General features: G+C 57.3%; 80 protein-coding genes. 54 read left to right on the top strand and 26 right to left on the bottom strand.

Translation table 11 applies throughout. From position 1 onward, the window contains the following. The coding region (locus tag BF99_RS23765) for a sarcosine oxidase subunit delta (RefSeq protein ID WP_231471363.1) at nucleotides 1-692 on the bottom strand (692 nt) is incomplete at its 3' end. 164 nt (nucleotides 693-856) lie between these two features. Between BF99_RS23765 and BF99_RS23405 the strand changes: the two genes are divergently transcribed. Next, a complete protein-coding gene (locus tag BF99_RS23405; protein ID WP_025770822.1) occupies nucleotides 857-1,159 on the top strand; it encodes a DUF2470 domain-containing protein in 303 nt (100 codons plus the stop codon). A gap of 135 nt (nucleotides 1,160-1,294) precedes the next feature. Here BF99_RS23405 and BF99_RS0110495 read toward each other — a convergent pair whose 3' ends face one another. Together BF99_RS0110495 and BF99_RS0110500 are read right to left on the bottom strand one after the other, a co-directional pair. Then, entirely contained in the window at nucleotides 1,295-1,834 is a 540-nt protein-coding gene (locus tag BF99_RS0110495) for a HugZ family pyridoxamine 5'-phosphate oxidase (RefSeq protein WP_025770823.1), read from the bottom strand. 154 nt (nucleotides 1,835-1,988) lie between these two features. After that, the gene (locus BF99_RS0110500) at nucleotides 1,989-3,251 is read right to left on the bottom strand and encodes a sarcosine oxidase subunit beta family protein (RefSeq protein WP_025770824.1); all 1,263 of its coding nucleotides are present in this window, start codon (nucleotides 3,249-3,251) and stop codon (nucleotides 1,989-1,991) included. A gap of 392 nt (nucleotides 3,252-3,643) precedes the next feature. Here BF99_RS0110500 and BF99_RS0110510 point away from each other — a divergent pair, with 392 nt between their 5' ends. From BF99_RS0110510 to BF99_RS0110525, 4 genes are all read left to right on the top strand, one after another. Next, nucleotides 3,644-4,678, top strand: a complete 1,035-nt coding sequence (locus BF99_RS0110510; RefSeq protein WP_025770826.1) for a polyamine ABC transporter substrate-binding protein — start codon at nucleotides 3,644-3,646, stop codon at nucleotides 4,676-4,678. 180 nt (nucleotides 4,679-4,858) lie between these two features. Then, nucleotides 4,859-6,004 carry an ABC transporter ATP-binding protein gene (locus tag BF99_RS0110515; RefSeq protein ID WP_025770827.1) on the top strand — a complete coding sequence of 382 codons (1,146 nt, stop codon included), beginning with the start codon at nucleotides 4,859-4,861 and terminating at the stop codon, nucleotides 6,002-6,004. Then, nucleotides 5,997-6,839, top strand: a complete 843-nt coding sequence (locus tag BF99_RS0110520; protein WP_025770828.1) for a 2-keto-4-pentenoate hydratase — start codon at nucleotides 5,997-5,999, stop codon at nucleotides 6,837-6,839. Before BF99_RS0110515 ends, BF99_RS0110520 begins: the two co-directional genes overlap by 8 nt. Nucleotides 6,840-7,138: 299 nt before the next feature. Next, nucleotides 7,139-7,423, top strand: a complete 285-nt coding sequence (locus BF99_RS0110525) for a type II toxin-antitoxin system Phd/YefM family antitoxin (RefSeq protein WP_038098092.1) — start codon at nucleotides 7,139-7,141, stop codon at nucleotides 7,421-7,423. Nucleotides 7,424-7,528: 105 nt separating this feature from the next. Here BF99_RS0110525 and BF99_RS0110530 read toward each other — a convergent pair whose 3' ends face one another. From BF99_RS0110530 to BF99_RS23950, 3 genes are all read right to left on the bottom strand, one after another. Next, nucleotides 7,529-8,635 carry an aromatic ring-hydroxylating oxygenase subunit alpha gene (locus tag BF99_RS0110530; protein WP_025770830.1) on the bottom strand — a complete coding sequence of 369 codons (1,107 nt, stop codon included), beginning with the start codon at nucleotides 8,633-8,635 and terminating at the stop codon, nucleotides 7,529-7,531. Nucleotides 8,636-9,004: 369 nt separating this feature from the next. Then, entirely contained in the window at nucleotides 9,005-9,274 is a 270-nt protein-coding gene (locus BF99_RS22920) for a hypothetical protein (RefSeq protein WP_156013257.1), read from the bottom strand. 313 nt (nucleotides 9,275-9,587) lie between these two features. Then, on the bottom strand, nucleotides 9,588-9,716 hold the full coding sequence (locus BF99_RS23950) for a hypothetical protein (RefSeq protein ID WP_306699734.1): 129 nt from the start codon (nucleotides 9,714-9,716) through the stop codon (nucleotides 9,588-9,590). Nucleotides 9,717-9,891: 175 nt separating this feature from the next. On the opposite strand from BF99_RS23950, the gene BF99_RS20735 reads away from it, so the two are divergent. The 11 genes from BF99_RS20735 to BF99_RS0110595 all read left to right on the top strand — a co-directional run bounded on the left by BF99_RS20735 (nucleotide 9,892) and on the right by BF99_RS0110595 (nucleotide 21,803). Then, nucleotides 9,892-12,321 carry an FAD-dependent oxidoreductase gene (locus BF99_RS20735; RefSeq protein WP_038098078.1) on the top strand — a complete coding sequence of 810 codons (2,430 nt, stop codon included), beginning with the start codon at nucleotides 9,892-9,894 and terminating at the stop codon, nucleotides 12,319-12,321. Between the two features lie 36 nt (nucleotides 12,322-12,357). Beyond that, nucleotides 12,358-13,260, top strand: a complete 903-nt coding sequence (locus BF99_RS20740) for an ABC transporter permease (RefSeq protein WP_038098080.1) — start codon at nucleotides 12,358-12,360, stop codon at nucleotides 13,258-13,260. Continuing rightward, nucleotides 13,261-14,088 carry an ABC transporter permease gene (locus BF99_RS0110555; RefSeq protein WP_025770832.1) on the top strand — a complete coding sequence of 276 codons (828 nt, stop codon included), beginning with the start codon at nucleotides 13,261-13,263 and terminating at the stop codon, nucleotides 14,086-14,088. It abuts the gene before it with no gap. 183 nt (nucleotides 14,089-14,271) lie between these two features. After that, nucleotides 14,272-15,126 (top strand): hypothetical protein, encoded by an 855-nt coding sequence (locus tag BF99_RS0110560; RefSeq protein ID WP_156013258.1) that lies wholly within the window; start codon nucleotides 14,272-14,274, stop codon nucleotides 15,124-15,126. 51 nt (nucleotides 15,127-15,177) lie between these two features. Continuing rightward, on the top strand, nucleotides 15,178-15,843 hold the full coding sequence (locus tag BF99_RS20745; RefSeq protein ID WP_231471365.1) for an alpha-ketoglutarate-dependent dioxygenase AlkB: 666 nt from the start codon (nucleotides 15,178-15,180) through the stop codon (nucleotides 15,841-15,843). A 412-nt stretch (nucleotides 15,844-16,255) separates the two neighbouring features. Beyond that, nucleotides 16,256-17,500, top strand: coding sequence for an ABC transporter substrate-binding protein (locus tag BF99_RS0110575; RefSeq protein ID WP_025770835.1), 1,245 nt, complete (start codon nucleotides 16,256-16,258; stop codon nucleotides 17,498-17,500). Nucleotides 17,501-17,577: 77 nt separating this feature from the next. Next, the gene (locus BF99_RS0110580) at nucleotides 17,578-18,609 is read left to right on the top strand and encodes a carbohydrate ABC transporter permease (RefSeq protein ID WP_025770836.1); all 1,032 of its coding nucleotides are present in this window, start codon (nucleotides 17,578-17,580) and stop codon (nucleotides 18,607-18,609) included. 40 nt (nucleotides 18,610-18,649) lie between these two features. Next, nucleotides 18,650-19,498 carry a carbohydrate ABC transporter permease gene (locus tag BF99_RS0110585; RefSeq protein WP_038098096.1) on the top strand — a complete coding sequence of 283 codons (849 nt, stop codon included), beginning with the start codon at nucleotides 18,650-18,652 and terminating at the stop codon, nucleotides 19,496-19,498. Further along, on the top strand, nucleotides 19,495-19,683 hold the full coding sequence (locus tag BF99_RS22925; protein WP_156013259.1) for a hypothetical protein: 189 nt from the start codon (nucleotides 19,495-19,497) through the stop codon (nucleotides 19,681-19,683). The genes BF99_RS0110585 and BF99_RS22925 overlap by 4 nt, the downstream gene beginning before the upstream one ends. Beyond that, nucleotides 19,680-20,735: an ester cyclase gene (locus BF99_RS0110590; protein WP_025770838.1), complete on the top strand. Its 1,056-nt coding sequence runs from the start codon at nucleotides 19,680-19,682 to the stop codon at nucleotides 20,733-20,735. The genes BF99_RS22925 and BF99_RS0110590 overlap by 4 nt, the downstream gene beginning before the upstream one ends. 84 nt (nucleotides 20,736-20,819) lie before the next feature. Beyond that, a complete protein-coding gene (locus BF99_RS0110595) occupies nucleotides 20,820-21,803 on the top strand; it encodes an ankyrin repeat domain-containing protein (protein WP_081759221.1) in 984 nt (327 codons plus the stop codon). Nucleotides 21,804-22,155: 352 nt separating this feature from the next. Here BF99_RS0110595 and BF99_RS0110610 read toward each other — a convergent pair whose 3' ends face one another. The 3 genes from BF99_RS0110610 to BF99_RS0110635 all read right to left on the bottom strand — a co-directional run bounded on the left by BF99_RS0110610 (nucleotide 22,156) and on the right by BF99_RS0110635 (nucleotide 26,834). After that, the gene (locus tag BF99_RS0110610; protein ID WP_025770840.1) at nucleotides 22,156-23,184 is read right to left on the bottom strand and encodes a hypothetical protein; all 1,029 of its coding nucleotides are present in this window, start codon (nucleotides 23,182-23,184) and stop codon (nucleotides 22,156-22,158) included. A gap of 424 nt (nucleotides 23,185-23,608) precedes the next feature. Continuing rightward, nucleotides 23,609-25,129 (bottom strand): hypothetical protein, encoded by a 1,521-nt coding sequence (locus tag BF99_RS0110630; RefSeq protein WP_025770841.1) that lies wholly within the window; start codon nucleotides 25,127-25,129, stop codon nucleotides 23,609-23,611. A gap of 229 nt (nucleotides 25,130-25,358) precedes the next feature. Beyond that, nucleotides 25,359-26,834, bottom strand: coding sequence for a sulfatase-like hydrolase/transferase (locus BF99_RS0110635; RefSeq protein WP_025770842.1), 1,476 nt, complete (start codon nucleotides 26,832-26,834; stop codon nucleotides 25,359-25,361). 377 nt (nucleotides 26,835-27,211) lie between these two features. Between BF99_RS0110635 and BF99_RS0110645 the strand changes: the two genes are divergently transcribed. After that, on the top strand, nucleotides 27,212-27,595 hold the full coding sequence (locus BF99_RS0110645; protein WP_156013260.1) for a hypothetical protein: 384 nt from the start codon (nucleotides 27,212-27,214) through the stop codon (nucleotides 27,593-27,595). Nucleotides 27,596-27,783: 188 nt separating this feature from the next. Here the strand turns inward: BF99_RS0110645 and BF99_RS0110650 are convergent, their stop codons facing one another. Continuing rightward, a complete protein-coding gene (locus BF99_RS0110650; RefSeq protein ID WP_156013261.1) occupies nucleotides 27,784-28,083 on the bottom strand; it encodes a DUF4258 domain-containing protein in 300 nt (99 codons plus the stop codon). A 144-nt stretch (nucleotides 28,084-28,227) separates the two neighbouring features. Next, nucleotides 28,228-28,674, bottom strand: a complete 447-nt coding sequence (locus BF99_RS0110655; protein ID WP_025770845.1) for a MarR family winged helix-turn-helix transcriptional regulator — start codon at nucleotides 28,672-28,674, stop codon at nucleotides 28,228-28,230. A gap of 373 nt (nucleotides 28,675-29,047) precedes the next feature. On the opposite strand from BF99_RS0110655, the gene BF99_RS0110670 reads away from it, so the two are divergent. The 4 genes from BF99_RS0110670 (at nucleotide 29,048) to BF99_RS0110690 (ending at nucleotide 33,886) form a co-directional block, all read left to right on the top strand. Then, complete coding sequence (locus BF99_RS0110670) at nucleotides 29,048-30,001, top strand: Bug family tripartite tricarboxylate transporter substrate binding protein (protein WP_197019105.1); 954 nt, start codon at nucleotides 29,048-29,050, stop codon at nucleotides 29,999-30,001. Nucleotides 30,002-30,203: 202 nt separating this feature from the next. After that, a complete protein-coding gene (locus tag BF99_RS0110680; RefSeq protein WP_025770848.1) occupies nucleotides 30,204-30,776 on the top strand; it encodes a hypothetical protein in 573 nt (190 codons plus the stop codon). Continuing rightward, a complete protein-coding gene (locus BF99_RS0110685) occupies nucleotides 30,777-32,363 on the top strand; it encodes a tripartite tricarboxylate transporter permease (RefSeq protein WP_025770849.1) in 1,587 nt (528 codons plus the stop codon). Then, a complete protein-coding gene (locus BF99_RS0110690; protein ID WP_025770850.1) occupies nucleotides 32,360-33,886 on the top strand; it encodes a sulfatase-like hydrolase/transferase in 1,527 nt (508 codons plus the stop codon). Before BF99_RS0110685 ends, BF99_RS0110690 begins: the two co-directional genes overlap by 4 nt. A gap of 26 nt (nucleotides 33,887-33,912) precedes the next feature. Here the strand turns inward: BF99_RS0110690 and BF99_RS0110695 are convergent, their stop codons facing one another. Further along, nucleotides 33,913-35,631 (bottom strand): ATP-dependent nuclease, encoded by a 1,719-nt coding sequence (locus BF99_RS0110695; protein WP_025770851.1) that lies wholly within the window; start codon nucleotides 35,629-35,631, stop codon nucleotides 33,913-33,915. Nucleotides 35,632-36,395: 764 nt separating this feature from the next. On the opposite strand from BF99_RS0110695, the gene BF99_RS0110705 reads away from it, so the two are divergent. Together BF99_RS0110705 and BF99_RS23410 are read left to right on the top strand one after the other, a co-directional pair. Further along, nucleotides 36,396-36,872, top strand: a complete 477-nt coding sequence (locus BF99_RS0110705; RefSeq protein ID WP_051482874.1) for a TerB family tellurite resistance protein — start codon at nucleotides 36,396-36,398, stop codon at nucleotides 36,870-36,872. Nucleotides 36,873-37,270: 398 nt separating this feature from the next. Next, the gene (locus tag BF99_RS23410; protein WP_306699756.1) at nucleotides 37,271-38,404 is read left to right on the top strand and encodes a DNA methyltransferase; all 1,134 of its coding nucleotides are present in this window, start codon (nucleotides 37,271-37,273) and stop codon (nucleotides 38,402-38,404) included. A 49-nt stretch (nucleotides 38,405-38,453) separates the two neighbouring features. On the opposite strand, the gene BF99_RS0110720 is transcribed toward BF99_RS23410, so the two are convergent. The 7 genes from BF99_RS0110720 to BF99_RS0110765 all read right to left on the bottom strand — a co-directional run bounded on the left by BF99_RS0110720 (nucleotide 38,454) and on the right by BF99_RS0110765 (nucleotide 45,611). Beyond that, nucleotides 38,454-39,194, bottom strand: a complete 741-nt coding sequence (locus BF99_RS0110720; protein WP_081759225.1) for a DUF3047 domain-containing protein — start codon at nucleotides 39,192-39,194, stop codon at nucleotides 38,454-38,456. Nucleotides 39,195-39,322: 128 nt separating this feature from the next. Then, nucleotides 39,323-40,207: a substrate-binding domain-containing protein gene (locus BF99_RS0110725; RefSeq protein WP_231471367.1), complete on the bottom strand. Its 885-nt coding sequence runs from the start codon at nucleotides 40,205-40,207 to the stop codon at nucleotides 39,323-39,325. A gap of 116 nt (nucleotides 40,208-40,323) precedes the next feature. Next, nucleotides 40,324-41,178: an ATP-binding cassette domain-containing protein gene (locus BF99_RS0110730; RefSeq protein WP_197019106.1), complete on the bottom strand. Its 855-nt coding sequence runs from the start codon at nucleotides 41,176-41,178 to the stop codon at nucleotides 40,324-40,326. Between the two features lie 39 nt (nucleotides 41,179-41,217). Beyond that, nucleotides 41,218-41,925: an ABC transporter permease gene (locus tag BF99_RS0110735; RefSeq protein ID WP_025770858.1), complete on the bottom strand. Its 708-nt coding sequence runs from the start codon at nucleotides 41,923-41,925 to the stop codon at nucleotides 41,218-41,220. A gap of 419 nt (nucleotides 41,926-42,344) precedes the next feature. After that, on the bottom strand, nucleotides 42,345-43,370 hold the full coding sequence (locus BF99_RS0110750) for a tyrosine recombinase XerC (protein WP_025770860.1): 1,026 nt from the start codon (nucleotides 43,368-43,370) through the stop codon (nucleotides 42,345-42,347). A gap of 179 nt (nucleotides 43,371-43,549) precedes the next feature. Then, nucleotides 43,550-44,524, bottom strand: a complete 975-nt coding sequence (gene dapF / locus BF99_RS0110760; RefSeq protein WP_025770861.1) for a diaminopimelate epimerase — start codon at nucleotides 44,522-44,524, stop codon at nucleotides 43,550-43,552. A gap of 172 nt (nucleotides 44,525-44,696) precedes the next feature. Further along, a complete protein-coding gene (locus tag BF99_RS0110765; protein ID WP_025770862.1) occupies nucleotides 44,697-45,611 on the bottom strand; it encodes a formate dehydrogenase accessory sulfurtransferase FdhD in 915 nt (304 codons plus the stop codon). A gap of 723 nt (nucleotides 45,612-46,334) precedes the next feature. Between BF99_RS0110765 and BF99_RS0110785 the strand changes: the two genes are divergently transcribed. Beyond that, entirely contained in the window at nucleotides 46,335-55,040 is an 8,706-nt protein-coding gene (locus BF99_RS0110785) for a beta strand repeat-containing protein (protein WP_025770864.1), read from the top strand. Between the two features lie 647 nt (nucleotides 55,041-55,687). On the opposite strand, the gene BF99_RS0110800 is transcribed toward BF99_RS0110785, so the two are convergent. Next, entirely contained in the window at nucleotides 55,688-60,373 is a 4,686-nt protein-coding gene (locus BF99_RS0110800; RefSeq protein WP_156013263.1) for a beta strand repeat-containing protein, read from the bottom strand. A gap of 661 nt (nucleotides 60,374-61,034) precedes the next feature. Between BF99_RS0110800 and BF99_RS0110815 the strand changes: the two genes are divergently transcribed. The 12 genes from BF99_RS0110815 to BF99_RS20765 all read left to right on the top strand — a co-directional run bounded on the left by BF99_RS0110815 (nucleotide 61,035) and on the right by BF99_RS20765 (nucleotide 73,789). Beyond that, the gene (locus BF99_RS0110815) at nucleotides 61,035-61,676 is read left to right on the top strand and encodes a GNAT family N-acetyltransferase (protein ID WP_025770869.1); all 642 of its coding nucleotides are present in this window, start codon (nucleotides 61,035-61,037) and stop codon (nucleotides 61,674-61,676) included. 122 nt (nucleotides 61,677-61,798) lie between these two features. After that, the gene (locus BF99_RS0110820) at nucleotides 61,799-63,061 is read left to right on the top strand and encodes a valine--pyruvate transaminase (protein ID WP_025770870.1); all 1,263 of its coding nucleotides are present in this window, start codon (nucleotides 61,799-61,801) and stop codon (nucleotides 63,059-63,061) included. After that, on the top strand, nucleotides 63,054-63,176 hold the full coding sequence (locus tag BF99_RS23955) for a hypothetical protein (RefSeq protein WP_306699742.1): 123 nt from the start codon (nucleotides 63,054-63,056) through the stop codon (nucleotides 63,174-63,176). Before BF99_RS0110820 ends, BF99_RS23955 begins: the two co-directional genes overlap by 8 nt. Then, nucleotides 63,173-63,733 carry a DUF3305 domain-containing protein gene (locus BF99_RS0110825; protein ID WP_156013264.1) on the top strand — a complete coding sequence of 187 codons (561 nt, stop codon included), beginning with the start codon at nucleotides 63,173-63,175 and terminating at the stop codon, nucleotides 63,731-63,733. The genes BF99_RS23955 and BF99_RS0110825 overlap by 4 nt, the downstream gene beginning before the upstream one ends. A 20-nt stretch (nucleotides 63,734-63,753) precedes the next feature. Then, nucleotides 63,754-64,845, top strand: coding sequence for a DUF3306 domain-containing protein (locus BF99_RS0110830; RefSeq protein ID WP_025770872.1), 1,092 nt, complete (start codon nucleotides 63,754-63,756; stop codon nucleotides 64,843-64,845). Next, nucleotides 64,842-66,551: a 4Fe-4S binding protein gene (locus BF99_RS20755; protein ID WP_025770873.1), complete on the top strand. Its 1,710-nt coding sequence runs from the start codon at nucleotides 64,842-64,844 to the stop codon at nucleotides 66,549-66,551. The genes BF99_RS0110830 and BF99_RS20755 overlap by 4 nt, the downstream gene beginning before the upstream one ends. Before the next feature lie 265 nt (nucleotides 66,552-66,816). Next, nucleotides 66,817-67,629 (top strand): AbiJ-NTD4 domain-containing protein, encoded by an 813-nt coding sequence (locus BF99_RS0110840; RefSeq protein ID WP_156013265.1) that lies wholly within the window; start codon nucleotides 66,817-66,819, stop codon nucleotides 67,627-67,629. A gap of 77 nt (nucleotides 67,630-67,706) precedes the next feature. Continuing rightward, nucleotides 67,707-68,378: a TorD/DmsD family molecular chaperone gene (locus tag BF99_RS0110845; RefSeq protein ID WP_025770875.1), complete on the top strand. Its 672-nt coding sequence runs from the start codon at nucleotides 67,707-67,709 to the stop codon at nucleotides 68,376-68,378. A 32-nt stretch (nucleotides 68,379-68,410) separates the two neighbouring features. Continuing rightward, the gene (locus BF99_RS22015; RefSeq protein WP_081759226.1) at nucleotides 68,411-69,358 is read left to right on the top strand and encodes a YkvA family protein; all 948 of its coding nucleotides are present in this window, start codon (nucleotides 68,411-68,413) and stop codon (nucleotides 69,356-69,358) included. Nucleotides 69,359-69,390: 32 nt separating this feature from the next. Next, a complete protein-coding gene (locus BF99_RS0110860) occupies nucleotides 69,391-69,588 on the top strand; it encodes a hypothetical protein (RefSeq protein ID WP_156013266.1) in 198 nt (65 codons plus the stop codon). A 453-nt stretch (nucleotides 69,589-70,041) separates the two neighbouring features. Continuing rightward, nucleotides 70,042-71,940 carry a PhoX family protein gene (locus BF99_RS0110865; RefSeq protein WP_025770878.1) on the top strand — a complete coding sequence of 633 codons (1,899 nt, stop codon included), beginning with the start codon at nucleotides 70,042-70,044 and terminating at the stop codon, nucleotides 71,938-71,940. 301 nt (nucleotides 71,941-72,241) lie between these two features. Then, complete coding sequence (locus BF99_RS20765; protein ID WP_025770879.1) at nucleotides 72,242-73,789, top strand: ankyrin repeat domain-containing protein; 1,548 nt, start codon at nucleotides 72,242-72,244, stop codon at nucleotides 73,787-73,789. A gap of 350 nt (nucleotides 73,790-74,139) precedes the next feature. Here BF99_RS20765 and BF99_RS22930 read toward each other — a convergent pair whose 3' ends face one another. Further along, a complete protein-coding gene (locus BF99_RS22930; protein WP_156013267.1) occupies nucleotides 74,140-74,433 on the bottom strand; it encodes a hypothetical protein in 294 nt (97 codons plus the stop codon). A 469-nt stretch (nucleotides 74,434-74,902) separates the two neighbouring features. Here BF99_RS22930 and BF99_RS22935 point away from each other — a divergent pair, with 469 nt between their 5' ends. The 13 genes from BF99_RS22935 (at nucleotide 74,903) to BF99_RS0110955 (ending at nucleotide 87,740) form a co-directional block, all read left to right on the top strand. Continuing rightward, complete coding sequence (locus tag BF99_RS22935; RefSeq protein ID WP_025770881.1) at nucleotides 74,903-75,118, top strand: hypothetical protein; 216 nt, start codon at nucleotides 74,903-74,905, stop codon at nucleotides 75,116-75,118. A 32-nt stretch (nucleotides 75,119-75,150) separates the two neighbouring features. Then, nucleotides 75,151-78,096, top strand: a complete 2,946-nt coding sequence (locus tag BF99_RS0110890; RefSeq protein ID WP_025770882.1) for a formate dehydrogenase subunit alpha — start codon at nucleotides 75,151-75,153, stop codon at nucleotides 78,094-78,096. A 19-nt stretch (nucleotides 78,097-78,115) separates the two neighbouring features. Next, nucleotides 78,116-78,706 (top strand): formate dehydrogenase FDH3 subunit beta, encoded by a 591-nt coding sequence (gene fdh3B, locus BF99_RS0110895; RefSeq protein WP_025770883.1) that lies wholly within the window; start codon nucleotides 78,116-78,118, stop codon nucleotides 78,704-78,706. Nucleotides 78,707-79,096: 390 nt separating this feature from the next. Further along, nucleotides 79,097-79,267 (top strand): hypothetical protein, encoded by a 171-nt coding sequence (locus BF99_RS22940; RefSeq protein WP_156013268.1) that lies wholly within the window; start codon nucleotides 79,097-79,099, stop codon nucleotides 79,265-79,267. Nucleotides 79,268-79,505: 238 nt separating this feature from the next. Continuing rightward, on the top strand, nucleotides 79,506-79,706 hold the full coding sequence (locus BF99_RS0110915; RefSeq protein WP_025770885.1) for a hypothetical protein: 201 nt from the start codon (nucleotides 79,506-79,508) through the stop codon (nucleotides 79,704-79,706). Between the two features lie 70 nt (nucleotides 79,707-79,776). Continuing rightward, entirely contained in the window at nucleotides 79,777-80,958 is a 1,182-nt protein-coding gene (locus tag BF99_RS0110920) for a formate dehydrogenase subunit gamma (RefSeq protein WP_025770886.1), read from the top strand. Nucleotides 80,959-81,222: 264 nt separating this feature from the next. Then, entirely contained in the window at nucleotides 81,223-81,948 is a 726-nt protein-coding gene (locus tag BF99_RS0110925; protein WP_038098124.1) for a methyltransferase family protein, read from the top strand. Nucleotides 81,949-81,969: 21 nt separating this feature from the next. Continuing rightward, on the top strand, nucleotides 81,970-82,137 hold the full coding sequence (locus BF99_RS23415) for a hypothetical protein (protein ID WP_197019107.1): 168 nt from the start codon (nucleotides 81,970-81,972) through the stop codon (nucleotides 82,135-82,137). An 89-nt stretch (nucleotides 82,138-82,226) separates the two neighbouring features. Further along, nucleotides 82,227-83,072, top strand: coding sequence for an ankyrin repeat domain-containing protein (locus BF99_RS22020; protein WP_025770888.1), 846 nt, complete (start codon nucleotides 82,227-82,229; stop codon nucleotides 83,070-83,072). A gap of 373 nt (nucleotides 83,073-83,445) precedes the next feature. Beyond that, on the top strand, nucleotides 83,446-84,057 hold the full coding sequence (locus BF99_RS0110940) for a BRCT domain-containing protein (RefSeq protein ID WP_025770889.1): 612 nt from the start codon (nucleotides 83,446-83,448) through the stop codon (nucleotides 84,055-84,057). 456 nt (nucleotides 84,058-84,513) lie between these two features. Further along, the gene (locus tag BF99_RS22025; RefSeq protein ID WP_156013269.1) at nucleotides 84,514-85,077 is read left to right on the top strand and encodes a Panacea domain-containing protein; all 564 of its coding nucleotides are present in this window, start codon (nucleotides 84,514-84,516) and stop codon (nucleotides 85,075-85,077) included. Between the two features lie 248 nt (nucleotides 85,078-85,325). Next, nucleotides 85,326-85,907, top strand: a complete 582-nt coding sequence (locus BF99_RS0110950) for a Panacea domain-containing protein (RefSeq protein WP_197019108.1) — start codon at nucleotides 85,326-85,328, stop codon at nucleotides 85,905-85,907. Between the two features lie 522 nt (nucleotides 85,908-86,429). Beyond that, the gene (locus BF99_RS0110955; RefSeq protein ID WP_025770892.1) at nucleotides 86,430-87,740 is read left to right on the top strand and encodes an NAD(P)/FAD-dependent oxidoreductase; all 1,311 of its coding nucleotides are present in this window, start codon (nucleotides 86,430-86,432) and stop codon (nucleotides 87,738-87,740) included. Between the two features lie 303 nt (nucleotides 87,741-88,043). On the opposite strand, the gene BF99_RS0110965 is transcribed toward BF99_RS0110955, so the two are convergent. The 3 genes from BF99_RS0110965 to BF99_RS0110985 all read right to left on the bottom strand — a co-directional run bounded on the left by BF99_RS0110965 (nucleotide 88,044) and on the right by BF99_RS0110985 (nucleotide 92,007). Then, nucleotides 88,044-89,972, bottom strand: a complete 1,929-nt coding sequence (locus tag BF99_RS0110965) for an ABC transporter permease (protein ID WP_025770893.1) — start codon at nucleotides 89,970-89,972, stop codon at nucleotides 88,044-88,046. After that, complete coding sequence (locus BF99_RS0110970) at nucleotides 89,965-90,774, bottom strand: ATP-binding cassette domain-containing protein (RefSeq protein WP_197019109.1); 810 nt, start codon at nucleotides 90,772-90,774, stop codon at nucleotides 89,965-89,967. Before BF99_RS0110970 ends, BF99_RS0110965 begins: the two co-directional genes overlap by 8 nt. 261 nt (nucleotides 90,775-91,035) lie before the next feature. Further along, nucleotides 91,036-92,007: a taurine ABC transporter substrate-binding protein gene (locus BF99_RS0110985; protein WP_025770895.1), complete on the bottom strand. Its 972-nt coding sequence runs from the start codon at nucleotides 92,005-92,007 to the stop codon at nucleotides 91,036-91,038. Between the two features lie 634 nt (nucleotides 92,008-92,641). Between BF99_RS0110985 and BF99_RS20785 the strand changes: the two genes are divergently transcribed. Then, nucleotides 92,642-93,349, top strand: coding sequence for a hypothetical protein (locus BF99_RS20785; RefSeq protein ID WP_156013270.1), 708 nt, complete (start codon nucleotides 92,642-92,644; stop codon nucleotides 93,347-93,349). Between the two features lie 126 nt (nucleotides 93,350-93,475). Here BF99_RS20785 and BF99_RS0111005 read toward each other — a convergent pair whose 3' ends face one another. Then, nucleotides 93,476-94,882 (bottom strand): MATE family efflux transporter, encoded by a 1,407-nt coding sequence (locus BF99_RS0111005; protein WP_197019110.1) that lies wholly within the window; start codon nucleotides 94,880-94,882, stop codon nucleotides 93,476-93,478. On the opposite strand from BF99_RS0111005, the gene BF99_RS23420 reads away from it, so the two are divergent. From BF99_RS23420 to BF99_RS22945, 4 genes are all read left to right on the top strand, one after another. Then, entirely contained in the window at nucleotides 94,874-95,107 is a 234-nt protein-coding gene (locus BF99_RS23420) for a hypothetical protein (RefSeq protein WP_197019111.1), read from the top strand. The genes BF99_RS0111005 and BF99_RS23420 overlap by 9 nt on opposite strands. A 499-nt stretch (nucleotides 95,108-95,606) precedes the next feature. Further along, complete coding sequence (locus tag BF99_RS0111020) at nucleotides 95,607-97,124, top strand: amidase (protein WP_025770901.1); 1,518 nt, start codon at nucleotides 95,607-95,609, stop codon at nucleotides 97,122-97,124. Between the two features lie 241 nt (nucleotides 97,125-97,365). After that, the gene (locus BF99_RS0111030; RefSeq protein WP_025770902.1) at nucleotides 97,366-97,758 is read left to right on the top strand and encodes a hypothetical protein; all 393 of its coding nucleotides are present in this window, start codon (nucleotides 97,366-97,368) and stop codon (nucleotides 97,756-97,758) included. 146 nt (nucleotides 97,759-97,904) lie between these two features. Beyond that, nucleotides 97,905-98,183: a hypothetical protein gene (locus BF99_RS22945; RefSeq protein ID WP_156013271.1), complete on the top strand. Its 279-nt coding sequence runs from the start codon at nucleotides 97,905-97,907 to the stop codon at nucleotides 98,181-98,183. Nucleotides 98,184-98,339: 156 nt separating this feature from the next. Here BF99_RS22945 and BF99_RS0111045 read toward each other — a convergent pair whose 3' ends face one another. Further along, nucleotides 98,340-102,530: a type ISP restriction/modification enzyme gene (locus BF99_RS0111045; RefSeq protein WP_231471370.1), complete on the bottom strand. Its 4,191-nt coding sequence runs from the start codon at nucleotides 102,528-102,530 to the stop codon at nucleotides 98,340-98,342. Between the last annotated feature and the right edge of the window lie 165 nt (nucleotides 102,531-102,695).

Raw genomic sequence — 102,695 nt, forward strand, 5'->3', positions numbered from 1 at the left:
CGCGGGCGGTGGTATTTGAAGCTGCGGCCGACCCGCCGCACCTTGTTGGCCAGCAACGCCGAGGCCAGGGTATCTCCCCGATAGCCGCCGTACTCGATCCCGTCGAAGAAAAAGCGTAGCGGAGCCGTGCGATCGATCCGGCCTCCCGAGGCGGCGCGGCATGGCTGTTCGAGGGCGGGCTTCGATGGTGCGGGCGAGCGGGGCGATTGGCGCAGCGCGCGCGCTCGCTCCTTCGCATTAATAATTGTCGAGGGCGCATCCGCTTTCGAACGCCCCTTATCTGCATCTGCAATTCGATCTGCGACCGGCGCATCGGCGTCCGGCGCGCCGCTCCCGGACATCTCGAAGCGCATGAGCGCCGGATTCGAATCGGCGGCGAGGGGCTCGCCCGGCTCCGGCCCCGAAGGTGCGGTGGCACGGATACGATGGGTCAGCGTATCGCGCTCGACCATCAACCACCGGCGACAACCGGAGCGATGCTGCCACCATTCCCGGTGCGCCCCGCAAGGGTTTTCCCGCAGGTAAATATGATCGAGCCATTCGCTTTCACGGATCGCATCGGGGTCGGCGGGACGCACGACCGTGGCATCCCCGCCGTAAACGAATTCCGTTTGCGCCCTGGGTCCGCACCAAGGACAATGGATCAACAACACGAGGGAACGCCCTTTCGATGATTTTTCGCCGACATCCATCCACCCTTTTATCGATATTCGAAGCGTCGATGATCGTTGATGATCGAGGCCCTGGCTTCGAAAGCCTTCGATACCCCGACAATCGCCTGACCTGCCGCCTTCGACGAATCCGAGATTCCGCTATGGCGAAGGATCCTAATCCAATCCAACCCCCGGAGAAGCACATGCTCGAAGACGAGGCGGTCAAAGGCATCATCGAACATCTCAACGATGATCATGCAGATGCGGTCTTGCTTTATGTGCGCGCCTTCGCCGGACATGATGCGGCGACATCGGCGTATATCGTGAACTTCGACGAAAAGGGGATGGGCATCGCTTTTATCGAAAACGACAAAGAAGCGTCTTGCCGAATCGATTTCGAAAAGCCGCTCGCCCACGCCGGCGAAGCACGCCGGGTATTGGTGGACATGGTCGGCAAGGCCCGCAAAAGACTCGGCGAGCCGACCCCGAACGAAGGGCATGGGTGAGATCGCCTTTGTCGAGGCGCTTGCCGAAGCCACCCTCGACTTTTGCGATCATCTTAGAACCGATGGAGGATCGAAGGCTCCGATACGAGCGAGCGACAGGAGATACACCCCGCGCGATCGCTCTTGGGATAACGATCAATCCTCTTCCAAAGGATCCTTGCTATCCCGGCGACGGACAGGACCGTCGAGATGCCGCAGCCCGCCTTCCTTTGCGTCGTCGATCTCGAAGGCCTTGGCGAAACCGGCGACGAAGGTGCCCTTGCCGGGCACCAACCTCACCAAGTGGAAATCGGTCAGAGAACGCAGCATATCGATGAGATCGCCGAAGCGATCCCCAAACCGATCGAGGATGCGCTCGAACTCTTCCGATCCGCGCTCGATCTCCTCGCAGCGACAGCGAAAAGTGGCACGCTTGCGAGCGAATGGATGAGCCGCATCGCCCTCGTTTTCTATGAACAAAATATCGGCCATGCCGCGCTCGATCAGGTTGGCGGTATGCGCCGATAGATCGCTGACATAGACATAGTAGTTGCCGGCATCCTCGACATAAGGGGCATAGCTCGCATCGGGCTGTCCTTCTGCGTTGACGGTGGCCATCAACAGGGTTCGAAATCCTTGTCGCAGTGCCTGCATTCGGGATTGCATTTCATCGAGATCGACGGATTTCTCGCTCATGGATCGTTCTTTGCCGGTTTTTGGTACATGATTTTGGGTACATGACGATAGGGAGTTGCGTGTGCCCGCGCCCTGCCCTCCCCTGCCGCCATTATGAAGCGGGATCCAAGCGGGGCGACTCGGAATCGAAAAAACCCTGCGGGATCTTGCGATGCTAATGCAGCCAAGGGCTCGCCCCGACACCCTTTTCATCCAATACGGTGCCGCGATGAAAACGCTCCAAGGTAAAGGGAGCGTTCAGCGGATGCGGCTCGTCATTGGCGATGGTCCAAGCGAAACACCAACCCGATCCCGGGGTCGCCTTGAAGCCGCCGTAGCACCATCCACCGTTGAGATACAAACCCTCGATGGGGAGTTTGCCGATGATCGGGCTCCCGTCCATCGTCATATCCATCACCCCGCCCCATGTGCGCATCATCCGCAAACGCCCCAAGAAAGGAAAGTGCGTGATCGCACCTTGGACGACCTGCTCGAGAGCGGGCAAATTGCCGCGGCGAGCGTAGGAGTTATAAAAATCCAGATCGCCGCCGATGAGAATCTCGCCCTTGTCGGTCTGACTGATATAGACATGCGTGGCTCCGGAAGTCACCACCGTATCCAGCACCGGTTTGACCGGTTCGGTGACCATCGCCTGCAAGACATGGGATTCGATCGGCAAACGAATACCGGCCATCGCCGCCACCTGCGATGTGTGACCGGCGACCGCGATACCCACCTTGGGAGCGGCGATGAAGCCCTTGGTGGTCTCGACGCCGAGCACCGAGCCGGACTGCGTGCGAATGCCGACGACCTCGCAGTTTTGGATGATGTCGACGCCATGGGCGCTTGCGGCGCGCGCGAACCCCCAAGCCACGGCATCGTGGCGAGCGGTCCCTCCGCGCGGCTGCATCAACCCCCCGTTGACGGGAAAGCGGGCGCAAGGCGAGCAGTCCAGCAAAGGAACCATCGCTTGCACCTCATCTTTGGATAGCCACCTCGCATCGATTCCGTTCAAGCGCATGGCATTGCCGCGACGATGCGCGGCATCGACCTGAGCATCGTTATGGGTCAGATTCAACACCGCCCGCTGGCTGAACATCACGTTGTAGTTCAGCTCCGAAGACAAGCCCTCCCACAACTTGAGCGAGTGTTCGTAGAAATGCGCGTTGGCATCGAGGAGGTAGTTCGAGCGCACGATGGTGGTATTGCGACCGGTATTGCCGCCCCCGAGCCAACCCTTTTCCACGACCGCGACCCGAGTGATACCGTGCAGGCTCGCCAAGTAATAGGCCGTGGCCAAGCCGTGCCCGCCACCGCCGATGATCACCGCATCGTAGCGATCTTCGGGTTCGGGGCTACGCCAAGCCCGAGACCAATGGCGGTGGTAGCCGAAGGCATTCCTCAGCAAAGAAAAGATCGAATATCGCGCGGGTTTCACGGCAAGGCGGATTCTTGGGTAGAGGTGATCGTTGCAAAGCGGTGAAGGCGGACGATGGCTAAATCTTCGAACGGCGAACGCCCCGTCGAAGGAGTGGATCGCAAGCGAACGGGACTATACACCGGCACTTCGAAAAGCGCCCACGAAAAGCGAGATGGATCGGAGAAACATGAATCGGAGAAAATCGGCGCATAATAGTTGCGATGCACGCCTTTTTGCGGCGAACGCTTTTTCGAGCGCCTCCTCGTGATTTCGGCCGCAAAAAGCCCGAATTCGAAAAGACCGGCTTTGCACCGATCAAAGCCCCAACGAAAAGCCGAATCGGTACGAGAGCCTTGGCTTCGATACCGACCTCGCCGCCTCGGCGGCATCGAGATCAGGAGAAAGTGAAGATGAAACTGAAAGCCCTCGTCGCCGCCGCGACATCCTTGATAGCCATCGACGTTCTCGCCGAACAAGTGACGATCGCCTCTTGGGGCGGATCCTATCAAGAGGCCCAGAGCAAGGCTCTGTTCGAACCCGCCGCCGCCAAGACCGGCATCGAAGTCAAACAGGAGACCTACGGCGGGATGTCGGATATCAGATTGCAAGTCTCCTCGGGGAAGGTAACCCTCGATATCGTTGCCAGCGGTTCGGGTTCCGCCGCCCGAGCCGCCGCCGAAGGGTTGCTCGAAACGCTGGACTATCAGGTGATCGATGTCTCGACCTTCTACCCGAATCTCTACACCGACCACTGCGTCGGCGGGGATGTCTTCTCGACCGTCTATGCTTGGAATACCGACACCTACGGCGAAAACGGCCCGCAAAGCTGGATGGATTTCTTCGATGTCGAGAAATTCCCCGGCAAACGCGCCTACCGGGGCAAAGTGGCGGGGGCCTTGGAGCCGGCGTTGATGGCCGACGGAGTGGCCCCCGAGGATGTCTACGAGATGCTTGACTCGGAAGCCGGTATCGAACGCGCCATCGACAAGATCCGCTCGCTTCGCCCCCATATCGATGTCTTTTGGACCTCCGGAGCCCAACACGCCCAGCTGATGAAAGACGGCGAAGTCGACATGACCACCGGCTGGAACGGTCGTTTCGACAATGCCGCCAAGGACGGGGCGAAGGTCATGTACGGCTTCAAGCAGGCCTTGCTCGACTACGACTGCTTCGCGATCCCCAAAGGAGCCCCCAACAAAGACACGGCGATGCGGTTCTTGTCCGAGATTTCCAAAGCCGAGTACCAAGACGATCTGCCGAAGTACATCACCTACGGCCCGACCAACCGCGCCGCCTACGAAACCGGCGAGATCGATGCGCAAACCGCGGCCTCCCTTCCTTCTTCGCCGGCCAACGCCGCCATGCAGCTGCCGGTCTCGCTCGAGTGGTACGCCAAATGGGAGACCATCGCCGAGGAGATGTACGCGGAAATGCTGACCGAATGACGATAACGCCCTAAGGAAGGGCGGGCCGAAAGAGCCCGCCGAAAAGGATCAAGCCGACGGGTGTCGATACCCGTCGGTTTGATCCTTCGCTTGCCCCTTCGAATCGCGCCTTGCATCTTGCCCCTTGGGCTGCGATTCATGGATTCGCCGATCCCGATCACGCATCGAACGACGCGCCGCATGCCAAATCCCCAAGAAGCGCTGCCGATCACGGTGCGCAACATCACCAAGACCTACGGATCGCTCCATGCGCTCGATGATGTCTCGATCGACATCGAAAGCGGTGAATTCCTGACCCTGCTCGGTCCTTCCGGATCCGGGAAGACCACGCTCTTGATGGTGCTTGCAGGATTCACCCGTCCCGATTGCGGCAGCCTGAAATTCGGCGAGGACGAGGTGATCCGCACTCCGCCTCATCTGCGCAATGTGGGAATGACCTTTCAAAGCTACGCCCTTTTCCCCCATAAGAGCGTTGCGGGCAATATCGGATATCCCTTGCGCATTCGCAAGGTCCCCAAAGCCGAGGCCCGCTTGCGGATCGAGCGCGCATTGGAGACCGTCCGCTTGGAGGGGCTCGCAGATCGTCGTATCGATCAGCTCTCCGGCGGGCAAAAACAACGGGTTGCGGTGGCGCGGGCGATCGTCTTCGAACCCCGCATCTTGTTGATGGACGAGCCTCTATCGGCGCTCGATAAAAAACTGCGGGATCAGATGCAGATCGAACTGCGCCACCTGCATGGGAAATTGGGGATGACCACCGTCTACGTCACCCATGACCAGCGCGAGGCGCTGACGATGTCGGATCGCATCGCGGTGATCAACAAAGGCAAGATCATGCAGCTGGCGAGCCCGCGCGATATCTACGAAAGACCCGCCAATCGCTTCGTGGCCGATTTCATCGGCGAATCGACCTTTTTGGAGGTCATCCGCAAAGGCGGGGATATCCTTTACGACGGTATGCCGCTCAAGATGGACAGCCCACCACCGAATGCCGAGCGATTGCTGCTGATGGTAAGGCCGGAGCGGATCGCTCTTGTCAATCACTCGACAACCGACTCGGGAAGGGGCTCGGCGGGCGATTCGGCGAACGGCTCGACAATCAAGACCGCCGACAAAGGCGCCAACCTCTTCTCCGCCACCGCCACCGAGGTCGTCTACCAAGGCGATAGCTACCTATTGCACGCAAGGCTGGCCAAGGGCGATTCGATCATCATGCGCGGCATGATGCGCAGCACCGGAGCTTCGACCCTACCGACGGTCGGCGATCGCATCACCTTGAGTCTGGCCCCCGAAGATACGATCCTGATCGATGCCGCCGATGAATGAAGGGCGAGCCCGCCCTTTCACCTCGCCGAAGGAGTCCGATACGATGTTCGATATCCATGATAGCGCCGAGTTCTTGCATAGCGCCCGCGTGCAACGACGCGCGCTGGATTCGATCCCCCCGAAGTTGATACCCGAGTCGATCGATATCGGCTATCAGGTACAAGATGCGATGGTGAAACGGCTGTGCATATCGGAAAGGACATCCCCCGGGGGCTATAAAATCGCACTGACCAACCCCGTGGCGCAAACGATGCTCGGCATTCCCCATCCGGTATACGGCCGACTGCTTCGATCGCGTCTTTTGAAAGACCGAGCCGTCATTGCGGCAAAGGATTATGTCAGTCGCATCGTCGAGGCCGAATTCGCCTTCGAGATCGCGCTCGGCGTCCCGGCGAGCCACATCCCCTATACCGCCTCATCGATCAAGGATTACATCGGCGCCGTGCATCCGGCGATCGAGATCGCCGACAACCGCCTGCCGACATTGAACGATGTGAGCGCACAGATACTCGCCGCCGACAACGCCATCCACGGCTGCCTCGTCTTGGGCGAACCCGTCGAGGATTGGCAAGACATCGACCTCGCCACGACCGGGGTCACCCTCGAAGTCAACGAAAAAAAGATGCGCACCGGCACCGGCAAGAACGTGCTCGACCACCCCTTGAACGCCCTGGCTTGGCTCGCCGACATCCTGCCCGATTACGGGTTGGGCTTGAGCCCCGGCAACTACGTCACCACCGGCTTGGCCACCGATAGCCCCTACGAAGCCCAAGCCGGCGATCGCTTGCGCGCCACCTTCGAAGGCTTGGGCGAGGTCTCGATGCGCTTCGAGTGAACAAAATTCGATTGCGAGTGATCTGACAACGTAAGATCGAAGTACCGAGTGCAAGGATAAGAATTCGCCTTGCGATACCGACTCATCAACGAAAAATCCACTCGGACACTTGGACAACACATCCAATCCTTTCGGGGACGTTACTCGCAGGGTTCATTTTCGCGCCCTGCAACGCACCTTGATAGCCTTAAAGCGCTGCACTTGCGATCTGCCCTCATTGCTTGGCTGGAAAAATCGAGCGTGAGACTAAAATAGGTACATCCGTGAATATGACTGTTCAACTCCAAGAGGGATTCCCGATGAGCGATCAGTACTCGATTTCCGAAGCACGCATCAGCCTCCCTCGAATCGTACGCGAAGCGGAAAATGGCCGACGGATCGAATTGACACGGCGGGGGAAGGTAGTTGCCGTGCTGACCGGCAAATCATCTGGTGATCGAACCATTGAGCGGCAACATCGCGGTTTCATGGAAGCGTACAATGACTTCGCACGAAGTGTCGATCTAGCTGAGTTGGATATCGACCCCGACGAAGTATTCGCCTGCGTGCGGGATCAATCCTCGGAGCGCGAGGTTAACCTATAACAACAAAATTTCTTGGCCCCCGCCCCATCGTTGAAACCCTCCTATCTTAGTTATATAAACCGTTCGGTCCATCCGAATACTCTCCTTCCTTGAAGGAACGCAGGCTCACCCATCCATCCCTTGGCGATCCTCGCCCAACGCTTCGAGCAACCATCCGTGCAGAGCCTCCACGGAATGCTCGGAGTTGACCCCTTCGTTCGGATCGATCACCAACGGCCCGGGGACATAACCGCGCGAGTTCAAACCCCGTTGCACCGATTCCACCAAGCGCACATCCTCCGCCACCGTGGTATCGAGATCCTGCTGCGCCAATCGATCGATGACCTCGTTGCTCTCGCCCCCCACGGTATACCAACGACGAACGATGCGCACCCGATCCACCCCCAAGGGTTGCCATACATAAGCGTTCAATAAATTGCCGGGATAGACCTGAAAGGATACTCCTGGCCATAGGAGCCAAGTGCTGTAATCCCCGGCATGGACATTGGCTTGCAAGTCGACGGGATAGGTCATGCGCTCCAAGTTGACGCACTCGGTCGTATGGCGCAGACAATGACCTTGAGGGCGAATATTATAGGTCTCGGGCTTGACCACCCCGGTGGAGAAGGTCGGATGATTCAACCTACAGTGGTAGCACTCGCTGTGATTTTCGACCGACACCTTCCAGTTACAACGCTCATCGATCTCGAAATACTTGGCTTCTCGCAAATCATCGATATCGGGCACGAATTCACGCAACTCTTCGGCCACCCCCGGATACCACTTCTCCATCGATTCCGCTTGCATATCCAAATTGACGAAAACGAAGCCGCAAAACACCTCCACCTTGACTTCCTGCAAGCGAACGCAAGAGACATCGAACCCCGACATCGACTGCGAATTCGGCGCCCGCTGCAGCTGCCCATCCAAACCATAAGTCCAAGCATGATAAGGACAAACGATCCGAGGTCGGTTACCACGACCTTCCAATAACTCATGACCCCGATGTCGACAAACATTATAAAAAGCGCGAACAACGCCATCCCCGTCACGAACACAAAACAAAGACTCGCCCAACACCGAAAACACGAAATAATCCCCGGGCTCGGCAACCTCCCCGACATGCCCTGCATACTGCCAAGTCCGCCCGAACACCGCATCCATCTCCCGCCGATAGATCGCCTCGTCGGTGTAATACCGCCCGGGCAAAGCCCTCGCAAGTTCAACGCTCATTTCGATGCCCTCCCCGACAAGGCCTCGAAGCATTCATAACGAGAGGGCACAAGAAGCGCCCCACCCTTTCCCAGCCTTACTTCAGCCCCCACACCGATGCTCCCCCGACACCTAACAATCAAAGCCGGGCTTGGCTAACCACCGTCGTATTGTGACCCATTGCGCGGCAAAGTCCACCGCTTTTTCCGAAAACCGCAGCGAGGTGCACGGGCGCTTATCCATCCAATGGAGTCGATGCAATTTTTGTACCCGACTCCAAAGATTTTCTGCGAATCGAGAAGACTTGAATATGCGCTTTCGAACTGAGAAAAAGCATCGATGAGATCCGGTCACCGAGCATCGGCTACCCATCTCATCACCGATATCATTTCATACCTTATCCGGCCTGGTTGCAGTGTCGGCCTTGTAAGACCGATCGACAATCCTGACTTCATCATCATTGGCCGATATGGATTGAGCGTAGGATCGAGCCATTGCAGGCGGTACGGTATTTCGTTCATGATAGACAAGAGGATCGCAATATCGTCCTTCGAGTACCCAGTCGGCTTTTGTAGCGGCAGAAGCCAAAAACAAAATACCTACGAGAAAGGCGGCGACGAAGATGCTTATTACTGCCAGATCCTTGATGATTCTTTTCATTGGAATGCCTCCGGTGTGATGGTGGTGATTACGGATAGGAGAGGGGGTGAGATGATATCGGAACCGCCGGTGAGTGCGATTATCATATTCCGATTTTGCGTAATGATGGATGGATTGTCTACCATTACTTTGGGGGTTTATACGGGAAAGTACCAGTTCCCGGATTACAGGCATCATAGCGCAGACCTTTTCCGGTTTCCCATAACCGACGGCGCCGCTGGGCTTTGTCGAGCAACTCGGTCGCAACGCAGGTGTCGTTCATCGAAGTCATGGAGCCTTCTCATCGCTCGACCCCTCGTCAAAGAGGCATAGGTCAACCGGTTCGACCCGCGCCCTCGCATAGTGCACCGAGGAAGTCGAGGGTGCCGACCCGACCGCTCCCTTTGTTCGAAACGGGAAGCGCCGCCGAGCCCGTCGGCGGCAAGCGCAGGCTGCGATTCATCGATCGGATCGGGCTCGAAGGCAATGGCATCGTCGGGCAATATACGACAATATCCCCCTAAGATTGACGCGGGATCGGTATCTTTGGAACACTTCGTACTTCGTACTTCGGCACTTCCCCGAAAATCGCCGGGCCCGTTCGTTCGGTGGCCGGCTCTCACAGGAGATTCGATGCGATGGCTGAACAAGCCCGGGTCGTTATTATCGGCGGCGGTATCATGGGTACGAGCTTGCTCTACCACTTGGCCCATGAGGGTTGGCAAGATTGCGTGCTGCTTGAAAAGGGTGAACTGACGAGCGGCTCCACTTGGCATGCGGCGGGGCAGATCACGCATTCGACATCAAGTTTTACGCTGGGCAAGTTCTCGGGGTATGCGATCGATCTTTATCGTCGTATCGAGGGCGAGACCGGGCAATCGGTGACCTTTCATGATTGCGGATCGCTGCGCCTTGCCTATACCGACGACGAGGTGGATTGGTTGCGGCAAACCATCAGTGTCGGGGCTGCGCTCGAGCATCCGATGGAACTGCTGGGGCCTGACGCGATCGCGAAGAAGCATCCCTTTTATAACTTGGATGGGGTCAAGGCGGCGCTGTGGACGCCGGAGGACGGCCATGTCGACCCCGCCGGGGCGACCTTCGCCATGGCGAAAGGGGCTCGCAATCTCGGGGCCAAGATCGTGCGTCATAACCGGGTGCTCGATACCGAGCGGCTGCCGAACGGGGAATGGCTGGTGCGCACCGAGCAAGGCGAATGGCGGGCGGAGATGATCGTCAACGCCGGCGGCACTTATGCTCGGCAGATCGGGCTATGGGTGGGTTTGAACCTTCCGATCACCTGCATGACCCATCACTATTTCGTTACCGAGCCGGTTGCGGAATTCGCCGCTTTGGCGCAGGAGTTGCCGGTGGTGCGCGACGATCGCTTGGTTTCCGGCTATATCCGCATGGAGCAAAAATCGGGCTTGATCGGGATCTACGAAAAGGCCAATCCCAATACCGTTTGGTTGGACGGCACGCCTTGGGAATCGGAGAACGAACTCTTCGATCCCGATTACGAGCGCGTCATGCCGTGGCTGGAAAACGCCTTGGAGCGGATGCCGGTGCTCGCCGAATCGGGGATCCGGCGCACGGTGCACGGGGCGATCACCCATCCGCCCGACGGCAATATGCTGCTCGGACCGGCGCCGGGGCTGAATAACTACTGGTGCTGCTGCGGCTCTCAGATCGGCGTGGGCTGGGGGCCGGGGGCGGGGAAATATCTTGCGCAATGGATGGTGCACGGAGCGGCGGATGTCTCGATGCGAGAACTCGATCCGCGCCGCTACGGGGAGTTCGCCGACCGAAACTATGCCGTGCGCAAGGCCTGCGAGGACTACCTGCTGCGCCACGAAATCCCCTACCCCGGCTTCAATCGCCTCGAGGCTCGTCCGGTGAAGACCAGCGCGATCTACGAACGCTTGGTCAAACAAGGCGCGGTTCACGAGGAGGTATTCGGCTGGGAACGGCCGCGATGGTTCGCCAAAGATGGCATGGCGGCAAGGGATATCCACTCCTTTCGGCGGGCGCCTTGGCTCGATATGGTCGAGCGCGAGGTGAAAGCGGTGCGGGAGCGGGTGGGGCTGATGGATATCTCCGCTTTCGCCAAGATCGAGGTATCGGGCGCCGATGCCGCCGCCTTCGTCGATCGGCTGATCGCCAACCGCCTGCCGCGCGCCGGCCGCATGACCTTGACCCATTTACTCAACGAGCGAGGTCGTATCGAGGCCGAAACGACCGTGATCGGCCTCGAAGACGGCGGCTACTATCTGGTCTGCGCCGCTTTTTTCGAAACCCGGGTCTTCGATTGGCTGAAAGGGCATGCCCCGAAGGACATGGACCTGACGATCGTCAATCGCTCAACGGCTCTCGGAGCGCTGGCCTTACAAGGACCGAGAGCCCGCGATGTGCTTTCGGCGGTGACCACCGCTGCGCTGGACAACGCATCGTTTCCTTGGCTCGGCGCCCGGCAAATCGACATCGCCGGGGCCGATGTGCGCGCCTTGCGCATGTCCTACGCCGGGGAACTCGGGTGGGAGCTGCACCTTCCAATGGATGCGCTGGCGATGGTCTACGATCGCCTGATGGAAGCAGGAGCCAAGCACGGCATCGAAAATACCGGCTCGTTCGCGATGAACGCCATGCGCATGGAGAAGATGTTCAAGGGGGCATCGGAGCTGACCAACGAGGTGACCTTGCCCGAAGCCGATGTGATGCGATTCGCAAGACTCGACAAACCGGGCGGTTTCATCGGCCAGTCGGCGACCCGCCGAGCGGCCGGTGCCGATAAACTGCCCTATGTGTGCGCTTTCATGGAAGTGGATACGGATGTCGATTGTCATGGCGGCGAGGCGGTGATGCGATCCGGTCGGCGCATCGGCTCGGTATCATCGGGGGCTTATGGCCCGAGCGTGCATCGCTCGCTGGCCTTCGCCTATATCGATCCCGAGTTCGCTCGGGCGGGGCAGATCCTCGATGTGATGGTCTTGGGCGAGGAACGGCAAGCGCAGGTGCTCGACAAAGCGCCCTACGATCCCGATAACTTGCGTCCTCGCACCGACGCCTGAATCCGGTACTCCGGGGAAATGGGAACAACGAGAGCCATGCCACCAGCCCCACGCCCGCCGACCGCCGGGATCAACGAAGCCGGGTTGAAGAAAGACGATCTTGCCGAACGCTTATGGCTCTTCGGGCTCGCCTCGCCCGCCATCGTCCTGATCCTGATCATCTTGATCGTCCCCGTCGGCTGGCTTTTTTATGTCTCCTTCATCGGTGCCGACGGCGGGTTTTCCTTCGAAAACTACCAACGGATGATCGAGCGCAAATCCTACGCCCGAATCTTCAAAACCACCTTCGAAGTCAGTTTTCTGACCACTGCCCTTTGTATCCTCATCGGTTATCCGCTGGCGTATTTCATATCCCGCCTCCCGAATCGCCTGGCCAACCTTTGCCTGATCACGGTCCTGCTCCCCTTTTGGACCTCGTTGCTGGTTCGCACCTACGCTTGGCTGGTGCTCTTGCAAAAACGAGGGATCGTCAACGACTGGGCGATATCGCTGGGGCTTTGGGAAGAGCCGATCAAAATCGTGCACAACCTGTCGGGCACTCTGATCGGGATGGTTCATATCATGCTCCCCTTTTTGGTGCTGCCGGTCTACGGAGCCATGCGATCCGTCGATCAGGATTTCATGAAGGCCGCCTCGAATCTCGGCGCCAATCCTCGCTACGCTTTCTGGACGGTCTTTTTCCCGCTCACCGCCCCCGGACTGATCGCCGGATCGTTGATGGTATTCATCCTGTGCTTGGGATTCTTCGTCACCCCGGCGGTATTGGGTGGCGGCAAGGTGATCTTGGTATCGATGAAGATCGTCTCGAATATCGAACTCTTCGTGAACTGGGGAGCGGCCAGCGCATTGGGGGTGGTTCTTTTGGTACTGACCTTGGCCGTCCTATGGCTGGCTTCTCGCTTCATGAATCTGGATCGAATCACCAAGGGAGGGCGCTAGATGCTCGCTTGGCTGCGATCCCCGGCCTCCGAGACCGGAATCAGTCATGGTCATCGGCTGTGGCTCTACGGCATCTCGATCATCATCATGATCTTGCTGATCGCCCCGACGCTGATCGTGATCCCGATGTCGTTTTCCGAAAGCCAATACCTGGAATTTCCGCCGGAGAGCTGGTCGACCCGATGGTACGGTCATTATTTCGGATCGACGGAATGGATGCAGGCCACCGAGACCTCGTTCAAAGCCGCCTTCTTGACGATGCTGGTGGCGACGCCGATCGGAGTGCTCGCCGCCTACGGATTGCATTGCTCGAAGGTGCGCTATATGCGAGCGGCCTTCTTGCTGATGATCACCCCGATGATGATTCCCGTGGTACTGGTGGCCATCGGCGTCTTCTATGCTTATGTCAAGATCGGCATCCTTTATACCCTGACCGGACTCGTGCTCGCGCATACGGTGTTGGCTCTGCCCTTGGTGGTGATCGTCATCGGCGCCGCTCTCAAGAGCTATGACATGAGCCAAGAGGAGGCGGCCCGAAGTCTGGGCGCCCCGAGATGGAAGGCCTTCTTGACCATCACTCTTCCGCAAATCCGCTTCGCCGTGGTCACCGGCGCCCTGCTCTCGTTCTTGACCTCCTTCGACGAAGTGGTGGTGGCAATGTTCATCTCCGGCGGAGACAACCCCACCTTGACCCGCAATATGTTCAACGCCCTGCGAGACCAAATCGACCCCACCATCGCCTCGATCTCGACGATCATGGTCTTGGTGACAACATTGCTGATGGCTTTGGCGCAGATCTTCGGCCAGCAGAAAGGGGGATCGGGATAAACAGCGAGCCGAAGACCAAACGGCTAGCGGATACCGATCCATTCGAGATTCGATACGAATCGCGTGAGCAAAAACTTGGCATTTGAGTATGATGAATAAAAAGAAAAGGCGCATACGTACCCACTGAAGCACTGCCAATAGGCGACCCTTAGATCAATTCATCTTTGCAGGAGACATCATCCTATGACTATCGATGCCATTAAAATCTGGAATGAGTTGAAACAAAAAGACAATTGTCTTGAGGCTGTGAATTTTTTTGAAAGCAAAAAACTTGAACCAGATGATGTTCTAGATAGAGGGAGCGTGAATTTTGATTATCCTCATAACCTGCAAGAAGGAGAAAAACCTTTCTATCGATCTGCATATTACTGTTCATCTAAAGGCTATATGGATATGCACATTAAACAGAATCAATGTGCACTAAAAAAATATATTAAAAAATCCGATCTAGTGGATAGAAAAATTCTATTCGTCGATTTCGGATGCGGACCTATGACTGCGGGTATCGTCTTTGCAGAGATTCTAGATAAATATGGTATAAAGCGTGATGAGAATATCTGTTACCTCGGTATCGATAAATCCATTCATATGTTTTTTCTCGCAAACAACATCGGAAATGAATACAAACTCTACAAATCATTCTTAATGCTCAGATTCGATCATATCAATATTTCTCAGATACCTAACTCAATTGAGATCGCCATACTCTGTTTCTCCTATGTTCTCGCACCAAAAACACTGAACGATAACAATACAGATCACTCCAAGAAAAATATCCCTAAGTCCTTGGCAAAAAGTTGGCATGAAATTTTCAAAAAATCTAAATTCTGTGTTAAAACTATTGCGATCTATCAAAACCCAAAAGATATCCACCATAATCCGAATAACAATTTCGAAGTGAATTGGCGCGCATTCGTCGATGAATTAAATCGACTTGGTCAACTTGACAACATCAGGTATAGTTCGTCTAATATGGAGGACTGCAATTGGGGCGGCCGACGAGCTTCGGCCATGGCCATGATTACCGGGGAGAGGTAAATGCGACAATTGCAATCACAATCGGACCTATTCTCCCGCCAAGTCGGACCGGTGTCGTCGCTTCATCCGGCCGATGAATTCGCGCGGGTCGAGCAAACGAGCCTGTTCAAGGAACCTCCAGATGATTCTGCGCTGACGGTTCCTACCGAGCAGATCAATGCCCTCAGGCAACTCGATATCGCCTACCAAGACGGCTTCATCGGCGATGACGAGGAGCGGGATTTGATTCTCGCCGTCGACGATGAGGATTGGATGGGCGATTTGAGGCGGCGGGTTCAGCATTACGGATTTCGCTACGATTACGCCAAGAGGCGGATCGGGTTGGATGATCGGATCGGCGATCTGCCGGGCTGGGTCGTTCCGCTCGCCGAGCGGCTATGCCATGATGATTATCTGGGGCGCTTTCCCGATCAACTCATCGTCAATGAATACGAGCCCGGGCAAGGCATCGCCCCGCATATCGATCGCGATTGCTTCGGGCCGAGGATCGCCGCTATCTCCCTCGCCGGGGATTGCTTGATCAACCTCACCCCGGCAAGGGGACGACTTGGCAGCGCGATGGATGCCGTGGTAAAGCGACGGAGCCTGATGGTCTATCGCGGCTTGGGGCGCAAGCATTACCTGCACGGCATCGCCGCGCGTAAAAGCGACGAGCAACGAGGGGTTCGTATTCCCCGTCGACGCCGCATCTCGTTGACCTTCCGCACCTTGGCTTGATCCTCGCTCGTCGATCTGCCGAAGGGATATCGAAGAGACTCGAAGCGGGTAGGAACCTCGGTCCCTTGTCCGCCGGCCAAGCGGAGGATCTCGAAGGTCTCGGAAGCGTCGCCCGACGGCGAGACTCGGCAGCACACAGATGGCAACGATGACTCACCCTAAGGAGGAGTCTTGGTCTGCTCTTCCCTTTTCTCGCCTTTTTGAAAGATTCGTGATTGTATTTCCCTCATAATTCTTCGTCATTCTGCATTCGTATACAATCATCGCCCACTTAATAGGACGGGAGCGATGCCGCCCCCGAATCGATTCGCATCGAATGAAACGAGCCGCGATCGGCGATGGGTCTCGCACCATCTTCGACCCCTAGCCAATTCAACACTTGGCCAACCATCACCGAGATGAGGTAAACGAAATGTCATTGAAAAAAATGGCTCTCGCCGGAGCCGCACTTTCCTTCATGAGCGCGCCGGTCTTCGCCGCCGATTGCGGACCGTCCGGACAATCGATTCGTATTTTGGCCAGCGACTTTCCCGCCATCCATGCGGTCGCGGGCACCGCCGAGGCCAACTGCGGCGCGGCGGCGGCGGAGTTCAAGCGTAACCACACCACCGAAGCGCGCGAGATCATGAACGCTTCGCTGACGCCCGATCCGGCCGAGTACACCTCGGTGATCGTCGCCAACTCCACGCTGGTGCAGTTGATGAACGACGGCTTGGTTCGCCCCCTGAACGACTATGTAAAAAAGTACGGCGCTCACCTGCAACCCAATCAGCTGATCACCATCGACGGCGATGTCATGGCGATCGCCTTCATGGCCAACTCGCAGCACCTCTATTCGCGCACCGACATCTTGGAAAGGGTCGGCATCTCCAAGGTGCCCGCAACTTACGAAGAGGTGCTCGATGCCGCCGAGAAGATCCGCGCCGCGGGCATCATGGAACACCCGCTGGTCATGAACCTGAAGGTCGGCTGGAACTTGGGCGAGGTGTTCAACAAGCTTTACCTTGCGCATGGCGGCACCTTCTTCAAGCCGGGCTCGGCGGAAGTCACCATCGCCAACGACAAGGGGCTGGCGGCGCTCGCCATGATGAAAAGGCTCGCCGACTACGCAAACCCCGATCATCTGACGCACGAGTCGAACGATACCCAAGGGCTTTGGGAAGCGGGCGAAGCGGCGCTCGGGATCATGTGGGGCTCGCGCGGCGGCGTCATCTTGGATGACGAGGGCTCCACCGCCGAAGTTACCGGCAACACCGTTCTATCCGGCGCTCCGACGGCCGCCGGCGGCTCGACCCCCGCCGCCACCCTTTGGTGGGACGGAATCACCATCGCCAAGAACGTTCCCGACGCCGAAGCCGAAGCCACCTTCGCAGCCTTGGTCAGCGGCCTGACCTCGGAGATGGTCATGGCGCACAATGACGATGCGGTCTGGCTGATCGACGGCTTCAAGCCCGGCCCCGCAGCGGCGGGCGTGGCCGCCACCGCGCGCGGCGGCGCGAAGTCCTACCCGATGTTTCCGCAGATGGGCATCTTGCACAATACCTTGGGCGTGGAACTGGCCGACTTCGTCAAGGGCGCCGAGTCCGCCGAGCAGGCCCTCGCCGATGTCGAAGCCGCCTACAACATCGCGGCCAAGGAAAAGGGTTTCTTGAACTAGCGGCAAATCGGATCGGGGGCTCGCCGCTTCGGCGGTGAGCCCCCCTTTCCCCAAGATCCCATCTCGCTCGCCAAGCAATGACCCACCGTTCGTTCTTCTGGTTCATCCTGCCGACGCTCACGGCGATGCTGTTGTTCATCGCCCTGCCCATCGTTTCGGTTTTCATCCAATCGCTCTATGTGGGACACGAGCAGGTGCTGGTGGTCAGCAAATCCTGCGATCCATTCGGCTGCGAGGAAGTCACTTCCGTCGATACCGAGGCGACCGAGGCCCTGCGCGAGGCCGAACCGCTGGGCAAATTCAACGGCATCGATACCTATATCAATCGCTCGCATCTGGCCTTTGCCGAGGTCTCGGCGGCATGGCGCGATACCGAAAACCTCGGCGAGTTTTTCCGGCAGATCTACAACCTGCGCTTTTACAAGGCGCTGGCCTTCACCTTGGCCTACACCATCGTCGTCACCCCCTTCGTCCTGCTGCTGGGCCTTGCGGTGGCGGTCGGGGTCAACAATCTGCCCCGAATCTTCAAAGGGCCGACCATTTTCGTCTCGCTGCTGCCGATGATCATCACCCCCCTCGTGGGCTCGTTGATCCTGTTCTGGATGGTCGACGCCGACGGCGTGATCGGCGCCACCTTGCAACGAATCTTCGACGACAACGCGCTGAGCCTGAAAGCATCGCCGACGCTCACCTGGATCATGCTCATCGTCTACGGCATCTGGCATCTGCTGCCCTTTAGTTTCATCGTGTTCTATGCCGGGCTGCAAACCGTACCCACCGAAGTCATGGAAGCCGCCATGATCGACGGCGCCTCCAAGTGGGAGCGCATGCGGCACGTAGTCGTCCCCCACCTGATGCCCTTGGTGATCTTCGTCACCTTGATCCTGCTGATGGACAATTTTCGGGTCTTCGAGCCGATCGTCGGATTTTCCGCGGAAGCCCATGCGCGATCGCTCTCCTGGATCATTTTCAACGACCTGCGCGAAAGCGGCTCGCCGCTCTACGGCTCGGCAGGGGCGACGTCGATGATGACCATTTTGGGGGTGGCGGTGCTGCTGACACCGGTGCTGATCCGCACTTGGCGCGATTTCAACCGCAAGGCCCACTGAGATGCTCGGCGCTCCGACCCGTCGCTTTCGATGGACCCCCTTGACGGTCATCTCGATGGCGCTGGTGGCGCTGTGGCTGATCATCGCGGCCTTCCCCTTCCTGTGGACCCTATGGGGCTCCTTCAAGGTGCAAGGGGATTTCTTCTCCAAAGCGGACTGGATGAACGCCCTCCACGGTGTTCACACCATTCGCGAAACCGGCGGCGCCTTCACCTTGGACGGCTACCACGGCGCTTGGATCCAAGAGGAGTTTTGGAAAAACGTCGTCAACACCACCATCGTGGTCTTCTTCACCGTCGTCATCTCGTTGACGATCGGCACCTTGGGGGGCTATGCGCTGGCGCGCTCGGTTCACCGCTATGCCTTTTGGATCCTGATGGCCGCGCTGGTCTTTCGCGCCATGCCCCATATCACATTGGTCTCGGGCTATCTGCTGCCCTTTTTCGAATGGAATATCTGGGGGATTTTGCCGACCACGATCATCGTGCTCGTCGCCATCAACCAGCCCTTCACCTTGTGGATGCTGCACTCGTTTTTTCTGAATATCCCCAAGGATATGGACGAGAGCGCGATGGTGGACGGCTGCACCCGATTCCAGGCCTTTCGCCATGTCATCATTCCGGTGATGTGGCCCGGCGTGATCACCACCGGATTGTTCAGTTTCCTGCTCGCCTATAACGATTTCGCGGTCACCTCGATGTTGCTCAGCGCGGAAAACGAGACCATGGTTCCCGCCATCTCCAGTTTTCTGGGCACGACACAGGTCGAGGGCAATGTCATGTTCGCGGTGGCCGCCGTGGTCTCCGCCACCGCCCCGCTTTTCATGCTGGTCCTCTTCTTTCAACGCCACCTCGTCAGCGGTCTCACCGCCGGAGCCGTCAAGGGTTGAAATCGGTTCACGATCGCAACAAGGCGCTGATCGCACCGCTGCGCAAGGCGCGCTCTACCACGGGTGCGAACAAGCCCTTCGACACGCACTGGCGCGAACCATCGGCTGAAACGGGCTTCTCCCGACAATTTCCCGCGCAAATCGACTCGACACACTCCGTTACCGAAAAGACCCCCTCGCCATGAACTGCATCCACACCCGCAACAAGGCATCGATCGCCGCCTTGCGCAAAGCCATGTACGACTTCGAGGAAAGTACGGTTCGCGCCCGGCTCGATGCGCTCGTCGACGAATGCGCGATCATCCATACCCCCTGCCCGCTGGACGATATGACCGGGCCTGTCGATTGGTATATGCGCTGCTATGCGCCCTTGCTCGAAGCGATGCCGGATCTTGAACGGCGCGACTTCATCGTGATGGGCGGGCGGACCGAACACGGTGACGACTGGATCGGCTGCGGAGGGTATTACAGCGGCACTTTCATCGCCCCTTGGCTGGATATTCCGCCCACCGGCCACCTCGCCTATATGCGCTTTGCCGAGTTCTACCGCTTCGTGGAAGGCAAAGTCGTCGAAATTCAGTCGCTATGGGATATCCCGGAACTCATGATGCTGGCGGGGGCTTGGCCGATGGCGCCGTCGCTGGGTTTGGAATACCACATCCCTGGTCCGGCCACGCTCGACGGCTTGGTTGCCGGACCTTGGGACGAAGGGCGTGCCAATGCCTCTTGCCGGCATATCGTCGACATGCTCACCCATCTCAAAAAACACCCCGCACAAGGTGGCCCCGATGTCATGGAGATGCCGCGTTTTTGGCATCCGCGCATGAATTGGTACGGACCCGCCGGCATCGGCACCGGGCGAGGCATCTCGGGCTTTCGCAACTGGCATCAGATTCCCTTTCTCAACGCCATGCCCGATCGCGGCCAATACTTGGACGAAATCGTCTATCACTTCTTCGGCGATGAGGACTATGTTGCGGTCACCGGTTGGCCGAATATGATCCAGACCATCACGCATGACGGCTTTTTGGGCATCGCCCCTTCGGGTCAACGCATCACGATGTGCTCGCTCGACTTCTGGCGCATCGAAAACGGCCTCATCCGCGAAAACTGGGTCATGGTCGATCTGCTCGATACCTATCGCCAACTGGGGGTCGATGTCCTGTCCCGCATGCGTGAATTCAACAAGGCCAGGGCTCGAGGCTCGGTCCCGATAGCAAGCGAGGTTCGGGCTTAATACAAGCGCAATTCGTGTGGCGAAATACCCCATCCATCGACTCTTGCTCGCTATAAAACGGCTAAATCTTATATTGATTCAACCATGAACCATCTACCAAGGCATCTCTATCACATCCACCTTATCCAATTGAGCGCAAACGTAATGACACTTTATGAGGAAAGCATGAGGACGGTCTTGTATGCTGATGCGATCAAGGCTTTGGTCACAGAGAAATTCCATCTGACATCCTTGCATTTAGCCGCATGGAACAGGCGCACCGACAAAATCAAACATCTGATCGAAGAAGGCAAATACCCAAATGAAAAGGGCGATTACGAATTGACACCCTTGCATTTCGCCGCATGGAAATGTCATATTGATACGGTAAAAATACTGATCAAAGTAGGTGCATACCCAGACGCAAAAGCCCAGCAGGGAGTAACACCATTGCACCTCGCTACAATCCGGGGACACCCTGTCATTGTCGAACAGCTGATCAAATCCGGATGTGATTCAAGTGCGAAACTTGAGCATGGTGAAACGCCCATGCATCTTGCTGCACTCCAAGGGCATGCCGAAGCGATCAAAATTCTGCTTCATGCCGGGTGCCATCCAAATACAAAAGACAAACACGGTCAAACGCCTTTGCATAACGCTGCGCTCAATGGACACGCCGAAGCGATCGGTGTACTGGTCAAAAACGGTGCAGATTCAAACGCGAAGGACAAAGACGGGGAGACACCCTTGCACACCGCTGCATGGAAGGGTCATGCCAATGCAGCCGATATACTGATCAAGACAGACTCATGTCCGAATGCGACGACCATTGACGGGAGGACGCCTCTACATCTCGCCGCGTATCGAGGACATCCCGTTGTGGTCGATACGCTGATCAAGGGCGGAGCGGACCCGGACGCGATGACCATGGATGGAAGATCACCCCTACACTTCGCTGCATACAACGGTCAACTCGCCACTTTCGATATACTGGCCAATCTAAACGCAGCGTGCATCAATAATATCAGGCTTGAAGAATTGCGCGGCATTGCCCTTGACCGGGAGGCGAAGCGGAAGAAACAAGAATGAGCGGTTTGAAAAATGATCGAAGATGATAATAATTCATCGTTATCGCCATGGGAGTTGACCGTATCAAATCGACATGCTTTATCTTTTGGTCGATATGAATCAAATGAATTTTGAAAAGCATCGCGATAGCAAGGAAAAAATCAGGATTTATATAAGAAGCCAAGTGAATATCGATCAAGATCCAGTCTTATATCTCTCACCGACGGCATCTACCGCGATCGGTTCCAATTTATAAATTTGTAAAAATATCGGGCGGCGAATTCTTGAAAAAATTCACCGCCCGAATAACATATCAATTCATCGGGTCTTTGCCGGCGATGGAAAGCCCAAAAGATGGCATATCGATCATCGACTAATCATCGCTGAATAAAGATGCGATGGTGCCGAAAAAGCCGCCTTCATCGTCACCGACGCCGGCGATATCCTCGGTGGGGAAGCCTTCCTCCATACCGGCGATATCCTCACCCGGGGTCGCACCTGCGATCATCGAGCCGCCATCGCAAGGGGCAATATCGTTGACGAGGGGCTCTCCTCCACCAAGACCTGCGTCTGCAAGGCCATCGGCGGTGATGGCGCTTCCGCCAAGACCGGCAGCCGAGAATCCTTCTCCCAAGAAAGCGCCGCTCTCTCCGATACCGGCGCCTGCAAATCCTTCGCCGGCGAAAGCGCTTCCCTCGCCGATGCCGGCGGCGGAAAATCCTTCGTCGCCGAAAGGGACGCCCTCGCTTGGAAAGCCCTCGGCGGCGAGGGGATCGGCAGCCGCCCCCTCGCCTGCGCTGTTGGCGAAGACGGCGTTGGCCGCAAAGGCCCCGATTCCGGCACCGGCGGCGCCGGCAAGGAAGGGGGAAAACCGACTCCTGCCGGATTTCGGATCACCTGCCCCCTTTTGCCCTTGAGGACGGGCATCGGGCTTGGCCTGATCGCCCTGTTTCGATGGTCTTTGATTGGCCGCCAATCCATTGTCGGGCTTGGAAGCGCCTTGCCCGGCAGCCTTGGCGGAAGAAGGATTTTGCGGCGGAGCGGCAAAACCGTCGGCTCTTTGGGCGTGCAGGCGAAGCAACAATCCGGGATGGCTATCCATGAAGTCTTGGGCGGCTTGACGATCTTCGAAGGCCTGACCGACGGAGCCATCCTCGGAAACGACGATATAACGATATTTCACGCCCTCCGGTCTAGGCTCCGCCCGAAAGCCATCCCCGGTATAGCGATGAAAGTCCCCCTCGATGGTGCGGCCATATAAGGTGCATACGATACTGTCGTCTTGGCGAGCGTCTCGCAGACGATCGGCATAAGCCCTTGCCGCTTCCATCGTGCCGAAACCGACGATCCAATTGACGGCGCCCGTCTTTGCGTTGCGAAACTGCAGGTCGTATCGATACATCGGAAAGTCTCCTCTTAGGTACGCTTCGATGGTGCGGGAAAAACGCGGCAAGGCCGGGGCACGGGACCCCTTGACACAGCGGATCATCGATGCAATCTTCGATCCTTGATCGAGCGAGCGATAAAACGCCTCGATTCGCCTTGCTCATTCGATAGAAACAATGGCGAGAGTGTACGCCGAACTCTTTCAACGGTGCTGATTGCCGATATCGATATGATGAACAAGCATCCGCAACAGTGATAGCGGCGGCACTTGTCGACCATCGGTCATCGTCCTTCCCCGCCTTTCCATGAGGCACCGGGGTCGCTCTCGCTATCAAGATATCGAAGGGGAAGATTTCCTTCTGTCCGATGCGGGATATATCGATAGTGGGCTACGAGCCATTCATCGCTGAACGGTCAGTTGAGCGGGTCGATCGAGGACGTCAATAAAAATTACCGTCATCTCCTGCATCGCCGGTGGAATGATCGTCCTCGAAGCCGTCGCTCGAAAACCCTTCTCCGGCGAAGGGAGGATCCTCGCTCGGCAATCCCCCGGCAGCGAAGGGATCTGCGGACATGCCTTCGTCGCCGGCGGCGTAGGCGGACAGGGCCGTGAGGGCTGCAAGTTCTGCGGACACTCCTTTGCCGGCGCTGTTGACGAAGGCGGCGTCTACGGCCGCTCCCTCGTCGCCGCCGAGGGCGGATAGGGCCGCAAGGGTCGCCACTTCCGAAGACCCTCCCTCGCCGGTGCTCTTGGCACGGGCGGCGTTGGCGGCAAGGGCTCCGATTCCGAAACCGGCGGCTCCGGCGAGCAAGGGGGAGATTCTTTTGCCCTCGGATTGCGGACCATCGGGCCTTGTTCGCTCTCGATGCCGCTCGCCGGAGTCGGAAGGGGCTTGCCCGGCAGACTTCGCGCTTGGGATATTTTGCGATGGAGCGACAACACCATCCGCTCTTTGGACAACGCATAAAAGAAGCAGCAAATCCGGACGATCATCGATGAAGTCTCGGGCGGATTGACGATTGGCGAAATCCCGGATGATGACGGAGTCTTTTTTGGAAACGACGAGATAGCGATACCCCACACCCTCGGATCCAATCCCCGGGCTAGCGGAATCGACGAGCGAAGAGGTGACTTCCTTGTCGTCGGGTTGCCGATCATCGGATATCTTTTGTCCTTGAGGACGATCTTCGGTATCGGGCCGATCGAATCCTTTGGATGGCTTCGGGTTGACCGCCGAACGAGCGGTAGAGGGACTTTGCGAAGCAGCGGCAAGGCCGTTGTCTATCGGGGCGATGCGCAAGCGAAGCCGCTGTCCCGGATGGCTATCGATGAAGTCTTTGGCGGATCGACGATCTTCGAAAACCCCGCCGACGGCAAAGCCGCCCTCGGAAATGACGAGGTAGGGGTGTTTCACGAGATCGGGATTGGACATCTCGCCCCTTCGGGACGATCTCCGCCCGGATAAACCCCGCCTCGATGCTTTTGCGGAGGCGGAATATTGCGAAGGGGGGATAAAGACAGGATCTTTCGGAGAGCGCAAGCGACGCAACAATCGCAGGAAGTCATGGCCACCCGGCATGGAAGGACTTTGCGAAGGAGCGCTGATCCCATCGACTCTTCGGGCACGCAGGCGAAGCGAACGCCTCGGGTGGCTATTTATGAAATCTTGCGCCATTTGACGATCTCCGAAATCCCGATCGATGGTGCCGTTTTCCAAAATAACGAGGTAGCGATATTTCACGCTCTCATGGTCGGGCACCGGGAAAAATCCATCGTTTTGATGGCGATATAAATCCCCTTCCTCGGTGCGAGCGTATAAGGTGCATACGGTATTCTCGTCTTCGAGAGCGCTTTGCAGCTGATCGGCACAACCCTTTGCCGCTTCCAAAACCTCGAAACCAACGACCCAATTGCCGATTCCGGTCTTTGTATCGAGCAAGAGCAGGTCGTATCGATACATCTGAAAATCTCCTTCCTATATTTCGATGTGGATGAGGGAAAAAGCGACACAATCGGGGCAAGCGTCTCCTTGACTGACTGAATCATCGATGGAATCTTGCAGGTTTGCGATCGGTGAGACGATCGGCTTCCATCGAACAGGCTCGTTTGCCTGATAAAAACGAAGACGAACGAGCATCCCCTAAAAACAGCCAGCTGGCGGCGTTCACCGGACCTCGAAACTTCTTGTCCTATCCATCGTCTCCGAGGGCGGCTTTGGGCACCGGGGTCGCAGCCGGGGCTCCCAAGCGCAGGGCTTTTTCCCGACCGCCGTGGAATTCGATCAGCGCCGCTTGATCGGCGAAGGCCAAGGCATCGACCGCTTCGGGATCGATCATCTCGCGCAATTCGGCGCTCATCGTCTCGAGTTGCGTTCGGAACTTCGGATCGGACGCCAAGTCTTCCAACTCTTCCGGATCGTTCTCCAAGTCGAAGAGTTCGGGTTCGAAATCGATATAGTCGATAAACTTCCAGCGGCCCTTGCGCAGCATGAATGCGCCGCTCACCGCTCCCGCCGCATGGTATTGGCTCAAAATCGGACGATAGGGTTCGGCGGGTTTGGCTGCGATGTCAAGAAGATTCTCACCCTCGCAAGGAAAGTCGATCGAAAAATGCGCGGGGATCGTGCTCGCAAGATCCAGCAAACTGACCGGAGTTTCGCATATACCCGGGGCAATGCCCGGTCCGTTGAGGATCAGCGGGATGGCCGCGCTCTCTTCGTAGAGGGTGGATTTTCCCCACAGTCCGCGGGTGCCGAGGTTATCGCCATGGTCCGAGGTATAGGCGATGGTGGTGTTGTCTTCGAGCCCCGATGCTTTCAAAGCCGAAACGATGGACTCGATATGCCGATCGAGCGAACTGACAAGCCCGTAGTAGGCGGCAAAAGCGCGCAAACGCTCGGCCTCGTCCTCGAACAGGGCTTCGCTGTCCATCAACGCATTTTGTTTTTCGACCCATGGATGCCGCCGGTAGCCGCTTCTCGGATGCAGCTTGACCTCGCCGGTGATGTGGGGTGTATAGAGATCGAAGAATTCCCTCGCCACCACCAAAGGAAAATGCGGGGCCACGAAACCGACGAACAGGCACCAAGGCTTGCGCTTCGAATTGGTCTTGGAGTCTGACGCATCCTTTGCGCTCGCCATCCCCTTGGCCCGAATCCAATCGACGGCGCACTCGGCCACCGCCCGATCGTATCGGGTATAAGGGCTTTCGCCGGGGCCGATATAACGACCGAGCATGCGAGATGTCGGCAAGACCCGCTCGTCCTCCTTGCGGATCGATGCCCAGACCATGCCCACCCCCTCGTGCACCATCATCGGAAGATGTTCGATATCGAAACCCGCCGGATCTTCCTCGGCGCGATAGTGCAACTTGCCGATACTCTCGACCGCCACCCCCGCCCGCTGCAGCGCATGCCCCCAACCCGGGATCGATCCCTCGTAAGGCATCGCATTATCCCAAAGACGCGTCTTGTGCACCGGCAGCCCGGTGGCGAACGAGGCTCGGGCGGGCACGCAAATCGGGGAGGGGGTGTAGGCGTTGACGAATCGCAAACCGGTGGCCGCCAATCGATCCATACAAGGGGTGCGAACGAAGGGATGCCCGGCGCAACCCATCGCCCGCGCTTGATGTTCATCCGACATGATGACAACCAAGTTGGAGTCCATCGTTTTCGAAGATCCTTTTATTCGAGGCGCCTGTTCAAAGACGGATGGGTTGTGCAAAAAGAGATAGCGGCTCGGTTGTCGATGGCTCGAAGGCACCGCTTCGTCCTTGGCCATCGCATTATCCCGAAGATGTATCTTATGCGTCGGCAAAATAGACTACGCATAAAGAAAGGGATTCTTCTTGCGAGCGAGAAAATCTGCGCTGAGGATATAGGTATCGGATAAAGGAAAGCCTTGCCGCTCGTCGGTTCGATCACTACAAGGTCGAGTGCGTCATCGCTCGAAAAGCACGGATGCCGCTGTCGGCTTCTTTGCGAAAAAGGCGGCCATTCGATTCACCGGCGGGTCATCCGCCGAAGAAAAAGGAGAGGTGGAAAGTGGAAGAATCCGGCAAGCAGGTCGAGGATGCCGCCGAAGCGGAGATCGTCAGGCTGCGAAGCCTCGTCGATCGGCTCTATCCGGATATCGAGGCGGTGTTCGTGAAGGCTCGGGCGGAAGAGGCGTACCATGACGAGAGCCCGATCGTCGCCAAGATTCGCTCGGCGATCAGCGCCGGATTCGAAATTCGAGGGGCCTTCGATCAGGCGGCATCGCAGGCGATCCTCGGCTATCTCTTTCGCCGACGCGCGCACTACGAGCGGAAAACGCTCCTTGCGATGGTCGAACGCTTGCGCCTTGAGGTCGATGCGGATTATTTCAATCGGATCGTCGATTCGCTGAACCGATATCTCGACGATGAGCGGATCGAGCGCAAATCATGAGCGCGATCCTTCCGGCGCTCTCACCGCACTCGTGTCTTATCAAAGCGATCGCTTCGAGTCTCGTCCAAAAGCGGACCGCCGGCAGCCGGCCGAACCATACCCGATGGCGAACGACGAGACGGCAGGCGCTATCTGCGATCGGCGGCAGCGACGATCGGCGGCGGATATCGCTCGCTGCCGGCAACCCATCACTGCCGATGGCGTTTTTGTTTGTGCTCCACGGTGATCACCCGAAATTGATCCGGCGATAAGCGTTCGCTGATCACCATCACCCCGTTGAGGCGCTCCGCATCGGATTTCGACAGCGTTTTTTGCTTCTCCAACACATTCAACTTGGGTCTTTTGATCATCCAACCGCGCCGGGGGCGTCCGCTGCTGCCCTTGCCTCTGGGCTTGTCGAAGTCCCTATGCTCGACGATCTGCATCACATTTTCATGGCTGATCCCTCGCTGACCCATGCGATCGGTGGCGTGTTTGGTGAATACCACCGACGTCGACCGTTTGGGAGGGATTTCCCGATGAGCGCTTTCGGGGGTGTCTATCGACGGATCAAGGGATTCGTTTTCGACCGGGAGGATCCAATCCCGATATCGATCGAGCCAGACTCGGACCCTTTTGATAGGTTTCAATTGTCAAAAATCCGTTTTCTCTGCCGCCGACTCGAGCACGCTCAGAGCCGATAGCAGGTGATGCAGCTGCGTTTCATCGAGCGATGCGCGCAAGTATCGCTGTCGCTTGCGCATCACGGGCAAGGCCGCCTTGTAAAGAGCGTGCCCTTTTCGCGTCGGCGACCATAGATATTGGCGATGATCCGCGGTATTGGTCCGTCCCTGCAAGAGACCCGCTTTCACCAAACCCTTGATGGTACGGCTGACCAAACCCTTATCCATCGTCGAGATCTCGGTCAACGATCGAGAACTGGTCTCCTTGCTGCCTGAGATCAATGCCAATACCCGCCATTCGCTGAGGGTCAGGCCGAAATTGCGGCTCAATATCCTCAGCGCCTGCCGATTGAGGCGCGATTGCACAAAGGCCAAACGATAGGTGAGGAACTGCTGTGGCTGCAAAGGTTCGGTCATGATGCCTCGAGGCGCCTCCTTTTCAAGCGATCGTCTTTTCAAGCGATCGTCTTTTCGAACGATCGTCTTTTCGAACGATCGTCTTTTCTTCGAACGGCCGTCTTTCGAAGCGGCCGATTCGGTGCTTGCGATTCGATTGGTCGATCGGTCGACTGATCATATCTTGCAAGTTTTCGTTGTATAGTCAACAATCTTTCGTCGCTCGAATGTCGTTGGAAATCGAAGGGTATTTCACCGAAAAAGCGAGATCGATCAAGCAAAAAGAGTCGGGACCGGCGAACGATGCCGACAAAACCGAGGAAAATCCCCTTTTTTTCGATCGCTGCCCGATCAAGATTCCACCATGATAAAACCGATAAGGGAGATGGCAAGAATGAAATCCATGATTCGATCCATGAGCATGGTGTTGATCGCCCTTTTTGCGATCTCGGCTTCGGCGAGCGCCCACAATTGGGCCCCCAACGGACCGGTCAAATTGCTGATCGGCTTTGCCGCCGGGGGCGGAGCCGACACCCAAGCCCGGCTGATCGCCCAAGATATCGAGGAGGCCGTCGGCTGGGAAATCATCCCCGAGCAAATCACCGGCAAAGGCGGTTTGAACTTGGCGATGGCGCTGAAAGACGAGCCGCAAGACGGTACGGTCATCGGCATGGTCGCCACCGAGACCTTGGGCTACAACCTACGCGCGGCCGATGTCGGCGTAGGCCCGAATGACTTCACCGCGATTGCGACCACCGCCGGGTTCCAGATGGGAATCGTCGCCAAAAGCGATATGGGCTGGAAGGATTTCGGCGATGTGGTCGACGCCGCCAAATCCGGGCGGGCGATTCGCTTCGGCACGATGAGCCCCCGGCTTTCGGATCTCGCCTACTTGCTCGGCAAGGCGCAGGGAATCGAACTCAATATCGTCGAGGTCAAGGGCGGCAAGGCGGTGATGAACGGGGTCAACGGCGGCGATATGGATTTGGGCTTCATGGCCGGCATCCAAGCCAAGGGGGTGGCCGCCGGCGATCTCGTCAACCTCGCCTCCGCCCTTTCGGTGCCGCTCAAGCAAACGCCGAACGCTCCTTTGATGAAGGATTACGGTCTCGAATTCAACTCCGACGGTTATTTCGTCTTCATCGGCCCCGGAGGGATGGATAAAGAGGTACGCGATACTTGGATCGCCGCCATCTCCAATGCCGTCAAAAAAGAGGGCAGCCGATCCAACGGGATGATCAGCAAGGCTTTCGGCGGTCCCACGGTCATTTCCGGCGATACCTTGCAAGCGCAAATCGTCAAGGAATTCGAGGATGCCGGACGCCTGATGGCCGTCGCTTCGCAGTGAAAAAAGCCAGGATCGATCACGCGATGCTCGAAGGGTTGCTTGAAAGCGACCGTTCAAGGGCGAATCCCGTTCGCGCGCTCCGCCCCCGGCGGGGATAAGGGAGCGGCCGGCTCTTGTACCCTCGCCTCGATCGTTCGATCGATCAGCGCATCCTCGCTCGCCCTTTAAGGAACGTCCCTTTACAAACCCCGATATTTTCGCGATGCCGCCGATCGGACGCAATCGGATCGCAAGCCTTGCTTTTCTCGTGCTGGGCGCAGGGCTGCTCGCCCTTTCCCTGCTCGATTCGGGCAGCGGCATCTATGAAATCTCCCGCCGCAAGGTGGTGATCGGTGATGCTCTGGCCCCGGTGGTCGCCTGCACCTTCATTCTCATCGGCACGATCTTGGACGCATTGAAAGGCGGCAAGGATCACTCATTGGATCGAACGGGGCTTGTCAATCTGGGATGGATCTTAGGCGTGATCCTCGCAGGCTTGATCATGATGCGCTGGGCCGGGCCGCTGGCGGTGGATCTGGCGACGATGGTCGGAATCGAAGGCGGGGTCGATGGCGAGAAAGCCCTTGAATATCGCACGCTGCGCAATACGCCGCCTTGGAAATACATCGGCTTTTTCCTCGGCAGCACCTTGATCATCGGCGCGTTGATCTCCCGCTCCGAAAGGCGCTTGCTACCGCGCCACCTCTGGCTGGGGGCCTTGGCCGCCCTTTGCCTGATCGCGGTATACGACCTGCCCTTCGATGATCTCCTGCTGCCGCCGAACGGGGATGTGTGATTGGAACTCCTCGCTTATATCCCGCTCGGCATCGATGCCGTTTTCGGCCCCGCATCGAGGATCTCGATCTTGGGAGTCGCCCTGCCCCTGACCCCGCTGATGGTGCTGGCGGGATTCGTGCTCGGCATCGTCGTCGGGGCGACCCCGGGGCTGGCGGGGCCGATGGCGATGGCCGTTTGCCTGCCGATCCTGATCTCGATCTTCGGCTACGGCGCCGACGCCCTCCTGCCGGTGCTGGGCTTCCTGATCGGGATCATGAAAGGAGCGACCTTGGGCGGCGCCGTCCCCGCGATTCTTTTCAATATCCCGGGCACCCCCGATGCCTACATGACCACCTTGGACGGTCATCCGATGGCCAAGGAGGGCAAGGCCTACCAAGCCCTTCGCATCGCGCACCTCTCCTCGGTTTCGGGGGATACCTTTTCCGATATCGTGTTGATCGTCGGCGCCGCCTTCATCGCGGTCGCCGTCGAGGAGTGGCTCGATCTACCGGAAAAAACCGCCCTGCTGATCTTCTCGCTCTCGTTCATCGCCGCGGTGATCGGCTCTTCGGTCGGAAAAGGGTTGATCGCCATCGGCTTGGGGCTCTTTACGGCCTTCATCGGCACCGGCGAGGAGTTCTATCCTCGGCTCACCGGCGGCACGGCGATCCTGGCCGAAGGAATCCCCATCGCCGCCGCCATCCTCGGAGTGCTGATCGTCGGCGAAATCTTCAAATCCCTCGACGATATCCGTCGGGAGGGAATCAAGCCGACCCTTGCACCCCAAAGAACCGCGGGCGATAGCGGCAAATTGTCTTGGTCGCTGCTTCGAAGGCTCTTTCCCCATATCGGCCGCTCCGCCCTCGTGGGAACCGCGATCGGCGCTCTCCCCGGAATCGGCTCGACGCTGGCGGCAACCATCGGCTACACCCTGGGAGCGAAGATCCACGCTCGCAAGCGCCCGTTCGAGCGCCCCTTCGGCAAGGGCGCCCCGGAGGGAGTGGCGGCCACCGAAGCCGCCAACAGCTCGGTCTCCGGTGCCAACCTGATCCCCACCCTCTCCTTGGGCATCCCGGGCAATACGGCGGCGGTCTTTTTGATCCTGGCGATGGATTCGATCGGCGGATTCAACCCCGGACCCTCGGTCTTTCGCACCTCCGCCGAGATCAACCCCGAGTTGGTCATCGTCTTCGGTCTTTTCACCTCGATGATCTTCGCCAATCTTCTCAACTGGACCATCGGCGGCGTCTTCATGCGCCATATCGGCATCTTGACGCGGGTGAAAAAACACATCCTGCTGCCCATCGTCCTGCTCCTGACGATGACCGCCACCTATATCCAATACACGCGATTGAGCGCGGTTGTCTTCTTGCTCTTTTTCGGAGCCTTGGGCTATGCGATGCGCAAGCTCGATATATCGCCCCTGCCTTTCGTGGTCGCCTTCATCCTCGGCAATCAGCTCGAAGAGACCGCAAGGCAGGCTTTTGCCGCCACCGGCGGCGATGCCTTCTTTCTTTTCAACCGACCCGTGGCGGCCGCATTCATGCTGCTGAGCCTCATCACCATCGTCGTGATGTCGAGGCAGCGATCGAGGGAGATACCATGAAGCGCCCGAATATCCTCCTGCTCACCTCCGATCAGCAGCGCGCCGACTGCATGGGCTCGATGGGGCGCAAGATCAAGACCCCTCATCTCGACGCCCTCGCCCGCCGGGGAACGCACTTCACCGGCTGCATCACACCAACGGTGGTCTGTCAACCGGCCCGCGCCTCGATCCTCACCGGGCAACTCGGCCGCACCCACGGCGTACACGATAACGGTATCGATCTCGACCCTGCCATCGGGGAGAGAGGATTTGCCGGAGCCCTCGCCGCCACCGGCTACCAAAGCGCCTTTTTCGGAAAGGCGCATTTCGCCACCTACCACACCTTCGCCCCCACCGGCACCCCGGAATGCCTGCGATCGTCCGCCGATTACGGCGATGACTGGTACGGCCCCTATATGGGTTTCGAATACCTGGAGCTCGTACTGGTGGGGCATAACTGGTTTCCCCCCGAAAAGCCGCCGGCGGGTCAGCACTACGAACGCTTTTTCCATTGGCAAGGCCAAGGCGATGAGAGGCTGCGGCTTTATCTGGAAAATGCAGGCGATACCAAGGGGGCGGCCCAGACTTGGCATTCGAGGCTCCCGGTAGCATGGCATAACTCGACATGGACGGCGGATCGGGCGCTCGAATGGCTGGCCCATACCCGGGATCGAGAACGACCCTTTTGCACTTGGATCAGTTTCCCCGACCCCCACCACCCCTTCGATTGCCCCGAACCTTGGTCTTACTTGCATCCCCCGGCGGACGTCGACCTACCGCTCTATCGCGAACGAGACTTCGAAAAACGTCCTTGGTGGCATGAGGCGGCGGTCACCAACGAACCGAAAGGCGACGGCAAGAATGTGGATATCCGCAAGAACTACTCTCGTATCGGGCCGCAAAGCGACGAGCAACTGCGAGAGATCATCGCCAATACCTACGGACAAATCAGCCTGATCGACCATCAGGTCGGGCGCATCGTCGATTATCTCGATCGATCCGGTTTGAGCGAGAACACCATCGTCGTCTATACCTCGGATCACGGCGACTGGCTCGGAGATCACGGACTGATACTCAAAGGTCCGATGCATTACGAAGGGCTGCTCAAGGTGCCCTTGCTGATCAAAGGCCCCGGGGTTCCGGCAGGAATTTGCGTGAACGATCCGGTTTCGACCCTCGATCTGGGCGCCACCTTTTTCGATTATGCGAATGTAAAAGCCATGCTCGAGCAGCACGGGCGGAGCCTTAGACCGGTGATCGAGGGAAACGAACGCCGAACGCATGCCCTCAACGAGTGGGGGCTCGGCGCCAATCGGGTCGGGGTGGCGTTGGAACTGCGCACCGTTCACGAGGGCGCTTGCAAACTCACCCTCGAACTGAACTCCGGTGCCGGAGAACTCTATGATCTGCTCGATGATCCGCATGAAAACGAGAATCTCTTCGACCGACCCTCGGCCGCCGCCATGCGCAACCGTCTCATCTCGAGGATCGAAGAGCGTCCCGACGATATGATTGCCTTGCAAACCCCGGTCGGAACGGCTTAGAACGGGCGGGGCTTTCAACCCCGTTTTTAGCCTCCTCCTGGCCTTGCCTGCTTCGCAATTCGATGGATCGCATCGAGTTTTTCGGTGATCTCGCTATCGATATCATCAAGATCCATCCATTCGACGAGGCGATGGAAGTCTTTTTTCGCCATCGAGTTGTAGACGTCGATCGCACTGTAAAATTGCCGGAAAAGCGGGATCAAAAAATCATCGCCGGCTTTGATATCTTCACCCCAAGGCGAACCCTTGCCAAGCGTTTCAAGCGATCCTTCGATCTTGGAAATGCTGTTCTCCATCTGTTGCGACCATGCAGAAGTGGCTATATCTCCTATATAGCTCCGCCCTTCCTCTTGAGAGAAAGATAAGAGCGTCTTTCTTTGACAAAGATAGTTCTCGATCTCACGTTTACGCCACATCATCTGTTCGAAATCGTCACTCGGTTGCAAGTCGGTATCGAGCCGATCGTAGATGGCGATCGCCACCAAATCGGATTTCGCCTCTCGCAAGCCTTGATAATGCGATTGAGCGTCTTTCGGGTGATTGGAAACATAACGAACGAAAGGATTTTTCAGTGACTCTTGCGCCGGATGATCCAATTTTCGGGCGAAGGCTTGCAAGATATCGAGATCCGTCGAGCCTTCGAGATAGAGCACCCAGCCGGTTTGTTCGGCCAACATATAGTGATGAAAATCGATATCCTTCAACGCTTTGAGAACCTGACCCTTTTTATTGACCCGATGAGGCTTGCCGACAAAAGCGACCAACGCATCTCCTCGCTCGACGGCTTGGGAGAGCACAACCTCCGAATGACTGGCGGCGATGATCTGATTTCCATGCTTTTGCGCTTTGTCGCCGAGCAATCGATAAATCTGACGCTGACGCAGAATTTCCAAGTGGGCATCCGGCTCGTCGAGCAATAACGCCGCCCCGGGATTGGCCATCATATAGGCGAGCAATAAAAGAGTTTGTTGTTGCCCCCTTCCGCTAGCGGAAATATCCAGCGACGTCCCTTCGAGGGTGCGATAGGTCATCCTCAGCTCGCCCCGCTCCACTATATATCTAGGTCTATCGAGCCGACTTCCGAATAACTCCTCGATGCCATCGGCGAGTTCCTCCCATGCTTCCTCGCTGCCTTGATCATTGGCGATACCATGGCAAAGATTTCGCAGGATTTCCGCGGTGCGACCCTCGCCGATCCGAACATCGATGGCGCCTTGGTCGATCCGGGTCTCGTTGGCGATCAACCCCGACATCGGCGGTAAATAGGCGATCTTGGCTTCCAACGCCTGTTCCGGAACCGGCATGCGCCGATCGCCCATCGATAGCGGTCGACAATAAAAGGCTTCCGGATTCGCATGATCGAATTCGAATCCGCAGGACCATCGCTCGCCATTACGGGAGAATCCATCGACGACGATCTCGATCAATATATTCTTCGGACGGGTTTTCCCATCGACATGACGGCCGCTTCTTGTCCGGCGACCACGCCATAAAAGATTCATCTCCGGCACCGGCACCGCGATCAGATCCCGGCGGTTGATGGTCACCCCGGGCCTTTTCATCGAAACCTCTCCAAGGCCTCGTTTTTCCGCCCAGCGCCTAAGACCGATATCCCACAAAGCCAGCGCTTGCAATGCGGCGGTCTTGCCCGAGTTATTCGGGCCGATCAATACCACCCGATCGTCGAGATCGATATCGACATCCTCGAAGGATTTGAAATTGCGAATCCGCAGTCGGTTCAACATGATTGCACTCTCGTTCGTTTCGGGGACATCGATGATTCGTCCGGAATTTCATCCGTTATCCGAAGGGCAACGAGATCATAAGCCGATACCCGTCGACGGGATTTTACGACGCTTGATGACAAGCCTTATAACCCTTCGATCTCCTTTTTCGATATCATCGAAGACATCCTGCCGATCTTCTTCTGCGATCGACCGAATGCTGCCGATGGATTGAGAGGCAAGGGCCGAGGAAGTAAAGGGAATGACCGATAGCGCTCGATTCGAAGGCAATCTCTCGCAGGCGCAGAATCGACGGTCGTTCGTTCTTCGCTCAAGGTTCGAAGGCCGGGTTGCGCCATGACCGGGGCCATGCCGAAGGGACAAGGGGTGGATATCGGCGCTGGGGCTTCGTATCTCGATATTGCCGGCGGGATCGGCGCTTCGCCTCGCACCAAGGGACCGCGGCAGACCATCAAAAAGGAAGCACCCGCACGTTCGGGGATCATCACATCGCCCGCACGGGATCCCGATTCGCCATCCGCCGATTCACCGCCCGCATCGGCGACGATTTCGCTCCCGACCACACCTTGAAGGCGCTCCTTCACGAAGCCTTCCCGAGCATGCACGGCCGAGGCACGAACAGATGCTCGGTGCCGATGATCCCGCCAAGGAAAGGGCGAAATCGATGGCACTCTCTCTTTCATGCAAAATCCTCTATCCTTTCGACCCCGATACCACCACGATGCAGTCCGAATCACGACGCAAGCCGAATCGAGGAAAAAGCCATGCCGGGATTGATACGAAGGCTGGGCATCAAAGCCTTGCTTGAATCCCTGTCGAATCCGATGCCCGGCGATCCGGCCGAGCAGGAACACGATTACGAACTGGCAACCGCCATCTTGCTCATCGAGGTGATGCGGGCGGATCGAACGAGCCACCCCGACGAGCGCAAGACAGTGGTGGCAACCTTGGTGCGCGCCTTCCAGCTCGATGAGAGCGAAGCTCAGGCCTTGATCGCCAAAGGCGAGAGTCGGGCGGATGAAGTCGTATCCCTGCACGAGTTCACCCAAGCGATCAACCGCCGGCTCGATGCCGAGCAAAAGGCGCATATCGTGGAACTGCTGTGGCGCGTGGCCTTCGCCGACGGCGATTTGGATCGCTACGAAGAGCACCTGATCCGCCGCATCGCCGATCTCCTCCACATTCCGCATTCGACCTACATCCAAAAGAAACTGAGCGTCGGCGAGGAGATGGCATTGTGAACCACCCGGCCTCCTTCATGGCCAGGATCAAGCAAAGCCGACTTTCGAGTCCCTCGTCCTGAAGATAAGAGGGTCACATCGGGTAGTGCCAAAGCGCCAAAAACCGCTTGACAAATCCGAGATGATTTGGGTGTATACTGCGCTGATCGAAGAGCGAGCATCGAAGTGGAAGCCGATGCCGTAGCGGAGAAATCCCGATGTGAGCGCTATCGGAAGAAGATCTCCTCGATTGATATCAAATATATTGAAAACAAACAACGAGGTTGACAAATTCGCCATGAGAAGAAAAGCAAAAAACCTTATTACCCCCCCCCCCCAGAAATTTTGCAAATTCGACTATCTGGACCAGGGATAATTTACATATTCTTCGTAGACTCAACTCCGAATCGGTTGATCTGATCTATCTTGATCCGCCTTTCAACTCAAAACGAGATTATGCCGCTCCTATAGGTTCGGAAGCGGCCGGTGCGGCGTTCAAAGATACTTGGACACTTTCGGATATAGACGAAGCATGGATTGATATTCTGCGAGATAAATACCCGCGCATTCGTGAATTTCTTAGGTGGGCACCTGAATCAAATTCGGATAAATCGTATCTTGTCTATCTTGCCATGCGCCTTATCGAATGTCATCGAGTACTTGCATCGACAGGCTCACTTTATTTGCATTGCGATCCAACGATGTCGCATTATCTAAAAATACTTCTCGATAAGATTTTTGGAAAAGATAATTTTCGAAACGAGATAGTATGGTGTTATTCAACTAGCGGTCGTAGCAAAAAGAAATTTGCAGCCAAACACGATATCATTTTATTTTATAGTAAATCGGAAAACTACAGATTTGAATATTCCTTAAAAATCAGTCAGAAATATCTAGATAGCCATTATCGACAAACCGACGAAAATGGCAGACGATGTAGAATCCGTGTCGACGCCGGTAAGGTAAGAATATACTACCCCGAAGAAGGAATGACTTGCAATGATTGGTGGACTGATATCCCCTATGTTAATAGTCAAGCCAAAGAAAGAACGGGCTATCCCACTCAAAAACCGCTTGCACTATTAAGCCGCATTATCAAAGCATCAAGTCAAGAAGGTGACATCGTACTCGATCCATTCGCCGGATGTGCAACCACTTGCGTGGCGGCCGAAGGACTTTATCGTCGCTGGATAGGGATTGACATCTCCGAAAAAGCGGTTGAACTCGTCAAACGTCGCATCAAGAATGATCTCGGCATCCTTTCACCGAATGTAATTCATCGAACGGATATTCCAAAGCGTACCGATATCGGAAAAATCCCCCGCTATAACTCACCGGAGATCAAGAAACACTTATTCGGGAAACAAACCGGTCAATGTGCGGGTTGTCATAGTCGATTCGAATTCCGCCATCTTGAAGTCGATCACTATATCGCCCAATCGGTCGGCGGGACCGATCATATCGACAATCTTCAACTGCTTTGTTCTTCATGCAATCGGATAAAAGGCAACCGGGGTCAGGAATATCTCATCACCCAACTGAATCTCGATTGATTCGTTTCGGCACCGCCCGATATAACCCTCAGAAGAAAAGTACCACTCCCTACTCCCCTTCACCCGGTTCACTGCTAAAGAAAATATTCCTGTACCAACCCACGGCCTCGCCGCCGGTGTTGTCGGTATCGGTCATGATCGCCACTCCGTCGATGGTGCGTGCATCTTCTCCGAGAAGGCTTTGGAAGTCGGCCCGCACATCTCGCCATTCGCTGATCCATTGGCCGGCTTGGGTGTCGCCGCTTTGCAATGCCACATTATGGGAGGCGTCGGTATAGGCGCTCGGCCATGTCTGGCCTTGGGCTTGGGTGCCCGCCCAGACATAGTTGACGGCTCGGGTTTTCCAGCGAAGGATGGGATGAGAGCGAACCACATAGACCCTCGCACTGTAATCGTCCCCCTCCTTCGTGCGTTCATCGGCTCCGGGGATGCTCTTGTCGATCCGCCAATCCCAGTGTAGATAAGGGGTTTTCTCGAGATCGACGCGGATCTCTAGATAAAGCACCGAGGCGGTACTTCGGCTCGTCGCCCGCAATGCCGGACGCTCGGAAATCTCCACCGCCTCGTAGATCGTTTGGCCGCTGAATATCCTCTCCTTCCACATATCCTGTCCGGCATCTTGCCCCCAGGATTCGATATCGGCGTCGGAGAGGATCGAAACCCGATCCGGCTCTTGCGCGGCAAAGGTCTGCGCCGGCAGAAAAAAACATCCGATGATGCACATCGTCGCCGCCACCGGCGAGCGTATCGATGACCTAAGATCGGCAAGGGTCTTTTTCGGTGATCGCATTTTTTCTTACCCCCTGGGTGTCGTTCGGGTGATCGTCGTTGCTTGGTTCTCGCCGAATGGCGTTCCATCGATGTCTTATGAGACTATCGTCTATCGATAGTATCTATCAATAGTGCTGAATGCCCCTCTCACCGCTTCGCATTCGGAAAGAACAAAGGCTGCCCGTCGATGCGATACGAGGCGATCGCCTCCTGTCCGGTGCTCGATAGGATCCAATCCACGAATCGCCGTCCTTGTTTCGCTTTGACTCCGGGATGACGATCGGGATTGACAAGGATGATCCCGTACTGGTTGAACAGCCTCGGATCGCCTTGCACCAATATCCGATGATTCCCTTTGTTGCCGAAGGCGATCCAAGTGGCGCGATCCGTCAGCGCATAGGCATCCATCCCCACCGCGATATTGAGCGTCGTTCCCATCCCCGAGCCCGTTTCCCGATACCAACGACCCGAAGCCGCCTGCACATCCACCCCGGCCATCCGCCACAATCGCAGTTCCGCCTTGTGGGTTCCGCTGTCGTCACCTCGAGAAGCGAAGGGTCGTTTCGTATCGGCGATCATCGATAGCGCCGAGGGCGCATCGTCTTGACCTTCGATCCCCGCAGGATCCCGAGCCGGTCCGACGATGATGAAATCGTTGTACATCACATCGAAGCGCTCGACCCCGTGACCCTCGGCCACGAAACGCTCTTCGTCGATCCTGGAATGGGTCAGCAGAACATCCCCGTCTCCGTTTTTAGCATTGCGCAGCGCCTGACCGGTACCCACCGCCACCACCCTGACCTCGATACCGGTATCGGCCTGAAAGAGCGGTAGCAGATGCTCGAAAAGACCGGAGTTCCGGGTCGATGTCGTCGATTGGACGATGATAAAGGGCGAGTCGTTCTCTTGGGCGAAGGCGAGCGAAGACAGACCCATTAAGATCGAGAGGGCCAAAGCGGCGAGGAGCGGATAAAGCCCGATGCTTGGAAAGAATCCACGGCGAGACGGCAAGGCCGTCGACGATCCGAACACGGCGATATTCCTTTGAATGAAGAGGGTTTTCGAAGCCGGACCCGATGGCGCCCGGCAGTGCCCGATGGATATCCGAATCGGCATCGAACGGCGAGCGTTCCAAAATCTCGCACGCTTCACTCGCCCTCGAGATAGAGGCGACCTTCGCTCCAAGCGCGCATCGCCGGCGAACGGGGATCATCCAATCGCTGCGATACCGGGCCTGCTTCGACGACCCTGCCCGCATGGAGAAAGATCAGGTCATCCCCGAGCCGACGCGCCTGCCCCTTGTCGTGGGTCACCAAGACGATGGCGACCCCCTCGGCGTGGGCTTGCTCGATCAAGGACTCGACCGCATGGGTCGATGCCGGATCGAGGCTCGCCATCGGCTCGTCCAGGAAAAGCATCCTCGGGGAGGTCGATAACGCCCGCGCCAGCGAAAGACGCTGCTGCTCGCCACCGGAAAGCAATCGCGCCGGACGGTCCGCCTGATCTGCAAGGCGAGCCCGCGCAAGGGCCTTGGTCTCGCGCTCGGCACGCTCCGAGCCCCCGATGCCGCGCACCGCAAGGGCAAAACGCAGATTTCCCCGCACCGAGCGCCGCAGCATCACCGGTCGTTGGAAAACCATCGCTTGCAGACGACGGGCGGCTCGATCGAGCCTGCGACCCTGCCAGCGCACCTCCCCGGCGGTGGGTCGCACCAAGCCGTGCAGCAAACGCAGGAGCAGGCTCTTGCCCGCACCGTTGGCCCCCATGATCACCGTGCGACGCCCGCTGCGAATATCGATATCGATATCGCGCAACAGCCACTTTCCCCCGGCCTCGAAGCAAAGGCCTCGAGTCTCCATCAGCGGCGATTGCGGCTCCAAGGCTATTCCGTCTTTCGACTTCGAAGGCTCGGATACCCGACGACCATCGGTTGTCGTTGCCGCGTTTTTCGAAGGCGAATCATGCGCCGCCGGAGCGAAGAGATCGATCGCGCTTTCGGACATGGTTTGAAAAATCCCGGCCATCCTTTCGTGGGTTCATGTTCATGCCAAGGCGGAGCGCTCGGCGAAGGCCCGCAGCGCCATCACCCCGGCATTGATCATCACCGCCAACAGCAGCAAAACGATCCCCAGCGCCAGAGCGAGCTGCAAATTCCCTTTCGAGGTCTCGAGGGCGATGGCCGTGGTCATCACCCGCGTGACGTGGTTGATATTCCCCCCGACGATGATCACCGCCCCGACCTCGGAGATCGCCCGGCCGAAACCCGCCAATACCGCGGTCAACAGGCTGTAGCGCGCATCCTTCATCAGTTCGAGGATGCGGCGGATCTTCCCCGCTTGCATCGATGCGAACTGCTCGGCGTATTCAAGATGCAGATCCTCGACCACTTGTCGGGTGAGGGCGGCGACGATCGGGGTGATGAGGATCGTCTGCGCGATGATCATCGCCACCGGGGTATAGAGCAGGCCGAGCGGACCCAAGGGACCGGAGGCCGAAAGGATCAGGTAGGCGATCAGCCCCACCACCACCGGCGGCAGCCCCATCAGCGTATTGAGAAGAACGATCAGCGCGCTGCGCCCGGGAAAGGCGAAGGCTCCCGCCAGCGCTCCGACCGGCAGACCGATGAAGCAGGCAATCACCAAGGAAACCAAAGTGATGCGCAGCGAAAGACCGATGATCTCCATCAAATCGGGATCCAGCGCCACAAGCAACCCTGCCGCCTCGCCCAAAATGCCGCCGAAATCACTCATCGATAGGCATCCTTCCTAACCTCTTTCTCTTACGCCCCGATATCGGAAATACCCCTCATCGCGGAGGGCTTTTGCGCTTCGTCGGCGAAATCGCTTCGAAGCCGAGACGATCGCTCGAAAAGCCGCAGGCGGTCGGTGCGGATCATAAAGGCCATTGTCCAAGCGGTCCGGCCAAGCGATCCGGTAGTGATTCGAATGCGCATCGAACGCTTCTAGATGCGATCTTGATTTTCACCCTTGATGACTCGCCGCCTTTGTATGCGCTTTTATGCGCTTTTATGCGCTTTTATGCGCTTTTATGCGCTTCAAGGCTTCTTCTTCCGATACGATGCCGATCGAAGCCGCCTACGAATGCCTACGAATGCCATCGAAAGAAGCGAAATCCGAGCGCCGATATCCGGCGGGATCGATGGAAAAAGTCACTTCTTTTTCGCCCTCGGATGCCCCCGATCATAAGCCCGCGCCAGATGCTGAAAATCGAGATGGGTATAGATCTGCGTGCTCGAAATATCGGCATGACCCAAGAGTTCTTGCACCGCCCGCAGATCCCCGCTCGATTCCAGCATATGTGTGGCGAAGGAATGTCGCAGGAGATGGGGGTAAGCGTTGATCCCGATGCCGCGCTCGAGCGAGCGACGGGAAAATCGCATCTGCACCGAGCGGGGCGAGATCCGGCGACCTCGAAGGCTGACGAAGAGCGCTTCGACCCCGATGTGAGCGATACCCTTGCGCGCCGGCAGCCACTTTTGAATCGCCTCGCAAGCGTGGCTTCCGACCGGAACCCGCCGCTCCTTGCGCCCCTTGCCGACCACCTGCACGATCCCTTCCGCCAGATCGACATCGCCGAGATCGAGAGCGCAGAGCTCGAAAAGACGCAGGCCCGAGGAATAGGCGAGTTCCAACAGGGCGCGATCTCGCAGGCTCAAAGGATCGTCGCCCTCGATGGCGACCAGCGCACAAGCGCGATCCACATCGAGCACCCCCGGTAGCCGCCGCGCGGATTTCGGGGCCGAGACCGAGCGCGCCGGGTTGTGATCGACATCGCCCTGTCCGATGCAAAAATCGAAGAAGGTGCGCAACGCCGAAAGGCTCCGGGCTATCGAACGCCCGCTTTGACCCGCGCGATGCCTCGAGGCTGCGAATTCCCGCACATCCTCCACTCGCACCGCCTTCCAATCGATGCCCCCCCAAGCCATATCCGATGAAGGCTCGCCCGGGCGACGCTGCATCCCTTGCGCCGCTGGATCGGATGGGGGGATCGTCGAAGCCGAAGATTTCATCGAAAAAAAAGCGTGAAAAGCCCCGAGATCGCGGCGGTAGGCGGCCACGGTATGGGCGGAAAGACCTCGGATTCTCTCGATATGCCGACAAAAAAGAACGACGGGATCGAGCGATGGATCGGGCTTCGATCCGAAATCGGGGGGCTTCGATGCGGGCGCCGACACGTCGAGCTCCTGTTATCGGGTGATCGTAAGGGTGATCGAGCGGCGGCTCGGGCGCACGGGGGCATCAATAAAGCGCGCAGGCAGGCGATCGAATCGGGAGGCGGATGCGATCGGCGGCCGTGATCGATCAAAGGATCTGCCCAAGGATCGTAAGACTTGCGAAAAAGGCTCCAATCCGTTCATAGATCGATCTCTCCTTCGAAGACCTTGGTCGCCGTCCCCGATAGATGCACGGTCTCGCCCTCTTTCGGCCAAGAGACCTCGACGATGCCACCGGGCAACTCGACTTGCACCCCATCGGCGAGATCGCCGCTTCGCCTTCCTGCCACCACCGCCGCACAAGCCCCCGAACCGCAAGCGGGGGTCTCCCCCACTCCCCGCTCGAAAACCCGCAGGCGAATGCGATCCGGGGCGACGATCTGCATGAATCCCGCATTCACCCCTTGGGGAAAAAAAGGATGATCCTGCAAGGCGGCGCCGATACGGCGAACGGGCGCGGCATCCGTATCCGCAACTCGCAGCACCGCATGCGGATTACCCATCGAAAGGGCGGCGAATTGCAAGGGCTCGCCGGCGATCACGAGGCAATGAAGCCCATCCGCATCCATGAGGGAAATATTCGATTGCCTCGGGCCGGGCTCGCTTTGCGATGGATCGCCGCTCTTATCTTGCGCGGGCTCGCGCTTGCTTTGTACGGGCTCGTAGCGGGGGATCGCGATCGGAATCGCCTCCGGTTCGAAGCGGGGGGTCCCCATCTCCACCCTCACCGTCTTGTCGGGATCGATGGTGGCCCGCACTCGATGGGAAGGCATCGGCATCGAGCGATCGGATATCGGGGGGTCGATGATCTCGAGGATCATCTCGTCTTTGTCCACAAGCCCGCTCTGTCGAGCGAAAAGCGCCATGCAGCGCATTCCGTTCCCGCAATGCCCGGCTCTGGAGCCGTCGGCATTGAAGATCGCCACCCCCAAATCCGCCTCGGAGTCGCTCGGGTCGGTCGGGGGCACCGCCAGCAATATCTGATCGCAACCCACGCCTCGACGGCGGTCGGCAAGAAAGCGAATCCGGCTCGCATCCGGCAACGGGGTACGAAGGGCGTCGGCCACCACGAAATCGTTGCCGATTCCGTGCATTTTGGTGAAGCGAAAGCGCATCGGTTCATCGAATCCTTGGGTTGTCGCCGAGCGGTGGCTTGACTCCGAAAGCGGCTTGTTCGAGCGATGCTTTCAAGGTCGAGCGGACGATCGAATATTCACCAGCATTCGCGGGAGCATTCGCGCGAGTATTCACAAAAGGCTTCGACCGCCATCCGCCGCCGCTTCCTCGTCAAGGGGCTTCGGGGATAGCGACGCCTCGCCGGGGATCGAGGCTTGAGGCGGATCCTCGATCGAGCACTTGCCGCTTGACGGGGATGGCATCGAATTCGATCCGATCGGCACCGTGATAGACGAGAAAATGCCGCCCTTTGGCCCGCGCCACCATCATCACCGACAGCGCCTCGGCCAACTCCAAACCCATCTGCGTCACGCCCGAGCGGGAAACGATCGCCGGAATCCCCATCAACGCCGCCTTCATCACGATCTCCGAGGTGAGCCTTCCGGTGGTGTAGAAAACCTTATCCGCCCCGCTGATGGAATCGAGCCACATCAGCCCGGAAATCGCATCCGCGGCGTTATGCCTGCCCACATCCTCGATGAAACTCAAGATATTCGAGCCGTGACACAAGGCGCACCCGTGCACCGCACCGGCTTGTCGATAGATCGCGTTGTAAGCGGCCATCGCCTCGAGCAGCGCATAAATCCCCGACTGAGTCAGGCGCATCGGCGGCAAACGCGTTTCGTAGACCTTATCCAAGGTACAGCTGAAAACCGTCCCCTGACCGCAGCCAGTGGTAACGATACGACCTTCCAGCTTGCGCTCGGGATCGGCGATGCCTTTGCCGCTGACGGTGGAGATATCGACCCGCTCTCGATCCCAGTCGACCTCCACCGAGCGTATATCCTCGATATTCTCGAACAGTCGCTGATTGCGCAGATAACCCAGAGCCAAGGCTTCTGGATGGGTGCCCAAAGTCATCAAGGTAACGATCTCTCGCCCATCCACTTTGAGCGTCAGCGGACGCTCCCCCGCAACATGCAGCTCGCGCTGTGCCCCGTATTCGTCGACGGCCAGCACCGCATGGGTCGGAGCCAACCCCGCCCGGGTCATTTGCGGTTTTCGATCGGCATTCGCTTCGTTCATCGACAAAACCACCCTTTATGAGTCGCTCTTGGCTTCGATGCGATGGGATAGGAGGAGATCGCATGCATATCGAAATGCACATCGGATGAAAGGGCGCCATCGATTTCGGCTTCGGCGGCCATCATGATTCGAAGTTCTCCATCGGGCATCGATGGGGGGCCGAGTTGCCGAATCGTCCGGCGAAAAAATCGACTCGACATCGATGATCCGGCATCGGATGCAAGATGGTAGCCTGATCGATGGCGGTCCGATCGAGATCAGGCCGGTATGCCGCACGATCGATCGAATTTTTCGCTTTTCGATGGATCGTCGAGCCGGGCGATCTCGACGCCCCAAGCCTCGGTCGTTCGAGGGCTCTTCGCCACCGCTTTCGTCGATCTTCGCCCATGCGCATATCGGCTCGGTTTCGGGCTTTTTTCTTTGCCTTTTGGTTCACGGGGTGATAGTATTACATCATCCGAAACGATCCACCGAAGTGGCCGATGAAACGACCGTTGAAAGGGCGCAAAACGAACATCGTTTTTCGAAGGGTCTCGGCCAAGAGTAACGTCTTTACTTCGGTGTTCGGGCTTTCATAAACGCCGATATCGGTCGATCTGGCCGATGATGACATTGCCAAGGATCGAATATCGCCTTTTTTCAGGTCACCTCGGGTATCGGAAAAGGGTACCGGAAAAAATCATTTTCAAACATGGCGATGAACAAGCATAACGGAGCCGTCCGATGAAACGACTCGTCCTTTCCCTTCTTTGCTCCTTGTCGGTGCTTGCAGCCTCCGGCGCATACGGGCAGGTGCGAACGGCACTCAATCCCCAAAGCGGCCAGTTCACGATCAACGAGGGCTCCTCCAAAACCTTTACCCTTACGGTTACTTCTTCCTCCTTGGTGACATTCAATCTATCGAGCAGCAGCTCGGATGTGACCTTTTCTCCCTCGTCTTTATCCTTTCCCGCCTCGCCGAGTACTGTGACAAGAACCATCACCGTCACAGCGGCCGAGGACGATGATTCCTCCGATGAATCCGAAAGTATTTCATTCATCCCTTCGTCGGGAGGAAGCGGGATATCGCCATTTCAATATCCGATCGCCGTTGCGGATAACGACGATCCCGGATTCGATGTCGCTTCCACCTTCACGGTAAAGGAAGGGACCACCAAAACCTTGGCGGTGGCGTTGGCCACACCGCCGAAGGGATGGAGGGTGGTCGTCAGCCTGACCAAGAAGAGCGGTAGTTCCGACATGAGTTTTTCTCCCTCGAGCATGGTCTTCTCCGCCTCCAACTGGAATACGCCACAGAATGTCACGGTGAGAACCGTCGATGATCCGGATGCCGTCGATGATATCGCAACGATCACGCTCACAGGGTCGGAGGCCGACTATGAGGGCGTCAGCACCGATGTAAAGATCGTTATCGACGATAAACATACCGCCCAAGTGATCGTCGGCGATTTGAACCATGCGAACGGTTTGATACTGAACGAAGGAGGTCAAAGCGAATCCATCACCGTGCGTTTGTCGACGTGGCCCGTCGGCGGGAATGTGACGGTGGACGTGGTAACCTATATCAGAGAATTGAGTTTTTCCCCGTCGAGACTGACCTTCTCATCTTCCAACTATCAAACACCTCAGACCGTCGAGGTAACAGCCCTCGAAGAAGACGACGGGGTTCAAGGTGGGGGACCGGTGCTCCTTGCGGCCTCGGGTGCCGATTACGGTCAGGCCAGGACTTACTTTCAAACCTATATCAACGACAACGATACCGTCGGGTTGACCATCAGCCCCTCGTCCTTGGTATTGGCGGAATCGGGAGACGAAAAGACCTTCTCGGTGAAACTGAAAACGCAGCCGGCAATAGGGAATGTGAAGGATGTAACGGTGAATCTGACACTGCCGACGACGCTTGGTCATGTCAGCATGTCACCATCGAGCCTGACTTTCACCTCTTCGAATTGGAGCTCGGCCCAAACCGTCACGCTAAGCGCAGGCAGCGACTTGAACGGGAACCCGGAGTTTGGAACGATCGGCCTTTCGGCCACCGGGGCCGACCGATATAGCGAATACAACGGCATCACCGGCAGCATGGATACCCATGTCACCGACGATGATCCGCGCAAATTCATCATTTCGGCACGTGTCGGTCATTTCAAATACAACTCTTTGTCCATGGCCGAAGGAGGCGAGGCGACGCTGGATTTGAAACTGTCCGCGCAGCCGGTCGGCGGTAATGTAATCGTCAATCTATCGGCGGAAAGCGGATCGGATGTGACCTTCTCTCCCTCCAGCCTGACCTTCACATCCTCCAACTGGGATACGGCGCAGGTTTTCACGGTGAGCGCCGCCGAAGACGATGACGGAAACCAAGATGAATCGACCCTCTCGATCTTGGCCAAGGGAGGGGACTACAACAACTTCACCCATAGTTCGAATATCTACATATCGGATAACGACCGCCCGAATATCGTTCGAGTCCCCACCGGCGATGTAACCATCGAAGAAGGCGAAAGCGTCACCTTCAGCATCAGCCTCTCCGCCGCCCCTTCCGAGAATCAGACGATCATTCATAACATCTCGCAGCTTGGCGGCAAGATGATTCGACCCAACGGCGAAAGCAATAGTTTCACATTCACCCCCCAAAACTGGAATACGCCGCAAACCACGACCTACCTTGCACTTTGGGATAGAGACGATCAGAACTATCAAACCAGGATGGTAACCACTTTCTTCGGGGAACCGGCCGATTACGATACGATCACCGTCGCCGAGAACGACGAACAGAATCCTTTGGTCTTCTCATCCGATGAATTGGATATCACCGAAGGAGGTAGCGCAACCTTCACCGTCAAGCTGGGAAGCAAGCCTCTCGACGAACCGAATACGACCCCCGAAAACCGTAACGTGACCGTCTCTTTGATCAAGGCGGGCAGCAGCGATGTGGAGATTTCTCCGACGACATTGACCTTCACATCTTCCAACTGGGATACGGCGCAAACGGTCACGGTGGATACCTCGGAAGACGCCGATACCATCGACGATGCCGCGAACATCTCGTTTACGGCTGTCGGCACCTACTTCGGGAATGCAGCCATCTCCGACGGGGTGAAGGTATCGGTTCTCGATAAACGATTGGTCCTTTCCCACTCGTCGTTGACGATCGGCGAAGGAGAATCGAAGAATTTCAGCGTGAAGTTGTCCCAGCGTCCGAATGGTAATGTAACGGTGGGACTGCTACCGTCGTACCGTCAAGGGAGTGTCTCCCCGGCGAGTTTGACCTTCACCCCGTCGAACTGGGATTCGGCTCAAACCGTCACGGTGAGCATCGCCGAGGACGATGACGGAGCCGAAGGGTCGTTCAATATCAACATCGCCGCCTTCGGAGCCAACTACGCCGGGGTCACGTCATCGGTGAAGATCAACGCGACCGATAACGACGATCTCGGATTGAAAGTCGCCTCCACCTTGTCGGTGACCGAAGGATCCGACAGTGCATTGGCGGTGAGTCTGACCGCTCAGCCGACGGGCGGGGATGTCAGCGTCATCGTGGTCAGGGGGGATGGCAGCGCCGACGTGACCTTTTCTCCTGCGAGCCTTACCTTCTCGGGCTCGAACTGGAATACGCCGCAGACCATCACGGTCAGCGCCGCCGAGGACGATGATGCCCAAGCGGATAGTTTGTCGATCTCGCTCGGGGCTTCGGGGGGCAACTACAACAATATCGGCGCCGGCGTAAAAATCAACGTGACGGAAAACGACAACCCGGGGCTGATCACCGACCCCTCTTCGGATTTGGGGCTGACGGAAGGAGCCGATAAAACCTTCAGCGTAAGACTGGCTGCGGAACCGACCGGGGACGTGACCATCACCTTGACGTCGAGCGGCAGTTCCGACGTGACCTTGTCTCCTACCAGCCTTACCTTCGAACCTTGGCAGTGGAGCACCCCCAAACCCGTTACCGCAAGCGCCGCCGAAGACGATGATGGCAGCAGCGATAGCGCGAGCATCTCGCTTGCCGCCTCCGGGGCCGACTACGCCGATATCACCGGCAGTCTGGATGTGACGGTGACCGACAACGACTCCCCGGGTTTGACCCTCTCGACCAGGAAATTGACGATCGACGAGGGTGCCGGCGGAGATTTCACCGTGAGACTGGCCATCGAGCCGAGCGGAAATGTCAGCGTCTCCTTGACCATCAGCGGCAGCGACGATGTAACGCTATCCCCGGCGACTTTGGCCTTCACTCCTTCGAACTGGAGCACGACTCGAGTCGTCACGGTCAATGCCACCCAAGATGCCGATGCCAACGACGACAGCGCGAGCATCTCGCTTGCCGCCTCCGGGGCCGACTACGACAACGTCTCCGGGAGCCTCGCCGTCGAGGTCAGCGACGATGAAAGCCACGAGTTGATCCTCGATCCCTCGACCTTGGGGCTGACGGAGGGAGGCAGCGATGACCTCACCGTCAAGTTATCCGCAGAGCCGACCGGCAACGTCACCGTCAATGCAACCCAAAGCGGCAGCGACGACGTGGGTGTGTCCACGGATGAATTGAGTTTCACGAGCGGCAACTGGAATACGCCTCAAGTCGTCTCCGTCAGCACCACCGAGGACGATGATGGATTCAACGATAGCGCCAGCCTTTCGTTCGTCGCCTCGGGAGCCGACTTCGACAAGGTCAGTAGCAGCGTGCAGGTCAACGTAACCGACAACGACACCCCCGGACTGACCCTCGTCCCGTCCGGGAGCCTGAAAGTCGCCGAAGGGGGCGATGAAAGTTTCACGGTGCGATTGGCGATCCAGCCGGATAGCCCGGTGAGGGTCGAGTTGTCCCAAAGCGGCAGCGATGACTTGCTCATCTCCCCGACCATAGTGAACTTCCTGGCCAACACTTGGGACTCGCCCAAAAAAATCGAAGTCACCGCCTACGAGGACGACGATGCCGTCAGTGACATCGCCAACATCACGCTGACCGCTTATGGAGCCAACTACGGCGGCATCACCGGCAGTTTGCAGATCCAGACGATCGAAAACGATACCCGCGGGCTGACCATCAGCCCCTCGACCTTGGGATTGACCGAAGGGGACGATGGCACCTTCACCGTGAGATTGAACACCCAACCCACCGCTGATGTGACCGTCGGCTTGGTCGCGAGCGGCAGCGCCGATGTGAGCCTATCCCCTTCGAGCCTGACCTTCACCGCTTCGGATTGGTCTATCCCGAAAACCGTCACCGCCGCCGCCGCCGATGACAACAATGTGGAAGAGGATGTCGTCAATGTTTCGCTGACGGCTTCGGGGGCCGGCTACGGCAGTGTCAGCGGCAGCCTGAAGGTGACGATCACCGACAACGGCTCCCCCGGATTGACCCTCTCGTCGGCGAGCCTGACCATCGACGAGGGGGATGAAGAATCCTTCACCGTGACGCTGGCGACGCAGCCGACTCAAGCGGTCACCCTTGAACTGACCTCGAACGACAACCCCGACGTGAGCGTCGATACCGATCCGCTCGCGAACGGCCGACAAAACACGCTGACGTTCACGAGATCGAACTGGGACTCGGCCCAAACCGTCACGGTGAGCGTCGCCGAGGATAACGACGGAGCGGCGGATGCCGGGAGCATCGCGTTGAATGCTTCGGGCGGCGAGTACGGTGTCGTCAGCGGCAGCGTGCAGATATCGATCACCGACAACGACGAGCCGGAGTTGATCGTCGCTCCCCGGGACTTGGGAGTGACGGAAGGAGGCAACGGCACCTTCTCGGTGAAGCTGAACGCTCAGCCGACCGGCGGTGACGTCACCATCGACCTGACCCGCAGCGGAAGCACCGATATCACCCTATCCCCATCGAGCCTGACCTTCACCCGCTCCGACTGGAGCACGCAGCAGACGGTCACGGTTGCGGCGGCCGAGGATAGCGACGGGATCTCAGAGAGCACCGATGTTTCGCTTTCGGCCTCGGGAGCCGATTTCGACGGCGTCACCGACAGCGTCGATATATCGATCACCGACAACGATACCCCGGGATTGATCCTCTCCCACCTGACATTGCCGGTGCCCGAGGGGGGTAGCGGACTCCTCGCGATGAGCTTGGCGGTGCAGCCGAGCGGGAATGTGACCATCGATTTGACGACGAGCGGCAGCGAGGACGTGAGAGCGTCCCCGACGAGTCTGACCTTCACGAGCGCCGACTGGAATACGCCGAAGACCGTCACGGTCAGCGCCGCCGAGGACGACGATATCGCGATGGATACCGCCATCGTCTCCCTCGTCGCTTCGGGCGCCGACTACGAAGGACTCACCGGCACCGTACAGGTGGATGTGAGCGACAACGATACTCGCGGTTTGAACATCAACCCCTCGGCCTTAGGGCTGACCGAAGGAGAAGATGGCATCTTCGTCGTGAAATTGAACTCGAAGCCGAGCTGGAACGTAAGCGTCGCCGTGACCGCAAGCGGCAGCGACGACATAACGATCTCGCCTTCGATCCTTGCCTTCGATACCACCAACTGGAACACCGTGCAGACCGTCACGGTCAGCGCCGCCGAAGACGATGACTTGGATAACGACGCCGCCACCGTCTTCCTCGTGGCATCGGGCGCCGACTACACCGATATCACCGGCAGCATGCAAGTCTCGGTGACCGATAACGACACTCCGGGGCTGACCGTCTCGCCGAACAGTCTGTCGATGGTCGAGGGCGATACCGGGGAATTCACGGTGATGCTGGCCGTGCGGCCGAGTACGGATATCACCTTGGAATTGGTCTCGTCGAATCCCGGTGTGACCCTCTCCTCATCGAGTTTGACCTTCACCCCCTCCGACTGGAGCACCGATCGCACGGTCACGATCAGCGCCGCCGAGGACGACGACTTCGACGACGATCCCGCCACCGTCTCGCTGACGGCTTCGGGCGCCGAATACGAGGGCATCGTCGGCAATCTATCGGTCTGGGTGGTGGATAACGATATCCCCCAAATCACCCTCTCGGCGACGACATTGACCGTCGTCGAGGGAAGCGACAACACCTTCACCGCGAGGCTGAAAAATCGACCGATCGACGAAGACACGACCTTGGATCTGACGGTGAGCGGCAGCCCCGACATCACCCTCTCCCCCGAGAGGCTAATCTTCACGGTCTCTAACTGGGACAGGGATCAGACGGTCACCGTCAGCGCCGCCGAGGATGAGGACGAAGAAGGGGAAAGCGGAACCATCTCCTTGGCCGGAACCTTGAACGGCGAGCGGATCTTCGGCAACGTGCAGGTCTCGGTAACCGACAGCAACTCCGAGGCGACCTCGCCGCCGGTCACGGTCACTCACGAACTGTCCTTCCCTTCCACTTCTTGGCTCGAACTCGACGAGGGGTCGAGCGCGACCTTCACCGTGCGGGGGAGCGAAGAGCCGCCCGAGAGCGTGATGATTACCCTATCCGGAAGCGGCAGCACCGACGTGACCTTCGATACCGACCCCCGAACCGATGGCAATCAGAACACGCTGACCATCACCCCCGATGATTGGAATGTCGATCGAACCGTCTCGGTCAGCGCCTCCGAGGATGACGATGCGGTCTCGGATCGGGCGAATGTGTCGTTCCATGGCACCGCCACCGATTTCGTGATCACCGGCAGCATGCCGGTCGAGGTGAGCGACAACGACACCCCGGGGCTGGAAGCCCTCCCCGCCGCCTTGACCATCGATGAGAGCTCGAGCGCCGTCTTTGCCGTGCGACTCGATACCCAGCCGCTCGGGAATGTCATATTGACCTTCGACAACGGCGATTCGGATACCGCTTTGTCCCCCTCGAATCTGATCTTCACCCCCTCCAACTGGAGGAGAGCGCGCAACGTCACGGTGAACGGGGTGCCGGATGTGGACGATACCGACGACGATCCCGCGGATATCACCATCTCGGCCAAAGGCGGCGGCTACGACGGCTTGGTCACCCGAGTTCAGGTGAGAGTCGACGAAGCCGAGCGAGGCGCAATCCCCATCACCGATATTCCCGGGTTCACGATCACCGGCGCCCCGGTCGAAGTCGACGAGGGTTCGACGAACGATTTCTACTTGAGATTGCTCAACCGCCCCACGGCCGATGTCACGGTCACCTTGGATGTCACCGGCGAGAGCGTGACCCTCGATACCAATTCCTTGGCGGATGGCAATCAGAACACCCTGACCTTCTCCCCTTCGAATTTCAACGGCTCCCGGATGGTGAGCGTATCTGCGCACGAGGACGACAATACGACCGACGAGGTGGAAAGATTGTCGTTTTCGGCCACGGGCGGGAACTACGAGGGGCTGAAAGCCGCAGCATCGGTGAGCGTGGATGACAACGACTCCCCCTCGCTGATCACCTCGCAACCGATGTCGGCAGGATTCGCCGAGCCGAGAATGAAATTCACGGTCAACCTCTCGGTCTTCCCGAGCGCCCCGGTGAGGGTTGCCATCTCCTTGCCTTCGAGCGTTGCGGGCATGACCCTCGACACCGATATCGCCACTCCCGGCAACCAAGGCACACTGTCCTTCACCCCCTCGGATTTCAAGACCCCGCAGAGCGTCTATCTGACCGTGAGCGATGATTTCCAAAGCCGCGGCGTGAACATCACCCTTCTCGCCGACGGCGGCAACTACACCGGCGTCTCGGATATCATGACCGTGATGATGAGCGATATCGACACGATCTTGGGAAGAGGCGGCGACGATTACTCGGATAGAGGCGATCCGCGCTATTGGTGGCCGGTACAAACCCTGGCTCTGGCCATCCCGCCCCCCTCCGTGGTGGATCAGGCGATGATCAGCATCGGCTGCCGACAGCAAAGCGAATGCGAGGTATTCCTCGTCTGCAATGCGCAAACCGACGGCACGAGTTTCAGGGGCGGACTGCCCGAACCCATCCCCGCTTGGGGAATCGCAAGACTGAGCGCATCGGATATCACCGATATCACCGGAGCGATGAGATCCGGAACGGGACGATTGGGGTGTGCTTTGCACAGCGAGGATCGCGTCACCGCCCAAGTCTGGACCCGCTCCGGCGATGGCGTATTGGTCAACAACAGCGCATATATCCCGAGCGTCGATATCGAGGGAGTGCATCGGGCGGATATCGAATCGATCCCCGGCCCCGACGAGGTGGATCTCTCGAATATCCGCATCCGCTGTCGGGCACCCTATCCCCAAGATTGCACCTCGACCACGATCGCCTGCTTCGAGGACGATGGCATCGGATACTACGGCGATTTGGGGATCATCGAACGCCACACCGTCAAGCACCTACAAACATCGGAACTGGCCGATATCATCGGCCATCGCTGGAGTGGCGCGGAGCTTAGCTGCGAACTGCGCTCCGATGCCCCCTTCACGGCCCAGATCCTGACCCGTACCGGTGGCGGCGGAGCCTTGGTCAACAACAACGCCGTCGGCTCGCTCTCCTTCTAGCCGCTTCGCCGATTGGCTTTCGACAAAATTCCCATTCAAAGAATCCCCGTCGGAGCTCTCGATGAGGATTTCTCGTTTCCGATAGCGTTGGTTGTGCAGCGAATTTCTTGGCCAACTCCTTATCCTTGGCCAACCCTTGGGCGCTGCGCTTCACGCGCCAAGCGTATATGACAACCTACCACCGATGCGCCGATAAGCCAAGCGCGCTCCCCTTGGAGGGTATCGCTCGAAGCCGATGCCCCGAAGCCGAGGTCTTTATCGATGCAATCGACCGAGTCTATGGGCGTGATGGAAAGAGTCGATGAAAACCGATCGATCACCTTCGCTCGCGATCGGTAATCGGATCGAGGATATCTCAAAGGAAGGAAGGAAGAAAGAAAAGGAAGAAAGAAATCGCCTTGCACTCATCGGATATTGCCGCAAGGAGATGATCGATCGGAATATCGCCCGAGAGAGGAAAATGGCGAAAGGGATACCCCGGGGCATCGCTCGCAGGCCTCGTCATTCGAATATGACGCGCGGGCGATGGAAAGCGGGCGACGCGGATATTCTTGAAAAGACCCATTCCCCGAGGAATCTTAGGAGGGATTCATCCCGCCACCCCCACGCTACACCCGAAAGACAAGACAGACAAACCGGCTTCGCCCTCACTCACCCGTTGCGCTGTTGTTGACCAAGGCTCCGCCGCCTCCCGTCCGGGTCAGCACCTGCACGGTGAACCTTCCTTTCGAGCTGATCTCGCAGCCAAGGCCCATCCCTTCCCACCGATGCCCTATCTTGGAGGCGAGTTCTTCTGATTGCAGATGCCTTGTCGTTCGGCGGTCGATTTGCCCCAAATTCCAACGGGACAGCCTTTTCCCGTTATCCAAATAGCATACGAACAGCGTATCGGGGCAATCCCCCGCATCCGAGTTGCAGCGAATCCTGATATTCGATTCGTCGGTGGAATCCGGCGAGGGGATCGATTCGATATCCGCTCGATAAATCCCGTCCTTGCGAACGCTTCGAATCATCGCGCTGTTGTTGACGAGCACTCCATCCCCCGAACGCGTCCAAACCTGCGCTCCGATGGCAGCATCGGAGCGCAAGGAGCATTCCAACCGACCCTTGCCCCCCCAAGACCCCCATCCCATGAGATCTTGAATCTCCTTCATCGTATAGGATCTCGCTCCGTGCTTGGGGATCGGCTCGGGAAGACTGCCTTGATAGATCGTTCCGTCGATCTGCGCTGCGCAATCGAAAGCGACGGGGCACGGGCTATCTTGTTTGCATTGAACCCGCAGGGTCGCGCCATCGCCGGAAGCCGGCGGCGGAAGGGCGAGGGCTTGGGCCTTCAACACCCCCCGATCGGTATCATTCACGATGACATATTTGATCAACCCTCTATCTTCGAAGTTGAGGGTATAGCCGTGGATGGTATCGTCCTTGTCCGAGTCCCCATGGGCGATGAAATTGATCGATTGATTCTCGTTCCAATTCGACTGCGTGAAGGTCAAATAATCGGGCGACATCGCAATTCCCGAGGTGCTCGTAATTTTCGAAATCCGAACCGACACATCCCCCTTGGGTTGAGTGCTCAGGCGGATTTCGAACCGACCCTCCCCTCCCTCGTCGATGATGAGATCCCCCTCGGGGGCGATGATCAACGTACCGTCGTAGTTATGCACCAGCGTCGGCGGCTGGGGTTTATCGTCATCGATGGCCAAAACTTCGTAGGTCAAGGGAGAGGCGCTGAACCCTCCTCCCGATATTTCAATCGTGATCGTTGCGATTTCGTCGTCGATATCGTCATCTTGCCTTGCCATGATCGAAACCGATCGGGCGTTCGAGTAATTCGATGCGGTGAATGTCAAGGAAGGCGGGGAGATGATGATATCGGGTCCATCGCTCGATAGAGAAACCGTCGCATTCCCGACCGGTGCCTTCGAAAGACTGATCCCGATATTCACCGAATCCCCTTCGGATATCGGAGGGGTCTGCGAATCGAAAACGACGATGGTTCCCACCGGAGGGCTATCGTTATCGATGATGACGACCGGCCACTTCACGGAAGGGGCGATGATCCCCCCCGAAGCGGCAATGGTGATGCCGTCGAAATCGGAGGAGAAATCAGCGTCCTCGACGGCGATCACCGAGAAATTCTGTAAGGTCGAGTAGTTCGTGGGGGTGAATGTCAAAGAACTCGGGAAGAACGTGACATTGGACTTTTCGTTCGTCAGGGAAATCGTCACATCGCCTTTCAAAGAGGTGGTGTTCGGATCGGGGCGAAGGCTGATGAAAATGTTTTTCGGAGTTCCTTCCGTTAAATTGAGAAGCCCCGAATGAGAGAAAACCATATTCCCCGGCGGCGTTTCGTCGTCGGTGACGGCAACGCCGATGCTCGCCGTCTCCCCTTGGTAATTCCCGCCCGACCCTTCAATCGAAATACTGAACGTTGCATCGCTCGCATCATCGTCGTGGAGCGCTTGGACGCTTACCTCTCGATGCCGATTCCAAGCGTTCGTCGAACCGTATTGATTGAAGGCCAAGGTGTTCTGGTTGCCTGACGTGTCCGGGTCGGTGTCGATGGTGATCTGCGAATCCGATGCCGTCACCGTCAACGTAATATTGGCCGATGGCCGAAACGAAGGACGCACCTTGAAGGTCTTCTGCTCGCCTTCGTCCATTGCCAAGGAACTGACATCGAGATCGAAGCCCGGTTCATCGTCGTCCGTTATGGTGACCGCCCTCGTCACCGCCGAGGCGATGATCCCTCCCGATGCGCTCAATCCAATCGTGTCGGCATCGTCGGTCGCATCGTCGTCTTGGCTCGCTGTCACGGTGACCGTTTGCGCCGTCGAGTAGTTCGAGTCGGTGAAGGTCAAGGAGGACGAGGAGAGGCTCACATCCGCGTTGCTCTTCGACAATGCGACGGTCACATCCGCATTCGGAGCGACCGATAGACTGACCGAGAGGGTTGCGGTGTTGCCCTCGCCGATGGTCAGCGCTCCCGACGGAGTGACCTCGATCGACCCCGAGGGCTTGTCATTGTCGGTGATTGACACGGACCTGGTGACATTCGGGGCGATGATGCCCCCCGATGCACTCAAAGTGATCGTATCGCTCTCATGAGCCGTATCGGCGTTGTCCTCGGCGACGGAAACGGTAACCGTTTGCGCGGTGGCATAGTTCGATGTGGTGAAGGTCAAGGAGGACGAGGAAAAGGACACATCGGAGTTCGTTTTCGATAGCGAAACCGTAACGTCCGCATTCGGGGCGGAGCCGAGTTTGATCGAGAGGCTCTGCGAACTGCCCTCGTCGATGGACAGCGTTCCCGTCGGAGTGGCCTCGATCGTGCCCGAGGGCTTGTCGTTATCGGTAATGGCCACCGATCTCGTAACGTTGGATGCGGATATGCCTCCCGATGCGCTCAGAGTGATCGTATCGGTTTCGTGGACGGTATCGGAATCCTCGGCAACGGAAATGGTGACGCTTTGGGCGGTGGAATAGTTCGAAGCGGTGAATGTCAACGAGGCCGATGAGAACGTTACATCCGTATTGGTCTTCGAAAGGGAAACGATCGCATCACTGGTCGGGGCGGTGTTCAGTTTGACCGAGAGGGTTGCGGTGTTGCCCTCGCCGATGTTCAGCGTCCCCGACGGGGTGACCTGAATCGCCCCCGAGGGCGTTTCGTCGTCGGTGATGTAGACGGGCCTGGTCGCGTTCGGGGCGATGATGCCTCCCGTGGCACTGAAGGTGATGGTGTCGGTCTCGTTGACGGCATCGCTATCGTGGCTCGCCGATACGGAGAGCACTTGCGAAGTGTCCATGTTCGAGGGGGTGAAGGTCATAGAAGTCGGCGAAAAGGTCACATCCGGGTTCGTCTTCGAAAAAGAAACCGTCACATTCGCACTCGGGACGGTGCTGTACCCGTCGAACCCGACCGAAAAAGATGCCCCGGCGCCTTCTCCGACATTCAGCGTCCCCATGGGGAAGATATTAAACGTGCCTTGCGGTTTGTCGTCGTCTTCGACTGTGAAGGTGATTTCCCTCTCGATATTATTGTAATCGCCGCTATTCCTCCCCCTAAGGGTGATGGTGCCCGATTCGTCATCCTTATCGTTGTCTTCCCGGGCAAAGATGGTCACCGTTCGGTATTCATTCCAAGGGTTGTTAGTACCTCTAGTGAAGGGCACGGCCATTTGATTACCCGTCGTATTCGAATCGGCATCGACGGTAATATCGATGGACGCGGTGAGCACCCACACCGCAAAATTCTCCGATGGGCGCGTCGCCGGGCGTACCTGAAACGTAGCCTGTCCGCCCTCATCGATGGTCAATGATGTGGAGGTAACATCGAACGACGGTTGGTCGTCATCTGCGATATTGACCTGCCTCGTGACATCCGGAGCGGTGATCCCTCCTATGGCGGAGAAGGTGAGCGTGGTCGAGTTGTTGCTCGCATCGTCGTCGTGGGGAGCGCTGATGGTGAGCGTTTGCACCGTGGAGTAGTTCGAGGCATCAAAGTTCATGGATGTCGAAGAGAGGTTTGTCGACCCGTTGCTCCTTGCAATTTCGACCGTCACGGGATCGTTCGGGACTGCGCTGAGTTTGACCGATATCGATTGCGATGCCCCTCCCTCGGTGAGGTTCAGCATCCCGGAAGGGGTGACATCGATCGTCCCCGAGACCGAGGTAGCATCGTCATCTGCATTGCACACCGTTATAGTATCTACACTGTTGTCACGAGTGTTTTTTATCTCGATGTCTGCACAATCATTAATATTGTTGCCATCATGTAAAGCGGTGGCTGTGAGATCGACGAATTGTTCACGACCGGTACCGCTTATATTGCCGATAAAACTAGTGACGGTTATACTTTCCGGGCTGACTCTCAAAACTTTGGTATTCAAACTTCTAAACATAAATTCCACACTCCTGTTATTGTTATCAGGCGTTTCAATGCGTAAGTCGAGTTCTCGTGACGTCCCTTCATTGACATTGGTGCTGAGTTGGAAGGAATTTCCCTCTTTAATACTAACGGTATACGATGCAAATACCGATTGAACCATTGCAACTGTCAATACGATACCGGCGCCGATAGTGATGACCGGCCGGGTGAACCGACTCTTCTTTATAAGAGCGGTGTCCTCGGGCTCTTCGAGACCACCTGCACGACTTGCGTTTTTATTCAGAACAACCCGGGATTCGACTTTGGAAAATACCGAGCGGATACCATGAACGAACGCCCGAATGTATGAAGTGCACTCGATGATCGCACCGAAAAGCGTTCGATCGCAAAGGCGAGTCCGTCTTTCGTTCACTCGCTCTTGGTTAGCGGCAACCGAATTCATCGGCTTGTCCCCCCCCTTTGTTCAATTCGCCCATGAAGACCTCGCTCGGAGCCCCACAGGGCCTGAAAATCCTTCGTATCGTGTAATGATACATTACAAAAACCCATGATGGCATGCGGACTCGGGGCTTTTTCGGCGGATTCGAAGATCCACCGGAAGGGAATTCGGCCCGAATCGCAGGAGAGCGTGTGACGGAAGGGCCACGACTTGCGCGATCGGTACCCGCATATCGATGCGCTCGATCCGGCTGCCGGCTTCGATCCCCGTCCCCGTCAAGAAGCCCCGAGAACGATGAACGCATCGATCTTACCGGTCTCACCCGACTGAATCCGTGCTCCCGAGGGTGCTAACTGGCCTCTTCGATGACCCTCGATCCTTGCCGCAAACCCTTTGCGCAGGCACATCGAGTGAAGGGCGAATGGCAAAATCCCCGCCATCCGAGCCTGCGAGCCTCGATCGGCGAACTTGACCGCAAAGCGATCATCGACGATCCGAGGCGGCATCGCCGACAAAAATCATCCGCATCCATCCATGGCGCCTGATTTTGCGCTCGACCTTGAAATCGACCTCGACTCCCGAGCGAAAAACACGGCATAAAGGCTCATGGAGGGGATAAGTCGAAGCACCCGCCCCGCCGATTTGGCGTTATGATTTCGCCATAATGCGCAATTCTATCGATCAATCCGTCATCGATGTGCCGCTTTCGGGCGATTCCCTCGCCGATGCTTCGCCAAGGGAGGAATCCGGGAGTCTGGCGGTGACCATCACTTGGCTGGAAATGCTCGATCCCTTGAAGCGGATTCCCCCGGTGCGCAAAAGCGAGAGCCGATGCGATACCGAGTTCATGTCGCTTCTCGCTTTCAATCCCCCTCTTTCCTTCTATCGCTATCTTTACAATACGGTCGGAGCGAAGTGGCATTGGTACGAACGTCGACGGCTTGCCGACGAGGTCCTCGAAGCCATCATCCACGATCCCTTGGTCGAGATCCTCGTCGCCTATTCCGGCGGCGTCCCTGCAGGGTACGCCGAGCTCGACTGTCGGCGGAGCAAAGAGGTCGAGATCGCCTATTTCGGGTTGATCCCGGAATTCATCGGCAAAGGGATCGGGCCTTCGCTGCTGGATCGAGCGATTCGTTCGGCTTTTGCGGGAAACGATCGGCGACAAAAACCCGAAAGGGTCTGGCTGCATACCTGCACCCTCGACCATCCGGCCGCGCTGTCGGTCTATCGCCGCGCCGGCTTTTCGATCTGTGGGCGCAAAGAAACGCTGGTGGACAAGCGCCTGCTCGACACGCCGCCCTAAGGGATCGGCTTCGGGGGATTGCCTTTTCGAAAGAACGCCGCGCAAGAGCCTTGCAGGCTATTTCGAGGCATCGAGCCGATGGACTTGGAACGACAAGACTGGAACGACAAGGAAGGACGATCATGAAAATTTCCGCGCTCGGCCAACAGCTGACCGGTGAAACGGGAACCCGCTCATTGATGGACGATCTCGGAGCGGCGACGGAGGAAGGCCGAGAAATATTCCAACTCGGAGGCGGCAACCCCGCCTTCATCCCCGAGGCGGAGGAACTCTTTCGCACTCGCATGCAGATTCTGATGCAACGAGAGCGCATCTTCGAGCAAGCCATCGGTCGCTATGCCACTCCCCGAGGCGACCGCAATTTCGCTCGGGCCTTGGCCGACCTCCTGCGCAAAGAGCAGGGCTGGGATTTGAGCGAGCGCAATATCGCGCTGACCAACGGTAGCCAAAGCGCCTTCCTCGCCCTTTTCAACCTGCTCGCAGGGCCGGGCGCCGATGGCGTCCATCGGCGCATCCTGCTCCCTCTGGCCCCGGAATATATCGGCTATAGCGATCTGGGTTTGAGCCCCGATATCCTTGCTTCCAAACGCTCGACCATCGGCGAACTCGGCGACGGGATCTTCAAATACGGCATCGATTTCGATGCGGTGAGCACCGTCGACGATATCGGGGCGATCTGCGTTTCGCGCCCGACCAACCCTACCGGCAACGTCATCACCGACGAGGAAATGCGGCGTTTGGGCGAACTCGCCTCAGCGCGCGATGTGCCGCTGATCGTCGATAACGCCTACGGCTTGCCCTTCCCCGGCATCGTCCATAGCGACGCTCGCATGGAATGGGACGAGAATATCGTGCTGTGCATGAGCCTGTCCAAGATCGGCTTGCCCGGCTTTCGCACCGGTATCGTGGTCGCCCGCGAGGAGATCATCGATGCCTTGGCGGCCATGAACGCCATCTTCTGCCTCGCCCCCGGGAATTTCGGCCCCCTGCTGGCCGAAGACCTCGTGCGCAGCGGCGATATCCTCTCCCTGAGTCGAAACACCATCCGTCCTTTCTACCTCGACAAGGCCGAGCGCGCCCTCGATCGACTCCGCAAGGGCTTGGCCGAGTGCGGGGCGTTGGTGCACAAACCGGAAGGTGCCTTTTTCCTGTGGCTGTGGATGCCGGGACTTCCGATCACCAACCACACCCTCTATCAGCGACTCAAAGAGCGCGGCGTGTTCGTCGTCTCCGGGCATTATTTCTTCCCCGGTCTCGAAGACGATGACTGGACGCACAAGAACGAGTGCATCCGCATCAGCTATGCCGCGGCCGACGATGATCACGTGGCGCGCGGGATCGACATCATCATCGAGGAAGTGCGGCGCGCCTACGACCATGGCTGAGAATATGAGCGAACGAGGGCTCTATTACTGCCCTTGCCTTTTAGCTTGGCGTCGCGCCCCGCGCCGCTCGGCCAATGGCTCGGCGGTAAAAGGGCTTGGCGGAGCGGCGAGATGAGCGAAGCCGGCGCGCCTACGCTTCGCATCCCCGTCAGCGTGGTGCTTCAAAGGCGGATCGCCCGCGTCGGTCGGTGGTCGCAGGTGCAGTGGGAAGCGGTGGCAGCGATCGCTGGGGACGAGGCAGAGGCGGCTTCTTCGCAAGGTACGGCGGTTCTCGTCCACGAAGAGAGCGAATGTCGCCGCTACCTGTGGCCGAACTTGAACTTGAGCCTTTTCGAGGACGCCTGCGAAAGTTATTGGCATAACCTCAAAAGCGATCGCCCTTCTCTTTTCGTGGTCTGCTTCGAGGCCGATGAGAGCGGCGATGACGATCACTTGGATATTTTCCCCGCGCTCATCACCGCCAGCCAAGACGAAGCCAATGCCCATCTCGAATCGGACGATCCGGTCTACCGGGTGCCGATGCCCGACAAGATCGTCGCATTGACCGAGCGCTATGTCGTCGACCATTACCGGCCCGAGATCAAGAAAAAACGCCGCCGCGAGAAGTGGGACGAAGAAAGAAACCCCGACCTCGAGGCGATGCCCCCTGCAAGGGGCGCTCGATCCGGATAGGCTTCGACCGGATATTCGATATGAGCGAAAAGCGACCGGAAAACGACTCCACCGCCTCTTTCCAGGACGATTCGCTCGGCGATTCGCAAGCCCCGGGGCCGCTTCGGCGATGGCTCCAACGGCGCCGGCGGGTGCAGGCCGAGGACGAAAAGCGGGCATCCGAATCTGTCGATAATGCTATCGATCGAAAAGCGGAATCCTTCGCCCGAGCCGTTCACCCCGACCCGAACAAAGCGAGCGGCGAGAACGCAAGCCTGCGAACGCGGCAACCTCTCGCCGAGGGAATCGGCGATGGGTTCGAAAATGAGATCGAGCAAGGGATCGAGAAAGAGCCCGAGGAGGGGTTCGAGGGAAAAATCGAGGAAAGTACCGAGAGAAGGATCGAAGGGGAGACCGAAGAAAAGATCCTCACCGATGCGGATATGCCGCCCATCGAAACCCTCGACGAACATAGCGATTACAGCGGCTTCCTCTCCCCCGGGGTCAGCGAGGAATTACGCAGGCGGGCGTTGCGCAAACTCTTTCTCAGCGCCGCCTTCAACGTTCGAGACGGCTTGGACGATTACGACGACGACTTCACCTCCTTCGAAGCCTTGGGCGACATGGTCACCGCCGATATGAAGCACCAGATGGAGGTCGAAGCCGAACGGGCGCAGGCGGCGCAAGGGGAAGCCGAAAACGCCAAAGAGATCGAGGATGATCGCAAGGACACCCGAGCCACCGAGCACCCCGCCGATACCGAGATCGCGCCCGAAAGAAGCCCGGACGAGCGCAAGGCGATACCGGAACAGCCGCCGGCGGGCCATCCCGCCACCGCCCAAAGCCCGGCGCAAGAGCCATTGGAGAACGCACCCACCGAGGGCTTCGACACTGCACATCTCGCCGCCGAGTCTCGCACCGCCGAAACCGACGATCCATCGAAAACCACCGACACCACACCTAAGAAGGATCGAAGCGAAAGCGAGATAGCGCACAATCAACCCGCCGCTCGGAACCCGGCGCAAGGATCTTTCGAGAACGAGCCTACGGAAATCCCTGCCGACAACACCGCAACCACCGAGGCGAGCCAAGCCCCGCCACCGCACCCATCGCCGACATCGAGGGCGAAATGAACCGACTACCGGCAACCACCCCCGAGGGCATCGCCCGCACCGCCGCCCTTGCCGCCGTCGATATGAACGAATCCCCGGCGGCAAAAAGCGCCGATCCGGGAGTCGGGTATCGCTCCGATGGACGAGTTGCCATCATCGGCGGACTCGATGAGGCCGGAACCATCGCCGAGCGCATCGGCGAACGACTCGAAAGCACGATCATCGCCCCGCCTGCCGATGAAGATCTTGCATCGAGCCCCGCATCGCCCCCCGGCAAACGCATCATCTTCGCCGATGTGCGCACCGTGGACGGATACCTCGGCCAATTCCGCCTCACCGGAGGCAGCGATGAGGCACCGCTTCCGATCGCCCCCTCCCCTTTGACCGCGGATCGACCCTTCGACATCGTGATCGACCTGCGCATGGAACCCGCACGCAAGGAAGCCTTGCTACCGCCGGGATATTTCGCCCCGACGGATAACGCCGAAGCCCTCGAACGCGCCATCACCGATGCGAGCGAACTCGTCGGCGAGTTCGAAAAACCTCGTTATTTCGCCTACGATGCCTCGATCTGCGCCCACGGCGCCTCCGGCATCGGCGGCTGCACCCGCTGCCTCGACGCCTGCCCCGCCTCGGCCATCAGCTCATCGGGCGAGCGCATCGAGGTCGATCCCCACCTTTGCCAAGGCGCCGGAGTGTGCGCCACCGCCTGCCCCACCGGAGCCATCACCTACGCTTGGCCAAAGGCGCAAGATCTGCTGAGCACGATACGCACCGCCTTGAAGGCCTACCGGGAAGCCGACGGAAAGCATCCGGCGATCCTCTTCCACGACCAGGAAATCGGCGCCGAACGATGGGCGCAAAAAGCGACAACAGCCCCCGAATTCCTCATCCCCTTGCCGGTAGAAGAGATCGGATCCGCCGGAATGGACGCTTGGAGCGCATGCATCGCCTGGGGAGCGCAAGCGATCCTCCTCATCCCTTCCCAAACCCCTCCATCCGTACAACGAGAAATCGCCCATCAAGCCGGCATCCTGCACCGCCTGCTCGAAGCGATGGGCTACCCTGCAAGTCAACTGACGATCATCGAAACCCTGGACGATATCGAAAATATCCCGCCCGGGGCGAAGAGCGACGAGCCCGAACCGGACCAAACGCAAAAAGACCCGAACATGGCCTTTCCGCCCCCCGCCACCTTCGCCCCCATCGGCGAAAAACGCACCGATATACGTTTTGCCCTCGATCACCTCCACGAGCACGCCCCGACCAAACCCCGAAGCGTCGAACTCCCCTTGGGATCCCCTTTCGGCCATGTCAGCGTCGATTCCAAAGCCTGCACCTTGTGCATGGGCTGCGTCTCCGTTTGCCCCGCCTCCGCCTTGCAAGCCGGAGGAGACGAACCCCGCCTCTCCTTCATCGAAGCCAACTGCGTACAATGCGGGCTGTGCGAAAGCGCCTGCCCCGAATCATGCATCCACCCGAGCCCCCGCTACCTCTTCGACCGAGAAGAACGCCGCCACCTTCGCACCCTCAACGAAGACCGCCCCTTCCACTGCATCGAATGCGGCAAAATCTTCGGCACCTTCTCCCTCATCATGCGCATGCAACAACGCCTATCCACCCACTCCATGTTCCAAGCCCCCGGCGCCCTCGACCGCCTACAAATGTGCGAAGACTGCCGAGTCAAAGACCTCTTCCGCAACGAAGCTAAGGGCAAAGCCCATTGACGGCTCTATTCCTTCTAACTTTTGCAGGCTTTGAACACGAGAGCAGGCACGCAACCGGGCGAAAGATGTCAATGCAACGGCTACCTCGGACATCTCCCTTCGCATCACGACAATCAATCGCTTTTAGGTATCTTCGAATTCGGATATGCAAAAAGGAATAAACTAGGCACCGAGTCACTGCCTTGATGACGTCCTCGTCGACGCATCATTCCAAGAACGTATATCCTCGAAGTTGATCGATCACTCACAGCCAGGAATGATATCAATGACTTTTTCAGAACGCCACGGCTATGCTCAGACGCCACCGATCACCATCAGAGAAAGTGCGCCGAGTGGCTTACGAGATGCTATGATAGAAAACGCTATCGAATGCGGACTAAAGTACAAAGACATTCGTTCCATGCTATGTCGCATTATGGCCCATGAAATCGATGATAACAACTGGAGCGAAGTTCCTAACATTCGAGATGAAGTTCTTGATGCCGTTAGTAAGTATTCTTGGTACGAAGTCTATGACATAATAGAGGAGATCCTGCGTCTTATCGAAAAGAAACCCCTCCATGATAGAACAGATAAATATATTGAAAGCATGAATAATCTCTTTATCAAGTTAGGTATCGGCTGGGAACTCAAACGAGGCGAAGGAGTCGTATATCGCGGTAATGATGCTTTCCAATCTGCGACCGCCAATGTCGAAAACGACCTGCAAACCACAGGTCGGAAAAATGCTGCTTCCGAAATCAAAGAGGCAATCAAAGACATTTCTCGACGACCCGAACCCGATATAACCGGGGCAATCACGCATGCGATGAGCGCTCTTGAATGCGTTTCGCAAAATATCTTGGGAAGCAAAAATACGCTCGGCAAAATCGCTAACAGTCTTGAGTTGCCAAAACCCTTGGACGAAGCTGTAAACAAACTCTACGGATTTGCCTCTCAACACGGACGACATGTCAGCGAAGAGAGCCGCCCAACATCCGATGATGCGGAATTGGTAGTTCATATATCCTGTGCGATCTGCACATATCTCACGAAAAAACATAGTCCATCCACCAAAGAAGATGATATGGAATTCTGAAAATCATAGATTGAAGAAGTAATATCCCAAAATCTGAGTGAAGCATAAATCATCTTCCGATAAAAAACGCCAACACCATGACCACACCCACCACAAACCCCATAGGCGAAGAAGACAACCTTCGCGCCAACACCTACAGCCTGCTTGCCGCCCTCTTCGCCGCACCGCCGCAAGCGGATCTGATCGATCGCCTGCTACAGGCAGGATCGCTCCCATCCTCTACGAATAAGGTAAATTCGCCCCTACCCGCTTCAGAAACCACCGAAAACAGCCTAGCCCATGCTTGGCAAATCTTACGAGAGGCAGCGCAGACAGCCGATATCGATGCCATCGACAGCGAATACCACACCCTTTTCATCGGCGTCGGCCGAGGCGAACTCATCCCCTACGGCTCGTGGTATCAAACCGGTTTCATGATGGACCGCCCCCTAGCCGCCTTGCGCACCGAACTCGACGCCTTGGGCTTCGAACGCATCGATGGAGTCAAAGAACCCGAAGACCACGTCGCCGCCCTATTGGAAACCATGGCCCTCATCATCACCACCGACGAGTTCACCTTCGAAACACAACAACGATTCTTCACCCGCCACATCGACCCTTGGATGCACAGTTTCTTCAAAGACCTGACCAAAGCCAACAACGCCGACTTCTATTCCAAGGTAGGAAGATTCGCCACCACCTTCCTCACCTTCGAATCCCGCTACCTCTCGAGCACTATCGTCCCATCAACATCAACATCAACAACCTGATTCTCCACAAACAGTCAGCAGGAGGCCTTTCGATGAATAGCAACTCCGAGTCTTTCTCCAATTCCCAGAAAACCGCCTTCGTCCAAGCCTTTTTGAAGGCGATCATGCTTGATGATCGGTCTTTGGACAAAAATGAGATGGAACATCTCTATCGAATCTTCTCGCGCTTGTCGATCGAATCGGATGAGCGACAGGAGGTTGTCTATCGGGCAACCTTCGAACCACAAGACATTATCGATGGCACATCCGACTTTGAGGCGGATCAGCGAATCAAGGCGCAATTGCTAATCGAGATTTTTTCTTATCTGGATACAACTCCTGATCGTGAGGTAATTTTTGAAGACATTCGCAGAGAATTTTCCGACGCTCAAATCGCATCTTTACAAAAGGAGGGTCAGCAAAGGAATCAACATTTCATATCTTTCAAAGAAAAAATAAAAGAAACCATCGAAAAATATAACAGCATCAGTGATAACGCGGGAAAGGACATCGATGAAGAGAGTTTCTGGCGCAAGATAAAAAACGTAGCGAAGAAGATGGGCAAAGAAACTCTGAGATTGGTGCTCGTACTTTGGTATTGCTTCCGAGATCCGGATACTCCGAAAAAAATCAAGGCGGCTTTGGCCGCTGCTTTGCTCTATTTCATCAGTCCTATCGATGCCATCCCCGACTTTACTCCTCTTATCGGTCTAACTGACGATGCCGGCGTAATCGCTTTGGCAGTGAATCTCTTCGCGTTTTATCTTAAGAAACATCATTGGAAGCAATCGGATGAAAAGTTGAGTGAGTGGTTTGGTGAAGACTACGAAAGCCCTGACAAGAATAAGGGGGCGGACGGTGACGATGATATCATTCAAGAAATCCAGTGCATCGTTTCATACGCCGACACTGATCGAAAATCGTTCGAGGAAAAACGGCGAATCGATTTCAACAATATCATCAATCACCTTCGCCATATCTCCAAAGATTATAGAGTATGACTCTCATTTCACAGAATGCGGAGGGTGTAATAATGAATGAAATTCATAAAAATGGCTACATTGTCAAATTCAAATTGCCCGGGGAGGACTTTTGGCGCTCCAGCCCTGATGGCCTTTGGCAATCACGTCGAGAAATGTTTGGGCGCCCTTACATGCGGCGTCTTTTGAGGTCGCTTGAAGATAAGTATGGACCGGGAGTGGAGGTGAAAATATTCGAATCGGTCGATTGAACAAGTAGAAGGCTTTGGGCACAAGAAGAAACGGCCATACTGCGAAGCGCTCGGTTGTTTCATCCGTCTCGGATCAACAACCATTGAGACTCTTGGGTCTAGGGTTGAGGCGGGCATAAATCAAGGTGCCCACTTCGGTCTCTTGTCTTGATACATCCTACGAGTGAGTCTCTTGGACGATAACTTGTACGCTGGGCAGATGCACTTTTTCCGCTCCCAGCCCCTAGGGCTGCTGTCCGAGAGCGTATCGATCAATCTCGCAATGTGTCCGGATTCGGTCATATTTTCGATATGAATCTGTCACATCCAAGCACCAAGATATGCGCCGACCGGGTTTCGGCTTTGCCAATAGACAGCCGATAGCCCATCGGTCGCATCTTGCAATTCTCGTTGCACTTGGTGTGTTGCCGCCTTCAAAGGCGACCCGCCTGCTATCCAAGAGGAAATCGGACAATGACCGATCATGATCTGTCTTTCGATGAGTATGACGAGTTGAACAATCCGCCCCCGGCCGAGACGGATTTCGAGGGGGTCGTTGAGCGCGCGATGTCGCGTCGGGGCTTTTTACACAGCACAGGGGCGATGGGGGCGGCGGCGTTTGCGATGAGTGCCGGTTTCTTGGTGCCCTCTCGCACCGAAGCGACCACTGCTTGGCTCGATTTCGAGCCGATCGCGGCCAATGGTCTTGATACCGTCACCCTGCCGAAGGGCTTCCAATGGCATATCGTGACGAGTTGGGGCGATCCGTTGTGGTCCCAAGGGATGGACTTCGATCACGAAACGCGCGGGAGCGGTACCAGCCAAGCGGCGGCTTTCGGGGATAACAACGACGGCATGGCGCTGTTCGATATCGAGGGCGCATCGGTGCTGGTCGTCAATAACGAGTATGTCAACCAAAAGATCATCTACGGCAACCGCGCTTCCAAAAAGCCCGAGAGCGCCGATGATGTCATGAAGGGCAAGGCGGGGCATGGCGTGAGCATCATGCAGGTAAGGCTCGAAGGCGGCGATGGTCGAGCGCGACAATGGAGGGTGGTCAAGGATGCACCGCTCAACCGACGCATCACCGCCGATACGCCGATGTCCCTGACCGGCCCCGCACGGGGCCATGCTCTGCTCAAAACCGCTGCCGATCCGAGCGGGACTCGATCGTTGGGCACTTGGAATAACTGCGGAAACGGCCGCACACCTTGGGGCACCTACCTCGCCTGCGAGGAGAACTTCAACGGCTACTTCTCTAGCAGCGATGCGGATTTCGAGATCCCGGCGGCGCTCAAACGCTATGGTATCAACAAGGAAGATTGGGGATACGCTTGGGCCACCGCCGACGAGCGCTTCGATGTCTCCAAGCATCCGAACGAGCCGAATCGCGCCGGCTACGTCGTCGAGATCGATCCTTCCGATCCGAGTTCGACCCCGAAAAAGCGCACCGCCTTGGGCCGCTTCAAACACGAGAACGCCGAGGTGGTGATCGCCAAGGACGGCCGTATCGTGGTCTACATGGGAGACGACGAACGCGGCGAGTTCCTCTACAAGTTCATCAGCGCTGGCAAATACGCCATGGGCGGCGACAACGCCGACCTGCTCGAGGACGGCGCCCTGTTCGTGGCCAAGTTCGATGACGACGGCACCGGCAAGTGGGTCGAACTCACCCCGCAATCCACCGGCATGGCATCGAAAGCCGAGATTTGCATCCACACCCGGCAGGCGGCATCCGCCGTCGGCGCCACCACGATGGATCGACCGGAATGGGTCGCCGTCAACCCGATGAAGATAGAGGGTTATTGCTGCCTGACCAATAACAAGAATCGCGGCAAGAAACCCAATGCGGGCGGAGATCCGACCCCGGCGGGCGGCCCCAACCCTCGCGCCGGCAACCTCTACGGGCAAATCGTGCGCTGGCACCTCGAAGACCACACCTCGCAGGATTTCGAGTGGGATCTCTTCGCCATCGCCGGCAACCCGACCGTGCACGAGGACGATCGCCAAGGCTCGCCCAACATCACCGACGAGAACATGTTCAACTCGCCCGACGGCTTGGCATTCGACTCCCAAGGCGGCCTTTGGATCCAAACCGATGGCAACTACTCGAACGAGGGCGACTTCGCCGGACACGGCAACAACCAGATGCTCTTCGCCGACACCGTCACCGGCGAGATCAAACGGTTCATGGTCGGCCCGAACGAGTGCGAGGTCACCGGCTTCGCTTGGAGCACCGACAAAAAGACCATGTTCGTCGGCATCCAACACCCGGGCGAAAAGGGCAACAGCCACTTCCCCGGCGGCGGCAACAGCGTACCCCGCTCGTCGATCATCGCCATCACCAGAGAAGACGGCGGCATGATAGGCTAAACGCCACTTGGCCTCGGGTAGGCCACCACGCGCCGAGCCGATTCTTTCGGCTCGGCGCTTTTTTCATGTCGATGGGGGTCGATCGGCGGTCCACTTTGAACGCCCGTCCCCACCGCTTTCGACACACGCGATGATTGACAAAATCACCGAATGGTTCGCTCGTTTCAAATTAAACTTCAACCACGCCAATGATTGAAGAGTATTTGGCACCGAAAGGCAAACCCATCCATCTGCTGAAATCACTCGAATTCTCGACCAATCCCGCAAGACAGCAAAAAAGCGACAGGAGCAAAAATCCACCATGACAGCACCGAAAACCTTCGTAGCGATCATCATCGCCTCCGCTCTCATCGTCGGGTACAACCCGAGCGTAAGGAGCGAAACCGGGCAAACGACATCCTTGCATCGGGCCGCATCGGAAGGAGACATAGAAACAATCGAGATGCTGGTCAAGGCAGGTGCGGATATAAATGCAAGGGATCGGTACGGACAGACACCCCTATACCGTGCCGTATGGAGAGGGCATCCCAACGCTGTCAAGGCATTGTTCGAAGGAGGGGCTGACCCGAACGCGACAGACAAGGATGGGTGGACACCCTTGTACATCGCCGCTCGTAACGGACATAATGATATTGTCAATACGCTAATCAAAGCAGATGCCAACCCGAACGCGATAACCAAGGATGGGGCGACACCCCTGTACTTCGCCGCTCAGAACGGACATAACGATGTTGTCAATGCGCTAATCAAAGCAGATGCCAATCCGAACGCGACAAACAAGGATGGGTGGACACCCCTGTACATCGCCGCTCGTAACGGACATAATGATATTGTCAATACGCTAATCAAAGCAGATGCCAACCCAAACACGATAATCAAGGATGGGGCGACACCCCTGCATATCGCCGCTTATAACGGACATAACGATGTTGTCAATACGCTAATCAAAGCAGATGCCAACCCAAATGCGACAGACAAGGATGGGTGGACACCCCTGCATGACGCCGCATACAAAGGTCATACCAATGTCATCGCGGCACTGATAAAGGCAAATGCTGATATCAGCGCGACTGACTATCAAGACCAAACGCCATTACAGATTGCACGTCAACAGGATCACACCGCCGCGGCCGATTTGCTGCTGGTCAAGGCCATTCAGATCGAGGCGCTTAGGGAAACGACGCCGCTGCACATCGCCGCCGGTTTGGGGGATGTGGGCATGATCAAGAACTTGGTCGAAGACGGCGCTCGGCTAAGGGCGAAGGATGAGAACGAGTTCACTGCCTTGCACCTCGCTGCAAGGGAAGGTCATGTTGCTGCGATCGAGGCTTTGCTCGAAGCGGGTGCGAATCCGAATGCTATGAGCATGGACAAGTGGACGCCTTTGCATCTGGCTGCTTATAACGAGCATTTGGATGAAGTCGTTGCGCTGGTAAAAGGTGGTGCGGATCTGAATGCGAGGGACGATGACGGGAGCACGCCTTTGCATATCGTCGTGGCTGCCAAACATAAGGACATGGTCGCAATGTTGATCGATATCGGAGCAGATCCGAATGCAAAGGACGATGATGGCTGGACGCCCTTGCATCTTGCGGCGGAGAACGGGCTCGATAATATTGTCAAGTCTCTGATCAATGCCGGGGGAAATCCGAATGGGGAGACGGATTTCGGATCGACTCCCTTGCATCTGGCTGCCCGGAACGGGTATGGGGATGCGATCGAGTTGCTGATCAAAGCCGGGGCGGTGCCAAGTGCGACGGATCGGCAAGGGCGAACGCCCTTCGAACTGGCGGCGAAGAGCGGTTTCGATGATATCTATCGGGAGGCGGTTGCCGATGCTCGTCGGTGAGATTTCGGTGTTTTGGGTGAAACCTGCTAGGGCTCGTTATTGATTGACCTGCAAGATGAGCTTTGACGAGCGAGTGTGAAATCTGGCGGCGATGCGATGATGGGTTGCCGGGTCGGGGGCTTTCAAAGAGGTGGAAGCACTATTTGCCATCAAGGAGAGCTCGATCTTCTTCGATCTACGAGGCATTTTTCCCCAGACTGCCATCGATCCCGGCTATCGCTGTCAATCATCGCAGCGCGGCACCACCACCGACGCCCTGCCTTGCGCCGGATCTCGCTATCGGGGCTCTACCGGTGCAGCGAATCATGGCAAAACTCGCCGCTGCGATTCCGGTGCCGGTCAGGACCCGATCACCCCCTGGCCCCTTTCCTCACCAACTCGATCAGGTCATCGAGTTTGCCCTCTATCCTGTCGATATCCCGGCGCATCGATTTCATCTCCCGTCGGGTAGCTTCGCTCTCTCGGCGGCAGGCGTCGCTCGATTCCTTGACCTTGCGGTTGACGGTGATTTTCACCTCCCTCACCGCCTGCTCGATGTCGTTCTCGATATCTCGCCGCAGGTCGGCCCCGGCTATCGGCGAGGTGGCGAGTGCCGTGAAACAAACGGCCACGGCGATGGCTCTTCGCATGATTCGGTATTTCATCTCGTGCCTCCTGTCGGTCGTGTGATGGAAAGGGAGCCTTGTCGCTGTCATGAATTGACGATGCCCGCTTTGAATCGCTCGAAGGGCAAGGCGGTAAGGTGGGTATCTCGAGATTCGGTCCGGTCGCGGATCACCCAAGGGCAAGCCTATTGCGAAGGTGAGTCTCGCGTCAGCGTTCGCATTCGGCATATCCAAGAAATCGAAAGAGGGCAAGCCCGCGCCGACCTGCCGACCTGCCCTCGAACCCTCGACCTTCGCCGAGTCGAACCCTTGCCGATCAAGGTCACCCTCGCCCATGCTACGAGGAGGCTCCGAAGCCTTGGGTCAGTGCCTCTTCATGCGCTCCTTCATGCGCCCCTTCGCAAAGTCCCTTCCGAGTCCCACCCGAATTCGAGCACTTGAAATTCAATATCCTTTTTGGGGTATCATCGTGCGCGATATAACACGCCTTTTAAGAGGAGGCACCCAAATGAAAACGAAAGAACCCTCGATCCGCGAACGGCGGGCGTTTTTGAAAAAGGCGATGGCAGGCGGCGGAGTGGTCGCCGCAGCAGCGGTGGCAAGTCGCGCCGTCGATGCCGAGCCATCGTCCCTCGATAGTTCCACCCCCTTGACTGACACCCCCTCGCGCGGCTACCGCGTGACCGAGCATATCGATCGGTATTACCGCTTGGCGCGCTTTTGACGCCGAACCGCAACCTTTGAGGAGAACGACTCATGAAGTTAATCAAGAAGAGTTCCCGGGGGCCAAGCGGCGGTGTCGGTGTTGCCGCTCCCGGTGAAGGGATCGGGCGCAGGGCATTCCTTGCGCGCTCCGGTTTGACCATGGGCGGGGCGGCCGTGGCCACGATGGTTCCCGCCACGATGATGCGAAAGGCCAAAGCCGCGGTCGGCCACGGCCCGAAAGATAACGTCCCCACCGAGATACGGCGCAGCGTTTGTACCCACTGCTCCGTCGGCTGCGGAGTCATGGCCGAGGTCCAAAACGGTGTGTGGACCGGTCAGGAGCCGGATTTCGATTCCCCGCTGAACTTGGGCGCGCATTGCGCAAAGGGCGCATCGGTGCGCGAGCACGGCATCGGCACCCGTCGCCTCAAATACCCGATGAAACTGGTCGGCGGCCAGTGGAAACGCATGGGCTGGGATGATGCCGTCAACGAGATCGGCGATGCCATGCTGCGGATCAGGCAGGAATCGGGGCCGGATTCGGTGTACTGGCTCGGCTCCGCCAAGCACAGCAACGAGCAGGCCTACCTCTTCCGCAAGTTCGCCGCCTATTGGGGCACGAACAATGTGGACCATCAGGCGCGGATCTGCCATTCGACGACGGTGGCGGGAGTGGCCAATACATGGGGCTACGGCGCCATGACCAACTCCTACAACGATATGCACAACTGCAAGGCGATGATCTTCGTCGGCTCCAACCCCGCCGAAGCCCATCCGGTGGCGATGCAGCATATCCTGCGGGCCAAGGAAAACGGGGCGAAGATGATCGTTTGCGATCCGCGCTTCACCCGTACCGCAGCCCACGCTGACCTGCACGTTCCGCTGCGTCCGGGGTCGGATGTGGGGCTGATGTGGGGCATGCTCTGGCATATCTTCGAAAATAAATGGGAAGACAATCGCTATATCAACCAGCGCGTCTACGGGATGGATCAGATCCGCGAAGAGGTCGCCAAGTGGACGCCGGAAGAGACCTTGAAAGTCACCGGAGTGCCCGGCGATACGGTCAAGGCCGCAGCGCAGTTGATGGCGGAGAATCGCCCCGGCACCATCGTATGGTGCATGGGCGGAACCCAGCACACCATCGGCAACAACAACACCCGCGCCTACTGCGTGTTGCAGCTTGCGCTGGGGAATATCGGCAAATCCGGTGGCGGGGCCAATATCTTCCGCGGTCATGACAATGTCCAAGGGGCAACGGACTTGGGCGTGCTCTCCCACACGCTGCCCGGTTACTACGGGCTTTCGGCCGGGGCGTGGACGCATTGGTCCAGGGTATGGGAAACCGATCTCGACTGGCTCAAGGGGCGCTTCGATCCGACCCCGGTGATGGGGGACGGGGGCAAGGAAGTCCTGCCCATGAACTACAAGGGGATCCCCGTTTCGCGCTGGATCGACGGTGTCAACGAGGATAAGGAGAATATCGGCCAGCGCGATACCCTGCGGGCGATGGTGCTTTGGGGGCATGCCGTCAACAGCCAAACCCGCGGGATCGAGATGAAGAAGGCGCTGGAAAAACTCGATCTCCTCGTCATCATCGACCCCTACCCCACCCATGCGGCGGTGATGAACGATCGCAAGGACGGAACGTGGCTGCTGCCGGCGGCGACGCAGTTCGAGACCTACGGCTCGGTCACCGCTTCCAACCGTTCGATCCAGTGGCGCGACAAGGTGATCGATCCGATATGGGAGTCGTTGCCCGACCACACCATCATGGCCAAGTTCGCCCGCAAACTCGGTTTTGCGGATGAGCTCTTCAAGAATATCCGGGTCGATGCCTCCACCGACGAGCCCGAGGTCGAAGACATCACCCGCGAGATCAATCGCGGTATGTGGACCATCGGCTACACCGGTCAGAGCCCGGAAAGGCTCAAGCTGCACGCCGAGAATCGCAAGACCTTCGATACCACCACCTTGAGGGCCGAAGGCGGTCCCGCCGATGGCGACTACTACGGCATGCCGTGGCCGTCTTGGGGGAATCCGGATACCGAGTTCACATACATCAACACCAAGGGTGAGCGGGTTACCAAGAAGGGGCATCCGGGCACCCCGATCCTCTACAACACGAGCATGGCGGTGGGCGATGGCGGTTTGACCTTCCGCGCCCGCTTCGGGGTGGAGCGAGAGGGCGTGAACCTGCTCGCCGAGGGGGTTCACAGCGTGAGTTCGGATCTGACCGACGGCTACCCGGAGTTCAACCACGCCGTGCTCAAGCAGTTGGGCTGGTGGTACGAACTCACGCCCGAGGAAAGGGATGCCGCCGACGGCAAGAACTGGAAGACGGATCTTTCCGGCGGAATCCAAAGGGTGGCCATCAACCACGGCTGCGCCCCCTTCGGCAACGCCAAGGCGCGAGCGGTGGTGTGGACCTTCCCGGATCCGGTGCCGATCCACAGAGAGCCTTTGTTCTCCCCGGATCGCGATCTGGTCGCCAAGTACCCGACCTACGAAGATCGCAAGCGCTTCTATCGCCTGCCCACCCGCTACTCCTCCTTGCAGGCCACCGACCATTCGGGCGAGTTCCCTTTGATCTTCTCGAGCGGACGACTGGTCGAGTACGAAGGCGGGGGCGAGGAGCAGCGATCGACGATCTGGCTGGCGGAACTGCAGCAGGATATGTTCGTCGAGATGCATCCCAAGGATGCCAACGATCGCAGTATCCAAAACGGCCAGATGGTGTGGATCGAAACCCCCACCGACGGAACGGCGAGGATCAAGGCCAAGGCCTTGGTCACCCGCAGGGTGACTCCGGGGGTGATCTGGACGCCCTTCCACTTCGGCGGCTTTTTCCAAGGCGAGGATCTCTTGGATAAGTACCCCGAGGGGTGCGCCCCTTACGTACGCGGTGATGCCTGCAATACCGCGATGACCTACGGCTACGACTCGGTGACCCAGATGCAAGAGACGAAGGTCACCTTGTGCCAGATCCGCGCCGCCTGAGACCCTAAGGAGAATCGTCATGGCTCGAATGAAGTTTCTCTGTGACGCCGAGCGCTGCATCGAATGCAACGGCTGCGTCACCGCTTGCAAGAACGAGCACGAGGTGCCGTGGGGGGTCAACCGGCGGCGCGTGGTGGTGCTCGATGACGGGGTGCCGGGCGAAAAGTCCATCTCGGTGGCATGCATGCATTGCACCGACGCCCCTTGCGCTGCCGTGTGTCCGGTGGACTGCTTTTACACCACCGACGATGGCATCGTTCTGCACGACAAGGACCTGTGCATCGGCTGCGGGTACTGCTTCTATGCGTGTCCCTTCGGGGCGCCGCAGTATCCGCAAAAGCAGGCCTTCGGGGTGCGCGGCAAGATGGATAAGTGCACCTTCTGCGCCGGCGGCCCGGCCGAGGACAACTCCGAGGCCGAGTATGAGAAATACGGTCGCAACCGCATCTCCGAAGGCAAGCTCCCGCTATGCGCCGAGTTCTGCTCGACGAAGGCCCTGCTCGCAGGAGACGGCGATCTGGTCGCCGATATCTACCGCGAGCGCCTGACCCGTCGCGGGGGGCGTCCCCAGCAATGGGGATGGGATACCGCCTACATCGAGAAGAGCTGATCTCGGCGGAATCGCCTTGACGGGCGTGCGGTCGAGCAATCGCTGCGAGCCTATCGCGAACGTGAGCGCAAGGAAACCCTCGGGGCGGGCGTTATGGCCCGATGCCTCGCCTCCCCCGAGGATCTTTTCGGCGATATGGGTTGCGGGACGGTCTTAATCTCACCTGCGCCTTCGCGCTTGCTCGCCCGAGGCGCGCTTTGTCCAAGAGCGACGACGGGGCTTTTCGTTTTCGCGCTGGGGTATCGAAGCCCGGGGCCGCTTTGGCTCGATGCCATCGGTGATGTCCCGAACTAAGAGAAAGCGATCGATGGGCCGGTCGCCGGATGCAAGACCCCGAAAGCGCCGCTCATTCTCGGCCAGGCGCTCGCAAAGACTTGAGGAGTGCGCATCATGAACATGAATATCACCATCAATGTGGCATTCGTCGTGATGGCCGTCGCCATTGCCCTGCCGGTCTCCGTCGGGCTCGGCATCATCCTCGCCGGCGGTGCGGTGCTTGCATGGGCCGTGAACGAATGGAGTGAAAAGTACGCCGGTAGAAGCAAAGAGAAGGACGAATGACCGCCTCTTAGCAGCATGGTCGGTTCAAGCGGCGATGCGTCGTCGCAAAGGCCGATATGCCGATCGATCCGAACGATGATGGGTGAGTGGTGGACGGATGGGGGCTATGGCTTCGATAGCAAGCAAGCGATCGACATCGAAATCCCCCTTCTCTCAATGCCCGCAAACGTCAATCACCCCAATAACTTCCTTGCCCGAAATTCGATCGACCCCCACCTTAGAGGAGATAACCGAAGCCATGAGACCCGCAACAAGCGCAAGGATCCTCGGGGCAGCGATGGCCACCGTCCTCCTCGCCGGATGCTGGGATTCGACGGAAGTCAACTTGCACCGCCCCGGTGAATACAAGGGCGAAAGCGATCCCCTGCTCGATCAAAGCGCCACGACAAGGATCGACTCGCTAAGCGAACGATTCCAAACGGTGCAAACGGATCGCTAAGCCGCTTTGTGACAAAGAACGCTCCCCCATCGAGAAGAGCGCGAAGAAAAAAAGAGGAGTTCACGCCATCATGCGAAATACACCGATGACCCCTTCGCGTCGTAAACGCTACTTTCGGATCACCCTTGCCAGCGTCATCCTGATCGTGGCGGGGGCGATGCTTCTGCCCTTGATCGGTTACCTCCAAGTCGGGCTTTCCGGTTTGCCGGACGCGAAAGCGCAAAGCCAGACCCAAAGCGCCGACTCCGCCAATCCGCGCTCCAACTATTGGCGGGCGGTTCGAGAAGGACAAGAGCGAGTCGGCGAAGACGGCGCCGTCTTGGATTACAGCTCCGTCACCGGCAAACCGATGCCCGGCGACAGCGACGCCTTGTGGATCAATCGAGAGGCGAACAATCTCATCAACGGTACCGGTCAGAACTGGCGTCAGATCCGCAACCGGATCATCGCCGTCTACGGCGGCTGGATCCTCTTCGGAATCATCGTCGCCATCTCGCTTTTCTATGTCATCCGCGGAAAGGTCAAACTCGAAGACGGCAACTCCGGAGTCAAGGTTCAGCGCTGGACACCCTTCGAACGATTTGTCCACTGGGTGACCGCCGTCGCCTTCGTCATCTTGGCCGCCACCGGACTTAGCCTGCTCTTCGGACGAACGGTGCTGATCCCGCTGATGGGGCCGGAGGGCTTCTCGGTATGGGCGACCATGGCCATGGGAATGCACGAGTTCTTCGGTCCTTGGGTCTTCACCCCCGGAGTGGTGTTCATGATCATCTTGTGGCTCGCCGACAACATCCCGGAAAAAGGCGATCTCGAGTGGTTCATCAAAGGCGGGGGCATGGTCGGCAAGGGCCATCCGAGTAGCGGACGACTCAACGCCGGCGAAAAGGTCTGGTTCTGGTTCATCGCCACCTTCGGTGCCGCCTGCGTCGTCAGCGGAATCATCTTGTGCTTCCCCACGCTGTGGGAACAAACCCGAGACACCATGCAGTTGGCCCACATCGTGCACGGAGCCTGCTCCTTGATGTGGATCGCCTTCTGGCTCGGCCACGCCTACATCGGCACCATCGGCTCCGAGGGTTCGTTGGAAGCCATGACCACCGGCTACGTGGACGTCAACTGGGCCAAACAACACCACGACCTCTGGTACGAGGAAATCGCCGACAACGCCGAGCACACCCACGAGGGCGGCTCCCAACCCCCGCCCACCCAGCCCGACGGCACCCGCTCGGACTCCGCTCCCACCACCGCTTGAGGCCAGTCTTTCCCTCGAAAGACAAGCAAGGGCCGGCGGGAGCACTTGCCTGCCAAGCAACGAAAGCCGCCACCGACGAGGTGGCGGCTTTTCGCTCGAACCGTCGATAGCGCATACGAACCTGCAAAGAGACAAGAAATACGATTCGGTAGACAACTCCATAATAATTCTACTGCCTTGAATACTCGATATCGGGGGACTATCGAATCGCTCGCGATCATCGACCAAAAACGAAGGAAGAAAATCGTGCTTCTAGGTGATAAGATGGAATCCAGCGGGAGATTTTTGTTTCGTTGGAGGAGTTATTTTCTGCTTTGCTTCGCTCCCTTGATCATATTGTCTCTACGAGAGCCTGAATATCTGGAACTGTATCTCGGCGACACGCTCGAGGATCTGTTCGAGTATTTTTGTGTGGCCATTATGCTTGCCGGTTTAGCGCTGCGAGTGTTCACCGTTGCTTATGTACCCAAAGGGACATCCGGTCGAACAACGAAAACCCAGATTGCCGACACCTTGAACACAACCGGTCTTTACTCCGTGGTGCGAAATCCGCTCTACCTCGGTAATTGTCTAATCTATTTAGGGATATTGCTCTTTTCGCAGAAGTTTTTGATCACCCTGTGCATCTGCTTTTTTCTCGTGATTTACTACGAACGCATCATATTGGCGGAAGAAGCCTTCCTCACACGTCAATTCAAGGACAGCTACCTGCAATGGGCAAAGAAGACTCCGGCGTTCATCCCGAATTTGACATTATGGCAACCGCCCCGTTTACCCTTCTCGCTAAAATCAGTGCTTCGTAGAGAGTACACCACTTGGCTCGTCGCATTTTTCTCGCTGTTTTGCATCGAAGTCGGCGGTGATTTATTGGCTGACGCCAACCGGATCGATACCAGTTGGCTGATCGCATTGATAATTGCTTGCGTGCTTTACTTGGTTTTGCGACAGATCAAAAAGCAAACCAACCTTCTCGATGTCGATGGTCGGTAGAATAATCGCCATCTCTCACTCTTGCGGCTACCGCAGGCGGGACTCCCTTGGATCTCTGCGCAGAAAAAGAACGTACCGCACGAACAAGACCGGATCAATACCGCCTACGAAGCCAATCTATCGGACATCATGATTCCGACGAATAAGATGCACTGCACCATCGATTTCAGAACGGTTTGGCAACAATGAACCCTTCTACGCTACCCGAGCCGAACCATCTACCGAGGGCATCTCGCCTCGGCTGCTTGGTTTTTGAACATGTATCGAGTGTCTTGCCCTTGTCATCCAATATCATCACCGCTCTCTTGCTGCTATCGAGCATGTCGCTATTGCCGCTACCGACGAGTGCCGAATGGGAAGATGATCGGCTATCCCTCGCTCCCCTTTCCCGTTCGATCTCAGACGAGACGGAGAACGTTTCGAGCGAATCGTCTCGCGGCGAGATCGACCGAGACTTTGGAATCGCCCTCGAGCGGCGCGATATCGAGCGCGCTTTGTCTCTCTTGGCCAACGGCGCCGATCCTGATTTGCGTCTTCGCCATGGAAAAACCGCCCTGATGAGCGCGGCGAAAATCGGATCCGCCGAACTCGTGGGTGAGATCATCCGGCTCGGTGCAGATATCAATGCCCTCAACGACAACGGTGGCAGCGCATTGATGTTCGCGGCCATCCCCGGCGATGCGGAAACGATTTCCTTGCTGATCGACCACGGAGCGGAGATCGACCACCGCGGGCACTTCGACTGGACCGCTTTGATGGTCGCAGCCTCGAAGGGACACGCCGGGGGTATCCGCATCTTGCTGGATCACGGCGCGGATCCCGCCCAACAGGATAGCTACGGCTTCACTCCTTTGATGCGAGCGGTGCAAGGCAACAAGAGCGCAGCGGTCACCACCCTGCTCGCCTACGAGCCCAAGGCCCTCGAAGCCAAGAACGAGCGAGGAGCCACCGCCTTGCATATCGCGGTCGAAGAAAACCTTCCCCTGCTGGTGAAAACTCTGCTCGAACACGGAGCCGACCCGAGTACCCCGGATAATGCCGGATACGACCCCGCCCACAAAGCCACCGCCCACGGCTACCACGAAGTTCTCTCCCTGCTCGCTCACTCATCTGAGAAGCGATAGTCTCCGATCCAAGCCTCAATGGGGTGGATAGATACCCTTCGGCTTGGGCACTCGCAATACTGGATTCGATCGGCCTACCTAGCCGATCTCCGCCCTTCCCGTTTCACACCGCATCGACGATGCAGTTGTCAGCTGCGTCGAAGGCCAATCCCGACGTTCGGCTACTCTTCGTTGAGAAATCCTCGCATAAAATCGGATGCGGGGCTCGATCTTCACCCCTCGCTCAACCTCGTCGACCGGGCGAAAAGAGCATGGCATTACAATCGGCAACCCGTACGAAACGCAGGGTGAAGTCGGCATTCGATCCGAGAGACCCAAAGCAAAGCCGACCGCCCCTAGCGGGAGAGCCATCCCCGGCAAGAAGGAGAATCGAATGAACACCGACCTCTACGTGAGATACAACAGGAAGAATATCCAAGACCGACAAATCGACACGCTGATCGGTCTATCCAGAGCCTTTATTGCCGATCGGGTCGTCAACCAAGCCGAAGCGGAATGCTTGCACGCTTGGCTGGTACAAAGCAGCGACTCCAAAAACCCCATCGTCTTGAATCTGCTAAGCAAGGTGGCTCCGATGATGGAAGACGGAGAACTCGATGCCGAGGAAGCCGCCGAGCTCTTCAAACTGCTGCAAAACTTCTCCGGCGGCGAAGCCGAGCCGGACGAGGCATTCAAAACCACCCGTCTACCGGTCTGCTCCCCCGCTCCCGAAATCCATTTTCAAGGAGGCAGATTCCTATTCACCGGAACCTGCGCTTTCGGCACCAGAAAGCGGTGCCAAGAAGAAGTCGAAAGGCGAGGCGGAATCAACCTCGCAAGCGTCACCCGCAATCTCGATTACCTGATCTTGGGCGACTACGTAACCGCCAGCTGGGCCCACGAAACCTTCGGCCGCAAGATCGAAAAAGCCATGCAATACCGAGACGCCGGCGTACCCCTATCGATCATCACCGAAGAACATTGGCTCACCGAAGCGGGCTTGTAGCCAACGAAGATCGGCGCCTTCGGGCAGGCCGAACGCTTCGATCCATAGCGTCTCCAACCGAAAAACCCAGCCCAAGACATTGGAATATCAAGCCAAGCACGAGGCAAGACTTATCGAGTCTCACCGACATCGCTCACCAAATCAGTTCGAAACACGATACGATGGGTGCAATCCCGATCGCCATAATGATCTCACGAGCATCCCGATAATCTTGGTGCGCTATAAAACCGATCGACGAAAGACTATATCGGCCGGCCCACAATGACCTATTTGTGATCCCATCGAGCCAAAATCCGGATCGTCCAAAAATAGATTCGCTCGGAGCGATAAGGCTGGAAATGACAAGGAAATTCAAAGCCCTCTCGATCGTTCGGGTTGACGCTCTCAATCGCTTTTCGCTATCATCTCCGGCAATGGCGACTTCTGTCGGCTGCCGATAACCATGGATTGAAGGTGATGACCGCCCCGATCAAATTCTGCTTCGCTCCCAAGAAATGCTTGCAAGCCGTTCAATGGATGCTGGTGACCGCGGATGAACCGCTTGACTTCCACACCATACTGAAAACCGCCTATTTCGCCGACAAACGTAGGCTCAATGAGCACCGGCGACCTATTTTCGGTGATACCTATCGCGCCATGAACTACGGTCCGATGCCGGTCGAGTTCTATCAGATGCTCAAGTGCGAGCCCTATTATCTTCAGGAGATCGAGTTGGATGAATATCCTTGGGAGCGAAAGGGCTATCGGGTGCACCTCATCGATGCCGACCGGCGCACCGAAATCCTCAATCCCACCCATCTTTCCAAGAATGACATGGATATCCTTACAGAGGAGTTCGAGCGCTGTCGAAGGATGAATTTCAATCAACGGACCGATGAGACCCATCAAATGGACTGGGTCAGAGGGTTTCGTCGCCTCGATAATCGAATGGCTTACGAAGATATGATCGCCGACGACCACCCCGATCGAGAAGAAATACTTCAGTACCTGACCGCGATGGGACACAGGTTTGTCCTTTGACATGAAACTTACCGATCGACCGTCTCGCTCTTTATGGCGCAACTTGGACGGCAAGTTCATCATTCATTCAGTATGGAGGATGTGAGTATGCGCTTTGAAATGCAATCTGCGACATCTCGATCCCCATATCTCGCAGGCAAATCCTTTTCGCTCGACCGATTCAGACGTTCTTTCATCTTCGAATTCGATTTTTCTTTTCCTGTCTCGTTCTATCGCACCCACAATCGCCAACCGCCATGGGGCTCACGATGATGACTCCTCCGATAAAACCTCCTCCTATCCGATTTCGCTTCGCCCCGAAGAAGTGCTTGCAAGCGGTGCAATGGATGCTGGCGAAGGTAAACGAACCGCTGGACTTCCATACTATATTGAAAACCGCTTATTTCGCCGACAAACGCATGCTCAACAAGAATTGGCGACCGATCTTCGGTGCCACCTATCGCGCCATGAACTACGGTCCGGTACCGGTAGAGGTTTATGAAATGCTCAAGTGCGAACCCTACTATCTCTCGGAGCTCGACTTGGATGATTATCCTTGGGAACGCAAGGGATATCGAGTGAATCTCACCGATACCGATCGCCTGAACGAAATCCTCAACCCCAAAGGTCTCTCCAAAGCCGACATGAGATTCATCCAAGAAGAATTCGAGCGTAGCCGATGGATGAATTTCGACCAAAGAACGAAGGAGACTCATCAGAACGACTGGATCAGAGGAATTCAACGCCCCGATAGCCGGATGGCTTATGAAGACATGATCGACGATGACCATCCGCACCGAGAAGAGATGATTGAAGACTTGGCTTCGATCGGAACCCGGATTGTCTTTTGATATCATCGATATCTGAAAACGACTCCTTACCGATGTCAATATCTTTTTTTGGATCCTATATTTTTACGTCTATTCTCTCCAAGCAAATGCTTGCAGACAGTGCAATAAGTACTTGTCGGATAGTATGCTTCGGGCATTATACAAGGCATATTCGATGACGATGACCCGAATCGAGAAGAGATACTCTGGTACCTGACTTCGATGGAGACATCTAATACCGCATGATCCGATAATTTGACATCGGATCAAATAGAGATCATCGCCCGGGAACTCGATTGTTAATATTTTGGCATCACCGCGCGATTCACCTGCCCTTCCTCACCCACGGTCATTTTGAGAGCCATCGGTACGGACTGATGGCATTTGACCTACCTACGAAATATGGATGCCACCGGCTTGGTGCGGATGTGTATCGAGAGGCGGTACACTTGGCACGCTCCGGTAAATCACCCATTGCCATTGACTGTGCCTGAGCGTTTCCAATCACACTGACAACCTGGTCGATATTGATCGCCTGATGCCATGAACACCACCGAACTACCGCCGTCTCTTTGGGCTGCGACTGCGGTCGATGCGCCGCCGACTTCTTCGCTCGAGGGCTCCATGACGACCGATGTCGTCGTTGTCGGGGCGGGGTTTTGCGGATTGCGAGCCGCTATCGAGATCGCAAGTGCGGGGGTGTCGACTTGCGTGATCGATGCCGGGGCCATTGGCTGGGGGGCGTCGGGGCGTAATGGTGGGCAGGTCAATCCTATCGGGCACGAGCCGCCGGCGAGTATCGCCCGGCGTTGGAAGGTGGCGGTGGAAAGCGAGCGGGTGCAGCGGTACCTACGCTTCACCATCGGGGCCGCCGATGCGCTCTTCGATTTGGTGCATCGCTTGGGCATCGAGTGCGATGCCGAGCAAAATGGGTGGATCCGAGGGCTTCACAGCGAGGCGGCGGGCGAGGAATTCGAGCGCCTCTTCGATGGCTGGCAAGGCGCCGGTGCCGATTTACGCTTGCTCGAAGGCGATGAAATCGAGGGGCTCAGCGGTACCCGTAGCTATTTGCGGGGTTGGCTCGCCGCGCGCGGCGGATCGGTGCAGCCGCTGTCTTATGCAAGGGGGCTTGCGCGGGCGGCTTCGAGTGCCGGGGCAATCATCGCCACCGATACAAAGGCCTGCGAACTTACGCGTACCGGCAACCGATGGCGTCTATCGACGGATCAGGGCGAGGTCTTCGCCGATACCGTGGTTCTTTGCACCAACGCTTATACCGACGGGCTATTCCCCAATCTAAGAGAATCCATCGTGCCGGTGGTCAGTGTCCAATCGGCCACCCGAACGCTATCCGAAGCGCAAATAAAGGAGATCCTTCCAAAGCGGCAGACCTTTTCGGATACCCGACGCGTGATCTTCTACTTTCGCAAGACCGCCGATAATCGATTGGTCTTCGGGTCGGCGGGGAAAGACGGCGATCATCCGGGGGCGGCCGACCGCCGACGCCTGATCGACGGGCTGCGCACCGTCTATCCGCAATTTCCCGATCTTGATATTGAATATCTTTGGGGAGGTCGCATCGCTTTGACCCTCGATCACTTGCCGCATGTCCATGAGCTCGCACCGGGGCTCATCGCCGGGCTAGGCTGCAATGGACGCGGGGTGGCGATGGCGAGTGCGATGGGTGCCGAGCTCGCCGACTGGGTATTGCACCGCGATGCGGATCGCTTGGCGATTCCGATCACTTATCCGAAGAGGATTCCGCTGCACCGCTTTCATTCCATCGGCGTTCGCGCTTTGTTGGGATGGCGCGAGATGCTGGACCGCCGCGAGGCGCGGGATCGCCGATCTTAAAGGGGAATGCGGTAGCGGAGGCTCGTCGCGGCCGTACTTGCCTTTCAAGGTGACGCTTCGGTCTCGCTCAAAAGCCCAAGGGAGCGTTATCAGCGACTCCCGGCGAAGGCCCTGACGAGAGACGAGAGATGCAAGATCGACATCCTTGCCTCCTCGGATTTGCGAGGAGGCAAGGATGCGAAAAAGACGCAAAGACGAGCGAATGACGAGAAGGCGGCGGATACAACAGCGTCAAGGGGGATGATGTCAAGGGGGAACGACTCGAAGATGACTCGGAAAAAGAATCCCGCGGATACGCCCTAGTCAGCCCTTGCCGCGCCACGGGATGGTCTTGCCGATGATAAATCGCATGATGAGATCCAAGATCAGGCCGAGCAATCCCATGATCAGGATCGTCACCCAGATCAGTTCGTAGTCGGATACGGTACGCGCGATATTCTCGATGAAGCCGACCCCGGTGGTGCCAGCGAGCATCTCCGCCGCCACCAATGTCCCCCAGCACACCCCGACCGATATACGAATCCCGGTGAGGATCTCCGGCAGGGCATTGGGCAAGATGACGTTGCGCATGATCTGCGCATCGGTGGAGCCCAAGGAATGGGCGGCGCGGATCTTCGAAAGCTGCACGCCCACGGCTCCGGTGCGAGCCGAGATCACCATGATCGCGAAAGCCACCATGAACAAAAGGAATATCTTGCCGTCATCCTGGATGCCGAAGATGGTGAGGATCAACGGTGCCCATGCCAAGGGCGGCACCGGACGATAAAGTTCGATCATCGGATCGAAGAAGGATTTGAAGAACCTCGATACCCCCATCAGCAGACCGAGCGGCACTCCCAGAAGAATGCCCAGAGAGAGCGCCACCAATACCCGGAACATGGAATCCCATATATGACCGTCGAACCACGGGATATAGCCGAGCGATACCTCGCCTTGGGCGAACGCCAGCAAGTTATCCTTGAAGTTCGGTTCGATCGTGCCGTCGGGGCCGTGGCTTGCGTACTCGCCGGGCCAGAGATCGGCGATCCAGTCCGGGAACAGGAAGCCGACCACATTGGCCAAGGGCAGCCACTTCCACCAAAGCAAGGTCACGCCGCGATAGCCACCACCGTTTTCGATATCGGGGTTGGCCAGCTGGACGAAGGTCGCAACGACATCGGTGGGCTTGGGCAGCCAACGCGCCGAGCCCTGCTCGGTGCATTGGGTACGCGACTTGACGATCCCGTCGCCCGGCAAGAACAGCGCCGACACCAATCCGAGGCTGCCCATCGCATCGCCCATCTCCCCGTCGAGATCGGCGATCGCCGAGTTCACGCCCTGCAACGAGGCGGCGGGGAAGATCAATCCATCGTCGAGACGGCGGAAGATCCTTTCCAAAGCCTTGATGTATGCCTCGCGCTGCTCGGCGACACTCTCGTCGAAACTGCCTGCTTCGTTGGTGGATTTGAAGCGCTCGATGCGCGCCTTGATATCCTCGATCAGCGAATCGTTGGCGGCGACATGGTTGCGGATCTTGTTGAAGCGATCGGCGATGGCCTTGGCTTCGACCGCGCTTTGATCGAAGAGGATCCCTCTGCCGGTGATCGGCAAAATGGGGATCTCGGTGTAGGTCGTTCCCCATTTGGGCTGGGCCAAGGCCTCGGCCGTCGGCACGAGGCCGCCGGTTGGTTGTCTTAGGCGCTCGCCGAGCGTGCGCAGATCCGTCGCCAATGCGGTCAGCTCGTCCACCGTGCTTTGATCGAGGTTGGCGGGGTCGGAGGAGTTGACGATCAGCTGCTCGATCCCCTCGATCAAGTCTTCGATCTCCGCCTGCTCGGTGGGACCGAAGGCATCGCGCGGCAAGGTCGCGGCGAGCTCTTGGAGTTGGTCGCTGTTTCTCGATACCAGCAAGGTGGATTTGTAGTAGCGCGAGCCTATCGGCAGCGCCGCCTTGATCGGGGAGATGGATTCTTCGAGTTTCGCAACTTGGCACAACTCGTTCGCCGCTTCGGGGAAAAACGCGCGTCCCGTCCCCCACGAGTAATAGAACCAGACCAACATCAACGCGGAGATGCCGCAGACCGCCCAGTGCCATCCACCCTTGGTGCGCTGGGGATCGCCGAAGACCTCGTCCTTGTCGATCAGCGCGCTGCGCTTGCGACCGAAGTAGATCGAAGCGACAAAAGTGGCTATCAGCGCGATGATCAATATCGCGGCGATCGAGGATCGGTTATCCGATAGCCATTCAAGCACGGCCCATGATCTCCTCTTCCATATTCCATATCATGGTCAGGATCTCTTCGCGCACGGTGGCGAATTCATGGTCTTTTTTGATATCGCGCAGCGACTCGGTGAGTCCTCGTTCGGCGAAAGGCAGGGTGTATTCCTTGTGGATGCGCCCGGGTCGAGGGGCCATGACGAACAATCGCTCACCCAACAACAACGCCTCCTCCACGGAGTGGGTGATGATCAAGATCGTCTTGCCGGTCTCCTTCCATAGTTCCAAGACCAGCGATTGCATCTTCTCCCTTGTAAGGGCATCGAGGGCTCCCAAGGGCTCGTCCATCAAGATCACTTCGGGATCGTTGATCAGACAACGCGCCAGTGCGACCCGTTGCTGCATCCCTCCGGAGAGTTGATAGGTGGGGGTGTCGCCGAAACCCTGCAGGCCGACGATATCGAGCCACTTCTCGACCAAGACCCGGCTCTCGTCGGTCGATACCTTCTTCATACGCAAGCCGTAATCGACATTGCGCGCAACGGGCAGCCATTCGAATAACGCCCCTTGCTGGAAAACCATGCCGCGCTCGACCCCGGGACCCTCGATCACCTTGTCGCCGAGGGTCGCCGCCCCGCTGGTGGGGTTGAGAAAGCCGGCGATCATATTGAGCAGCGTGGTTTTGCCGCACCCGGAAGGACCGAGCACCGATAACAACTCGCCCTTCTTGAGGGTGAAGTTGATATCCTTCAACGCCTCCACAACCGCACCGGTTTGTGGATTGGTGAAGGTCATATTCAAATCTTTGCAAACCAGATCCGTCATAACTTTCGTCATCCGGGTGGTTTATACGCTCGAAACGGGATCCCCGTTCGAAAGGCCTCGACATTAACCGATATCGAGTCCCTCGGCGCGGGCATCATTCTCGAAAAGGCCCGTCGGCAAAAAATCATATCCGATCATCGTCATTATGCAAGTCGGAGATTTTCGGTGGCGACGGCTTCGGTATCGAACGAACGATTCCGAAAGGCGGGTATCGAAACGATACCCACCTTCGGAACGCTCGTCAAAGCCGACTCGACGTACACCCTTGGCCGATTATTGGAGGAAAGAGCCGTCGATGGTCTTGGCGATCATCATGCCGTCCGAATCGCCGGAAAATACCAGACCGAGAGACGCCGCGGCGGCAGCAGCGATGCCGTCCTTGGAGAAGTACTGGTCGATCTGTTCCTTGGTGGACGGGAAGATGAAGTCCGCCATCTGGGACATGGTGGTCTGCGGATCCATCCCCGACGCCGATGCGATTTTCTTGAATTCGGCATCGGTGCCTCTGAAGGCCTTGTTCGCCTCTTCGGTGGCTTCCAAGAAGGCGCGCAGCAACTCCGGCTCTTCGGTGGCGAACTTTTCGGTGACCGAAATCACGTCGAAGGAGCCGATGCCGGCTTCCACCTTCTGCTCCTTGCTCATGATCTGAACACCGACCTCGCGCGAGGCCGCGGTGGCGACGCCGCCGAATACGCAGGCCATGTCGACAACGCCGTCGGCCAGCGATTTGGCACCGTCGGGCGGGGCCTGATCGACGATCTGCATGGTGCCGATGTCAACATTCAGATGGTCCATGTATTTGCGGAAGGCGAAGTCGGCCATGGTATTGAGCGGCACGGCCACGGTCTTGCCTTCGAGCTCGGAGGCGTTGGTGTGGTCGATCCCCAAGCCATTGCGCACGAAGCAGTCGTTGGCCTCGTAGACCACGGCGATTCCGACCATCTTGAGCGGCGCTCCCTGCTGGATAGCGGTGACGAAGGGAGCCAAGCCTTGCGAGTAGGAGATGTCGATATCCCCGGCCAGCATCGCCTCGGTCATGGCGGTGCCGGTCGTGAAGTCGACCCAGTTGACGTCGACGCCCATGGACTTGTCATAAGACCCGTCGACCTTGGCGAGCAGATTGGGTGTGGCCCATTCGAGAAAGAAGGCGACATTGACCTGATCGGCGGATTGAGCCGTGGTGCCGATGCCGAGGGAGGCGGCCACACCGACCGCTGCAAGGGTTGATCTCAGTTTGCTGTTCACTCTTCGATTTCCTCCGGTGTAAAGAAATGTTCTTGTGGCGGCAATCTTAATCTCTTGCCGGATAATGCAATGCCCCGATTCGGTGCTTCGACTGTGCGCCTAACCGTGCACCAAGTATAACGATCTAATCCGAGAGTATGACTCAAGATTCGATGCGCGGGGTCGGCGATGATCGATCCCGCCCGAAATCGACCTGCACCCCGAGAGCGCGTAAAGAGCCGGGGGGCGGCCGAGTGCCCGAGGCTGACCGCTCGCAACCCTCGACCCTCAGACCCGACGGGGCGATTGAGAGGGCAAGGGGTCGATTCGGGAAGACTCGCACCTTCGAGCATGAAAAGGAGAGCGACTTCGATCCGGCGATGGTCTGCAAGGGTATGATTGGCACCGGATCGAGCGGATCGAAAAGAGACTATCGAGCGCTCGGTTTCGACGGGCTCTTGATTGATCCTTACGACCGCTTCGAACGGGACTTGGGCGATATCGGAAGCCATCGGCGAGGGTGCCGGTAGCGCGGAAGTCGGATGCAAGCCCCGGATGCAAATCTCGGATCCAAATGAGGATCTCCGGCGCCATCGAGCCGATCACCTCATCCATCCCATCATCGACGAATATCAGCGATCGAGAACGACCACACATGACCTCGATAACGTCTCCGGCGAAAAGCCATCATCACCATGAAAGACCTGTGCCCGCCATCGACGGCGAGCGCTGGCTGCAGTCTTTCAGAGGGATTGGCGGTTCGACCAATGAAAGAACCGTCATTTCAAGCCATACCCCGCTATCGGGTGTCGGGAACAGCGCACCGATCATCGATTATCGAAACGCCAAGGGGATCGCCTCGGCTCTGGTCATGGCCAATTGCAACAGCCTTCCCCTCGACTGGGCCGCTCGCCTTTCGGTCGGGGGGATCAACATGAATTTCTTCATCCTCAAACAACTGCCGATACTCCCCCCGGATGCCTACCTCGAACGCTCGGGTTGCAACGAACGCTACGTACAGTTGGTGGTGCCGAGGGTTTTGGAGCTGACCTATACCTCGTATGAGTTGCAAGGCTTTGCCCGCAACTTGGGCTACGAGGGCGAACCCTTTCCTTGGGACGAAGAGCGTCGCCATCGCTTGACTTGCGAGTTGGATGCAATCTATGCCGAGATGTACGGGCTCGATCGTTCGGACTTGGAGCATATCCTCGACGCCCCCGAACCCGGCACCTCATTCCCGACCCTCAAGAACAACGAGATCAAAGAATTCGGCGAGTACCGGACCAAGATCCATGTCCTCGAGGCCTTCGATCAGATACAAAGAGGGGAAAACCCGAAGATCGAACCCCGATTTCGAGCCTAGATTTCGAGCCCGAGCATCGCAGGCTTCGGGTCGAGATCGTTTCGCATGGAACGCTCGGCGGCATAAGAACACCGCCGACCTCGACCGACGAACGAGCGCATCATCGCCGTTGGCTCCCTTATATCCTCACACTCGGCGTACCGCGCGGCGGGATACCGTGCGAAAGCGCAAGGCGAGCAAGATGGCGGTGGTCAACGCGCCGGCGGCGACCGAGATCATCAAGCCCGGCGCTCCCATCCCCTGCGTGATCGCCAACCAGTAGCCGAGCGGAACCATCGCCCCCCAAAAGCCGATGAGATAGAGGGCGACCGCCGGCCAAGCATCGGAGGCCCCGCGCAAGGCACCGACGATCACCGCTTGCGCCCCGTCCGGAAGGGTTACCAGCACCGCGATGGAGAGCGTGGTCGCCGCCAACGCCAAGACCGTCGCATCGTGGGTGTAGATAGCGATGATCGGAAAGCGAAAGAGCGAAAAGATGGTCGCCACCAGCAGCATGTAGATCAGCACCAAGCCCACCGCAACCCATCCCGCCCGCTGCACCCCCATCGGATCTCCGCGCCCCACCGCCCTGCCGACCCGAACGCTGGCGGCGGTGGCCAGCCCGATCGCTCCCATGAAGGCGAGGGTCAACAGATTCATCGGGATCGAAAAACCGCCGACCTGTGTGGTTCCCATCAGACCGGCGATCAGCATCATCGCCCCGAAAGCGCTGGATTCGAGCCCTTGCGCCAGCCCCATCGGTAAGCCGATGGAGCGCATGCGGGGGCCCAAACGCTCTTTCGGATCCTTGGGGGCGAAGATGCCGAAACGCTGACGGTCGACATATCGCAGCACATAGGCCGCGGCGGCGAAGAATATGCACCAACGCACGATGCTCGAAGCCAGCGCCGCTCCTTCGGCTCCCATTGCCGGGAATCCCCAGTTCCCGAAAACCATTATCCAATTGAGGATCAGGTTGAGGATATTGGCTCCGAACATGATGTACATGCCCGGCTTGGGTCGTCCGATCCCCTCCAATAGAAGAATGGTGCAAACATAGAGCAGCATCCCCGGGATGCCGTAGCCCAGTGCTTGCAATACTCTCCCGGCACCGGCGGCGATCTCCGGGGACTGGCCAACGGCAAGGAAAAACGCCTCGCCTTGGGTGCAAAGCAAGAGCATCAAGAAACCGGCGATCACCGCATGGGCGAGAGCGGTGCGCCAAATCGCCCCGCATTTTTCCAGCTGATTGGCCCCGACGGCTTGGGCGGTCATCACCACCGTCCCCATCAATGCCCCGATGCCGATCAGCAGCATCGGCACCTGCGGCGCCACCGCGATCGAGTACCACGCGAGATCGTCGGCGGATATCCGGCCGCTCATGGCGGTATCGAGCACCACGATGGTCAGCACGCCGAGACGAGCCAGCATCACCGGCAGCGCCAAGCGCACGGTGTCGCGTATCTCGGCGGTCAGCGAAAGCCCCAAGGCTCCGCGGTAGCGACGGCGAAGGATGGTGGTGCCGCGCAAGGGGCGACGCTTGCGATGGGTCATGCGTTCCTCTCGGTCGATGGCTCGATGCATAAATCGCCGCCGGTTGCGGTGTTCGCTCCGAGCAACTCGCTCAAGGGCACCGGCTTGGGGCATTCGCTGCCGATACGGGGCGATGTCATCGTGCCCTTCGCCGAAGACCTGCTCCGGCTTTCCCGGCGGCGCCGAGCAACCGATATCACACCTATCGGCGGCGATGACGAGTGCTTGCCACAAGGCTTGTCATAAGGGTCCGGTGCGTTGAAATCTCGAATATCGACGATCTTGAACCTCATCATCACCGATTCCTATCCTTCTCGCCGATACGAGGGATCATCGAAACGAAGAGCGATGGTCCGTAATGGCCATTGGGATGCGGGGCGGGCTCGGCCAAGATTCGCCCGAAGATCATCTCGATGGCTCAAAGGAGAATTCGATTCGAAGAGCAAAAATGACTCGAAGTGACTCGAAAAAGCATGCCAGGATGCCCCTTCGGGCGATAGGCTTTTGATTCTCGCATCGCACTCTTTGTTCCGAACCTTGTTGCCGGGCCTTCGATCGACCGCCTCGGCGGCGGGGCCGCGCGGACTCTTTTCGATATCGCCGAGCCTGCATCCGCGCCCTTCGAGGACAACCGAATCGATGGCTTCGATAGTGGCAATGGTCACCCGGATCATGTCACCCGGATAGAGAAAAGCGGCGGCATACACCAAGCACACGCTACAACACGTTACAAGGAGATCCATCCATGAATCGCGAACGAGGGCGGCCGGAATCCACATCGGGCTTCGATGCTTCGACTGTGAATCAACCCACCGCCGATTCACCCGTCGCCGGGGTTTCGAATGCCGCTCGACCCGCTTGCGATGGCGCTTGCACTTCGGCCGCCGGATCCGCGATCCGCTCGATCGATGCCGACGATCCCGCCTGCCTCGATGCGACCGAAGCGGCGGCCCGCATCCGCCTTGGAACACTCTCGTGCGAGGCGCTGATGAGCGCCTGCCTTCGCCGCATCGAAGCCCGCGAGCATCAAGTCGGGGCGTGGGCTTTCATCGATCCCGACCGAGCATTGGCGCAAGCCCGCCGATGCGATCGCGATCTGGCGCAAGGTCGTTCCCCCAAACCCTTGCACGGCATTCCGGTGGGCATCAAAGACATCATCGACACCGACGATATGCCAACGCAGCTCGGCTCCCCGATCCACGAAGGGCGCAGACCCGATGCGAACGCGCAGGTCGTTTCTCTTCTACGCGCGGCGGGAGCGATCATCTTGGGTAAAACGGTCACCACCGAGTTCGCCCTCTCCCATCCGGGGAAGACCCGCAATCCCCATGCGCTCGGGAATACGCCCGGGGGGTCGTCGAGCGGGTCGGCGGCGGCGGTGGCCGATTGTATGGTGCCCTTGTCGTTGGGATCGCAAACGATCGGGTCGGTGATCCGACCCGGCTCCTTTTGCGGCGTATTCGCCTACAAACCCTCTTTCGGTTCGATCCCGACAAGAGGGATGCATCTGCTTTCGCCGCGGCTCGATCATGTCGGGATCTTCGCCCGTTCGCTCGACGATCTCGCCCTCGCCGCCGACGTGCTGATGCAACCGGATCCCTTCGATGCGGATATTGGCGAAACTCCGCCGGCCCGCCGCCCGCAATCTCTTACAAGAAAAAAGGACGCAGCACCGCCCGGGCGAACGCCTCGTCTGGCCTTCGTGCCCTCCCCTTACCAAGCGCGAGAAAGTGAAGACGCCCGCACTCGTCGAGGGCACTGGCTATCGACATCGGGGCTCGATTTACCCGATGTGCGATTGCCGCCCGAGTTCGAACGCGCCGATGATATCCATCGGACGATTTTGGGGGCATCGCTCGCCGCCATTTTCGCCGAACATCTCGCATCGCGGTCGCATCTTTTGAGCGAAAAAATCATCGCCCGCATCGAAGCGGGGCAGGCAATCTCGGCGGAGCGGCATTCGAAGGCGCTCGATGCCGCGGATCATCTGGCCCGAACCCTCGACGAATTTTTGAGCGACTACGATGCGATTTTGACCCAAGCCGCACCGGGAACGGCCCCGAGCGGCCTCGATAGCACCGGCGACCCCATCTTCAACGGGCTTTGGACCTTGGCCGGAACCCCGGCGATCAACCTGCCGCTGCTCCAAGGCGAGAAGGGCTTGCCTTTGGGAATGCAGATCGTTTCCGGCCGCAATCGGGATGCCGATCTTTTCGAAGCGGCGCATTTTTTGATGCGAAACGAGAGATCCGGCAGTCAATAGATGTCTTGGATGTCTCATGCGATCATCAGGTCGTCCGAAGCGCCTGCATTCGAATGCCCCATTCCCTCGATCGCCTATGGAAATCACCGCAGCGGGCCTTGCCTTGGGCTTGGTTTTCCTGCGTCCGATCAAGCCCATCGACCGGCGAATCGACCCATCTTCGGATCATCTCGCTAAAATACCGAACTATCGGGGAATCGAAAGACACCCAAGCCCGCCAACACACACTCGATAAGGCATCATGAATCGCACAATCATGACCATCGTCGCCCTCTGTCTGGCATGCGCCTCGACAGCCAACGACACCCTGCCGGACTTCGACTGCATCGCCTTCGAGGACGAGCAAACCCGATTCGAATGCGAGACCCTCAGCCTGAAATCCATCGAGATATCGGATCGAGTCAGCGCCTTGATGCGGAAAAATCCATCGCCGGAAACGAGAGCGGAAGCGTATCGGATAGAGCAGGATCTAAGCGAACACCGAGCCAATATCGAGCAATGGCTCATCGATATCAAGGACCGAACCAAGCGCGACATCGATCGTCGGTGCGCGGTGGCCGTCGAGAGAGACATGCTCATCCAATGCGTGAAGGCCTACCGAGAGATGCTACGAGAGGCGGGCATCTTGGAATGAAGCCTTACCACAGGCCGCCGAGAGCGAAGGACCGCAGCAGGGGATGAAAAAGTCTCGGACGGGTAGCGAATTACGAATGGCGAAGCTCGTGAACTATCCCCTTGCGATGGACACTCGTATCCGGTTCACATAAAAGGAGTCGAAATATGAGCGGCATAGCGCCGATGATGCCTGCGATCTCCGAGGACGGCGACTTTATCATCGAAGTCCAATCCCGATGCGGAACATATTGGAAAGCGGTCATAGCACCGCCAACTGACAACATCGATTATCAACACGGCAAACCCTATCTTTTATCCGACTATGTACATGCCAGTATTTTGGCCGACCTTCACCGCAAGACAACCAATCGACCTACCCGAGTCAACGCCCTTAAAGTATGCTATGTACATTTCAAATCACATCGCCTCGATCCCGATATTTGATATCTCTACAATCCCGTCAGCGCGTTCGAACATCTGCAAAGCGCGATCATGGGATGCGAATATCTATTGCGCACGGAATATATCACCGAGGCCCGCGTCAGTTTCACAAAAGATACGAAAAAACCCGGCTGTTATTATTCAAAAAGCCAAGCGGCATCAACCCAAGTCCAACTCCGGGAGGATGCGGACGATGGCGAGTGTATCCAAACTGACGGTGATTACCCGACGTAGCAGATCCAGCGGATATCGAGGATCGTTCATGGTCTCGTTGGCATAGTCGTTGGCGTCATTGACGATTCCGCTATCCTTGTCGATGCGAACGCACTGCCGATCCATCACCCAATCGATGGCGGATTTGCCGTTGACCTTGTAGCCGTATGCTTCCAAAGGAATGCCCGCAAGGGTGATCGATGCGTTGTAGACGATTTTGCTTTTATCGGGCTGACGAGCCGACCCTGCGAATTTCATTTTCTCGACCCGATAATATCGTTGATCGGATACCGAAAGGAGTTCTCTGGTCTCGATGAGATCGATCTTGTAGGGCTCGACCTCCTCGTAGTTGACATGTAAATGTCCCAGTTGCCTGCCGGCATCCACGAATTCCCGAAAGGCTCGATCGTTCGGTGCCAACGGAATCCGAGGCAGTTCCTTGGTCAGGTTGGTTGAGTATGTTTCTCGATACTGTTCGGAGTGCAGCACGGCGTAGGTGTAGTAGAAGATATCCTCTTTGGAGATGGCTTGGTTGGGGTATTTTCGTTGGAAGTGGGCTAGGCCTTGGTCGGAGATCGCGTAGCGCCAATGCGATTCTTCGGAATATTTGCCATTCAATAGGCCACCCGTATGAGGTAGATTAATCGGATATCCTTTTAATGGAAAGTACTGCCCCGTAGCAATGATACTAAAATCAGGCAATTCTCCTATCATCAATGTTGAAAAAGTAGGTGCCCCTGGTCCTGCCGTTGCAATTAAAAAATTATTTTCGCTGTCATTAACAGAAAACAATTTTGATAACAAATGTACGCTATTATTGAAATTCCTATTATAGTAACACCACTGTTTATTATATGGTCTGTAAACCATATGAGTAATGGATTTTTCATTAAAATCCAAATACTTTCCTCGCTCAACTTCATAGAAATCAGAGAAGTTCCAGCTTATTTTTGTAGAATCCCTATTAACAAAATCTGCTGCCGATATTTTCGATTTTGACAACAGATATCGATCAACTTCTTCATTATAAAAAGACAGAGTTCTATTTATATTATGAATCAATTTATTTTTTGAATGATTAACACACCAAGCATCTCGATTTGTTTTTAATCCTGCCGAATAAAGATCAAATATTTTTTCTGACTCTTTTTGTTTTTTATTTCCAATATGAATATATTTATGAAAATCAGAACGACGCTGATTTACCCAATCATGATTCTGATTGGGTTGGATTATAGTCCATTTATCCTGTTTTTGCATCAAGACAGCGCTATGAAAAATTGAGATCCGTTCCAGTTTTTCTTTTTGACTAAGATAATCTCCTACATCGCAATAGAGGATTTTTCCTGGCCTTTCCTCGTCAGGATTCTTAACCAATAAAGCAATAACAGCGGGAACCCTGGCACTTGCACCGAATATCTTTCCACCTGACTTTCTCCAAGCATCGCCAGATAGACGGGCATTACCTTTCAAATCAAATAAATAGAGGCTGCTGAATTCTTCCTGCAAACAAGCCCGCATACGATCGGCTGATATACTTTCTATCCAACTGGCATTGATGACGAAACCGATAATTCCTCTATTTGGAATGCGATCTGTAGCCCAGCGGATCGCACATATATATCTATCGCGTAAAGATGTATGATTTGTTGCTAACGACCCTTGGATATAAGTCTCCTGAATCCGATCATTCAACTCCGGATAGGAAACATTCTGCGCATTATCATTTTGACTCCTCTGTCCCACCGAATAAGGCGGATTACCTAAAATCACATCGATCCGCCGTTTTTCCATCCTTTCCCTCCGCTGATGGGTTTCCTCGAAATATCGGCGTAGAAGATCCGGTTTTTTCGCTTCGAAGGTATCGGTCAAATTCAAGCCTTTGAATGATTTATAATCTCTCGCCCCCGAGACGGCTTGATAGGCCGATTCGATATTGATCAAGGAAATATAATAAGGCAGGAGTTGGATTTCATTGGCGAATATTTCGTTCTCGTACTTGCGCTCCAAGTCTTCGGGTTTGATCAAGCCTGATTGCAGCAAGCGAGCGATGAAGGTGCCGGTGCCGACAAAGGGTTCGAGGATATTGATATTTTCCGAAGACAGATTCTCGCCGAATTCCTGTTCGAGCAAGCCATCGATCGAGTGAATGATGAAATCGACGATCTCCACCGGGGTGTAGGCCACTCCCAGTTTTTGGGCGGTCAAAGGAAAGGCGTTGCGGAAAAAACTTTCGTAGAGTTCGGCCGCCAGTTTTTGTCTCGCCTTCGGATCGGTCAACCCTTCGGTTCGACGGCGGACGCTCTCGTAAAACCCATCGAGAGAGGCGGATTCTTTCTCGAGATGTTCGGATTCCAGCTGATCCAAAATCTTCTGCATCGCTCGGGATACGGGGTTTCGGTCAATTGACGCCCCGCCTTTGAACAAGGCTTCGAATACCGGTCGGGTCACGATATGTTGCGCCAGCATTTCGATCGCATCGTTTTCTTGAATGCTATCGTTGATCTCCGCTTTGAGTTCTTTCAAGAAATCATCGAATTTCCCTCGGGCTTCGATATTGCGCTTCAATATCCCTTGGAGGCGGCTGATATGCCTTTGGGCGATTTCGGCAACATCCTTTGCCCAATCGGCCCAATAGGTGCGGTTGCCGCACTTATCGACCAGCATCGCAAGCACCGCCCGCGAGAACGCTTCATCGAGCCCCAGCGTATATTGTCTATCGGATTCATCGGTGGGTTCGTCGGAGTATTCGGCGGGCTCTTGACTTCCCCTGCCGCCGATATCGATGCTGTCACTCGGGGTTTTGCGGGCGCTGGGCAAATGATCGACGACCGTGACGATTTCGATCCGGTCGGTGATATCCTGCCCCAATCCGCCTTGATTGATGACCGCATCGAGTCGATCATCGTGGGCTCTCAAGGCGTTGAGGATTTGCCATATCACCTTGAATCTTTCGTTGTCTTTGAGGGCTTGCTCCGGGGGGACGCCGGCCGGGATTCCTACCGGCAGAACTACGTACCCCAACTTCTTGCCTTCGGCTCGGCGCATCACCCGTCCGACGGCCTGCACCACATCGATCTGGCTTTTGCGCGGATGCAAAAATAAAATCGCATCCAATGCCGGAACATCCACGCCTTCGCTTAGCACCCGAGCATTGCTCAGAATTCGACAGCCGCCGTCTTGCGAGCCATCTCGCAACCAGTCGAGCAATCTGCCGCGCTCTTTGGCTCTGAAAGTTCCATCAATATGCTCCACTTCGCAGGGCAGGAGGGATTGCTCTCGCTCTTCCCGGCCCCGCTCCTGCTCGATATATTCCTCGACGACGCGGACGAATTCATCCTTGATGAGTTTGGAACTTTTGATGCTGCGACAAAAGGCCAACGCTCGACGCATCGGCCCGGGGTCGGCGCGTAAATCCTTTTTCAGCCCTTGTTTGGCCAGCGCTTTATAGCAGCCGATGATTTTGGTGGCGTCGTCGAGTTTCAGTTCGTTCGATTCGTCGGCCAATGCACTTTGCACACCGGCGCTGATCGTTCCCTCGTCGATCTTGAGGACGACGACTTTATAGTCCGACAACAACCTCTGCTCGACGGCCTTGCCGAAACTCAAATAATGAAAGACCGGGCCGAAGAGGCTCTCGTCGTTCATCGACGCCAGCGACGCTTCGACTTCGCGGGCGCGCGCAACGACGGTATCGGAAAAGATCCGAGGGGTCGCCGTCATATAAAGTCGCTTGTTTCCGGCGATGATATCGTTATCGTGAACTTTGACGAAGTTGGATTCTTCCGCCCCCGACAAGGTCGCTCCGGTGGTGCGGTGGGCCTCGTCGCAGACGATCAAATCGAAATGCGGGGCGTTATGCTTTTTCTGAGCCTCGGCGATGACCTGTATCGATTGATAGGTGGCGAATACCACCGATAATCCATCTACCGATCGGGTTTGTGCATTGGCCATTGCATGGCCTAGTTTTTCCGGGTCGGTCGTCGCCGGGATTTCCAAGTCCGTGGTGGAGATTTCGGCGATATCGTTTTTATCCGCATATTTGCGGCGGGTGCCGACTTGGGAATCCGAGCACACCGCAAAGGAGCGCATCGGCAGTCCGGTATCGTTATTCCATTCCCGAACGGTCTGGGCCATCAACGCCAAGGAGGGAACCAGATAGAGGATATTTCCTCGATATTGACTATCGCTGCTGGATCGAGCCTCTAAGTCTTTGATATTTATCGGCTTTTTGTGAGTTGGGGGGGGGGGGGGGAAACTTGAATTGCTCGGCGATTTTGAGGCTGGGGAATGTCTTTCCGG

The organism is Thioalkalivibrio sp. HK1, from assembly GCA_000583135.1.
Classification (GTDB): domain Bacteria; phylum Pseudomonadota; class Gammaproteobacteria; order HK1; family HK1; genus HK1.

What these genes read in the sequence shown, in the direction of transcription:
- BF99_RS22945 (WP_156013271.1), top strand. Translation starts at nt 97,905, where the DNA reads ATGAGCGGCATAGCGCCGATGATGCCTGCGATCTCCGAGGACGGCGAC.
- BF99_RS0110510 (WP_025770826.1), top strand. Translation starts at nt 3,644, where the DNA reads ATGAAACTGAAAGCCCTCGTCGCCGCCGCGACATCCTTGATAGCCATC.
- BF99_RS0111020 (WP_025770901.1), top strand. Translation starts at nt 95,607, where the DNA reads ATGAATCGCGAACGAGGGCGGCCGGAATCCACATCGGGCTTCGATGCT.
- BF99_RS0110610 (WP_025770840.1), bottom strand. Translation starts at nt 23,184, where the DNA reads ATGTATCGATACGACCTGCAGTTTCGCAACGCAAAGACGGGCGCCGTC.
- BF99_RS23955 (WP_306699742.1), top strand. Translation starts at nt 63,054, where the DNA reads ATGGCTGAGAATATGAGCGAACGAGGGCTCTATTACTGCCCTTGCCTT.
- BF99_RS22935 (WP_025770881.1), top strand. Translation starts at nt 74,903, where the DNA reads ATGAAAACGAAAGAACCCTCGATCCGCGAACGGCGGGCGTTTTTGAAA.
- BF99_RS0110765 (WP_025770862.1), bottom strand. Translation starts at nt 45,611, where the DNA reads ATGAACGAAGCGAATGCCGATCGAAAACCGCAAATGACCCGGGCGGGG.
- BF99_RS20740 (WP_038098080.1), top strand. Translation starts at nt 12,358, where the DNA reads ATGCCACCAGCCCCACGCCCGCCGACCGCCGGGATCAACGAAGCCGGG.
- BF99_RS0110495 (WP_025770823.1), bottom strand. Translation starts at nt 1,834, where the DNA reads ATGAGCGAGAAATCCGTCGATCTCGATGAAATGCAATCCCGAATGCAG.
- BF99_RS0110690 (WP_025770850.1), top strand. Translation starts at nt 32,360, where the DNA reads ATGAAGCGCCCGAATATCCTCCTGCTCACCTCCGATCAGCAGCGCGCC.
- BF99_RS0110840 (WP_156013265.1), top strand. Translation starts at nt 66,817, where the DNA reads ATGACTTTTTCAGAACGCCACGGCTATGCTCAGACGCCACCGATCACC.
- BF99_RS20755 (WP_025770873.1), top strand. Translation starts at nt 64,842, where the DNA reads ATGAACCGACTACCGGCAACCACCCCCGAGGGCATCGCCCGCACCGCC.
- BF99_RS0110865 (WP_025770878.1), top strand. Translation starts at nt 70,042, where the DNA reads ATGACCGATCATGATCTGTCTTTCGATGAGTATGACGAGTTGAACAAT.
- BF99_RS23950 (WP_306699734.1), bottom strand. Translation starts at nt 9,716, where the DNA reads ATGAATCGCAGCCTGCGCTTGCCGCCGACGGGCTCGGCGGCGCTTCCC.
- BF99_RS23420 (WP_197019111.1), top strand. Translation starts at nt 94,874, where the DNA reads ATGGGTCATGCGTTCCTCTCGGTCGATGGCTCGATGCATAAATCGCCG.
- BF99_RS0110595 (WP_081759221.1), top strand. Translation starts at nt 20,820, where the DNA reads ATGAACCATCTACCAAGGCATCTCTATCACATCCACCTTATCCAATTG.
- BF99_RS0110785 (WP_025770864.1), top strand. Translation starts at nt 46,335, where the DNA reads ATGAAACGACTCGTCCTTTCCCTTCTTTGCTCCTTGTCGGTGCTTGCA.
- BF99_RS0110825 (WP_156013264.1), top strand. Translation starts at nt 63,173, where the DNA reads ATGAGCGAAGCCGGCGCGCCTACGCTTCGCATCCCCGTCAGCGTGGTG.
- BF99_RS0110845 (WP_025770875.1), top strand. Translation starts at nt 67,707, where the DNA reads ATGACCACACCCACCACAAACCCCATAGGCGAAGAAGACAACCTTCGC.
- BF99_RS22015 (WP_081759226.1), top strand. Translation starts at nt 68,411, where the DNA reads ATGAATAGCAACTCCGAGTCTTTCTCCAATTCCCAGAAAACCGCCTTC.
- BF99_RS0110830 (WP_025770872.1), top strand. Translation starts at nt 63,754, where the DNA reads ATGAGCGAAAAGCGACCGGAAAACGACTCCACCGCCTCTTTCCAGGAC.
- BF99_RS0110525 (WP_038098092.1), top strand. Translation starts at nt 7,139, where the DNA reads ATGAGCGATCAGTACTCGATTTCCGAAGCACGCATCAGCCTCCCTCGA.
- dapF (WP_025770861.1), bottom strand. Translation starts at nt 44,524, where the DNA reads ATGCGCTTTCGCTTCACCAAAATGCACGGAATCGGCAACGATTTCGTG.
- BF99_RS23405 (WP_025770822.1), top strand. Translation starts at nt 857, where the DNA reads ATGCTCGAAGACGAGGCGGTCAAAGGCATCATCGAACATCTCAACGAT.
- BF99_RS0110630 (WP_025770841.1), bottom strand. Translation starts at nt 25,129, where the DNA reads ATGTATCGATACGACCTGCTCTTGCTCGATACAAAGACCGGAATCGGC.
- BF99_RS0110970 (WP_197019109.1), bottom strand. Translation starts at nt 90,774, where the DNA reads ATGACGAAAGTTATGACGGATCTGGTTTGCAAAGATTTGAATATGACC.
- BF99_RS22930 (WP_156013267.1), bottom strand. Translation starts at nt 74,433, where the DNA reads ATGAAATACCGAATCATGCGAAGAGCCATCGCCGTGGCCGTTTGTTTC.
- BF99_RS0111030 (WP_025770902.1), top strand. Translation starts at nt 97,366, where the DNA reads ATGAATCGCACAATCATGACCATCGTCGCCCTCTGTCTGGCATGCGCC.
- BF99_RS0110940 (WP_025770889.1), top strand. Translation starts at nt 83,446, where the DNA reads ATGAACACCGACCTCTACGTGAGATACAACAGGAAGAATATCCAAGAC.
- BF99_RS0110560 (WP_156013258.1), top strand. Translation starts at nt 14,272, where the DNA reads ATGACTATCGATGCCATTAAAATCTGGAATGAGTTGAAACAAAAAGAC.
- BF99_RS0110515 (WP_025770827.1), top strand. Translation starts at nt 4,859, where the DNA reads ATGCCAAATCCCCAAGAAGCGCTGCCGATCACGGTGCGCAACATCACC.
- BF99_RS0110950 (WP_197019108.1), top strand. Translation starts at nt 85,326, where the DNA reads ATGATGACTCCTCCGATAAAACCTCCTCCTATCCGATTTCGCTTCGCC.
- fdh3B (WP_025770883.1), top strand. Translation starts at nt 78,116, where the DNA reads ATGGCTCGAATGAAGTTTCTCTGTGACGCCGAGCGCTGCATCGAATGC.
- BF99_RS0110820 (WP_025770870.1), top strand. Translation starts at nt 61,799, where the DNA reads ATGAAAATTTCCGCGCTCGGCCAACAGCTGACCGGTGAAACGGGAACC.
- BF99_RS20785 (WP_156013270.1), top strand. Translation starts at nt 92,642, where the DNA reads ATGACCTCGATAACGTCTCCGGCGAAAAGCCATCATCACCATGAAAGA.
- BF99_RS0110915 (WP_025770885.1), top strand. Translation starts at nt 79,506, where the DNA reads ATGAGACCCGCAACAAGCGCAAGGATCCTCGGGGCAGCGATGGCCACC.
- BF99_RS0110925 (WP_038098124.1), top strand. Translation starts at nt 81,223, where the DNA reads ATGGAATCCAGCGGGAGATTTTTGTTTCGTTGGAGGAGTTATTTTCTG.
- BF99_RS0110575 (WP_025770835.1), top strand. Translation starts at nt 16,256, where the DNA reads ATGTCATTGAAAAAAATGGCTCTCGCCGGAGCCGCACTTTCCTTCATG.
- BF99_RS20765 (WP_025770879.1), top strand. Translation starts at nt 72,242, where the DNA reads ATGACAGCACCGAAAACCTTCGTAGCGATCATCATCGCCTCCGCTCTC.
- BF99_RS0110520 (WP_025770828.1), top strand. Translation starts at nt 5,997, where the DNA reads ATGAATGAAGGGCGAGCCCGCCCTTTCACCTCGCCGAAGGAGTCCGAT.
- BF99_RS0110580 (WP_025770836.1), top strand. Translation starts at nt 17,578, where the DNA reads ATGACCCACCGTTCGTTCTTCTGGTTCATCCTGCCGACGCTCACGGCG.
- BF99_RS0111005 (WP_197019110.1), bottom strand. Translation starts at nt 94,882, where the DNA reads ATGACCCATCGCAAGCGTCGCCCCTTGCGCGGCACCACCATCCTTCGC.
- BF99_RS22940 (WP_156013268.1), top strand. Translation starts at nt 79,097, where the DNA reads ATGAACATGAATATCACCATCAATGTGGCATTCGTCGTGATGGCCGTC.
- BF99_RS0110860 (WP_156013266.1), top strand. Translation starts at nt 69,391, where the DNA reads ATGAATGAAATTCATAAAAATGGCTACATTGTCAAATTCAAATTGCCC.
- BF99_RS0110680 (WP_025770848.1), top strand. Translation starts at nt 30,204, where the DNA reads ATGCCGCCGATCGGACGCAATCGGATCGCAAGCCTTGCTTTTCTCGTG.
- BF99_RS0110530 (WP_025770830.1), bottom strand. Translation starts at nt 8,635, where the DNA reads ATGAGCGTTGAACTTGCGAGGGCTTTGCCCGGGCGGTATTACACCGAC.
- BF99_RS0110720 (WP_081759225.1), bottom strand. Translation starts at nt 39,194, where the DNA reads ATGCGATCACCGAAAAAGACCCTTGCCGATCTTAGGTCATCGATACGC.
- BF99_RS0110655 (WP_025770845.1), bottom strand. Translation starts at nt 28,674, where the DNA reads ATGACCGAACCTTTGCAGCCACAGCAGTTCCTCACCTATCGTTTGGCC.
- BF99_RS0110955 (WP_025770892.1), top strand. Translation starts at nt 86,430, where the DNA reads ATGAACACCACCGAACTACCGCCGTCTCTTTGGGCTGCGACTGCGGTC.
- BF99_RS0110705 (WP_051482874.1), top strand. Translation starts at nt 36,396, where the DNA reads ATGCCGGGATTGATACGAAGGCTGGGCATCAAAGCCTTGCTTGAATCC.
- BF99_RS0110695 (WP_025770851.1), bottom strand. Translation starts at nt 35,631, where the DNA reads ATGTTGAACCGACTGCGGATTCGCAATTTCAAATCCTTCGAGGATGTC.
- BF99_RS0111045 (WP_231471370.1), bottom strand. Translation starts at nt 102,530, where the DNA reads ATGGCCCAGACCGTTCGGGAATGGAATAACGATACCGGACTGCCGATG.
- BF99_RS0110890 (WP_025770882.1), top strand. Translation starts at nt 75,151, where the DNA reads ATGAAGTTAATCAAGAAGAGTTCCCGGGGGCCAAGCGGCGGTGTCGGT.
- BF99_RS0110670 (WP_197019105.1), top strand. Translation starts at nt 29,048, where the DNA reads ATGAAATCCATGATTCGATCCATGAGCATGGTGTTGATCGCCCTTTTT.
- BF99_RS0110590 (WP_025770838.1), top strand. Translation starts at nt 19,680, where the DNA reads ATGAACTGCATCCACACCCGCAACAAGGCATCGATCGCCGCCTTGCGC.
- BF99_RS20735 (WP_038098078.1), top strand. Translation starts at nt 9,892, where the DNA reads ATGGCTGAACAAGCCCGGGTCGTTATTATCGGCGGCGGTATCATGGGT.
- BF99_RS0110730 (WP_197019106.1), bottom strand. Translation starts at nt 41,178, where the DNA reads ATGTCCGAAAGCGCGATCGATCTCTTCGCTCCGGCGGCGCATGATTCG.
- BF99_RS0110920 (WP_025770886.1), top strand. Translation starts at nt 79,777, where the DNA reads ATGCGAAATACACCGATGACCCCTTCGCGTCGTAAACGCTACTTTCGG.
- BF99_RS0110555 (WP_025770832.1), top strand. Translation starts at nt 13,261, where the DNA reads ATGCTCGCTTGGCTGCGATCCCCGGCCTCCGAGACCGGAATCAGTCAT.
- BF99_RS0110635 (WP_025770842.1), bottom strand. Translation starts at nt 26,834, where the DNA reads ATGGACTCCAACTTGGTTGTCATCATGTCGGATGAACATCAAGCGCGG.
- BF99_RS22025 (WP_156013269.1), top strand. Translation starts at nt 84,514, where the DNA reads ATGACCGCCCCGATCAAATTCTGCTTCGCTCCCAAGAAATGCTTGCAA.
- BF99_RS0110815 (WP_025770869.1), top strand. Translation starts at nt 61,035, where the DNA reads ATGCGCAATTCTATCGATCAATCCGTCATCGATGTGCCGCTTTCGGGC.
- BF99_RS22920 (WP_156013257.1), bottom strand. Translation starts at nt 9,274, where the DNA reads ATGAAAAGAATCATCAAGGATCTGGCAGTAATAAGCATCTTCGTCGCC.
- BF99_RS0110735 (WP_025770858.1), bottom strand. Translation starts at nt 41,925, where the DNA reads ATGAGTGATTTCGGCGGCATTTTGGGCGAGGCGGCAGGGTTGCTTGTG.
- BF99_RS0110800 (WP_156013263.1), bottom strand. Translation starts at nt 60,373, where the DNA reads ATGAATTCGGTTGCCGCTAACCAAGAGCGAGTGAACGAAAGACGGACT.